This is a genomic window from Franzmannia pantelleriensis (assembly GCF_900102875.1).
Classification (GTDB): domain Bacteria; phylum Pseudomonadota; class Gammaproteobacteria; order Pseudomonadales; family Halomonadaceae; genus Franzmannia; species Franzmannia pantelleriensis.
Genome location: NZ_FNGH01000002.1, coordinates 345603 through 458272, shown reverse-complemented (window position 1 = coordinate 458272; position 112670 = coordinate 345603). Strand labels below are relative to the sequence as shown.

The following is a 112670-nucleotide window of genomic DNA, read 5'->3' as shown; positions in this document are numbered from 1 at the left end:
CCTCCCTCGATGGCGGCACCGACGATATCGCCGTTGATGCCCTTGAAGGCACGTATGATCAACGCGCCGTATGACAACAGAAAGACCAGCAGCGCCCCGAGCGACAGCAGCCAACCCGGCGCCAGCCACCACAGCAGCACCAGCGGCAGCAGTGCCAGCAGCAGGTCGCGATGGCCGAGGTGCTGCTGCCAAGCCCAGGCCAACCCCTCCTCGCGCGCCACGGGCGCCAGCACCAGCAGTGCCACGGCCCCCAGGCGCCCCAGCCCCAGCACCGCCACCAGCCACACCAGGCCAATGCCGGCCTCGAGCCAGGCCCACAGCAGCGCCCCCTTCCAGGCCAGTTGGAACAGCAACGCGATGATCGCGAAACTGCCAACGTGGGGATCCTTCATGATCGCCCAGCGCTGCTCCAGCGGGCGGTTGCTGCCCAGGGCATCGGCCACGTCCATCAGCCCGTCCAGGTGCAGGCCACCCGATAGCGCTACCCACAGGCTCAGCAGCAGCAGTGCCAGCAGCGGCGTCGGCAAACTGCCGAACAGCTGCCCGGCCAGCGCCAGCAAGCCTCCCAGCAGCATGCCGACCAGCGGATAGCAGCGTACCGCCCAGCGGCTGGTCGCCGGGGTCCAGGGGCAGTTTAGCGGGATCGGCACACGGGTGAGGAACTGCAGCGCCAGCAGCAGCCCATAGCCGGCGTTGCTCATGGCAGGCTCCCCTTCCATACCTGGGGCAAGCCGGCGACCACCTGCACCACGCAGTCGGCCTCCGCCGCCACCCGGCAGTGTGCGGCCTGCAGCAGGGCCAGATAGCGCCAGCTGGCGTCATCCTCGGGTGGCATGCCCTCGTTGATATCGTTGGAGACGACCACCAGCGCCATGTCAGCGGTGCGGGCCTTGGCCAGGGCCCGCTCGAGCTGAGCCAGTGCCGCCGACGCCTCGAGGTCAAGCTCGAACAGCACCCGACTGGCCCACAGCGTCAGGCAGTCGAGCAGCAGTACGCTTGCCGGCTCGACCTCGGCCAGGGCAAGATCCAGGGTCGCGGCCTCCAGGGTTCGCCAGGCATCGCCACGCTCGACGCGGTGCCGGGCGATACGCGCCGCCATCTCGGCGTCCCCAGGCATGGCGGTGGCCAGGTAGTAGCGCGCACCGCCGCGCTGGCGCTGATACTCACGCACCAGGGACTCGGCGAAGGCGCTCTTGCCGGAGCGGGCGCCGCCGCTGACGAAGGCGATCATGCACCGCTCCAGGCAGCCAGCGCCTCGAGCAGACGCCGATTGATGTCGCGCTCGCTCAGCGCCACCCGCAGCCAGCCGCCGTCGAGGCCATGAAAGTTATGGGTGTGCCGGGCCAGCAGGCCGTGGGAGAGCAGGTGGAGAAACAGCGGATCGGCACTGCCGGGGCCGCGTGGATCGCGCAGCAGCAGGAAATTGGCCTGGGTCGGCGGCGTTTCGAAACCGAGTCGTGTCACCCCGCCCTGCAGATAGCCACGCTCGGCGTCGAGCCAGGCCCGCGTATGGCGTAGATACTCATGGTCTGCCAACAGCGGCGCTACCAGCTCGGCGGCCAGGGCATTGACGCTCCACGGCAGCTGGCAGGCGGCGGCGCGGGAGATCTGCTCGGCACTCCCCAGCAGCGCGCCCAGACGCAACCCCGGCAGGGTGAAGAACTTGGTGTGCGAACGCAGCAGCAGCAGGTTGGGATAGTCGGCGAGCAGCGGCGTCAGGCGCTGGTCATCGTCGCTGAAGTCGACGAACGCCTCGTCCACCACCAGGGTCGTAGCGTGGCGCTGCCCCAGGGCGGCCAGGGCTTCGATCTCGGCCCGCGGCACCAGGGTGCCGGTGGGATTATTGGGCCGGCACAGCCATAGCAGGTCGGCATGGCGCATGGCCGCATCGGCGGCTTGAAGGTCGAAGCAGAAGTCCGGCTCCGGCAGCCTCAGCCGTTCGATATCGACGCCGTAGTGGCGGCAGGCGCGGGCATACTCGCCGAAGGTCGGCTCGACGATCACGGCACGCTTGCCGGCATGCAGCGCGGCGGCGAGGAAGATCGCCTCGGCGCCGCCGTTGGTGAGCAGCACCTGCTCAGGCGCCAGCCCCTCGGCGTCGGCGATCGCCCGCCGGGCCGTGGGATAGTCGGGATCGGGGTAACGTGCCAGGGCCGGCAAGGTGTCGCGCAGCCGGCTCTCCAGCCAGGCCGGCGGCCCCAGCGGATTGAGATTGGCGCTGAGGTCGGTCAGCGGCCGCTCGCCGGGCCAGCCATGGCGCTGGGCCAGGGCGGCAAAGGCGCTCGGCTGGCCGCCGTGTAGCGGCCAGGCACCATTGCCTGTCGCATCGATCATGTTCAAGAGTCTCCCTGCAACAGCAGCGACGCTACCATGAGCCACAGGACATTGCCCGCCAACCTGATAACGGTCAAGGCGAACTGCCCCGTTTCGGCTAGGGTGTAAGTAACGGCAACCTTTCGTGAGTTGCCCCTTGCTGCGGGAGAATCCACCATGCGTTTCCATCAAGTAAGGGAGTTGGTGTCCTGGGCAGCGGACTTTCATTCCCGCATGGCCGAGCAGTATCGTCAGCTGGCCGCCACTACCGAGAGCGAGCGCCAGCGCATGGCGCTCGAGTATCTCGCTCAGCGAGAGGACAAGCAGCACAGCGAACTGACCCGCTATGCCACTGAGAATGGTGACCATCGAGCCGTGCTTGAGACTTGGTTCGACGATCCCACGGACTTCCCTCATCCACCAGTTGTCGAGCGGTTGCCAGGGGGAATCGGCACCAGCGAAATACAGGACGTGATGGCCACCGCTCTGACCGCGCACCGGACCTTGCAGGATCTCTACACTCACCGAGCCGAGCGGGCCTCGGGCGGACGGGAACTTGCCTTTTTTCAATCCCTGGCGGACGGGCATGAGGCCGAAGTACGCCACATCGTCAGGGACCTTCAGCAGCTCAACGCCTACTGAGCGTGCATTGCTGGCCTGGCTCAGGCGAAGACACCTCGAAGCATCAGCAGCACCAGCGCCATCAACAGCAGGCTCATTATCCAGCCGCCATGCATCAGTCGCACGGCGGCGCCGATATCCGCCGCACACAGCGGCCGGTGAGGAGTGCCCAAGGTAGCGCGATGCGATACCTCGCCGGCGTAATAATTGACACCGCCGAGTTGCACGCCGAGCAGGTTGGCCACCATCGCCTCCGGCCAGCCGGCATTGGGGCTGGGATGGCGTGGCGCCTCGCGACGGGTGGCGGACAGCGCTCCGCGTTGCCGCCATGTGCCGGGCAGCCACCAGGACGAGAGCCAGATCGCCAGCGCCGTCAGCCGCGCCGCCGGCCAGTTGGCCAGATCGTCGAGCCGCGCCGAGGCCCAGCCGAAGTCGCGATAGCGGGCGCTGCGATACCCCACCATGGAGTCGAGGGTATTGACCGCCTTGTAGGCCAGCGCCAGGGGCGCGCCGCCGATGAGCGCCCAGAATAGCGGCGCAGTGATGCCATCCACCGTGTTCTCGGCGACCGTTTCCACCGCGCCGCGGGCGATCTCGCTCTCATCCAGCGTCTGGGTGTCGCGCCCCACGATCATGCCCAGCGCCCGGCGTGCTGCCGGCAGGTCGCCCTCGGCCAGCGGTACTGCCACCGCCCGCCCGGCATCGGCCAGCCCCTTGATCGCCAAGCAGCTCCACAGCAACCATAGCTCGGCGGCCCAGCCAAGCCAGGGGTGCAGCCACCCCAGCAGCGTGAGCAGCACCCAACCGGCGGCATAGGCACCCCCCACCACCAGCGCGGTCACCAGCACCCCAAGGCGGCGGCGCGATGCAGCCGGGCCGTGGTTCCAGCACGCCTCCAGCCAGGCGATGGCACGCCCAATGCCCACCACCGGATGCGGCAGGCGCCGCGGATCCCCGGCCAGCAGGTCCAGCGCCAGCGCCGCCGCCAGCAGGCCCAGCCCGGCCAGGCCCAGGGGCGCGACGATGACGCCCGGCAGCAGCCACTCGGACATGCCCATCCGCTAGGCCGGGCCGGCGCTGATGCCGGCGGCCTCGAAGGTGGCCATCTCGCTTAGCATGCGGCAGGCCGCCTCGAGCAGCGGAAACGCCAGCGCCGCGCCGCTGCCCTCGCCGAGGCGCAGCTCGAGGTCGAGCAGCGGGATCGCCTCCAGGGCCGCCAGCGCCGCGCCATGCCCCGCTTCATGGGAGCGGTGGGCGAAGATCAGATAGTCGCGCAGCTCAGGCACCAATCGACACGCCAACAGCGCCGCCACCGTTGCTATAAAGCCATCCACCAGCAGCGGCACTCGCCGCGCCGCACCCTCCATAAAGGCCCCGGCCATGGCGGCAATCTCGAAGCCCCCCAGGCTCGCCAGCACCGCCAGCGGGTCGCCGGCGTCCGGTGCCCGGGCGGCGATGGCCGCCTCGATCACGGCACGCTTGTGGGCCAGGCCGGCATCGTCGACGCCGGTGCCACGCCCGACCAGCTCGGCCACCGGCCTGCCGCTCAGCACCGCCAGCAGCGCACTGCTGGCGGTGGTGTTGGCGATGCCCATCTCACCGACGATGAGGCAGCGACAGCCGGCCTCCACCGCACGCCCACTGGCGCGTCGACCGGCGGCCATGGCGGCCAACGCCTGGTCGCGGCTCATGGCATCCTCGACGGCGAAGTTGGCCGTGCCGGGACCGATCTTCTCATCAATGACGACAGGCCCCTCAAGGGGAGCAGCGACGCCGACATCGATGACCTCCAGGCGCGCCCCGATCTGCCGTGCAAAAACGTTGATCGCCGCCCCACCGGCGACGAAGTTGGCCACCATCTGCGCAGTCACCGCCTGGGGAAACGCCGAGACACCCTCGGCGGCCACGCCGTGATCGGCAGCGAATACCAGCACCCCCGGAGGCGATACCCGCGGAAAGGGCTCGCCGCGAATGCCGGCCAGCTGTTCCACCAGCGCCTCCAACCGCCCCATGCTGCCGGGGGGCTTGGTCAGGCTATCGAGATGCTCCCTGGCACGCGCCGCACTGGCGCTGTCGAGGTTGGGAGGGGAATAAAGGGCGTCGCTCACGTGCCGCTCCTGGCCGGGGGAACCGAGAAAGGCGCCAATGGTAACAGAGTCACCGTCGCCGTTACCTTGCAGCGGAACACAACACCCCTATACTGTATATTCATACACATAAACAGCGAGGTGCCAACGATGTCCGCCTCACACCACGTCGCGGGGGATGCTCCGTTCAAGGGCCGCGGTGCCACCTATGACCCTCACAATCGCTTCGCCCCCACCCACAGCGAAGCGTTCGACGATGGCTGGTGGCAGGAGGAGGCACCCGCGACACTGGCCACCGAGGTGCGCGAAGAGCGCCCCAAGACGGCGCTGTCGTGGAATCGCTCGCCGGACCTGGGCTTCGACCGTTCAATCAACCCCTACCGCGGCTGCGAGCACGGCTGCATCTACTGCTATGCACGGCCCAGCCACGCCTACTGGGACCTGTCGCCGGGGCTCGACTTCGAGACCAAGCTGATCGCCAAGAGCGGGCTGGTGGAGCGCCTCGAGGAGGAGCTGTGCAAGCCGGGCTATGTATGTCGACCGATCAACCTATCCGGCAATACCGACTGCTACCAGCCCATCGAGGCACAGCGGCAGACGACCCGACGACTTCTCGAGCTACTGCTGGCCTGCCGCCACCCGGTCACCCTGGTGACCAAGAGCGCGCTGATCCTGCGCGACAGCGAACTGCTGGCCGAGATGGCCGAACGGCGCCTGGTGCGGGTCTTCGTCAGCCTCACCAGCCTGGACGCCGACCTCAAGCGCAGCCTGGAGCCACGCACCGCCTCGCCCCAGGCGCGGCTAAGGGTGATGCGCGAACTCAACACCGTCGGGGTGCCGGTGGGGGCGCTGCTCTCGCCGATGATTCCCGGGCTCAACGACCATGAGTTAGAATCGCTGCTGGATGCCGCCAGCCGCGCCGGTGCGCGCACCGCCGGCTGGATGCTGCTGCGCCTGCCCCACGAGGTGGCGCCACTGTTCGAAGCCTGGCTCGAGGCTCACTACCCCGAGCGCGCCGCCAAGGTGATGAGCCTGATCCGCCAGTGCCGCGGCGGTAAGGACTACGACGGCCGCTTCGGGCATCGTTTCCGCGGCGAGGGCGTCTTCGCCGATATGCTGGGACAGCGCTTTCACCACGCCCGGCGCCGCTTGGGCATGGCCGAGCGCATCGACGAAGGCCTCGATTGCAGCCAGTTCAGACCACCCACTGCACAAGGCGATCTGTTCCTTTGATGTCAGGCAAGCCGCCATTCCGCTCCCTAGTGACCGTGTTACTGCCCCTGCTGATGCTGTTGGCGGGATGCGGTGGTGGTGCCACCCTGCAGCCACCGGGGCCCGGGCCCGCCACTCCTCAGCTGGATGGTGACTTCGTGACCGCCGAGGACGGCTACCGCCTGCCGCTGTGGCACTGGAGCCCGGACGGTGACGCTCCTGACGCTATCGTGCTGGCGGTGCACGGCTTCAACGATCACGGCGGCAGCTTCGATGTATTGGCCGCGGCGCTGACCGAGCACAACATCGCAGTATACGCCTATGATCAACGCGGCTTCGGCGTCACTCGCCAGCGCCGCCTGTGGGCCGGCCATCAGCGAATGGTCGACGACATTGATCTGCTCGCCCGACTGCTCCGTGAGCGCCACCCGGAGACGCCACTCTACCTGGTCGGAAAGAGCATGGGTGGAGCGCTGGTAATGCTCGCGATGAGTCGTGACACCCCGCCGCCGGTGGACGGCAGCGTGCTGATCGCCCCGGCAGTTTGGGGGCAAGAGGCGATGCCCTGGTATCAGCGCGCCAGCTTGTGGTTGGCCGTGCGGCTTATTCCCGACACGGCCTTCTCGGCACGCACCGCCGAGCGGCTGGGCATCGAACCCACCGACGACCCCGAGATCATGGCCAAGCTGGCCAAGGACGCCCGCATCCTGCGCAGCGCACGCGTCGATACCCTCTACGGTGTGACCCAGGCCATGGACCGGGCGCTGGAGAGTGCTGCCGACCTTCCCGGCCCCACCCTGCTGCTGTACGGCGACAACGACCAAGTGATTCCACCGGAGGCGATGTGCGCCCTGCTCGAGCGGCTACCGGAGCGCCGCCAGGCTGCATGGCGATTGGCACTTTACCCTGACGGCTACCATATGCTGACCCGCTACACCCAGCGCCAGCGTACCGAGGCCGATATCGCCGCCTGGTTGAAAGCGCCCTCTGCGGCGCTGCCGTCCGGCTCGGAGGTCAGCTTGCCAGAGGCGCAACAGGCGTTATGTTGAGCACACGACGATATTGCTCATACAGGACTGATTCGGTACTATTTAGCCATTGATCATACGACTACGACGAGCATGCATCGTCGAGCGACCCGAGCAGACCGTACCTGACCATGACTGCCGACCAACGCGCCACCCGCGGTATCACGATATTGGCCATCTGGGTCGATGGCCTGGTGGGCCTCGTCAAGGTGATTGTCGGGGTGATGGTGAGCTCCACCGCACTGATCGCCGACGGCATTCACTCCTTCTCCGACCTGATTACCGATGGCTTCGTGCTGGCCGCCACCCACTATGGGCAACAGGGGCCGGACCACGACCACCCCTACGGTCATGGCCGCATCGAAACTCTGGCGACCCTGTTCCTGGGCAGCATGCTGATCTTCGTCGCCGGGGCCATCGCCTGGTCGAGCCTCGAGCGCCTGCTCTCGAGCGCCGCGATTCCTCCTCCCGGCTACTGGGCCGTCGGTATCGCCTTGGCGACACTGCTCGCCAAGGAGGCGCTCTACCATGCCACCATGCGAGTGGCGCGGCGTACCCAGTCTCGCCTGCTGGAGGCCAACGCCTGGCATTCACGCTCCGATGTGTTCTCTACCGCGGTGGTCATCCTGGCAATGCTGGGTACCCAGTGGGGCTACGGCTGGCTGGATACCCTCGCCGCGGTGATCGTCGGGCTATTGGTCGGCAAGGTCGGTTGGAGCCTGCTGTGGGACGCCGGCCGCGAACTGATCGATACCGCCCTACCGGTGAGCACCCAGCAGGCAATGCGCGATGAAGCCCTAAGCGTGCCCGGCGTTACCGGCATCCACGACCTGCGCACCCGCCTCTCCGCCGGGCGCACCATGCTCGACCTGCACGTGGTGGTCTCACCCCGGATCAGCGTCTCGGAGGGCCATGAGATCGGTAACGAGGTGAGCCGGCGTCTACGCCGGGCGTTTCCGGCACTGACCGACCTCACCTTCCATATCGATCCGGAAGACGACGCCGGCGAAGGCGATCCCAGCCGCTTCCCCGGCCTGCCGCTGCGCCCCGACGTCGAGGCGGCCCTGGCCGAGCGCTGGCAACCCCTCGAGGTCTGGAACGCGATACGCGAGATCGAGCTGCACTATCTGGAGGGGGCCGTCACGGTGGTGGTGTGTCTCGACGAGCAGGCCCCCTTCTCAAGCCCCGCAGTGATCGAGCAGTTGGGCGAGCGGGCGAAAGACATCGAGTGGTTCGATCAGGTCGAGGTCAAGCGCCTGGCCTAGGCTCGCGATAGTCGGCCAGCAGCGTACCCCCAGCCTCGGCCTCCGCTTCATGCTGCGGATCGATCCACGGCTCGACCAGCGCCTCGGCATACCACTGCTGCATGGCGGGCAAGGCCAGCAGTCGTTCGACATAGGCCAGCGATGCCTCGGCCAGCGGTAGCGCGAAGGTCTGCACGCGAAACGCCACCGGCGCGAAGAACGCATCCACGGCGCTGAACGCCTCGCCGCCCAGGAAGGGACCACCGAAGCGCGTCACCCCCTGCTCCCAGAGCTCGTCCAGTCGTGCCAGATCGCGACGCAGCGCCTCATCATGGCGCTCCAGCCGCACCCTCACACCACAGCTCATCGGGCACTGGCTGCGCAGCGCCGCAAAGCCGGCGTGCATCTCGGCGCTGGCACAGCGCGCCCAGGCCCGCGCCGCGCTATCCGCCGGCCATACCCCGGGGTGCCGCTCGGCAAGATACTCGACGATGGCCAGCGACTCCCACACCACCTGCTCGTCATCTACCAGGCATGGCACCAGCCCGGTCGGGGAGAAGTCGCGAAAACGCGTCCAACTCGAGTCGGGGTCGAAGGCGCTGAGCTGCTCCTCGAAGGGAATCGCCAGCTCACGCATCAGCACCCAGGGGCGCAGCGACCAGGAGGAGTAGTGCTTGTTGGCAATGTGCAGACGATACATTAGCGATCCTTGCGATGGCGGCATGGCCCTTCAATATAGCCGCCAGGGCAATCGCTCGGCCAGTACGTCGCCGGGCGGTTCCGCCTCGGCCGTTAACAGTGCATCGGCAATCAGCGTCAGCGCATCGCCCTCGACGAACAGCCGCTGCTGGCAGTGCCGGCAACGCCGGCACTCATGGCCAGCGCCAAGCGTCTCGGTCTCCAGGGCCTCGAGTCCAGCGCTGATCTGCAGCGCCGCCGCGTCCAGCACCAGCCAGCCCAGCCCTCGTTGGTCACGACCTTGCGCCAGCGGCTCGGCGGTGGCCAGCAGCGTCACCGCGCCACACTCACAGCTGCCCTGATAGTAAGGACCGTTGCTCATCTTGCCTCCTTGTCCGGCTGCACGCTTCGTGAAGACCCCACGCCATTGTCACCATGACGTCACCGTGAGCACGCAGGATGGCCTATATCAGCCGCCATGCCGAGCCCTCTCAGATGAAGATACTGATGCTCTCCGACGTCTACTTCCCGCGCATCAACGGTGTCGCCACGTCCATCGCCAGCTTTCGCGATGCGCTGGAGCGGCTCGGCCACTCTGTCACCCTGATATGTCCGGAGTACCCCGTAGGGCAGTTGGATGAACCAAACGTGCTGCGCGTCGTCTCGCGCGGCGTGGCGAACTCTCCCGAAGACCGCATGATGCACTACCGCAAGGTGCTGGCACTGACGCCACGCCTCGCCGCCGAGAGCTTCGACCTGGTGCATATTCACACCCCATTCGTCGCCCACTATGCCGGCACGGCACTGGCGCGGCGACTGGGCTGCCCCGCTATGGCGACCTATCACACCCTGTTCGAGGCCTATCTGCCCCACTATGTACGCGGCGTGCCGAGTGGCTGGCTACGCTTTATTGCCCGGCGCCTCTCGGTGCGCCAGTGCCGCCGGCTCGCAGCACTGGTAGCGCCCTCCCATGCCATGCGCGAGACGCTGGAAGGCTATGGCGTCACGTCCCCTATCGCAGTGATCCCCACCGGCCTGGCGCTGGAGCGTTTCTGCCACCCCGACCAGCACGAGGACTTTCGCGCCCGCTATGACCTGCCGGTCAACGCCCGTCTGCTGCTGTTCGTTGGCCGCCTGGCCTTCGAGAAGAACATCACCTTCCTGATCGACCTACTGCCACGGATACTCGCCGAGCACCCGGATACGCGCCTGATCATCACCGGCGAGGGGCCGGCCCGCGCGGAGCTGGCCCGCCGCGCGCGGCAGATCGGCATCACCTACGCCGTGCGCTTCCTCGGCTATCTGGATCGCCATGGTCAGTTGCAAGCCGCCTATCGCGCCGCCGATGTCTTCGTTTTCGCCTCGCGCACTGAGACCCAGGGGCTGGTGCTGCTGGAGGCCCTGGCGTTAGGCACCCCGGTGGTCTCCACCGCCATCATGGGCACCCGCGACGTGCTGGTGGATGGCGAGGGCTGCCTGATTGCCGACGAGGATCTCGACGATTTCGCCGCCAAAGTGAATCGCTTGCTGGCAGACGAGACGCTGCGCAGTGAGCTGGCACAGCGCGGCGTAGCGTATTCCGAAGGCTGGCACGAGGACGCCAAGGGCGCCGAGCTGGCCACACTCTATGCACGGATATGCATGGATCAAGGGCCTAGCATGAATGTCATCGAGGCGCTGTCTAGCGACTCGGCAGCAGCACCACTGATATCTCGAGCGCAAGACTAAAGCGAATCCAGTCAGGGTCTCTCGCCCAACACCGTCACGCAAGGAGCTCAAATGAACGACGACCTCGACACCCTAACCGATAGCCTGCAACGCGCGGCCAGAGCGGCCGGTGATATCCTGCGGGATGGCTATCAAACCGCCGGCACCATCTCGTTCGACAGCAAGGGGGCCTCGGACTTCGTGACCCACTTCGATCGGGCCGCGGAGCAGGCGATCATCGACACGATTCGCGAAACACATCCCGAGGTGGGTTTTCTTGGCGAGGAGAGCGGCATCACCGCTGGCCAAGGCGGCGAGCTGACCGTGGTCATCGACCCACTGGACGGCACCAACAATTTTCTTCACAAGGTGCCGCACTTCTCCGTCTCCATCGCCGTGGAGCACGGCGATGAACTGCTGATCGGCGTGGTCTACCAGCCGCTGCTCGATGAAATGCTGTGGGCCGTTCGCGGACGGGGCGCCTTCCTGGGCGGTCAGCGCTTGGGCCTGCGCTCCGCCAGACCACTCAACGAAATGCTGGTGGGCACCTGCCTGCCCTACCACGGCAAGGGCGACTGCCCGCTCAGCTGCCGCCAGATGGCGCATCTCATGCCACAGGTGTCGGGGATCCGCAGCCCCGGCTCCGCTGCACTGGAAATCGCCTACGTGGCACTCGGACGTTTTGATGCCTTCTGGTCACAAGGAGCCAAGCTGGAATGGTGGGACATTGCCGCCGCCATCGTCATCGCCCGCGAGGCGGGCTGTATCGTCACCGACCTGAGTGGCAATTCGTCGCCGCAGGAGTGGCGCAGTCTGCTGGTCACCCACCCTGATCGGCATGGCCCTCTGGTCGAGTGCCTGACCAGCTGAGCGCGGCGGCTGGCATGCTGCGCCCCCCACCATGCCAGACTACCAGTAGACCGCGTCCAGGCCGTGCACGGCGATACCGTCGAAGGACGGCCACTGCTGCTGCCACTCATGGGTCAGGGCGTTGGCTACGGCGTTGAGCCGCGCCTGGTCGCCGTCGAAGGTCAGGTTGGCCCCGGCGAAGGTGCTTTCGCGTACCTGCACAAAGGGAGTGCCCGGCAGGCCGGCGTGAGGTTCATCCAGCAGTACCAGCAGCGGCGGCGAGAGCTGCTCGAACAACCATAGCTGGCCTTTGTCGCCCTCGGCACTGGCGGCCTGCGAGGAGAAAGTCAGCCGGGTTTCATCTGGCAGTGGCCCGCTCTCCAGGGCCATGCGAATCGGCACCCCATGCTCGCTGCCCCAGGCCAGGAAGGGCCGGGCACCCCGCCGCAGCGCGTCGCGATCGGTGCGGTAATTCATGACCGTGATGCTCAGTTTGCCGTCAGGCAACGCATCGAGCCAACGTTTGCCCCAGGCGGGGTGAGTGCCCCACCACACCGGCACTACCAGATCCAAGGGCATCTCGCCGTCGAGGGTGGCATGCGCTTCGCGGATGGTCGCGATATAGCGCTCCCGCCAGTGGTCGCCCCCCAGCGCGAAACCGGCCAGCAGGTAGGGCTCGATATCCAGCTGCAGCCCGTCTAGCCGCGCCTGCGGCGGCACCGAGCGGTTGTAGTCACGATAGGCGGCGACACGATTGAGCAGCGCCGGGAGACTCTCTGACAGCACATCGCGGGGGTCGCCGATCACCGGCCAGATACCGATGCCGCGCCGCGAGGCCTCGCTGACAAACTCGCTCACCGCGCTTGGCGTTTCCAGCTCGCCGTCGGCGGAGACCGGCAGCGTCAGGTAGAGGGTATCGAGGTGCTCGCGTTCGGCCAGCGCCCACAATGAGTCCGCGGCTGACTGCCACGCCTCGGGCGACCATATCCACGCCGAGCGCGGCGCGCTGGCATCCTCGTCGGGGCTTTGGGGGTGTTGTAGCGGTACATCCTGGGCAGGCGCACTATCGGCGGGCGGCTCGGCGAGGTGCCAGATCACTTCGCTGACGTTGACATCACTCGCTGCCATGTCGCCCTGCAGGGTCAGCTCGCGGGGCAGGTCGACGTCGGCGGGGCGCTCCGCCGGCCCCACCCAGCGGATCGACTCGGCGGGCACCGGCAGCGCCAGCCCATGACATCCCAGCGGCAGGTCACCGTGCTCAGACCAGGTCAACCAGATCTCCTCCCCTCGGCTGGCATACAGCGCGCGCTGGCCGTTCGGCTCGCTCACTGCTGGTGGCGCGGAGCAAACCGACAGCAGCGTGGTGGAGGCATGCACTGGGCCCAGCGGCAACAGCGCCAGCATGGTCCCGAGCCACCACTTATCCATCGCCTTCATCGCTGCCCTGGACCGCCAGATCGACGATCCGCCCCTGGGGCGCATACGCCACTTCGTCGAGCTCGAGCAGCCAATCGCGCAGCATCTCCCAGTCGGTAGTGCCGACAATGGTGCCGCGGCCATCGTCGTAGGCCGCCCCCAGTACATCGTGGCTGTCGCCGCCAGCGGCGGTGAAATGGTTGGTGGCAATGGTGTAGGTCTGGTCCGGCGCAACCGCATCCAACGAGCCATCGACCTCGACTTCCAGGGTCATGACCCGCTCACCTGGGGCTTCGCGGCTGTCGTAGGTGAGCCGGGTGCCGGCGGAGACGTGCAGGAAACCACCATTCTCACCGGGGGCATCGGCCAGGGCGATCTCGAAGGTGTCGATCAGCTCGGCACCGCTGACCTCGAGCAGCGTCAGACGGTTGCCGAACGGCTGCACCGCGATGAGGTCGCCAACGGTGACGTCACCCTCGGTCAGCGGCTCACGAATACCACCGCCATTCTGCAGCGCCATCACCGTATCGGACGCCACGCGTCGGGCGGCCACCAGTTGGCCATCGGCGATCAGGTTGCCCAGCGCCGTCTCGTTGGCACGCACGCTCTGCTCATCGCCATCACCGTGGCGGGGGTTGGCCAGGGTCTGCTCAAGCGCTACGCCGATGGCCTCGTCACGCAAGGTCTCGATGGCCGCGGTATAGGGTTCCAGCATCTCGGCGGCCTGGGGGTCGGCCTCGCTGTCGGCGACGGACAGCAGCTCGCCGCTGACGTCCACTACCATACCGTCGCCGTCGAAGATCACCTCCATCACACCCAGGTACTCGCCATACTCACCCGCCTGACCGATCACCGTCGGCGCCATGGTCTCGCCGCGGTGGTTCTCGGTGACCAGGGTGGGCGGATCGAGCCGGGTATGGCTATGCCCGCCGATGATGATATCGATGCCCTCGACATGCTGGGCCAGCAGCAGGTCGTTGCCAACGCTGGGATCGGTGTCGTAGCCGAGGTGGGTCAAGGCGATGATCTTGTCGATGCCTTCGGCTTCGAAGCGCTCGACCATCGCCTCGGCCGTTTCGCGGTAATCGCTGAAGCTCACGCTTCCGGGGCTCGAGATATTCGGCGTGTCTTCGGTATTGAGGCCGAAGATGCCGATGCGCTCACCTTGATGCTCGACCACGATGCCATCATGGATCATGCCGCCGGCAGGCGACTCGGCCAACGAGTCGCCGAGCAGCGCCTCGAACTCGGGTGACGCGGAAAAGTCCATGTTGGCGGCGACGATCGGGAACTCGGCAGCCTCGAAGAAGGCGGCCAGCGCCTGGTGACCCTCTTCCGGGTCGCCGAGATCGAACTCATGGTTACCCGGCACGAAGGCGTCGTAGCCCATCAGGTTCATGAACTCGACGGCGTCCTGACCGTGGAATTCAGTGAAGTAGAGCGTGCCGGAGAAGATATCTCCGGCATCCAGCAGCAGGCCGTCGCCGTGGCGCTCACGGGCCTTGTCCAGCGTGCTGACCAGCTGCGGATAGGCGTCGGTGCGCCCATGCAGGTCGTTGGTATGGAACAGCGTGAGGGTATAGCGCTCTTCGATGGGATCGGCGCTGGCCAGTACTGGCACCATCAGCGCGCATGCCAGCCCCGCAACCAGATAGCCCTGTCCATATCGCATCGTGACGACTCCTTTCGTTGATGAGTACTTCCCTGCCGGCGCAGCGAATGCTTCCCGCACCCTATATTAGCACTCACCCCCAGTTACGACCGACATCTGGCTGTCATGCGACGCGCTTAGCCTGACGATTCGAGGCAATCCTCAGCGCATTTGCAGGAGCCGATATGACACATGATCAACGCCCCCCGCTTAGCGAGGAAGAGATCGAATTTCTGGTGCAGCTGGCCAACGGCAATGCCCTCTCCCGGCAGCGTCGGCGGGAGCGGGATGCCGCGCGGCGGCGTCAGGCGCGCCAGCGCAGGCACAAGGAGTAAGCCGACTCAGGAGAACAGCACGCGCTCCTGGCCGGCATCGTCTGCGTTCACCACATAGCCCTGGCGCACGCCCACGGCGACTTCGCTGCCCTCCTCCAGCGCCTGGGCGCTATCGGTGCGCACGCGAATCAGGCACTCGCCGACCCGCACGTGATACTCCCAGGCGTCGCCGAGGTAGGCGCGAATCTTGACGCGCCCTCGCGCCAGTCCCGGCTGTATGGCGTCGGCGACTGGCGTCAGCAGCACATGCTCGGGTCGAACGGCGAGACTCGCCGGCCCATGCTTAGGCGTATCCTGGTTGACACCCAGCATGGCGCTGGCCTCGCCCGCTTCGCCCCAGCGAATCTTTACCGACTCGTCCTCCCATTTGAGCACTTCGCAGGGCAGATACGACACCGTACCGATGAAGTCGAGCACGAAGCGGGTCGCCGGCCGGGTATAGACCTCGGTGGGCGTACCGATTTGATGTAGAACCCCGGCCGACATCACACCGATACGGTCGGACATCGCCAGCGCTTCGTCCTGATCGTGGGTCACGTAGAGAATTGGCAGGCCGGTATCGCGCTGGACCTGCTTGAGCTCGGCGCGCATCGACTCGCGCAGCTTGGCGTCGAGGTTGGAGAGCGGTTCGTCTAGCAGCAGCAGGCTAGGCTCGATGGCCAGCGCCCGTCCCAGCGCCACGCGCTGCTGCTGGCCGCCGGAGAGTTGGCTAGGCATGCGGGCGCCAAGGTTGCCCATGCCGAGCATGTCCAGCACCCGCTGGACGCGAGCCTTGATCGCATCGCGCGGCAGACCGCGGACCTTGAGCGGGTAGCCGATATTCTCGTAAATGTTCATATGCGGCCACACCGCATAGCTCTGGAACACCATCCCGATGGGCCGCTTGTTGGGCGGCAAGTCGCGCCGTGTGGCGGCATCGAACACGGTACGGCCGGCCATCTGGATGCAGCCCTGCTGGGCACTCTCGAGCCCCGCCACGCTGCGCAAGGTGGTGGTCTTGCCGCAGCCGCTGGGCCCGATCAGCGAGAAGAATTCGTTGGCGTCGATGGACAGCGAGACGTTGTCCACCGCGGTGACCTGGCCGTAGCGCTTGGTCAGGCCGTCGAGGGTCAGAATGGCAGTCATGCGTCAGGTTTCCCCGCGCGTCGCTCGCGGCGCCGCGCTTCGAGTTTTGTGAGCCACTGGGTAAACAGGTAGAGCAGCAGGATTACCGGCAGGGTCAGCACCGCCAGCGCCGCGGCACGCCCGGTAAAGCCGGAATCCTGCATCAGGAAGATCCATACGCCGATGGTCTCCGCACCGGTGGTCCAGATCAGTACCGACACGGTCAGCTCGTTGAACGCCGAGATGAAGATCAGCACCCAGCCGGCCAACATCCCCGGCCGCAGCAACGGCAGGGTGATGTCACGAATGGTGCGCAGCCGGCTGGCGCCGGAGGTCCAGGCCGCCTCTTCCAGCGAGTCGTGGATCTGTTGCAGAGTACTGCGCGTGCTCTGCAGGCCGAAGGCCATGTAGCGCATGATATAGCCCGCCAGCAGGATCCACAGCGTGCCGTAAAGCGTCGGGCCGAAGGCCGGGTTGCTCCAGGCCAGGATCATCGACACCCCGATCACCGATCCCGGCAACGCGAAGGGCACGGTGGCGATACCGTCGAGCAGGCCAGCACCGCGCTGGCGCGCCTTGACGTTGAGATAGGCGATCATCGCTGAAACGATGACGATGATGGTCGCCGCCGCTGGCGCCAGGATCAGGCTGTTGATGATGCCGCGCCGCGCCCCGCTCTGGTTCAGCACCGCAATGTAGTGACGCAGGGTGAAGTTATCGGCGCTGAGATCCGCGCCCCAGAAGCGCAGCAGCGAGGTGAGCACCAGCGCGAACACCGGCATCAGCACGATCACCACCAGCGTCAGATAGAGCGCCGCCAGCACCCAGGGGCGCGCCTTGCCCAGGCGGATCACATTGGGCGTCACCGACTTGCCGGAGATCACCGCATACTGGCCACGGCTGCCCTCCAGGCGCCGGAAGGCCACCAGGCAAACGATCGCCACCAGCACCAGCAGCACCGACATGGCGGTGGCCAGCGGCATGTTGGGAATGGTCAGCGCCTCGTAGATACGCGTGGTCAACACGTAGAACTGAGCACGCATGCCCAGCACTGCGGGAATGCCGAAGTTATCGATGGATGACACGAAGGCCAGCAGCGCCCCGCCGAGAATCGCCGGGCGCACCAGCGGCAGGGTGATGTCCTTCATGATGCGCAGCGGCCCTACCCCCGAGGTGCGCGCCGCCTCCTCCAGGCTGCTGTCCATGCGCGCCAACGCTCCGGCCACGGTGATGAACACGAACGGATAGTTGGTCACCGCCAGCACGAAGATGATGCCGCCCGGCGAATAGATGTTCCACGGCGGCGGCGCGCCGAACAGCTCGCGCCACCACTGGGTAAACAGTCCCACCGGACCGGCCAGCTGTACCCAGCCGATCGCCGAGAACAGCGGTGGAATGGCGAATGGCAGCACCAGCAGCACGCTGAGCAGCGCCTTGTGGGGCACATCGGTACGCTGCACCACGAAGGCTGCCAGGGTACCGATCAGCACCGCGAGGCCGGTGGCCAGCACCGAGACCCACAGGGTATTCCACAGCGCCATGTAGTTGGAGGGGCGCAGAAATACCGCCGAGTAGTTGGCCAGTGACCACTCGCCGTCGACCATCAGACTGCGCCAGAACACCTGATAGAGGGGATAGACGATGGTGATGGCGATGAACAGCGTTAGCAGCAGCAGCATGACCCGGCGGTAGTCGAGCCACCAGCGCAGCAGCGCCGGTGGCTCGCTTACCTTATGCTGCGGCGTAATACGTTGCGACATGCACGGACACCATGACGCGGCGCCCCGAAGGGCGCCGCGCTACGCAAGGGAGTGAAGGAATCAATACAATTCGGAGAAGCGCTCGCGCAGCTCGTCGCCGTTCTCGGCCATCCAATCGTAGTCGATCTCGAGGGCGTTGATTGCGTCGCCGCTAGGCAGACCAGTAGGCGGCTCGACGTCGGTGCGCACCGGCATGAAGAACTTGTCGACCAGTACCTGCTGGCCTTCTTCGGAGAGAATGAAATCGAGGAACACCCGCGCCGCGGCGTCGTTCTCAGACTCGGCGGTCACCGCCAGCGGGCTGGGCAGCGCCAGCACACCATCTTCCGGGAAGCTGAAGGCCACCGGCGCCCCCTCGGCGGCCTGGCCGGCCATGATGTAGTCGATACCCTTGATCACCGCGAATTCGCCGCTGACCACACCGCGGGTCACATCCCCGGTGCCGCGCACCACCTGCATACCGGCCTCGCGGGCGCGCTCGTACCATTCGAAACCGAGCTCATCATTCTGAGTGAAGGCGCCCAGCATGTTGAAGTTGGTACCGCTGTGCAGCGGGCTGGCCGAAGCCGCCTGGGGCCCCCATTCGAGGAACGCTTCCCAGGTGCGCGGCACTTCGTCTTCGCTGACCATATTGGTGTTATAGCCGATGCCCATATGGTGCACGCGGCCGGCGAAGAACATGTCGTCTTCGTCGCGCAGGTCTTCCGGGATGGCGTGCTTGTGCTCGCTGTCGTGGGCAGCAAGCCAGCCCTGCTCCTTGAGGTTGAGGAACAGTGCCGGGTTGGCGGCCCAGATGACATCGGCGCGTAGTCGGCCGGCCTCGATCTCGGAAAAGATCCGCTGCTCGAGTTCTACACTGCCGGAGTAGAGCAGGTCGATCTCGATCTCCGGATGGCGCTCCTCGAAGGCCTCGATGATCGGTTCGACCACATCCAGCTGCATGGAGGAGTAGAAGGTCACGGTACCGGACGGCTCAGCCCAGGCGGCGGATGTCATGCCGGCGGACAGTGCCGTGGCAGCGGCGAGCAAGGTCAAGGTCTTCATGGAGGCGCTCCCATATGCTTACGTATGTTGTTGTTTTACCCTAGAGGCCATAAATGACGGCTAAGTGACGAAGCAATGACGTTCTTGACACAGCAGCATAGTCACACTTTTTACATGCCACCATGTTCCGTCTTGTACTCACCTTGACCCCAGGTTACCCAGCATGAAATTCGCCACCCTTGGTCCCGCCGCCAACAACCACGTGCTGGTACTCGACCGCTACCTCAAGCAGCGTGCCATCGACGGCGCCGACGTGGTGCTATATACGAGTTTCGATGAGGCGTTTCCAGCGCTGCTGGACGGCGAGGTAGACTTCCTGCTGCAGTGCACCGCTCATCCCAGCCATGGCGACTGGGTAGGGCGCAGCATGCATCGCGCCTTCCCGGTGGACAGCTTTATCGCTCCCAGCAAGCCGCTGGCGATCCTCGCCCGCGCCGACGTCGAGTCCCCCCAGCGCCTCGGACTGCAGCCGGCTACCCGCTACTATGCGGATCTTTCCGGCTACGCCGAGCTGATCGACGAACCGACCACCGCCAGCGTCGCCGAGGGCCTGCTGGCGGGGCGACTCGAGGCCGGCATCTGTGCCCTGGAGTACCTCGAGCGCCACCCCGAGCGGCTGCGGCTGGTGGCCGACCTCGGCCCGGCCCTCGACACCTGGGTGGTGTTCGGCCGCACCCCCCTCGATGGCGACCTGATTCACTGCGCACCGCCGCCTAGATAAGGAAGATCACCAGCGCACCGGCCACGATCAGCGCCAGGCGCAGCCACCACGCCTTGCGCGCGATCACTCCAAATGAGATGCCGGTGAGGCCTACGGCAATCTTGAGCGCATCGAGCAGCGCGCCGCCGGGATTGCTGTCGAGACGGATGATATCGGGGTTGCTGATCATCGCCAGCGGGATAATGTAGAGCCCGATGCCCAATGCCATCGCCTTGAGCGCCACCTTGAGCCAGTTCTCGCCGACCATGCCAGCGGCAATGAAAACGCCACCGCACACTGGCGGGGTGATCGTCGAGAGCAGCGCAAACCAAAACACGAACAGGTGCGCCAGCAGAGGCTCCAGGCCCAGCGCCGTCAAGGCCGGCCCGGCCACCGAGACACAAATCACATAGGCCGCAGTGGTCGGCACCTCCATGCCCAAAATCAGGCACGCCAGGGCGGTGAGCAGCAGCGCCGGCCACAGCATATCGTTGGAGAGCGACAGGATCCCCGAAGTGATCTTGACCCCCAGCCCGGTCAGCGACAGCACCCCGATCACTAGCGAGGCGCAGATGATGATCGCGCCGATGACCGCCACCTGGCGCCCCGCGGTCACCGCCGCCTCGGCCATCCGCTCGAAAAAGCCGCGCAGCGAGAAGCTCAGCGTCACATCGAAGAACAGCAGCGCCATACCGGCGAAGATCGCGATGCTCGCCGCATACTGCGGGGTATAGCCGCCCAGAAAGATCCGCTCCAACAGCAGCACGAACGGCACCGCAAAGAACAGCGAGGTGATCAGCACCTCCTTGGTGCTGGGACGATCGCTCTCGGCCATCGGCCGCAGATCGTGTCGAGTAGCGTAGGCATTGATGCCCACCCACACCGTCACGAAGTAGAGAATCGCCGGCAGCAGCGCCGCGGCCATTATCTGGGTATAGGGGGTGCCGGTCAGCTCGACCATCACGAAGGCGCCGGCCCCCATCAACGGCGGCATGATCTGACCGCCCGACGAGGCCACCGCCTCCACCGAGCCGGCCAGCGCCCGCGGGTAGCCGAGCCGCACCATGGAGGGAATGGTGATCGCCCCGGTCGAGGCCACGTTGGCTGAGGCCGAGCCGGAGATCGAGCCCATCAGCGCCGAGGAGATCACTGAGACCTTGGCCGCGCCGCCGGTCAGGCGGCCGGCAAAGGCGCTGGCCAGGTTCATGAAACCTCGCCCCGCCTCACCCGCGTTAAGCACCGCGCCGAAGATCACGAAGATCGCCACCACCCCGACGCTGACGCCGGTCAGCGACCCCCACAGGCCGCTCTCGGCGATGGTCAGGGTGCCGACGTAGCTGGCCATGGGCATCCCGGGGTGGCCGAACACCCCGGGCAGGTACTGCCCCAGGGCACCATAGGCCAGCGCCGTCAGTGCCACCAGCGGCAGCGGCCAGCCGATAGCGCGGCGCGCCGCCTCCAGGGCCAAGAAGATCAGGAACACCCCGATGACCATCTGCAGTTGGGTGTCGATAAAACCGTACTGGTTGGCCAGCGCCCGCTCGTTGAGGGCGATATAGCCACAGGCGGCGATGCCAAGGCCGGTAAGCAGCCAGCCACTGATACGCTGCCACGGCGTAGTGGCCATGAAGATCAGCACCCATGGCAGTGCAAGTGCCATGTGCAGCGGCCGGCTGATCAGCGCCGGGGTCAGGCCGTAGAAGATCAGGCCAAGATGAAAAATGACCGTGGACGCGCCCAGCGCGACCCAGCCGGGATGCAAACGCCGTCCGGCATCGGCATCAGAAGCGATTAGTAGCGACATCACAGGAATTCGATCAGGCAGTAAACGCCACCGCGGCCACCCCTGGGGGTAGCCGCGGTGCATGGAAGGATGGAATCAGCAGCAAACATTTATTCGCGCAACGCGTCGGGGACCTCGATATTGACCTCATCATAATAGCGCAGCGCCCCTGGGTGCAGGGTTCCCGCAATGTTGCCGACCATGTCCGGCTCGATGCTGCCCCACCAGCCCGACTCCTCTGCCATCGCCTCGCGACGCTCCCAGAAGGTCTTGGTCAGTTGGTAGGCGGTCTCGTCATCCATGTTGCTGGTGGTGTAGGCGATTACCGGCAGCGAGGTGGTTTCGACGTCTGCATCGACGCCGGAGTAGGTACCGGCGGGAATGGTCTGACGGGTCGAACCGGTCTGCTCGATCTCCTCATCACTCATCGACACCAGGCTGATCGACATACTCGCCGCGGTCTCGATCACGTTGGGCGTGGGGAAGGAGCTGGCGGTAACGAAGGCATCCACTTGGCCGTTCTGCAGCGCATCCGGCCCGCTGCCGATGGCAGCATCAGCCACCTCGACCCTGTCCAGCAGATCGAACAGCTCCAGGTAACGCTCCGCCTCCCGGGCGCCGAAGGTGCCGCGGCCGATCAAAATATGCTTGCCTTCCAGGTCCTGCATGGAAATCACGCCTTCATCGCCGGCGGCCACGAAGTGCATGGTGATGGCGGGGATCGGAAACAACCCGCGGATCTCCTGGAAACGCGGGCTCTGGCGCTCGGCAAAGGGCCCCTCACCGGCCAATGCCTGCTCTACCAGCCCCGGCGGCGTAGTGAACACATAGTTGCCCTGGCGCGCCATCACCTCCATGACGTTCTGTACCGAGCCCTGACTCTCTTCCAGGGTCAGCACGATCTCATCGTCGGTGCCGCGACGGATCGCCTCGGACAGCTCGACACCCATCTGGTAGTAGGCAGTACCGGCCGAGGCCGACTTGTAGGTGACCCGGGTCTCGGCCTGGGCCTGGAAAGCCAGAGTGGTCATGGCAACCGCAGCAGCAGAGGCCAAAAGTGTGCGTGAAAAGTGGCGCATCGAAATCTCCCGTGTGGCGCGTCCAGCGATAGCGCGCCTTGGTTATTGGTTGGACGGTGCACCTGTCACCGCATCATTGTTAGGCACCGTGTAATAGACCATCTAGTCAGTCTATGCACAACCATCACTGCTGCCATGATGCCTGCTCCTGGTGGTGGACGCGCCCACAGCGCCGCAGGCAGAACACGGCCATCACCGCAGCCAGCGCCGGCAGCAGCAGGCTAATGGCGTAGCTACCGGACAACCATACCAACAGGGCAACGCAGGCAGGGCCGGCCAGCACGCCCATGTAGGTCAATACCAGAACCGCAGCAGTGGCTTCGCTGACCTCGGCGGTGACACTCGTGCGCGCCACTTCGGCCAGATAGACACCGTTCCAGCCGATCGCCGTGGCCCCCGCCAGCACCAGCAGCACCACCACAAGCCACTGGGGCAAATGCGTGCCGGTCAGCGCCAACAGCGAGAACAGCACCGCAATGCCTATCGAGAGCCCGATCAAGACCGGCAGGCTGGCGCCTAATCGATCGGCCATGAAGCCCCATCCCAGGCGCCCTGCCACCCCCGCGGCATGCATCACCGAGACCACGATGCCGGCCATCACCAGGGTGATAGTCAGCTCCTCGACCATGAAGGCGACCGCAAAACTGATCAGCGATAACTGTGCGGCCGCCAAGCAGAACCCGGCCAGGCCCATCCAGCGCAGCGAGCGACGACGATACAGCAGCGCCAGGCTGCCGTTGCCCTTGCCCGATGTGGCAGCCTCACCATGACGGTCCCAGCGCGGCTGTCGAGACTGTAGCCACAGTGCGGTCAGCACGCTCATGCAGCCCAGCAATAGGAAGCTCACATGCCAGCTCCACGCCTGGGTCAGCGGCGGTGCGGCAATGCCCGCCAGGATGCCGCCCAGCGGCACACCGGTCTGCTTGATGGAGTAGACCATGTTGCGATGCGGGGCAGGCGTGTAGCGCGCCAGGAGCTGTGCGGCTGCGGGATTGGTCATGCCATAGGCCACGCCCAGCAGCAGCGTGGTGGCGAACAGCGACAGCGGTGTCTGCAGCAGCGCCACGGCACAGCCCAAGGTGATCACCAGCATCGCCAGCTGACTGGCCCGGCAGGCGCCCAGGCGCCGCGCCACCACACCGGCCTGCAGCGACACCAGCATGGCCACGCCATAAAGAAGGCTCACCTGAAGGCCAACCAACCCGGTTGGCAGGCCGAAGGCCGCGGCAATCTGCGGCGCCAGGGTCGGCACCAGCAGCATCGCCGCGCTGCACAGCGTCTGTACCCAGGTGGTGGCCAGCAGTACCGTCTTGCCCTCCCCCCATCCGGCGTCGGTGCTCGGCGCCGCGCCTACCAAGGCAGCGGCTCACCGTTGCTATGCCAGAAGCCACCGCTGGTTGCCAGTGAGAGCGCTTCGATCCGCGCAGCGATACCGGCCGCCGCCTCATCCGGCGAGATCAGCCCGCCGAAATTGACCATGCGCGTTTGCACATAGCCGGGATGAAGCTGGGCCACGGCGATACCGCGGGGGGCGAGATCCACCGCCAGCGACTTGCCGAAGGCATTGAGTGCCGCCTTTGAGGCACGGTAACCGTAGCGACCGCCGGAGTCGTTGTCGGCGATGGAGCCCATGCGACTGGTGATATTGGCCACCTTGCTGCCCTCCCCCAGGCACGTCAGCAGCGCCTCGGTGACGCGCAGCGGCGCATAGGCGTTGATCTCCATCTGCTCGCGGATCGAGTCGAAGTCGATCTTGCCGAGCTGCTCGTCGCGCAGCAGGCCGGCGTTGTTGATCAGTAGGTCGAGCCGTGTGCCATGAAGCGCCTCTGCCAAGCCCGCCACATCGGCATCAGTGGTTACATCGATCCCTTCGATGACCCGTTCGGCGACCTCGGCGAGCTCAGCCGACGCCGACCGGCACACCCCAATCACCTGCCAGCCCTCGCGATGATAGTGCTGCGCCAGCGCCAGACCGACGCCGCGATTGGCGCCGGTGATCAATACCGTGGACGTCATCTCGCCTCCTGACATGGTTAGGGTTCAAACCAAGCCTGGAGGCAAGCGGATGGGGAAGCAAGGGGATCTGCACGTCATCGAGCGACAGCATGGCACCAACGATCACTTTTCGCATGAGCTCATCCCTCTGAGTTGCTGTTAGCAATCAGTGCTCGAGTGAGAACTCACCGAGTCGACAGACTTGGGCGCTTCGGATGAAGGCAGTTCAGCAGCCCCGCCTGAATGGCGGCGATCGATGAACAGGGTATTGCCTGGGCGACGTTTGGCCTGGGCCTTGAGCTCCGAGAGCTCGGCAGACAATTGCGGCGGCGCCACCACTTCTCCTGCCGCCACTGGCCGGGCGGCCAGTGAGAGGCTGACGAGTGGATGAAAGACCGTCTGTCCCTGGCGATTCTCGCCTAACAAGCCACCGGCGGCACGATGCTCAGGACGATAGAACTCGGGCACCAAGACTGCAAAATCGGTTAGGATCTTCTCGCACGTTGCGCGCCAATCCTCGCCACTCAGCAGCAGCATGAAATCGTCGCCGCCGACATGGCCGAGAAAGTCATCGGCGTCGCTCAGGCGTGACAGTAGTAGTCGCGACAGTGCCAGGATCATGCGATCGCCCTCAGCGTAGCCATAGCTATCATTGTAGGCCTTGAAGTTGTCCAGATCGGCAAACACCGCCACCAGCGAACGCCCTTGTCGCAGCCGCTCGGTCAGGGTCTCCTGGATCAGGATATTCCCCGGAAGTCCGGTAAGCGGATTGGCGTTACGCGCCTGACGTACCTGGATGGAGGTGATTTCTCTGAGCAGGTCGACGATATTCCCCATGCCCAGATAGCCCCCCTCTACATCGACGAACACGAAGTCCTCCTGCTGCAGGCCACGAGCATCGGTGATGCGCTGGCTCAGCGCTTCCAGTGGCGTTCCCTCGGGGACGCAGAGCAGCTGGCGGTCGGCAATCTTGGCGACGCGACTACGCGCATGCAGCGCATGGCTATAGGGGTTGGTGAACAGTGTTAGGAACTCGTGGCGGCGCACCACCGCTACCGGCATGCCTGCCTCCACCACCGGCACGCAGCGCAACGTCGGTTGTGCCCGGAAGCGCTCGGCGAGTGCCAAGACCGGTAACTCCGGCGACACCGGCGCTACCGCTTTGATGATGGCACTGGCACTGCGACGTGGCGTTTGCAGTGACAAGCCGTGGTTAGGTAGTAGATGGGATACTTGGCGTGGCGGCTCGGCGCTGGGCCTCGCAAAATAGTATCCTTGCAGCAGTGCCAGGCTGCGATCCAGCTCCCATAGGCAGCGATGCTCCTCAGCGGTTTCGATACCCTCGACGATCAATTGACAACCAAGGTTGCGGGCCACATCCAACAGTGAGCGCAGGAACTCGCGTTTGTCCTGGGAGATGTCGATACCGCTGACGAAATGGCGATCCAGCTTGACCATGTCGGGGCGCAGCTCGGCCCAGTGACGCAGGCTGGAGTGCCCCGCTCCCAGATCATCCAGGGCGACCAGAAAACCCATTTCCCGATAGTGAGCCATAGCGTGGCGCATCGCCTGGTAGTCGACGATAGGCAAGTGCTCAGTAAGCTCGATCACCACCCGCTCCGGCGACAACCCGGCCCGGTCGAGAATGGCCAGCGTCAGCCCCTCGCGAAAATCACGTTCCAGTAGCGTCGTGGGCATAACGTTCAGGAACAGCTTGCCCTCGAGCCTCAGTGCAACGAAACGCTGTATGGCCAGGCGTCGGCAGAGCAAATCCAGCTCTACCAGGCTGCCGGCCTGCATCGCGGTCTCGAAGAGCCGTTTAGGGGAGTGCAGTGGAGAGTGCTGAGGGCCACGAATCAGCGCCTCATAGCCATGAATGATGCGTTGCCCCATGTCTACGATAGGTTGGAAATAAGGCGTCAGCTGTTCATCTGCGATGATCATTTCCAGTAGATGGTGCTCGCTCAGTGTCATGACCGCACTCGTCATCGATGAAAGCTTCAGAGAGTGCGGCAGATCAATGGCAATCGCATGACAGTGGCGTGGAAAGCCAGGATCACGCCATTACACCTCGCCCGCTCACTCACCCACCTCTTGACCACGCCACCACTCGGCATACGAGCTGTTGCGCGGATGCTTGCCGGTCTCGTCAGGCGCGTCGTCATCCCACCACACCGGGCCGCGCTCGCCGAGGGCGATCTTGGCCGTATCCACTGCCTGGCGGGCTTCGCGCAGGGCGTCGTCGTCCTCGGCCTGCTTGGCGTGCTTGACGGCACGGCGGGCCTGCATCAGCGCCTTGACGCGCGCCTGCCGTGTGGCGTCGTCCAAGCGCGGATCGGTCTTTCGCCATAGTTTGTCCTTGGCAACAAAGTAGCGACCATCCGGCGTCTCGGGGTGTTCGGTGCGGGCCATAGGTGCTCTCAGCATCGTAAAAGTGGGTGGAACACGGCACCATGATAGGCCACTCATCGCGCTCGAGGTGCCTTTCATGCATGTTGACAATGCCATCCTGTCGCGACGCTCGGTACGTCGTTTCCTACCCACGCCGGTACCAAGGGAAACACTGGCGCATCTGCTGCGCGTGGCCAGCCAGGCCCCCAGCGGCAGCAATATCCAGCCGTGGCAGGTGCATGTGGTGAGCGGCGCGCCGCTGGCGGCGCTGAGTCGCGCACTACAGGATGCCTTCGACAACGAGCCGGAGCAGCATCGGGCCGAGTACGTCTACTACCCTCGCGAGTGGTTCGAGCCCTATATCGGCCGGCGCCGGCGCTGCGGCTATGGGCTTTATGAGACGCTGGGCATCCACCGCGACGAGCACGACAAGCGTCGGGCCCAGGCGCGGCGCAACTACACCTTCTTCGATGCCCCAGTGGCGATGATCCTGACCCTCGACCGGCGCCTGGACACCGGCAGCTTCATGGACTGCGGCATGTTCCTGCAGAGCCTGATGCTGGCCGCCCGCGGCCAGGGCCTGCACAGCTGTGCCCAGGCCGCTATCGCGCCCTACCACCGAGTGGTCCGCGAGCAGTTGACGCTGGACGACAGCGAACTGGTGCTGTGTGCGCTGGCAATGGGTCACGCCGACCCGGACGCGCCGGAAAACGGCTTCGTGCCCGTGCGTGAGATGCCTGAACGCTTCACCCGCTTCTACGGCGACTGACCGTTTCGGCTAGCGAGTCACTATCACGGCGGCGGCAATGGCCACCGCGACTAATATGCTGCCGGCCAAGTTTCCCGCGTGGCGCACGTATTGATGCAGCATGGATGTCCCTCTTAAACAATGGCAAAGCGATCAGAAATGATGCGTGTGACGGGCACCCCAAGCTCGATCAAGCCACCCTCTGCAGCATTCATCATCGGCTCAGGCCCACAGATAAAATACTCGCGCTGGTCGTCGTCCTCGGGCAGACAGCGCTCCAGCAGTGCCTTGTCGATATAGCCGGTCTCGCCCTGCCAGCCCGCGGGGGGGTCGCTGAGCACGTGGATTACCTTGAGCGGCAGCTCGGCTTCGAGTTCGGCGAGCTCGTCGCGATACGTCACTTCGTCCCAGCTGGGGTTGGCGTAGATCAGCCACAGCGGCAAGGTCACGCCCTGGTCGCGAAAGGTGCGCAGGATGCTCATGATCGGCGTGACGCCGATGCCACCGGCCATCAATACGGCGCCGGAAGCGCTACGCACATCGGGAATGAAGGCGCCGTAGGGTCCTTCGATAAAGGCGCGGGTGCCCGGCGTTATCTCCGGCAGAGTGGCGGTAAAGTCGCCGAGATCCTTGGCGGTGAAGGAGATCCGCCCCGGCCGGCAGGCGCTCGATACCAACGAGAACGGATGCTGCTGCAGCGAGAACGGCGAGTCGCCGAGGGTGATCCAGAAGAACTGCCCGGCGTTGAAGTTAAGGCGATGCTCCCCAACCGCTTCCAGGGTCAGGGTGGTGGCATCGCCTAGCGCCGGCTGGTTATCGACCACCTGCCAGGGTTGCTTGCGCAAACGCCAGAGGCGCAGCAGCCGGGTATCGGCCAGCAGATACACCGGCACCAGCAGCGCGGCGATGAGCAGCCCAGCGGTAAGCCAGCCGGCAGTGTAGTGGCCGGCCATCAGCGCATGGCCCAGCCCGCCCATCACCACGAACAGCGCCAGACCGCCGTGCAGCAGCCGCCACCACTCATAGGAGAGCCCCAGCTGGACCCGCCACAGCGAGCTGACGATCAGCACCACGCTGGCCCCCAGCAGGCCGATCAGCGCCAGGGCACGCAGGGTGTCCTCGCGGGGGTCGAGAAATTCGAGGTAGCCAGGATCGGCGGCGAATATCAGCAGCGGGTGCAGCAGTACCAGCCACAGCGCCACCAGCCCGGTCTGGCGGTGAAACTGCAGGATGTTGTCGAAGCCGATACTCTCGGCAAACCAGCGATGGCGCCCGGAAATGACGACCTGCATGCCGAACACACCTAACGCCAATAGGCCGAACATCACACCAATGGCGCCGAGCAGGCCACGGGGTTCTTCGGGGACGGAGAGCAGCGCAATACCTAGCGGCAGCAGCGCCAATAGCAGATACAGGCTGCCCCATAGCAGCCCACGGCGAGTGATGGGTCTCATCGGTCCTCCTTGGCTCGCATCCATGCTTGCCAAGCCAGTGTGGCCGAAGCACAGGTTATATCCTAGTCGAGCCAGCGCCTGCTAGGCTGTTGGCTCCGCCACTTGCTCACTGCCATTAAGGAGGATGTCATGAGCCAAGACGCACCCCAGCAGGATCACACCCATCTGTTCGACGATGCTCGCTCGCGCCTCGAGGAAGTGTTCGAGGCGCTGGAGATTGCGCGGGACGCCCGCGAGCGCCTGATGCAGCCGGCGCTGTCGCTGCAGGTCAGCGTACCGGTACGCATGGACGATGGCAGCCTCAAGGTGTTTCCCGGCTGGCGGGTGCAGTACGACACCAGCCTGGGGCCTGCCAAAGGGGGCATTCGCTTTCACCCCGCCGTCGACCAGCTCGAGGTCACCACCCTGAGCTTCTGGATGGCGGTGAAGTGCGCGGTCGTCAACCTGCCCTTCGGCGGCGGCAAGGGCGGCGTGCAGGTCGACCCCAAGCAGCTCTCGCGGCTGGAACTCGAGCGGCTGGCGCGCGGCTATATTCGCGGTATTGCCGATGTGATGGGCCCCAATCGCGACATCCCTGCCCCCGACGTCAACACCAACGCCACGGTGATGGGCTGGATGTCGGATGAGTACGATCACTTGGTGCGCGGCCAGACCCCGGCGGCCGTCACCGGCAAGCCGCTGACCCTGGGGGGCTCCTTTGGTCGGGTGGCGGCCACCGGCCGTGGCGCCCTCAAGGTGTTGGACATCTGGGCCGAACGTCAGGGGCGCAAGCCGCAGGACACCACGGTGGCAATACAAGGCTTCGGCAACGCCGCCTACCATTTCGCCAGCCTGGCCCATGCCGAGGGCTACAGGATCGTCGCGGTGTCGGACTCCGGTGGCGCCATCTACGCCGCGGAGGGCCTGGAGCCCGACCCCATCAAGGAGGAGAAGACCCGCAATCAGCAGCTCAAGGGCATGGTCTACTGCGATGACTCGGTGTGCCACGCCGACGGGGTCGAAGCGATTGAGCAGGACGAACTGCTGGCCCTCGACGTCGACGTGCTGGCCCTGGCGGCGCTGGAGAATCAGATCCACGAGGACAACGTCGACGACGTGCGTGCCGGCCTAATCCTCGAGATCGCCAATGGCCCGCTGACCTCAGCCGCCGACGAGGCTCTCGAGGCACGCGGCGTGCCGGTGCTGCCAGACGTGCTTGCCAACACCGGCGGGGTGATCGTCAGCTACTACGAGTGGGTGCAGAATCGCAGCGGCGATCGCTGGAGGGAGGAGACTATCAACCAGCGCCTTGATGCAGTACTGGAACGCGAAGCGGCCACGGTGCTCGACCGCGCCGAAGCGGAGCAGATCTCCTACCGCAGGGCGGCCTACCGCCAAGGCATCGAACGCATCGCCGAGGCGATCCGCGAGCGCGGCAATAGTCAGAATGGCGAGCGCTAGCCACGCCACGTAGTGCTTGGCTCATGCGGGCACCTCCTGGTTCATCAGGGTGCGGGCGATCTGCAGCAGTCGCTGGTCCTGCCAGCGGTCCGCTACCAGCTGTACGCCCACCGGCATATCCGCCGTGCCGTGACTGAGCGGCAGGTTGAGGCACGGCACGCCGAGCAGCGTCCAGGCGCGGCAGTAGAGCGGGTCGCCGGTGGCATCGATACCTTCCGGCGCCACCCCGGCGGCGCTGGCGGCGAGAATCACGTCGACCTGCTCATCGAACACGCCGCTCAGCGCCTGCTGCATGGCATTGGTGGCTCGGCGCGCTTCGAGATAGCGGGCGTGGCTGATGGCTCTGCCCTCCTCGAGCAGCTCGACCAGCTTGGGACCCATCTGCTCGGCGAAGCGCGCGTACTCGCTGGCCAGGGTCTGGGCGGCCTCATAGGCCATGACCACCTTCTGGTGTTCGACCAGCACTTCGTAGCGCGCATCCAGGTCCAGCGGCACCAGCGTTGCGCCGGCCTGCTCGAGACGCGACTGGGCATGGGCCAGGGCCTGTTCGACGTCGTCGTCCAGCGCGACGTCTCCCGGCAGGCTGCGCACGCCGACCCGCACCCCAGCGAGGCTCTCCAGCGGCATGATCCGCGGGGCACGGGTCAGCGCCGAGAAGGTGGTGCAGATATCCTCGATGTGTCGCGCGAACCAGCCCAGAGTATCCAGCGACGGCGCAAAGGATTTGACCCCGGCGGCGCTCACGGTGTCGAAGGTGGGCTTGAAACCGAACACCCCGCAGAAGCTGGCCGGACGAATCATGCTACCGGCAGTCTGGGTGCCGAAGGCCAGCGGCACCATGCCGTCGGCCACCGCTGCCGCCGAGCCGCTGGAGGAGCCACCGGGCGTGCGGGTGAGATCGTGGGGGTTATGGGTCTTGCCGGGGGTGAAATAGGCGAACTCGGTGGAGACCGTCTTGCCCATGACCAGCGCGCCCTGCTCCTTGAGCAGCGTGACCAGGGCGGCATCGATCAGCGATGAGCGGGCCTCCAGATAACCGCGGGTGCCCCAGCGAGTGGGCAAATCGACGGTGTCGATCAGATCCTTTAGCCCCACGGGGACACCGTAGAGCGACCGCCCAGCCAGCTGCGCATCCAGCGCCGGCTGCTCCTCGGCCAGGGCCTCCCAGGCTTGCACCTCGGGTTCGCGTTGAGCGATGCGCAGGGTACAAGCATGCCACCAGTCGAGCGGCTTGGCGCGGCCCTCGGCCAGGGCGGCCTGATAGGCGTCGATAGTCATGTCGTGATTCACGTGTTTTGTCTCCTTGGGTCGGGGGCACTCAGACAATCAGTTTCAGACCAACCAGCAGCATCAACAGTGCAAATAGCCGCCTGAGCAGCCGCGGCGAGAGGTGGTGGGCGAGCCGCACGCCGACGCGGGCGCAAGGCACGCTGAACAGCGCAATGCCAAGGAAAGCCGGCCAGTAGAGGTAACCCGTGCTGTACGCCGGCAGGCTGGCCTGACCCTGGCCGGTGATCATGAAGGTCGCCGCGCCCACCGCTGCGATGGGCAGGCCACAGGCCGCCGAGGTGCCAATGGCACGTGCCAGCGTCGCACCGCTGCGGGCCAGCCAGGGCACGCTGAGCACCCCGCCGCCGATGCCAAACAGCGCCGAGAAGGTGCCGATCAGAGTACTCGCTGCGAACATCGCCGGCATGCCGGCCGGCTGCCGTCCCGGCTTGGGTGGCCTGGCCAGCAACATACGCAGCGCCAGCAGCAGCATGAAGATACCGAAATAGCGCTCCAGCAACTCGGCGCGCAGTTGGTCGGCAATCAATCCCCCCAGCACCGCGCCGACCACCAGTCCAGGCAGCATGCGCTTGAGCAGGTCGATCACCACGGCACCCTTCTGCCAGTGTCCCAGCGCCGAAGAGGCGCCGGTCACGGTGATGATCGCCAGCGAGGTACCGATGGCGAGGTGGATGACAATGCCAGGATCGATACCCTGCTGATTGAGCGCCACGATCAGCGCCGGCACGATCACCACACCCCCACCAATACCGAACAACCCGGCGATCATGCCGGCCACGGCACCCACCAGGCAGAAGAACAGCAGCGCAGACAGCATTCGAACCTCGCTCCAGACACCATGACGGATGGGACCCCGGGGGTCCCATCCGAGGATACGCTGCCAGAGCGCTTATTGGACGACCTCGCTGGCAAAGGAGGCGTCGACGATATCGTCGTAGTACATCTCGCCCTGGATATTGCCGACGAACTGCTGCATCTCGATGGCGTTGGTGAAGGCATCTTCGGTGATCATCACGCTCTCGGGATAGACGTTATTGTCGATCATGCGCTGTACCGCGGCGTCCACCACGTCGCCCTGCAGGTCACCGAACTCCATGCGCGCCACCGCCTTGGCAGTATCGGCGTCGGAGTGGATCAGCGCCAGCGAGTCGTTGATGGCGCTGACGAAGCGCATCACCAGATCGGGGTTGTCGTCGATCATCTCCTGGGAGGTATTGATGGTCGAGAAGGCATACTCGGGATAGTCGTCGGTGAAGGCGTGAATGATCTCCAGGCCCTGGGAGATACCCTGCTCGACCTGCGGCTGATAGGCCACCGCGATATCGCCGCGTCCGGAGAGCACCGGGCCGAGCTCAGAGCCATTCTGCACCTCGGTGAGGGAGACCTCACCATTGAGGCCGGCATCCTCGATCAGGCGCTTGATCAGGGTGTTCGATGTGCCCGGCGCCAGACCTACCACCACCTCCTTGCCTTGGAGGTCGGCCGGCGACGAGTAGTCGAGATCGGGATGCGCCAGCACCCACACCGGGGCGCTGTTGGCCACCGCGCTGATCGCCTTGCCGCTGCCACCCTGCTCCTGGGCGAAGCCGACATGCTCCGGGCCATGTACCGAGAACTGCGACTCGCCGGACAGTACCGAGGCCAGCGCCGCCGGTCCCGACCCCGCCGAGCGCACCACCGGTACATCGATGTTGTGTGCGTTGAACAGGCCCTCGTGCTTGGCCACATAGACCGGCAGATAGAGCAGCGAATGGAAGGCTTCGTTGATCAGAATGGTATCCATGTCATCGGCCTGGGTATGCGCCGATGCTCCCAGTGCCAGCAGGCCGGCGCCGAAGGCGATACGCTTGTAGGTTGAAGTGATGTTCATCGTGCAGTGCCTCTTGTGGTTATTGGTGGTGGTGCTCACTCGATGCTGCTTCGCTAGTAACGCGTCATTGTGGTGCTATTTATGCCCTTTCTCCCACGGCAATAAGCGCTTCTCGACCTGAGAGACAATCACGTAGAGCACGATGGCCACGATCATCAGCATGATGACCCCGACCCAGACGACGTTGAGATTGAACAGGTTGCCGGCGACGAAGATCATGCGACCCAGGCCACGGTCGGAGGAGATGAACTCACCGCCAATCTCGGCGATCAGGGCGAAACCGATATTCAAGCGGAAGGCGGAGATGATCCATGGCAGCGTGGCCGGCGCGACCACCTTGGTAAACACTTCACGCCGGCTGGCGCCCAATGAGCGCATCAGGTTGATCAGGTTGCGATCGATCTGGTGGGTACCCTGGTAGGCGGAGAGCAGCGCGACCACGAAGGTGGCAACGAACGCCAGCATGATCTTGGAGAACATTCCAGAGCCGAACCAGATGATGATCATCGGCGCCAGGGCGATCTTGGGCAGGCCATTGAGAGCGACCATGAACGGATCGATGATGCGTGCCACGCTGCGGGAGAACCACAGCAGCAAGCCGCAGATGGAGCCTAGAATACTCCCCGCCAGGAAGCCCACCACGGTGGCATAGACGGTGGCAATGGTATCGTTGAGCAGCTGCCCGGACTGAATCAGCCGCCAGGCTTCACCGGCAATCCCCACCGGCGAGCCCATTAGGAAGGGGTTGATCCAACCGACGTTGACCCCGATTTGCCATAGGATGATGACCAGCGCCAGCCCGGCGCCACGCCACAGGTTGTCGGTCAGCAGCGTGTTGCCAGCCAGCTGTTCGTCGTTCTCCTTGACGCTGCCGGCGCGAATCACATGGGTGTGCAGCTGTGCCTCGCTCATGACTCACCTCCGGCGATCTGAATGTCCAGGTCGTCCCAGATGCTGTCGAAGAAACCCTGGTAGCGGGCGTCGCTGCGCGCCTTGAGACATGACCCCAGTTCGCGGGAAAGGCCCACGTCATAGATCTTCTTTACCGAGGTAGGACGCTGGGTCATCACCGCGACACGATCCGACATGGCAATCGCTTCGCCGATGTCATGAGTGATCAAGACCACCGTCTTGTGGTGCTCCTTGAGGATCGAAACGATCTCCTCCTCGAGCACCAGCCGAGTCTGGTAGTCGAGTGCCGAGAACGGCTCATCCAGCAGGATGAGGTCGGGATCGGTGATCAAGGTGCGGATCAATGCCACCCGCTGACGCATGCCGCCGGAGAGGGTATTGGGGTATTGATCGGCAAAATCGGCCAGGCCGTAGCGTGTCAGCTGGTCGCGCGCCATTTCATAGCGGCGAGCCTTGCGCACGCCCTGAATCTCGAGGCCCAGGCAGACGTTGTCGATGATGGTGCGCCACGGAAAAAGCAGGTCACGCTGCAGCATGTAGCCGACCCGTGCGCCGCATTTGGGGTCGCTGCCGCGCAGCGTGATACTGCCATCGCTAGGCTCCAGCAGGCTGGCAATGATGTTGAACATGGTGCTCTTGCCACAACCGCTGGGGCCCACGATGCTGACGAATTCTTCTTGCTTGATATCGAGGCTGATGTCTTCGATCACCTCGATGGCGTCGGCACCCGGGCTACTGAAGGTCTTCTTGATGCCATCGAGAGTGATGACGCTGTGGCGCTGCACGCCCTGCGCACCACGCGGGGCTGCTTGGGTGACGGAGGCGGCCATTGATGCATTCATCGCTTGATCCTTTGGGATACCTGAGTCAAGCAGACGCTGCATAGAGCGTGCCAAAAATCGATTTCTATTTATAAAATCAATGTGGTGATGTAAAAACGAGAAGCGTGGGTTTTGGCGTCATTCGAAGCAGCGGGCAATCACGGTGCCAAGGCATGAGTTCCATGCACCATGATGAGCATCGTTTCATCAACGGCTGACGTACGAGCCTGACTGCCGTAGGCTTTAGCGATTCCCTTTTGCCATCAGGAGCCACCATGAGCGACCGCCAGGCGCGCCATCAGACGTCGATGCAAAAACTCAAGAACCATGTCGATGACAAGGTGGCCCAGGCCACCGAGCAGCGCGGCCAGCTGCTGGTGTTCACCGGTAACGGCAAGGGCAAGACCACCGCCGCCTGGGGCACGGTGACCCGTGCGCTGGGCTATGGCTACAAGGTCGGCGTGGTGCAGTTCATCAAGGGGCTATGGGAGTGCGGCGAGCGCCAGCGGCTGGAAGAGGATAGCAACCTCGAGGTAGCAATCATGGCGACCGGCTTCACCTGGGAGACCCAGAACCGGGAGTTGGACACCCAGGCGTGCCAGGCGGTCTGGCGCGACGCCGAGCGCATGCTGGCCGACCCGGATGTGTATCTGGTGGTGCTCGACGAGATCACCTATATGCTTAAGTTCGGCTATCTCGATATCGCCAGCGTTCGCGCGGCGCTGGAGAATCGCCCGCGGGAGCAGACGGTGATCGTCACTGGGCGCAATGCGCATCGCGAGCTGCTAGCGATGGCCGATACCATCACCGACATGCAGGAGACCCGGCACGCCTTCAATAGTGGGCTGCAGGCGCGCCGCGGCATCGACTACTGATCAGTCGCGGAAATTATCATACTGCAATGCCAGATCGGGCCCCTGCTCACCTTTCAACAGGGCGATGACCTGCTGCAGGTCGTCGCGCTTCTTGCCGGTGACGCGGACCTTGTCGCCCTGGATCTGGGTCTGAACCTTGAGCTTGCTGTCCTTGATCAGCTTGATGATCGCCTTGCTGTCAGCCTGCTCCAGGCCCTGCTTGAGCTTGACGTCCTGGCGAGCCTTGACGCCAGACAGCACCGGGTCTTGCTCCTCCATGCAGCGCGCATCAATGCCACGGGCGATCAGCTTGTTGCGCAGCACGTCGAGCATCTGCTTGAGCTGAAAATCGACATCGGCCTGCAGCGAGACGACCTCGCCGTTGAGTTCGAAACTGGCATCCACGCCCTTGAAGTCGAAGCGGTTCTGGATCTCGCGGTTGGCCTGATCGACGGCATTGCTGGCTTCGTGCTTGTCGAACTCGGAGACGATATCGAAAGAGGGCATGGCGTGGGCTCCTTAGAGAAAACTGGCGACGATTCTAAGCCAGGCCCGCGGGCATTGCACCCGTCCTCAGGGCCTGGCGCAGTAAGCGCCACTGCCCGTTGCTGGTCCGTCGGTAGGCTGCCCCCTACCCCGCCTCACGCGCACCGCTCTCGAGGCGCTTCTGCATCTGCCAGGCGGCACAGCCATCGACGTAGTAGTCGTCGAGCCAACGCACCAGCTGGAAACCGGCGCGGCGGTAGAGTCCCAGTGCAACGCGGTTGTCGGCGCGCACCTCCAAGGTCACAGCCGCCAGCTCGCGACGGCGGGCCTCGGTCTCCAGCGCTTCCAGCAGACGCCGCCCCAGGCCATCGCCGCGGGCCTCGGGGCGTACGCAGAACGAATACAGCCGTGCCTGGCGGCTGTTACGCCTCAACAGCAGCGTGCCATAGCCCAGCAGCGCGCCAGCGTCGGCCACCGCCAGCAGGGTCACCGCGTTGGCCCCCTTGAGCAGATGGGCCAGCTGACGTCGGCTGAAGCGGTCGCCATCGAAGCAGTCGTGCTCCAGCTGGCAGAGGGCGTCAAGATCGGAGGGATGCGCCGGGCGCAGATGCGTGGTCATGATCGTGTGTCGTAGTGTTTGCGCGGATTGTGGCTTTCGCAGGGGCGCGTGTCAGCGCCGGGCAACATGAAATTATTTCACCGTGGTGCGCTATTGTCCCTGCGTCATCTTGGTCGCATGCTAGCGCCGAATCTCTCCTGGTCTGGAGTCCACGCCCATGTGCCCGCTGCGAATCGTCGTCGACCAACCCGCCGACTGGCGCCCTTATTACCCCAGCGACGATCTGATCAGTGCGGCAGACTTCCTCGTCGATGAGCGCCTATCGCCACAGCACGACGCGGCGACGCATGTCATCAACCTGTGCGCCGGGCTCGACTATCTGGACACCGGCTACTACGTGTCGCTGCTGGCCCAAGCCCGCGGCCAGCGCGTGCTGCCCAGCGTCGAGACACTCAATCAACTGTCACGCAAGGCGCTGATCGACCTGCAACTGGACAGCCTCGCTCCGCTGCTCGGCGACCTGGCACGACGCGGCGCGCTGAGCGGAGATGAACTGAGGCTACGGGTGATGTTCGGCGAGTGCCAGGAGGCAGCGCTGGCCAAGCTGGCTCGGCGGCTGTTCGAGCGTCTGCCCTGCCCGCTACTCGAGGCGCGCTTCGTGCGCCGTAGCGATGGCTGGCGACTGAGCCGACTCAAGCCGCTGCCGCTAACCTCGCTGGGCGCAGACGAGCAGGACCTGTTCGCCACTGCGCTCAACCGCCACTCGCGCAAGATATGGCGCACTCCCAAGGCACGGCGACGCTATCGCTTCGACCTGGCTATTCTGGTCGCCCCCCAAGAGACGCTGCCGCCGAGCAACAAGAGCGCGCTGAAACAGTTCATCCGCGCCGGTCGCCGACTGGGCATCGATGTATCGCTGATCACCCGCCGCGATGCAGGCCGCCTGGCCGAGTTCGATGCACTGTTCATTCGCGAGACCACTGCACTCGACCATCACACCTACCGCATGGCGCGCCGCGCCGAGCATGAGGGGCTGGTGGTCATCGACGACCCACGTTCGATCCTGCGCTGCACCAACAAGGTCTACCTGCACGCGCTGCTGCGCGCCAAGCACATCGCCTGCCCCGATGGACTGCTGCTGCATCGCGACGATCTCACCGCACTGCCCGGCAAGGTTGCCGACCTGACCTACCCCATGGTGCTCAAGGTGCCCGACGGTGCCTTCTCACGCGGCATCGTCAAGATCGAGTCCCACACACAGCTGGTTGAGGAAGCACGCCGGCTGTTCGACAGCTCGGCGCTGCTGCTGCAGGAGTGGCTGCCCACCGAGTACGACTGGCGCATCGGAGTGCTCGATGGCCAGGTGCTGTTCGCCAGCCGCTACTACATGGCCCGCGGCCACTGGCAGATCTACCAGCACGCCAACGGCAAGGTGAAGAGCGGCGGCTTCAGTACCCACCCACCCCACGAGGTACCGCCGGCGGTGCTCAAGACCGCCCTCAAGGCCACGCGCCTGATCGGCGATGGCCTGTACGGGGTCGACCTCAAGCAGATCGGCGAGCGGGTGGTGGTGATCGAGATCAACGACAACCCCAACGTCGACGCCGGCATCGAGGATGCAGTGATGGGCGCCCGCCTCTACGAGCGCATCATGGCGGTATTCCTGGAGCGCATGGAGGCACGCCGCCGATCACAGCGCTAACCGGCTGTCATCAGGCGACGCTGACCTCGTAGCCGGTGAACTTGCGCAGGTTGATCACACCGGTGTCGAGCAACAGGTACTGGCCCTTGAGACCCAGCAGGGTGCCGGCGACCTCGGGCTGCTTGTCGAAGTTGTGCGAGACGATCTTGCGCGGATGCTCGAGCACCGGATAGTCGAAGTGCAGCGGTGTGGCATCGAGCGGACGCAGGCTATCGGTGCCGAAGCGCTCGCGCAGGCCGGCCAGGCCGCTGTCGAGGCTGGCCATCAGGCGGTCGCGCTCGGCGATCAGGTCAAGCGGCTCGACCTCGCCCTTGAGCATCGCACGCCAGTTGGTGCGGTCGGCGACCTGCTCCTTGAACAGCATCTCGACGAATCCCGACTGCTGGCGAGTATCCACTTCCATGATCGGTAGCGCCTGGATCGCGCCCTGATCGAGCCAGCGTGTCGGCATCTGGGTAGCACGGGTAATGCCCACCTTGAGCCCCGACGAGTTGGCCAGATAGACCACGTGGGGCTGGAAACAGTGACGCTCGGCCCACTCCGGTTCGCGGCAGGTCCCGGCATCGAAGTGGCAGGTCTCGGGCTTGACGATGCAGGTGTCGCATTGGGCAAGCTTCTTGAAGCACGGGTAGCAATAGCCCTGGGCGAAGCTCTTGCGCGTCGCGCGCCCGCAGTGCGTGCAGGCGATGGCGCCAGTGTAGTGCAGCGCCAGCGGCTGGCCGAGGCGTGCATTGAGGTCGAGGCGTGCCTCACCCGCGCGCAGCGTATACTGAGCAGGCGTATCGCCACTGCCGGGAGTGATCGCCATCTTGGTCAAACAGCCCTGCATCGCGGTATCGATCAGTTCACCCACTTAATGCTGTCCTCGCCGTCGCTGCTGCAGCTGGTACGCTCCAGGTAGCCGACGCGCTCCTCGGCCGGAACCTCGTGCTCGACTTCATACTTGATCACCGCCTCCAGGCACAGCTCGACCTGCTCGGCGCTGAGCACTCTCCCGTCGGGCCATTTACGTAGCGCCACTGCCTGCTTGAGGCTCGTGTAGATCGCCGGCGACATCTGCTGCACCATGCGGTCGAAAGTCATCTCACTCATTGCTCTCTCCTGTTCGCGCCCGCAACGCTCAGCGGCGCCGCGCCCGCTCGCTATAGTACCAGCCCAGCAACAGACCTACCGCCAGCCCGCCGATATGGGCCTCGTTGGCCACATTGCCGAAACCGACCGTGCCGGCAAAGCCGGTCATGGTGAAGACCATCCAGCCGAGCATGAACACCACCAGCATCTGCGGCACGAAGAAGCCGCTATGTGGGGCGCGGCGCGACATCAGCCACACATAGCCGAGCAGCGCATAGTCAACGCCTGACATGCCGCCGAACAGCACCGTACCGGTGGCATACTGGGCCAGATTGGCGCCGATGCCGCTGACCAGCACCAGCATCAATATCTGCCGTGAGCCCTGCAGCGACTCTACCTGGCGGCCGAAGTACCACAGCCACAGCATGTTGAAGATCAGGTGCATCCATCCAAAATGCAGGAAGGCCGGCGACAGCAGCCGCCACACCTGCCCCGAGGCGAGCGCCTCGCTCAGCGGCATGGCCACCAGGCTGCCGTTGGACACCCCCAGCGGCACGATCGCCAACAGCGCGATGACCAGATCGCCAAACACTGCCATCAGCCCAAATACCGCCAGGCTCAAGGCCACGCAGGCAGCAGTGACCGGTGCCAGGGTAAATGGGGTGGCCAGCGACGCAGCACCGGAAACGGTGTCCGCGCGGCGCTTGCCCTGAGGCATGATCGCCTCGCCGTTGCGCCAGCGCTCGAGCAGTTCCATCAGCGCCTCGCGCTGCTCGAGGTCGGCCAGCCACAGGGTATAGCCGTGCTCGTTCTCGGTGAAGCGATGGCCGATGCGGTGCGCCCATAGTGCCTCGCGCAGCGGGCGGGTATCGGTATCGCGGGGCAGTTCAAGCACCTTGTACATGGCGTCTTCCTTTACTCGACGGCGCCTATCGGCGCTGTATAGCCGACATAGGTCGCCCATGATACCCGACGCACAGAAAAAATCCGGCGGAGGGGGCCGCCGGATCGAAAAGCAAGGGATCATTCAAGGGAACACTTACTCTGATAGCCCCAGCAGGCATGAGTTCACCGCGCGACATAAAAAAATGTGTAACATTTTGTGTCAGGTCAATCGAAGTCGATTTCCCAAGGCAGTGGACGCGACTGCTCCTCGCGGGGCACGCTGACCCAGACAAAATGATTGGCATCCAGGCGCTGCTCACCGCTCCAGCGATAGGCCACCAGGCGGCCGAACTTCACTGCGCTGTAGTCGAGGCAGGCGATGTTCGGCGTCGGCAGCGCCGGGATGCCCTCACACCAGTAGTGGCCGATGAACAGCGGTGGCTGCTCGGGGCCGTAGTAGCTGAGACGCTGGCGCTCGGCATCGCTCAGCGGTCGCAGCTCGAGGTCACCAGGCAGGTTGTCGGGCTGGAAGATCACATCGCCATAGCACTGTGGATCGCGCGCCCAGAAGTGAGTGCGAAAGGTCTTGCGCGTGAAACCGTCACCGGAGTGAATCTCGGTACCTTCGGGCAGCGGCAGGTGGCTGCCGCGGGTCAGACGGTCGAGGGCGCGAAAGGCCAGGGTATCCGGATCCACCGACGCCTCGAGCATGGCCTGGTCGAGGCGCCCATCGGGACGCTCGCGACGCAGCGCATCGATCAGCGGCTGATCCCAGCAGGCGTGCACCACACGCAGCTCGTCGAGATCGAGAAACAGCGGGATCTGCATGAACCAGCCCAACACGTCGTCCCACTCGCCGGGATGGTCACGGTACTGCTCGAGGGTATTCATGATGATGCGATTGTGACGCGGCGTATGCGGGCGCAGCCAACCGTGATCACCGAGGCGGTGACAGTAGGCCAGGGCGTTGTATTCATGGTTGCCCATGACGATCTGCGCTTCACCCTCCTCGACCATGCGTCGCGCAATATTCACGGCGAGACGAATCCGCGGCCCGCGGTCGATCAGGTCACCGAGGAAGATCACCTTGCGTCGCGGGTGGCGATAAACGCCGCCGCGCTGATGGTAACCGAGCTTCTCGAGCAGCGCGGCCAGCGTCGCCCCACAGCCGTGCACATCGCCGATCAGGTCGTAGCCTTCGATAGTGGACGCCAAGCTCACCTCAATCTCCCAACCGGCTGCTCCAGCCGAGTTTGCTACGACACACTTCGTAGTAGTTGTAGCCGTGGGGGTGCAGCAGCGTCAGGCGCTGCGGTTTACGCCGCACGTAGAGAATGTCGTCCGGTTTGGAGACCACTTTGGTCTGCCCGTCACAGCTGACGTGGGGATAGGCCTCATTGGTCTCGCCGATGTGAATGCGGATCTCGGACGCCGCGTCCACCACGATTGGCCGGCTCGACAGCGTATGCGGGAACATCGGCACCAGGGTGATAGCGTCAAGCTTGGGGTGCATGATCGGGCCTCCGCCAGACAGCGCATAGGCGGTGGAGCCGGTCGGTGTGGCGATGATCAGACCATCGCTACGCTGGCTATAGACGAAGTGACCGTCGATGAACAGCTCGAATTCGATCATCCGCACCGCCTTGCCGGGATGCATCACCACGTCGTTGAGGGCGTCGGCGGCGCCCACTAGCACATCATCGCGGTACACCTCGGCGTCGAGCAGGAAGCGCTCCTCAACCTCGTAGTGGCCGGCCAGCACTTCGCCGACGCGCTCCTCCAGCTCGTTGGGCGAAATATCGGTGAGAAATCCCAGCCGCCCACGATTGACGCCTAGCACCGGGGTGCCGGTTCGGGACATCGCCCGGCCAGCTCCCAGCAGGCTGCCGTCACCGCCGACGACGATCACCAGGTCGCAGATCTCACCAAGCGTCTGACGGCTCGCCTCGCGGTGGCCATGGTCGAGCAGCACCGTCGCGGTACGGTCCTCGATCACCAGCGTATAGCCGTGGTCGTCGAGAAAGCGAATCAGCCGCTTGAGCGTGTCCACCACCTTGGCGCTGCCCAACCGGCCTATCAGGCCGATGGTCTTGAAATTGGTCATGTTATCGCCCCTGTGCCGAGGCCGATCATTATGCGGTTTGGCCCCTGCCCGGGCAAACGCGCGGCTCTTTTTTCAGTCTCCTGCATCCACTTGCCAGCCTGCCGCGTATCCCTGGTTGCAGCACTACGCTGCAAGGGGAAATCCCCGCTTCAAATCAGAAACTCATTTGGATGAGAGGACAATTGTCATGATGCTACACAAGAAGACCCTGCTGGCCACCCTGATGGTCGGCGCCACTGCCACGGCCAGTGCGCACGGCGCCACCCTTCTGGCCCTGGGCAGCGACGGCGCCCTTCAGCACATCGACACCGACACACTGGAGGTGACTCATAACGCCGAGGTGCAGGGTGCCACACTGCTTGGCATTGATGTACGCCCCGCCAATGGTATGGTCTATGCGCTCGGTGACGACCAGCACTTGTATACCCTCGACCCGGCCAGCGGCGAGGCCACTCAAGGCGTGATGCTCGGTGAAATGCTGCCGCTGGACGGTCCGCTGGTACTCGACTTCAACCCCGCCGCTGACCGACTGCGACTGATGGCCGCCGATGGCACCAACTTCCGCGTCAACGTGGATACCGGGGAAGTGGCCGTGGATGGCACCCTGGGCTACGCGGAGGGAGACGAGATGCCAAGGGTAGTCACCGGCGCCTACACCAATAGTTTCGACGGCACCGAGAGCACCCAGCTGTTCAACGTCGATATCGGCAACGGTCATCTGCTGCTGCAGGACCCGCCCAACGACGGCGTGCTTCAGGACGTGGGCATGATCACCGAAGGGCTGGAGAATGCCTCGCTGGACATTCTCTCGGATGGCATGGGTGGTAACACCGCCTACCTGCTCACCGGCATGACGCTGCATGTGATCGATCTCGACAGCGGCAGCCCCGATACCCTCGGCGACATTGAAGGGCTCGAGGGCGAGGTGCTCGACATCGCGGTAATGCACGAGATGTGATTCAGGCCTGCCGGTATAGCTCCGCGCTCTGCCGGCGCTTGACCCACCACTCGTTGACCAGCAACGACGCGAGCATGATCGTACCGCCCAGCGCCAGCCGCGCCAGGTCGGCATCACGGTTCCAGATCACTAGATTGACCAAGAGGCCGGCAGGAATCAGCGCATTGTTCATGATTGCCAGCGCCCCGGCATTGACCAGCGTCGCCCCCTTGTTCCACAGGAAGTAACCGCCTCCCGACGCCGCCAGGCCGAGCCACATCAATACGCTCCACTGTAGCCCCGTGGTCGGCATCATGCTGCGATTCCCAAAGGCGAGGTAAGCCACTATCGCCAGGCACACCGCGCCCAGATAGAACCAGCCGAACACGCTCAGTTGCGGTAGTCCCGGGGGCAGCCGTGTGGCCAGGTGTCGATAAGCAACCTGACCGAAGGCGAAGCACAGGTTGGCTCCCTGCACCACCAGGAAACCCAGCCAGAAGCCGCTGTCGATACCGTCATAGCGAATCACCGCGGCGCCGATAACGGCGAGCAACGCGGTCAGCAGATAGAATGGCGTAAAACGCCGCGCCATGGCATCGTCCAGCAGGGTGATATACAGCGGCGTAAAGATGGTGAACAGTAGTACTTCGGGCACCGACAGCAGCAGGAACGACTGGTAGAAGAATACGTACATCAGCCCCAACTGGATCGCCCCAATGCCCATCAGCGCCAACTTATGGCGATGTGCCAGCAGTTGCGGCTTGAGAAACGGCAGAAACAGCAGTGTCGCCAGCGCGATTCGCGTGAGCACCGCGAAGTAGCTATCGACCTGCCCCGACAGATAGACGCCGATCAGCGAAAACGAGAAGGCCCACAGCGCCGTGACGCCGATCAAATACCCCATTGGTAAACCCTCGGATGCATAAAAGTTGACAGCCATTATACGCGTCATGCAACGCCTGACCAGCATCGCGCGGGTCAGCTTCGACTCTCGCTCCGGCGAACTCTCGCGCTGCGCTTGGAGCGGCAGCGGCCAGGGCGGCGTGACGGTCAGCCGTGACCCCGACGGCCTGCGCTTTCATGAGCAGGGGCGCTTCCGGCTAGACCAGGGCGGCGCGGAAGTAGCGTTCCACAACGTCTACCGCTGGTCGCTGCACAACGACCATATTGGCCTCTATCACGAGCGCCGCGGAAAAGAGCATGCCGTGTGGCTATTCAACCTGATCGCAGCCCCCGGGGGCGATGCCCTGGTGGCCCACCAGGCCCACCTGTGCGGCGATGATCAGTACACCGCCAAGCTGACCCTGCGCGACGCTGGTATCGACCTGGACTGGCAGATCAGCGGCCCGCGCAAGGACGAGCGACTCTACTACCGCTATCGCCAGGCATGAAAAAAGCCCCGCCGGGCTGAACCGTGCGGGGCAAGGGAGGCTAGGCGCGACCGATCAACGGGTACCGGCGGCCATCCACTCTTCCATCATCTGCTCGTAGGGGATCGTGGTGCCCTGGGGCATTTCGTCATCAAGCTGCGGCTTGGGTGCACCGGCCTGCTCGAACCAGTACTCCGGATCCTGCTCGTCGTTGAGCACCGGCGCATAGGTCTCGAAGACGTTGGCCCGCGCCAGACGCGCCATGATGTCGTCCAGTGCACCGGCCAGATTGTCGAGGCCTTCCTGGGGTGTAACCTCACCGCTCATCACCGGTGCCAGGTTTTGCCACCACAGCGGTGCCATGCGCGGATAGTCAGGGACGTTGGTGCCGGTCGGCGTCCAGTTGGACTCGTTGGGGCTGCGGTAGAATTCCACCAGGCCGCCCAGCTTGGGCGCCAGCTCGGTCATCTGATCGGAGAAGATGTCAGACTCGCGAATCGGCGTCAGCCCGTGCATGAGTTTCTCCAGCGACACCGACTTGGAGACGGTGAACTGGCCGAACAGCCAGGCCGCTGTGCGACGATCCTCAGGCGTGGAGTCGAAGAAGGTCCAGGACCCCACGTCCTGATAACCAACCTTCATGCCCTCTTCCCAGTACGGCCCGACCGGAGACGGTGCCATCCGCCACTTGGGGTTCCCTTCGTCATCGGTGACCGGCACGCTGGGGTCGGTCATGTCGGCGGTGAAGGCGGTATACCAGAAGATCTGCTGGGCGATCTGCCCCTGTGCCGGTACCGGGCCAGCCTCGCCGAAGGTCATGCCCTGGGCCTCTTCCGGGGCGTAGGCGTTGAGCCAGTCCACCGCTTTCTGCATGGCGAACACCGAGGCCGGGGCGTTGGTGCCACCGCCGCGAGTTACGCTGGCGCCCACCGGACGGCTCTCTTCGTCGACACGGATGCCCCAGTCGTCCACCGGGTTACCGAACGGCACCCCAGGGCTACCCATGCCGGCCATGGAGAGCCAGGAGTCATGGAAGCGCCACCCCAGCGACGGGTCGCGGCGGCCATAGTCCATGTGACCATAGACGCGCTGGCCATCTATTTCACCAACGTGCTCGGTGAAGAATTCGGCAATCTCTTCATAGGCGGTCCAGTTGGTAGGCACGCCCAGGTCGTAGCCGTAAATGTCGCGGAACTGCTCCTGCAGGTCTTCACGCTGGAACCAGTCATAGCGGAACCAGTAGAGGTTCGCGAACTGCTGCGACGGCAGCTGGTAGATGCTGCCGTCCGGCCCAGTGGTGTACTGGATGCCGATGAAGTCATCGAGATCCAGGGTCGGCGACGTGAAGTCCGCCCACTCGTTCTCCATTGCCTCGGAAAGGTTAATGGTGGTGCCGTAGCGGATATGCGTACCGATGGCATCGGAATCGTTGATGAAGCCGTCGTAGATGCTGTTACCCGACTGCATCTGGTTCTGCATGGTATCGACCAGATCACCCTCATTGATGATGTTGTGGGTGACCTCGATACCGGTCAGTTCGGTGAAGGCTTCGGCCAGGACATCACGCTCGTACTCGTGTGTCGCAAGCCCCTCGGCGACGGTACTGATCGACATGCCGCGGAACGGCTCGGCCGCCTCGGCAAACCACAGCAGTTCCTCGATCTGCTCCTCGCGGGATAGCGTGGAGTTCTGGAAGTGTTCATCCACCAGCCTTTCGGCGATGGCCCTGGCATCGTGGTTGTCAGCGTGCAGCGCCGCCGAGGCGAGCATCAGGCTGCTGGCGAGCACCGTCAGTTTCATCCTGGTATGTTTCATGATGACCTCGTTATTGCTTATTGTTGTCTTCCTTGACGCGAAATCCATCCGTGTACTTCGTCTCACCCCCAGCGCATCAATATCAGTAGCCAAACTACCGATAAGGCCAGGGCGAACCAGATCGTGATGTCGGTGAAGCCCACCACGATCAGGTGGATGTAGGCCGCGCTCAGCAGCCCGATGAACAGGCGATCACCGCGGGTGGTAGCGATCGGCAGAAAGCCCTTGCGCTCCACCGTGGGTGAAATCACTTCCCAGGCCGTCATGCCGGCAAGAATCGCGGCAATCGTCGAGAAGAACACCGCCGTGGGTAGGGTCCAGACCATCCATGCCATCTGCGTATCCCCCTCAGGTGCGGCCCAGGGCAAAGCCCTTGGCGATATGGTTGCGAACGAAATAGACCACCACGATGCCCGGCAGGATGGTCAGCACCCCTGCCGCCGCCAGTGTGCCCCAATCGATCCCCGAAGCGGTCGAGGTGCGGGTCATGATCATGCCAATTGGTTGGGCATTGGTGGCGGTGAGAGTCCTGGCCAGGAGCAGTTCGACCCACGAGAACATGAACAGGAAGAACAGCGTCACGCCTATCCCAGAGCGGATCATCGGAATGAAGATCTTGACGAAGAAGCGTGGGAAGCTATAGCCGTCAATGTAGGCGGTTTCATCAACCTCCTTGGGCACGCTGCTCATGAAACCCTCGAGAATCCAGATCGCCAGCGGGATATTGAACAGACAGTGCGCCAGGGCCACGGCAATATGGGTATCGAACAGTCCCACCGAGTAGTAGAGCTGGAAGTAAGGCAGCAGAAATACCGCCGGCGGCGCCATCAGGTTGGTCAACAGCCAGAAGAACAGATGCTTGTCGCCAATGAAGCGAAAGCGACTGAAGGCATAGGCCGCCGGCAAGGCCACCGAGATGCTGATCAACATGTTCATCAGCACATAGCCGATGGAGTTGACATAGCCCATGTACCAGGAGGAGTCGGTGAAGATGCCCATATAGTTGGCCGTAGTAAAGTTCTGCGGCCACAGCGAGAAAGAACCGAGAATTTCGCTGTTGGTCTGAAAGGACATGTTCAGCAGCCAGTAGATCGGCAGCATGATGAACACCAGATAGATCGCCAGCAGCGTTCGCGGGCGTAGCCGTGAGCGTCCGCGCTTGCTCGCTTCGGCGCGCTGGAACTGGCCGCTGGACTGCCCTTGAGGCGCACCCGCCTGCTCGACGTGAGTGTCGATTCGCTGGTTCATATCAAACGCCTCCCCGCTCGGCTTTGTCTTTCTGCATGTTCATGATGGCGGTGTAGAACACCCAGCAGACCAGAAGAATGATAAGGAAGTAGATCAGTGAGAATGCCGCCGAGGGCCCTAGATCCTGTTGGCCAATCGCCATGGTAGCCAAAGATTGGCTGAGGAAGGTGGTGCTACTCCCCGGCCCACCGCCGGTGAGCACGAAGGGCTCAGCATAGATCATGAAGGAGTGCATGAAGCGCAATAGCACGCCGATCACCAGCACATTGGTCAGCTTGGGCAGTTGGATGTAGCGGAACACCGCCCACTTGGATGCCCGATCGATGCGCGCCGCTTGGTAGTAGGCTTCAGGGATCGAGCGCAGGCCGCTGTAGCAGAGCAGCGCGATCAGAGGTGTCCAGTGCCAGACATCCATCAGAACAATGGTCGCCCAGGCGTCCACCGGATTGCGGGTAATGTTGTAGCCATAGCCGAGTTCGCGCAGGCCGACCCCCATCAAGCCGATATCACCACGGGTGAATATCTGCCAGATACTGCCAACGACGTTCCAGGGAATCAGTAGCGGCAGGGTAATCAGAATCAACACCGCCGAGGCTTGCCAGCCGCGCTTGGGCATGAGTAGCGCAATGCCGATGCCAAGCGGCACCTGAATCGCCAGCACAGTGAACGAGAAGGCGAACTGGCGCAGCAGCGCCGCCTGGAGGCCGGCATCGTTGAGCGTACGTTCGAACCACTCTATGCCAGTGAAGAAGCGGGTATTGGCGTCGAAGACGTCCTGCACCGAGTAATTGACCACTGTCATCAGCGGAATGATGGCCGAAAACGCCACCAGCGCCAGCATCGGCAGTACCAGCAGCCAGGCTCTATTGTTATATACCTTATTAACCATGCTCGATCTCCACTCGGTATTCGTCGGCGTAGAGCCCCAGCCAGCGCTCGGGAAAACGCAGGTAGGCCAACCCGTGAGGGAGTGGCTGATCCTCGTTCAAGCGAACCTTGAAGAGTTCCTCCCCCAGGTAGCAGGACATGATGCGGTAGGTGCCAAGGTCCTGGACGTCCTTGACGCTCACCTCGAGATCACCGTCACCGGGAGCGACGGCCACCTCGATGAATTCCGGGCGAATCCCCAGCTTGAGGTTGTCGGTACCGCAGCGGCGGGCGGCATCTACCAGACGCTGTCCCACCGGGATGGAAAGGTCTCCGTACATCAACGCTTCGGACGTGGCGCTGACGGGTATGAAATTCATGCCGGGGCTACCAATGAAATAGCCAACGAAGGTATGTGCGGGGGCTTCAAATAGCTCGGTGGGCGTGCCGAACTGGACGACTTGCCCTGCGTACATCACCGCGATCTTGTCGGCGAAGGTCGAGGCTTCGAGCTGATCGTGAGTGACATAGATCATGGTGATGTTGAACTGCTCGTGAATCTCTTTAAGCTTGCGACGTAACTTCCACTTGAGCTGCGGGTCGATCACCGTCAGCGGCTCGTCGAACAGAATCGCAGACACGTCATCACGTACTAAGCCGCGCCCCATGGAGACCTTCTGCTTCTCGTCGGCAGTAAGGTTCTTGGCCTTGCGGGTAAGCTGAGCGGTAAGGTCGAGGATATCGGCAATCTCCCTGACCCGTGGTTTTACCTTGCTTTCCGGGGTGCCGATATTACGCAAAGGGAAGGCCAGGTTGTCGAACACCGTCATGGTGTCGTAGACCACTGGGAACTGAAATACTTGAGCGATATTGCGCTCTTCAGGTGGAAGATCGTTGACGATACGCTGGTCAAATATCACGTCCCCTTCGGAGGGATTGAGTAGCCCGGAAATGATATTGAGCAGCGTCGATTTACCACAGCCAGACGGTCCCAGCAGTGCATAGGCACCGCCCTGATGCCAGGTATGACTCATTTCACGAATGGCATAGTCCTGGGGAGAAGACGGATTCTCCGAATAACTGTGAGCTAGCGACTTCAATATGATCTCGGCCATGTCAGCGCCCTCCTCGATGGCTCGGCACGTGCACAATGGCGCCGTGCTGGTCGAAGGCATACATCTTGTGAGTCGGTAGGAAAACCGTGATGCGCTGATCGGTTTCGAAGCGATGCACGCCACCCAGATGCAGCACCAGTGAGAAAATATCGTTACGCACGTGCAGGAAGGTTTCCGAGCCACTGATCTCGGACAGTTCGACGGTCACCTCTACTTCCAGGTCGGTGGGATGCAAGCGTGACAAGCTGATATGCGAGGCGCGTACGCCGAAGTGGTAAGCGCCAGGATCTAGGCGCGAAAAGACCTCATCGACCGGGAAATAGAGCGTGTCATCGAATGACACTTCACTGCCCGAGACCAACCCCGGCATCACATTGATCGGCGGCTCGGAAAACATCTCGGCGGTGAGAATGTCTCGGGGCCGGTGATAGACGTCCTCGGTGCGACCGTACTGCAGCAGCCGCCCTTCATGCAGGACCGCAGTGTGGCCGCCGAGCGCCAAGGCTTCGTTGGGTTCTGTCGTGGCATATACCGCAATGCAGTTCTTGGCCTTGAACAGTTCACGCAACTCGTCGCGAAACTCTTCGCGCAGCTTGTAATCAAGATTGACCAGTGGCTCATCGAACAGGATCAACTCAGCGTCCTTGACCAGCGCCCGCCCCATCGCCGTGCGCTGCTGCTGGCCACCGGAAAGCTCGAGGGGGAAACGATCCAGTAGGTGCTCGATATGCAGCATCTCAGCGGTTTCATGGACGCGGCGCCGAATCTCCTGCTTGTCTACCCTGGCCAACTGCAGCGGCGAGGCGATGTTATCGAACACGCTCAGGGTCGGATAGTTGATGAACTGCTGATACACCATCGACACATTGCGTTTGCGCACCGGCACCCCGGTGACATCGCGACCGTGCATCATCACTTTGCCGTGGGTTGGCGCTTCGAGCCCCGCCATCAGTCGCATCAGGGTAGTCTTGCCTGCCAGGGTACGCCCCAGCAGCACGTTGAAGGATCCAGGCGCCAGCTCAAGGCTAACGCCCTCGATGTGGGTGCTGGCGCCGACTACATGATCGATATTTTCTAATATCAAGGACATGCCGAACTCATCGTGATTGTTGTATGGGTGACGACGTCACTTGCGTTCTCGAACCCTAGTGCAGTTTCGTTCGAACATACAATCATGAAATTACGAACACGCCGCAACGCTTCCTGCCGACACTCACAAAAATAGCTCAAGCCATTGTTATAAATGAATTTTTATCGACATTATACTTTTGACTAAGCCGCTCCTGTAACCGAAGGCCGGTTTGCATGGCATCCCATGGTCACCGAAAAAAAGGTAAAGCACTGGTTTTTATAACTTTATTTACCATGCAAGACATCGAACACAGCGCTTGGATAGCGCCTATAGCCTGGCATATCCCCTATATTTCAATACGTTACTTCTCAAGCACGGGCAATGTCTGGCAATGCTTGATGTTCGTTAGATTTTCTTCTATGTTCGTTTTCAAACACACATTTTCAGATCTGTCACCATGTGACGACCCCACGACGACTCAGACGGAATAGCGCCATGCCCTCACCTTCAGCGACACCGTGTATGGACCTCTTCGTGATTGGCGGAGGGATCAATGGCACCGGCATCGCCAATGATGCCGCAGGACGTGGCCTGGCGGTCGGCCTCTGCGAACAAGCTGACCTGGCCAGCGCCACATCGTCGGCTAGCAGCAAGCTGATTCATGGTGGGCTGCGCTATCTCGAGCATCGCGAGTTTCGGCTGGTCCGCGAGGCGCTCAAGGAGCGCGAGGTACTGTTACGCAAAGCGCCGCACATCGTCTGGCCGCTACGCTTCATCCTGCCGCATCAGCCACACCTGCGGCCGGCATGGATGATTCGCGCCGGACTCTTCCTCTACGACCATCTCGGCAAGCGAGATAGCCTGCCCGGCTCACGGCGGGTCCGTTTCGATGCCGAGAGTCCGCTGCATCCCGATATCGTACAGGGCTTCGAATACTCTGATTGCTGGGTCGACGATGCGCGACTGGTAGTGCTCAACGCCCTGCAGGCCCAGCACAATGGCGCTGAAGTGCTAGTACGTACGCGCTGTGTCGATGCGCGTGAGGAGCAGGGGCGCTGGGTCATCACCCTGGAGAACACCCTCACCGGCGAGCAGTCGGTACGACATGCCAAGGTGCTGGTCAATGCCTCCGGGCCTTGGGTCGAAAGCTTCATTCGCCAGAGCGCCCATCGCCAATCGCGCTACGGCATCCGCATGATTCAGGGCAGCCACCTGGTCGTGCCACGCCTCAATCACGACGATCGCGCCTATATCCTGCAGAACAAGGATGGTCGGATCGTGTTCGTATTGCCGTATCATCAGGATTTCAGCCTGATCGGCACCACCGATAGGCGCTATGACGGCGACCCCTCGCGGGTATCGGTAAGCGATGAGGAGACCGACTACATCCTTGATGTGGTCAACTTCCACTTCAAGCAGCAGCTTAGTCGCGATGACGTGCTGAGTAGTTTCTCGGGGGTGCGCCCGCTGTGCGATGACGAATCCACCGACCCATCGGCAATGACGCGTGATTACACCCTCGACCTGGACAGCCATGGCGCGCCGATGCTGTCGATCTTCGGCGGCAAGATCACTACCTACCGCAAGCTAGCCGAGGCAGCACTCCGTGAGGTCGCGGAACTGTTACCGGAGATGGGCCGCAGTTGGACGGCCGAGGCGCTGTTGCCGGGGGGGGATATTCGCTCCCAGAGCGAGTTCAGTGCGCAACTGATTCGTGACTACCCGTTTCTCGGCGAGGCCAGGGCGCGGCGCTTTGCCTCGAGCTATGGCAGCCTGTGCCTAGGCTTCCTGGCCAACTGTACGCACGAAGAGGGGCTGGGTGAGCACTTTGGGGCCGGCCTGAGCCAGCGAGAGGTAGATTATCTGATGGATCATGAGTGGGCGCATTGCGCTGACGACATCATCTGGCGCCGTACCAAGCTTGGCCTGTTGCTCGACGCCGAGCAGCGTCAGCATATCGACGATTATCTCGCCTCGCGTATGCTGACAAGCCCTGCCTGAACGTCGGGCTCAGTCATCCGAACGCGTCTTGAGCGGCGACAACAGTTCTCGCTGGTTGGCCTCTGCGTCATCCTTGTTCAAGTAATGCAAGTGCGCCTGATGGTTAATCTTCTGGCCCAGCTCCTCGGCTCCCTCAGCCAGCGTATCGTGGTAACGCTCCCAATCCTCCCAGTCGTGGGGCGTGCCGCTACGCGGACGGTGCTGACCGGCCTCACGGGCACGCGACCAGGCAAGCTCCTCCAGGGTGTTGGGCTTATCGTCGTCCTTGTCGAGGTTCAGGCCTTTCTTGGCCAGATACTGACGTGCATCCATCGCGTTTCCCCTTGCGGCATATTCAAGGCAGCCCCTGGGGGCGTGCTTCTCCCTTTTCGAGTCGTGTGTCCGGGCAGGGTTCCACCTGCGCCTGGCCATAACGTTGGCTAGACGTGTTACACCTATCGCATTACGCCATGCAGGACTCAGCTATGCTGAAATCGCGAGACACGTTTGCCTCCGTGGCACTCGTACCGGCACAAGGAGATCGTTCATGCCCAACAAGGCCCCCACTACGGTTCGCGAGATCATGTCACGTGACTGCTACCGGGTCACTGCCACCACCTCGGTGAATACCCTGGTCGAAGGCCTGGCCCTTCACCGCTTACCCGGGGTACCGGTGGTCGACCAGCGCGATCACCTGATCGGCTTCATCTCCGAGCAGGACGTGCTCGGCAAGGTACTGGAGAGCGCCTACCTCGACGACGAGCCACCGCTGGTCAAGGAGCTGATGCGCCACGAAGTGCTCGCCGTCACGCCCAACAAGAGCATCACCGATCTCGCCCAGGAGATGCTCGGCACCAAGCCCAAGGTATTTCCGGTCGTCGAGCAGGAGCGCCTGGTAGGTATCGTCACCCGCCGCGACGTGCTGATGGCCATCCTGCGCATGCGCGGCAAGAACAAGCACTGACCGTGCATTACGGCCAGAAACGCCGCCCGCGGGCGGCGTTTCTGGTTCGCCCCGGGTAAGCCACGCACAAAGAAAAGCCGCCACGCGCGAACGTGGCGGCAAGATCGAAAGTAAGCATAAGCACGAGGTTCGCGACTGCTATCGACGAAATGTGCTTATACCCACTGTGACCACCCGCTCTTGAAATGATTCACCCCAGCGAGAAATTTTCCTGCATGGGGTCCCGCAGCTTGCATGGCTAAGCCTCTGGATTTACTATCGAAAGCGCCCAGCGGGTGTAGCTCAATGGTAGAGCAGAAGCTTCCCAAGCTTAAGACGAGGGTTCGATTCCCTTCACCCGCTCCAGTAGTCACCCAAGCCGTTGATACCCAAGGTTTTACATACCAATCATGGGGTTAGGTGCTACAGAAATGGCTACAGAAGTGGCTACACCTGTTCTCTGCTCCAATGATACCCTCGCCCTGTCGATCACCGAACGATTGAGGGCATCACCATGGCCAGGGGCAAGCCTACCGACACTCGCAGCCTTCGCCAGCGCGGCAACGTCTGGTTCATCCAGAAGCGCCTATCTCCGACCCTGGCCAAGCACCTCGGTAAGAAGATCCTCCAGCAGAGCACCCAGACGGGCGACCTCGACGAAGCCTGTCGAATTAGAGACCGAGTGCTGGTCGAACTGTCCGATGTCGAGGCCCAGCTAAAGGGTCAGGCCAGCCAGCGCCAGCAGCGGCGGATGTTCCTGGAAGCAAGGGACCACCTGAAAGAAACGTCAGCTTCGCTTGTTGGCCCCGATCCACGCGACCCAGTGACGCTGTCCGACGTCTTAGACCCCGAGAAGCTGCCAGAGATCGAGCTAGACGCCTTCCAGAGCGTCCAGCAGGGGCACATACCGAACCGCTACCGGTTGAGCCTCAGAGGCGCTCTAGAGGACTGGACAGAGTCACCCTTGATCGAGCGGAAGCCTTCCACTGTCTCGAAGAACACCCTGGCCGTGGGCCTATTGCTTGGCCACCTGGGGGAGGAAGACTGCTCACTAGCTGACATCACGCGGTCCAAGGTGAAAGATTTCGTCACCACCCAGCTTGGCACCGGGAAGACGCGCCAGACAATATCCAATTATCTGTCGGGACTCTCGGCTATCTGGAACCACGGCGAATACTCTATGGAGGAAGAGCTTCCCTCCGGTAACCCGTTCAAAGGCCATAACCTCAAGCCCAAGGCCACTGTCCGGCACTATGATCAGTTCACACGAGCCGATGTTGAGGCGATCTTCTCCGCCACCGAGGACAACCGGGGGATCTACTACGTTCTGCCGCGCCTGGGCTTCTACACAGGGGCTAGGATCGACGAACTCTGTTCACTCAAGGCGACGGACATCGTTCAGCGCCAAGGTATCTGGTGTCTGGCCATCCGTGAGGGTAAGAACAGCAACGCTACACGAGAAGTCCCGTTGCATCCTGATATTAAACAAGAAGTTCTCGACCAACTCAGAGACAGCAAGGCTTCAGGTAGGGAATATCTTTTCTCTGAAGCTGAGGCCACTAAGCGCCGCGATGGCAAGAAGAGCCCGAAGTTCTCCCAGTGGTTTAGCCGTTTGATCAACAAGATCCTCTCCAAGGGTGGCCGGAATATATGCTTCCACTCCTTCAGGACCACAGCCATTACGATCATGGGTGATGCTGGTCAAAGAGAGGAAATCATCGTCTGGGTGACTGGCCATGAGCGAGGGCTCACTACCGCCAATAGGGTCTACAACCGGGGACCGACCTTCAAAACACGCCTTGAAGCAGTGGAGACGATACAGCTGGAGGCCTTGCATTGATAAAGCACCGGCTTGCGTATCCGAGTTTGGCTAAGCTACCTTGGGGCTGGCATGGCAATAACCTAGCAGGGATATACGGGATGAAGAAAAAACAGATCGGTCAGACTGATTTAAGCTCAGTGATAGGCATGGCCCTTATGCTTATAAGCGTTGCGGCATGGCTGACACACGTTATCACTTCATTGTCTGAAGGATGGTGGGGATTCCTAATAGCTGGTGCGCTATTCTTTCCTATAGGCATTATTCACGGCATAGGCTTGTGGCTTGGCTTTTTCTAGTGCCTCTTGATAACACACAATTTTCGGACAAGGTTAATCAAATATGCCCTCCAAGCCCAAAGTAATCTGCACCGCCCTTTTTTCATTTTTTATTTCCCAAGGGGCTAGTGCAGAGCTTATGTCAGTCAGTGATGTTAAAGGCTTCTTCGCGCAAGGAGATCAAGGAAGAACAATCGGCGTTAGTTACTCTCAAGGAGTGTTCGATGGGCTAATATCGATGGAGGGCGCCAGGCGTCATGAGGGTAGAGGCGGAGACGAATTCTGCGGATTATTCGATGCATATGAACGAGGAGAACAAGTTAGACACCCAGCATATAGAACGGAAGAGTTAATAGACGCATGGGAGCAGCATGGCAGAGATATGGAAGCAGCATTTGGAGACTTAGCCTTGAGCTACTTATCAGGACAGTACGGATGTTGACAGGGCCGAGCGAATATTCTCACCTTGCGTAAGCAACAAAGTAGGGCCGTCCGTTTCTCCTGCAAGAGGATGATATGATGATAGAAAAGCAATCAAAAGCGCAAGGCTTAAACCTATCCAACAGAGTCGCAATGAGGCGGGCCTTATCAGTGGTACAGTTATTTCGTGAACTACAGTCGGACCTCCCCCTTCAGACTGCCTCTCTGTTTGTCCACATCGCGGCCAACCCTGGCATTTCAATTAAACAGCTGATTGAGGAAACAGGCGGCCGTCAAGCGACAATTTCCAGAACGATTTCCGTTCTCTCGAAGTGGCAGGAAGTAGATAAACCCGGCTTTGGCTTAGTCTGGACCAAAGAAGATCCGCACGAACGACGCCGGAAACTGGTGTTCCTCACCGACAAAGGAGAAGAGTTCGCCGCTGAGCTAGCTGACATAATTCGATGAGCTGCACACACTCCCAGATGTAAGCTGACCCTACTCGTCCCTACGATAATCGTCAGAGATGGTCGACCAACTGACCACAGTGAGCCCTATCAAGCCCATAGGTCTGTACAACCCACACCGGCTTGTTGATAGCACCGATTTGGAGGGGGTAGGGTAAGTTATGAAAGCTACGCAGCGCGGGAGGCAGCTATGGGGTTCTTCACCCGGAATACAATGAACCTACAGGATATGGCACATCTAGTCACGTATGTTACCGCCGGGTCGGTCGGCTATTACGTCAAGCAGGGTGCATGGGTGGATGAGGACACCCGGGCCAAGATGGCAGGAGCCTGGCTCCAAAAGTTTGGCCATCGAGCGTCGCATTGGAAGCTGACGAAGTTGACCATGGTCGCTGATGGACTGGCCCGAAAAACCCTCTACCAGGCCCCTGAGTTTGCCAATGCCCTGCCATATTTAGAAGGCGAGGACGTAGACGAAGCATATGCAGAACTCTTCATGCAGAGCGAGCAAGCCCTACTCTTCAAAGGCATTACAAAGTAACCCCATAACATCGCCATTCCGGCCGTCCATGGGCTTTTTTGCTCGCTAAGCATCCCCTAGACGGAGCCCCTCTCCGCTCGACCCTCGACTACTGAGAGAGAGCTACGCAATGAGCAATATCGCAACCATGGCCAGCACCAACGAACCCACCATGTCCAGCCGCGAGATCGCTGAGGTGGTGGAAAAGCGCCACGACAACGTGAAGCGCACCATCGAAATGCTGGTGACCCACGGCGCCATCCGAAAACCTCAATCTGAGGAAACCGAGCAAATCAATAACTTAGGATTGGCTCGAAAGGTTCATCACTACCGAGTCAACCAGCGGGACAGCTACGTGATCGTCGCTCAGCTTTCCCCAGAGTTCACCGCTCGTTTGGTTGACCGCTGGCAAGAGCTGGAACGTCAGGTAGCCCAGCCCCAGGTTCCCCAGTCATTCGCCGAGGCGCTCCGTCTGGCAGCCGACACCCAGGAACAACTCGAAGAGGAACACGAACAGAGAAAGCTGGCTGATGCTCGCCGGGATTCCCTCCAGCGGGCCGTGGGTCGGTCACCTGAGGCCAGAGAGGTCGCCTGACGGCTGCTACCACACCGATCAGGGCCATCCTACCGCTACGCCTTTGAAACCTCTCAGAGAGCCTCACAGCCCCGCACGGGTTGCGGCCCACTACAGGAGAAGGTGGCATCACCGGCTTGGATCGTCGGGCGCGTGGTCTATGCCAATCTCTCCGCACCACAGAGAGAGCCGAGCCTCCAGGTCAATTCCCCCTCACTTCAGGAGGGGTTTTCCTGCATCTCGAAAGGATAAGCGCCTTTCCTTCATCACCACATCACACACCTGACCCCTTATCAGTAGAGCCACCCACTAGCTAAGCGCAGGACTGGGCCATTCGTACGCCCGGTCAGGTAGACCTGTGCCTATGGGCTTGTGGTGAGCTCGCTGGTGGGTGGTTCTACTTATGAGGAAAGTACGACCATGGCGAGCACCAACCCATCTGCCGTGAATCCGATCAACCGTGACATCGAAAGATTCTCCAGAAGCGGAAAGCCAGGCCACGCAGAGATACTGTCGCGTGGAAAGAAACTCAGAGAGCATCTCAGGAGAAGCCTTAGCTATATTGACAACCTGCACCCGAATAGCTGGCCTTTCGGCTCTGACGTAGATGCCGTCTACCCGATTGATCAGATGCTTTGCTTGAAAAAGCGTCTGGGAAGGGGTTACACGGCCAAGGTTCGAGGGGCATATTCCGGGCGAGTATCAGATCAGATATTGGAGGGACAACGAGAAAAGAGAAGTAATAGGGAGAAGAAAATTGAGAACGTGGTCTTCACTGACATGCAAGGTAGATCTGTCGATGATCCTGGATGCCCCTTATCGGATATTATTTCAGGCATCGCTAATCTAGATCATCATAGCCAGAAAGGCAGAAACATACCTCTAAACAAGGTCAGCCTTTACGTTATCCTTCAAGAGCTGGAGATGATTTCCACAAGGAGCGTTAAGGAACTCTTAAATGTTGGTGACAGGCAAGCCAGGAAGTACGTCAAGGCGTGTGGTATCGCTCTACCTTTTCTAGCGCGAGCACTGCCCGAAGCCCCAGCAGCCGCTGGCCAGCCTTCTCTTGAAGACCGCTTAGCCGCCTATCTCGACAATGGTGAATGACACATAAAACGCCTTCATAATCAGCAAGTTACTCTAACGGACGCAGTATTATATATACCCCCCGGATCACCTTTAAGATGGTCGCTCATGGGTGGTGAACATCCGTGAAGGATCCACGTCACTGGATACCTCTTCAGTCCATCTACTAGCGCGCCCATCGAACACTATAGACCTCCCACAGTCTATCCAGAAGGCTCATCCCTTGAGCCATAATCATCATCTATCAAACCCAGCACATTCTCGAAGGCAGTCGGTCAGGCTGGCGGTTCGTCCGTCTGCTGGTGCCGCCTGTCTGAAGGGAACCGACTGTCTCCGACAATGAGGACGAATCACTATGTCTACACCTTATGCCCTCGCTCATTCCTTCAAGATGGCGGGCGATGATTCAGACAATACAATACTAGATAATGCCTCCTCTACCGTCAGAATCTGGACGGATGGAGCATGTAGCAACAATGGTCAGAGTAACCCCCAAGGAGGCTGGGGAGCTGTTCTGCTGAGCCCATCGACAGGTCGACGCCTGAAGATCGCCGGAAGGCTAAGGGGCCACCCTATCACCAACAATCGAGCCGAACTGACAGCCGTCATCGAAGCACTGTCCGCACTGAAGGGGTCTGCCTCTGTGGATCTCACGACGGACAGCGAATACGTGATGAACGGTGCCACTAAGTGGCGGCACGGTTGGAAGCGTAAGGGGTGGAAAAGCTCCAGTGGCAAGGCAGTCAAAAATGTCGACCTGTGGCGCCAACTCGATGACCTCCTCCGGGCTCACTCTGTACGCTTCCATTGGGTCAGAGGCCACAGCGGACACCCTGAGAACGAACTTGCAGACTCCCTTGCAGTGACTGGCTCTGAAGGCGGGGAAGTAAGGGAATACGACCATATCGATGCAGGGAAGGAGTCCAATCATGTGTGAGCCCGTGGCTATAGCAACAACCGCTCTGACTGTCGGCAGTCAAATGTATGGGCAGCACCAGCAATACAAAGCGGCTTCTGCCCAGGCCGACGCTCAGAATCAGATGTATGCCCAGAACCGTCAGCAAACCTATGAGGCGCTAGGCGATCAGTATGCTGATGTCGGTATCAGGCAGAGTCAGGAACAGCAAGCATCCCGGGAGAGCCAAGAAGAGGTCACTCACCAGGCCCGATCTGCTATGGCGACGGCCCGTGTGTCTGCTGGGGAAGCCGGTGTGTCTGGCAGCTCCGTAAAGATGGGGCTTCGAGATATAGGCGCTTCCGCCGCTCGGGATCGTGCCACACTAGACCGCAACAAGGACTGGACTATTGGCCAGCTCCAACGTCAGAAGACTGGCCTTCAGTCCTCAGCAGCTAACCGGATCAGCTCAGTGCCTCGCGGACAAAGTCCCTCCACCAGCGCCGCTCTGGTCGGTATGGCAGGGACTGCCGCTCAGGGCTATGTGAATCATCAGTCCATGCAGCCGAAGAACAATCCGTATAGCCGCACAGGCAGGGCCAACGCTGGGCGCTACAGTGGGGGATACTTCAGAAATGGCTGAGCACACGCTTACCCTGTTCACTGACGGTCTTGAGCGAGCCGACTACCCACAACAGCGTCTTCTTGAGGCTCATAGTTCAGATGAACTGGTGGGACTCCTGCGGCTATTTTACCGTAGAAATCTGAGCCGGTATTGAGACGTATAAGGCCAAGCATTTTCCCCGTAGCCCCTGCCCAACGGGAAGATTCTCAGTATCGGAAAGCCGAAAGAAAGCCCAGCCCCTAGACTGTCGATGATGTCCAAGGGCTGGGCCTATCGGTCTCGTTCTAAGCTGCTTACAACACAGGGTCATGCTTGGCGTACGCCCATCGATCCATTGAGAAGCTAACAGGGTTCCAGGCCAACTGTCCGACCATCGGTACACGAATGAAGACATCACCTGTTACCAGACGGATGATGACACTACCTACCCCGAACTCGATTCCCCAACGCTCTAGTTTCAGCCACATGGAGGTATCTCCTTATCTGTCAGATGTATGCTCTAGGCGCCCTTGATGAGCACCAACAGCGGCCACGCTACCAGCACCGCAGAAACGATGTAAACAACTGATAATAAAAGGATATATCCTTTTGTTGCTTATATCTTCTCAAGGATAGATCACAGCCAAGATGACAGAGCTTCCTATCCCCTGCCTCAAGCCTTTTACAGCATCACTGTTCTGAACCTCTCCCTGATTTAACCCGCTGTAGCCCTGCTTTCGGCACGTTGCACGGTACTGACTCCGCACCCGATAATGTCAGCTGTCTTACGGATGCTGAAGCCTTGCTGTCTCAGCTCCATGATTCGACGGTGCTTCTCTTCATCTACCGGGCGACCCTTGTATGCTCCTTGCTCCCGTGCCTTAGCGATGCCTTCCGCCTGACGCCTTCTCCTGTCTTCATAGTCCTTGCGTGCGACAGCCGCCAACATGTCCATCAACATGGCGTTTACTGCGTCCAGCATCCTCCCGGTGAAATCATCGCCGGTACTGACGGTCAAGGCTGCATGGCTGGTCGGTAGATCCAAGGAGACGACACGAAGTCCCGCGCTCTGGATAGCAACCTTCAGCCTGTCCCAATCGTCCTTCGTCAGGCGCGTTAGCCTGTCAACTTGTTCGACCAGCAGGACGTCTCCTGACTTAGCGTCATCAATCAGTCGGGCTAGCTCTGTCCTGTCCGCTCTAGCGCCACTGGCGTTCTCTACGTACCAGGAGGCCACACTGGCGCCTTTCTCCGCTGTGAAGTACTCCAGAGCTTCACGGGCACGACTAGCGTTCTGATCGTCGGTCGAGGCCCTGAGGTAAGCCCGGATGAAGCCCGGGTGGTTAGTCATGACGTTGAACCCTCCTACTGGTCTTGTGTTCATCTGGGTGTAGTCATAATGGTTGTGATCGTTTGGGTTGTCAATGCACAGATATGAACACAGGCAGCCAAGCTCCCAGAGCGTCATCGCTGAGGTGTGCCCTAGTAGGTACAGATGTGAAGGCGAAAGAGAAAGACAGGAAGGGATTTGGTGAACTGCCGAGCTTGAGCGCTCGAACATCAAGGAGAGACAACTGGCGGGCATCAAGCGGGCCAAGGCAGAAGGGAAGGCCCTTGGTCGAGAGAAGACCATCAATGATGAGGATGTAGCTCGGTGGCGGCAGGAGAACAGCGCCAGCATCTAGGCGACGGCGGAACACTTCGACATCTCGCCAGCGTCCGTGAAGCGAGCCTGTAGATCAGCGAAGGTCGCTAGCTAGTCGAGCATAGGCAGTGGTTTTTCTGTGGCCGTGTCCTTGCGGTGGGGTGATTATTTTTGTCCCACCGCCTAACCCTGACGGACGTGCGCTGCTGCTTATTGCCGCTCGCTTGAAGTCACGCTGAAGATGGCTACATGAATGGCTACAATAGCGGCTACACATGGCTACCGAACCAATACAAACCATTGATTAAAAAGGGGTATCATGGAAGGCAGCCGATTCCCTTCACCCGCTCCAAAGCCCCTCCGGGTAGCCATGTCGCCATATCAAGCTCGCTTCCGACCTCAGTGTGTCATGCTGCGCATGTCCGCGTGCGTACTGTATGCATGCGCATACTCCCCCGCCAACGTTGGTTTGCTCATATCAGTGCTTCGTCATTAAAGCGGGCTATCGCAGCGTTGCAAAAAAACAAATCTATGCAATGGGCCGTGTTGATATACCTTATTTGAAGACGGCATGCAGGAGCTGACTTCCTCATGCCGAGCACTACAACTTTGGTCGAGCCAATAGTGACATAAGGCATGGACAAAGGCGTAGGCTGAGCGAAGCAGATATCAATCAGCGTGGCCTGCATCAGCGATGCCACGCGATGACGTACTGACTGATTTTATCCGTGCAGCAACCATCTAGATGAGGAAGAGTGATATGGGCGGAAACGACAGCAACACCGCGGGCAAGTGTCCGGTCATGCACGGTGGCAACACCAGTGCCAGCACCGGCACCACCAACACGGATTGGTGGCCAGAAGCCCTGAATCTGGACATTCTTCATCAGCATGACAACAAGTCCGACCCCATGGGCGAGGACTTCGACTATCGCGAAGAGGTTAAGAAGCTCGACCATGAGGCGCTCGTGGCCGATATGCGCGCGTTGATGACTGACAGCCAGGAGTGGTGGCCGGCGGACTGGGGGCACTACGGCGGCCTGATGATTCGCATGGCGTGGCACGCGGCGGGCACCTATCGTCTCGCCGACGGCCGTGGAGGCGCTGGTACCGGTAACCAGCGCTTCGCGCCGCTGAACTCCTGGCCCGACAACGGCAACTTGGACAAGGCGCGCCGCCTGCTGTGGCCGCTCAAGAAGAAGTATGGCAACAAGGTCAGCTGGGCCGACCTGTTCATCCTGGCCGGCAACGTTGCATACGAGACCATGGGCCTGAAGACCTTTGGTTTCTCCTACGGCCGTGCGGACATCTGGCATCCCGAGAAGGACATCTACTGGGGCGCCGAGAAGGAGTGGTTGGAGCCGTCCGATAGCCGCTATGAGGACGTCGAGACGCCTAGCACCATGGAGAACCCGCTGGCCGCGGTGCAGATGGGTCTGATCTACGTCAACCCTGAAGGGGTCAACGGCAAGTCCGATCCGCTTAAAACTGCTGAGCAGGTGCGCGAGACCTTTGCGCGCATGGCGATGAACGACGAAGAGACTGCCGCCCTGACAGCCGGCGGCCATACGGTCGGCAAGACCCACGGCAATGGCGACGCCGAGGCGCTAGGGCCAGAGCCGGAAGCGGCCGACGTCGAGAACCAGGGCTTCGGCTGGATCAACCCCAACATGGGCGGCAAGGCGACCAACGCTATCACTTCGGGAATTGAAGGCGCCTGGACCACCAACCCGACCAAGTTCGACATGGGCTACTTCGAACTGCTGTTCGGCTACGAGTGGGAACTCAAGAAGAGCCCGGCCGGCGCCAATCAGTGGGAGCCCGTCGACATCAAGGAGGAGCACAAGCCGGTTGACACTACCGACCCGTCGGTGCGCCGCAATCCGATCATGACCGATGCCGACATGGCGATGAAGATGGACCCGACGTATCGCGCGATCTGCGAGAAATTCATGGCAGATCCCGAATACTTCAAGGATTGCTTCGCTCGCGCCTGGTTCAAGCTCACCCACCGCGACATGGGACCCAAGTCTCGCTACATCGGTCCGGACGTGCCGGATGAAGACCTGATCTGGCAGGATCCGGTCCCTCAGGGTGAAACCAACTACATCGAAGAGGTGGTCAAGGAGAAGATTGCCGAGAGCGGTCTGAGCCTGAACGAGCTGATCTGCACCGCCTGGGATAGCGCCCGTACCTACCGCAACTCCGACATGCGGGGCGGTGCCAACGGTGCCCGCATCCGCCTGGCGCCGCAGAAGGATTGGGAAGGTAACGAGCCGGATCGGCTGGCCAAGGTGCTCAAGGTCTACGAGAACATCTCCTCCGACACCGGTGCCAGCATCGCCGATGTCATCGTGCTGGGCGGTAACCTGGGCGTCGAGAAAGCCGCAAAGGCCGCCGGCTACGACGTGCACGTGCCTTTCCACAAGGGTCGTGGCGACGCCACCGACGCGCTGACCGATGCCGACTCCTTCGAACCGCTGGAGCCGCTGGCCGATGGCTTCCGCAACTGGCAGAAGAAGGAGTACGTGGTCAAGCCGGAAGAGATGCTTCTGGACCGTGCTCAGCTGATGGGTCTGACCGCGCCGGAAATGACCGTCCTGCTGGGCGGCATGCGGGTGCTGGGCACCAACTACGGCGGGACTCAGCACGGCGTGTTCACCCACCGCGTCGGCCAGCTGACCAACGACTTCTTCGTCAACCTGACCGACATGGCGAATCGCTGGGAGCCCAAGGGCAAGAACGCCTACGATATCGTGGATCGCAAGAGCGGCAACACCAAGTTCACCGCGACGCGCGTTGACCTGGTATTCGGCTCCAACTCGATCCTGCGTGCCTACGCTGAGCTGTACGCCCAGGACGACAACCACGAGAAGTTCGTCAAGGACTTCGTTGCAGCCTGGACCAAGGTAATGAACGCCGATCGCTTCGATCTGGCTTGATTAGCCCGTCCGCTAGTACCGAACGCCCCCAGCTGGGGGCGTTCGTGTTTCTAGCCGTCGTCTACAGCTGTATCTGACAAGCATGTAAGATGGTCCACAGCACTCGGCAACTGGAGGCGATCCCTTCATCTGCCCCACTCATGCCCCTGCCGTGACCGGCAGGCAACTGCATGGAGCCGTCCTTACCATGGCCCTCTACTTGCTCGTCCTCGGCGTCTGCACCCTGGTATTCGGCAGCATGATCGGCATCCTGCTGCTGTCGCGTACGCCTCGCTATCGCACCGAGCCCAAGCACTTGCTGGAGATTTTCGACAAGACCCTCGAGGGCAAGGCCAGCGAGACCGAGTGGAACGTGGTGGTAGGCTACCCGGTGCGCCACGACGACTACCTGGAGAGCGTCCGGCGTCGCGCCCAGCGACTGATGGACGAACACGGCCGCCCGTGGCAGGCCGCTCGCGGCCAGCCGCTGCTGTCAAAGGCCGGCTGTGAAGAGCTGGCCGCGCTGCGCGAGCACCTGGCCTCGCACACCGCACTGCGCGACAAACAGCACCTCGATGCGTGAGCGCGTGGCAACGCATCCCTTGCCAGGTACAATACATAACATCTGACGCGCAGCCCCCCACCCGGAGGTGACGCCATGCCCAGTGTCATTCGCTTGATGCCGCTGGACAACACCATCAAGCACCACGCCCACGACTACCACCAGATGGTGATCGGACTGTCCGGCCATGCCGAATTCGAGATCGAAGGCATGGGGGGCTCGATCGCGGCGCTGTCCGGCTGTATCGTCCCGGCCAACCACGTCCACTACTACGAAGGGGTTGGCCACAATCAGCAACTGATTCTCGACCTGCCGCTGGACGCGCCATCACTGAGTGGCCCACACCGCGAGCTGATGCGGCTGTTTGACGTGCCACGGTTTTTCGCCCTCGACGAGCCACTGCGCCAGTATCTGGCCTTTCTGACCCAGGAGTTGACCCAGCCCTATCAGCGCCAGCAGCCACAGGGCAGCCCCCAGGGCGACCTGCTGGCAGCCACTCTGCTCGGCTGCCTGCACGCCCGTCTGCACCCCGGGCTGCACGGCCGGCAGCAGGCCCAACGTATCGATATTCAACTGATCGACCGCTTCATCCAGCACCACCTCAGCGAGCGCCTCACTGTTGCCGACCTGGCCGCCGAGGCCTGTCTTAGTGAAGCGCACTTCAGCGCCTGCTTTCGCGAACAGACCGGGCTGACACCCTACCAGTACCTGCTACGGCAGCGGCTAGGGGCGGCTCGCCAACTGCTCACCTCTACCCGACTGCCGCTATCGCTTATCGCCGAGCGCACCGGCTTCGCCAACCAGAGTGCGTTGTCCCACGCCTTCCGCCGCGCCTTCGGCCACCCCCCTAGCCGACTCCGTCAGCGTGGTACCGCCGAGGTCATTCATCGCAACAGCCATACGACTAACGTCTAACGTTTTATACGCCGGCGTTCAGCTCCCCTGTTTTTGACAAATCCTGCCGGGAAATTGGCAAGACGCTTACACCTCTCCCACCCTACATTTGGACCATACCGATCACGTCGGGGTATCTCCCTGGTCGAGACAGGCGGCTACGTCCACCGCTCCTCGTCGTCGCCAGGCCGTGCCCGACCGTCAACCGCGGGAGTTCGTAATGCTCAATGCCACCACCATGCTGGATGCCTCATCCTGGCAGCAGGATCTCGAGGCACTCTTCGCTCGCATCAGTGAGCACTATATCGTCGATGAGGATGCCTTCGTCGAAGAGCTGGTCCAGCGCCTCAGCGCCGACAAGGAGGACTTCCTGCGGATTGCCTCCAAGACCGCCGAGCTGGTGCGTGACGTGCGCGAGATGGACACCGCCGTCGATTCCATCGACGAGCTGCTACAGCAATACAGCCTGGATACCCACGAAGGCCTGATGCTGATGTGTCTGGCCGAGGCGATGCTACGCATTCCCGACAAGGCCACGGCAGATGCGCTGATCGAGGACAAGCTGGGGCCCGCCGACTGGAAGTCACATCTCGGCCAGAGCGAATCGTGGTTCGTCAACGCCTCGACCTGGGGGCTGCTGATGACCGGACGGGTGATCAATCTCGACCACCCCCGCGATGGCAAGCCGGCCAACTTCATCAACAAGCTGGTCAACCGTATGGGCGAGCCGGTGATCCGCAGCGCCATGTACCAGGCAATGAAGATCATGGGCAAGCAGTTCGTGCTCGGACGCGACATCGATGAAGCCCTCAAGCGTTCCAAACCGCTGTTCGACAAGGGCTACACCTACTCCTACGATATGCTCGGCGAAGCCGCCCGCACCCGCCGCGATGCCGCCAAGTACTTCGACGACTACGCTCGTGCCATCCAGCAGGTCGGTAAGACCAGCAAGGCGCTGCCGGCCAAGACCCCCGCCCCCTCGATCTCGATCAAGCTATCGGCGCTGCACCCACGCTACGAGTTCGGCCGCCGCGAGCAGGTGCTCGAAGAGCTGGTCGGCAGCGTACGCGAGCTCGCCGCCATGGCCCGCGAGCGCGACGTGGCGATCACCATCGACGCCGAGGAGGTCGACCGCCTGGAGCTGTCGCTGGAGGTGTTCCGTGCCGTGTTCGAGAGCGACACCTGCCGCGGCTGGGGGCACTTCGGGCTGGTGGTCCAGGCCTACTCCAAGCGCGCCCTGCCTACCTTGCACTACCTCAACCGCCTGGCCGACCGGCAGGGCGACGAGATCCCCATTCGGCTGGTCAAGGGTGCTTACTGGGATAGCGAAATCAAGGAATCCCAGCAACTCGGCGTCGACGGCTACCCGGTCTTTACCCGCAAGGCGTGTACCGATGTCGCCTATCTGGTATGCGCGCAGTTCCTGCTGTCCGACAACACCCGCGGGCGGATCTTCCCGCAGTTTGCCACCCACAATGCCCACACCATCAGCGCGATTCTCGAGCAGGCCAACGACGTCAACCGGGCGTTCGAATTCCAGCGCCTGCACGGTATGGGCGAAGCGCTATATGACGCCGCTCTGACGCGCGCCCCGCAAGGTACCTACTGCCGTATCTATGCCCCGGTGGGCGCCCATAAGGACCTGCTGCCTTACCTGGTGCGTCGACTGCTGGAGAACGGCGCCAACTCCTCCTTCGTCCACCAGTTGGTCGACCCCAAGGTGCCGGTGGAGTCGCTATGCGTGCATCCGGTGGAAACACTCGAGCAGTACTCAAGCTACGCCAACCCCAGGATCGTGCTGCCGCGGGATATCTTCGGCGCCGGTCGCAAGAACTCGCAGGGAGTGAACTTGAACATCCGCAGTCAGTATCAGCCACTCATGGATCAGATGGCCAGTTTCATGGATAAGCAGCATCACGTTAAACCCCTGCTGGCCTTCGATGTCGCCGATGATCCGGCCAATGCCCATGAGGTGTACGCCCCCTACGACCGCCGCCAGCGCGTCGGCAGCGTGCAGTGGACCAGTGCCGAGCAAGCCGCCAAGGCAGTGGATTCCGCCTGGGCTGCCTTCCCGCGCTGGGACGCCACCCCGGTGGCCGAACGAGCCGCCATCATTCGCCGCCTTGGCGACCTGATGGAGCAGCACATGGCCGAACTGATGACACTCTGTTCACGGGAGGGCGGCAAGCTGCTCACCGACGGGGTCGACGAGATCAAGGAGGCCGTCGACTTCTGCCGCTACTATGCGATGCGCGCAGAGCAGCTGTTCGCCGAGCCCACCGCCCTGCCCGGCCCCACCGGCGAGTCCAACCACCTGCAGATAGGCGGTAAGGGCGTATTTGCCGCCATCAGCCCCTGGAACTTCCCGGTAGCGATTTTCTGCGGCCAGGTAGTCGCCGCTGCCGTGGCCGGCAACACCGTGCTAGCCAAGCCCGCAGAACAGACCTCGATTGTCGCCCATCGCGTGATCGAGCTGCTCCATGAAGCCGGCATGCCCCGCGATGTGGTGCAGCTGCTGCCAGGCGACGGTCCCACCGTGGGCAGCGTGCTCAGCGGCGATCCGCGTATCACCGGCGTAGTGTTTACCGGCGGCACCGATACGGCCCAGATCATCAACCGCGCCTTGGCGGCTCGTGAGGGTGCCGCGCTGCCCACCCTGATCGCCGAGACCGGCGGCATGAATGCGATGATCGTCGACTCCACCGCACTGCCCGAGCAGGTAGTCGCCGACGTTATCCAGTCGGCCTTCCAGAGCGCCGGCCAACGCTGCTCGGCGCTGCGCGTGCTCTATCTGCAGGACGACGTCGCCGACCGCGTATTGGAGATCCTCGAGGGGGCCATGGCCGAGCTGCACGTCGGCGACCCCCGCGAGCTGGGGACGGACGTCGGTCCGGTGATCGACGAGGACGCTCGCAACGGGTTGAATGCGCATATCGACAAGCTCAAGGCCGACAAACGCCTGCTCGCCGAGACCCGGCTCGACCCCGCTCACACCGCCGACGGCACCTTCGTGGCGCCGATGGCCTTCCAGATCGACGGCATCGAAGCGTTGGAGCGCGAGCAGTTCGGGCCAATCCTGCACGTGGTGCGCTACAAGGCCAGCGAACTGGACAAGGTGATCGAGTCGATCAATAGTCGCGGTTACGGCCTGACCTTTGGCGTACATAGCCGCAATGAATCCTTCGCTGATGCCATTGCAGAGAAAATTCGGGTTGGCAATGTGTACATCAACCGCAATATCATCGGCGCCGTCGTCGGCGTACAACCCTTTGGCGGCCAGGGCCTATCGGGCACCGGCCCCAAGGCGGGTGGCCCGCACTATCTACTGCGCTTCGCCACCGAGAAAACCGTGACAGTGAATACCGCCGCCCTGGGCGGCAATGCGTCACTGCTGGCTCTAGGCGACGAGTAGCGCTCTGCTGCGCCCCAGCCTGCTGATACTAGGAGCGAGTTAATAATGCACAAGACCATCGTGTTTATTGGCGCCGGCAATATGGCCAGCGCAATCTTCGGCGGCATGATCGACGGCGGCCATCCCGCCGAGTCGATCATCGCCACCTCCCCCGATGACACCCTGCTGACCCCGCTACGAGAGCGCTATGGGATCCGCACCAACACCGACAACGCCGTCGCGGTGAGCGAGGCTGACGTGGTGGTGCTGGCAGTCAAGCCACAGATCATGTGTCAGGTCTGCGAACCCCTGCGCGATGCGGTCCAGGATCGCAAGCCGCTGATCGTATCGGTCGCTGCCGGCCTCGAGGCCGCCACCCTGGAGGGCTGGCTGGGCGGTGAGCTGGCGATGATCCGCTGCATGCCCAATACCCCTTCACTGGTCGGCGCCGGCGCCTCGGGCCTGTATGCCAATCCACGGGTCAGCGCCGAGCAGCGTGAGCTTGCCGGCGAGCTGTTGAGCGCAGTGGGGCTGGTGGAGTGGGTCGATGACGAGGCCTTGCTGAACGCCGTCACCGCGGTGTCGGGCAGCGGCCCGGCCTACTTCTTCCTGTTCTTCGAGGCCATGGAAGAGGCCGGCGTCAAGCTTGGCCTGCCGCGTGAAACGGCGCGCCGCCTCGCGCTACAGACCGGCTTTGGTGCCGCCAGCATGGCGCTTAAGAGCGAGCATGAGCCCGCCCAGCTGAAGCGCAATGTGATGTCGCCCCAGGGCTCCACGGAACGCGCCATCCAGCACTTCGAAGACGCTGAACTGCGCCAGATCGTCGAGGGTGCCATGCAGGCTTGCGCCGCGCGTGCCCAAGAGATGGCCAAGGACTTCAGCAAGTAATACATACCCACGGCACGCTCCATCGTGCCAAACGCCCCAAGAGGACACCCCATGGTCCAGAACAACATCACCATTGGCCTGACGTTTGGCGTCTACCTGCTAGTCATGCTCGGCATCGGCATCATCGCCTACCGACGCACCACCAACCTCTCCGACTACATTCTCGGCGGCCGCTCGCTTGGCCCCTGGACCTCGGCGATCTCCGCCGGCGCCTCGGACATGTCCGGCTGGCTGCTGCTGGGCCTGCCCGGCGCGGCCTACGTCAGCGGCATCTCGGCGAGCTGGATCGCGGTGGGCCTGCTGATCGGCACCTGGCTCAACTGGCTGATCGTGGCCCGCCGCCTGCGCATCTACAGTTTCCGCGCCAGCGACTCACTGACGCTGCCAGACTTCTTCGCCAACCGTTTCAACGACAACACCCAACTGCTGCGGGTGATCTCGGCGGTGTTCATCCTGGTGTTCTTCCTGTTCTACACCAGCTCCGGGTTGGTCGCCGGGGGGCGGCTGTTCGAGACGGTATTCGGCTTCGACTACACCGTGGCCGTCACCGTCGGCACCCTCGCCATCATCTTCTATACCTTCTTCGGGGGCTTCCTGGCGGTGTCCTGGACCGACCTGATCCAGGGCCTGATGATGGCCGCGGCGCTAGCCATCGTGCCGATCATCGCTTTCACCGACCTGGGCGGCGCCAGCGGCGCCGGCGCGGCCCTGGCCGCCGAGAGCGAGCACATGCTGGCGTGGTTCCGTGATGCCTCCACCGGCGAGGCACTGACCGCCATGGGCATCATCAGCTCGCTGGCCTGGGGCCTGGGCTACTTCGGTCAGCCACACATTCTGGCCCGCTTCGCCGCCATCCGCAGCGAAGACGACATCCCCACCGCGCGGCGTATCGCGGTCAGCTGGTCAGCGCTGTGCCTGGTCGCGGCAGTGGCCGTGGGCCTGCTCGGGGTGGGCTTTGTGTCCCGCGAACTCGGTGACGGCGAGACGGTATTCATGGTGATGGTCAACCTGATCTTCCATCCGGTGATCGCCGGCATCCTGCTCGCCGCCATCCTGGCCGCAGTGATGTCCACCGCCGACTCGCAACTGCTGGTCTCCTCCTCGGCGCTCACCGATGACTTCTACAAGGCGCTGTTCCGCAAGGACGCCTCGCAGTCGGAGCTGGTGTGGGTCGGCCGTTTTGCGGTGATCGGAATCGCCGTGCTCGCCTACCTGCTGGCACTCAATCCCGACGCCACCGTGCTCGACCTGGTCTCCTACGCCTGGGCCGGCTTCGGCGCCGCCTTCGGCCCGGCGCTGATCATGTCGCTGTTCTGGCGTCGCATGAACCAGTGGGGCGCGCTGGCCGGCATCATCGTCGGTGGCGTTACCGTGGTGGTCTGGGCCGAGCTCTCAGGCGGCCTCTTCGACCTCTACGAGATCGTGCCCGGGGTGATCTTCGCCTACCTGGCCATCGTCGTCGTCAGCCTGGCGACCGACGAGCCGGCATCCAGCGTGACCGCCGAATTCGACGCCATCGACCGCGGCTAATCGACGCACCCCGAACGCAAGGAGCCGCCTTCGGGCGGCTCTTTGCGTTTCGGTTTACGTGTGTTGAAAGCGCGATATCAACCAGCGCCCCATAGCGCTCTTGCAAGCACCACCAACGAGAAGGCGCCGAGCAGCCACCAGCACAGTGGTGGCCCCAGCAATCGGCGCAGACGGCCATGCTCGGGCACCAGCCCGGCCCCCAGGCTGAAGCCCGCCCCCAGCGCCCAAACGCCCAGCACGATCAGCGGCAGCCGCCAAACCATCGCCAGCGTGCTGAGCAGCTCGGGCCGCCACAGCAGCCACAGCGCCAACAGCGTCGAGACCCCCATCGCCACTAGCGGGGCCTGAGGCAGTCCGGCAAGGCGTGTTGAGAAACTCGGCATGTGATTCTCCCGGCGATCCATTCCCCATTCAGTAAAGATGAAAAAACCCGTCACGGCGAGGTCTCGCATCTCATCATCAATGGCGATGCTACAGCGCACGATTTATTGTACAAAAATATTACAGCTTTTATTTTGTGTCGAACAACGATTCCGCTATACTCATTTGAGCGAGGCGTCATACCCGGATTTTATCGGCCCTATTGCGCTGATTGCTATTTTCAACCAGACTTAGGAAACAGCGTTTCTTATACTAGGTTGCCTGACACGGTTTGGAACGCCGTTGCCAACTGGCAAGGCATTGATGTGACGAAGCAAGGCTTCAAGGAGAACTCGATGAAAACTACCAAACTGATCACCGCCGCCGCCATTGCCGGTAGCTGCCTGTTCGCCGCGCAGTCTGCCGTGGCCTACAGCGCTGGCGACTTCTTCGTGCGCGGTGGCGTGGCCAAGACCGACACTCGCTCTGACAACGGTCAGGTGGCTGGAAACGATTTGGGCGTCAGCAGCGCCGAGCGCGGTTTCTCCTACGGCCTCGGCTATCTGTTTCACGACAATATTGGCGTTGAATTATCAGGTACCGAAAAGGTTGAGCATGATCTCACCCTAGGCGGTGGCCCAATTGGGTCTGTTGATCGCATGCCGATCAATCTGATGGTCAACTACTATCCGCTGGGCGGCCTCGACTCCCGCGTGCAGCCCTACGTTGGTGCTGGCCTAAACTACACCCGTTTTTCCGGTGAAGAACTAGCTGGACTGGATGTGCGTCGCTCTTACGGCGCCATTGGCCAGGTGGGTATCGATCTGGCGGTCACCGACAACGTGATGCTCAACGGCTTTGCCAACTATGCCGATGTTGAAAGTGATGTTCGACTGAACGGCACCGAAGTAGGCACCGCCAAGGTTGATCCGCTGACCATCGGCGGCGGCGTGACCTTCCGCTTCTGATCGGTTCTTGCTAACGCGAGCGGCAACAACGAAACGCCGGGGCCCTGCCCCGGCGTTTTTGCGTGTACGCGCGGTGGTATGACGCGATAGGTATCAGCGCGGCGTGGCGGCATACAACCCCAGCACCGCCAGGGTCGCGGCATCCAAGCCTTCCACTGCGTCGACCTGGCGCAGCCGAGCGTGATAGTCGGCGCTCAGAAAGGCCTCACCGGCAAGCAAGTGAGCGAGATACTCTCGTGCCGGTTTGAGGGCGCTACGCACCCGTTCGGGAACGGCAATATACACCCAGGCCTCGATCACGCCCTGGTGGGTGATGATGTCACGACGCTGACGCTGGTAGTCGTGGGGCACGCCCTCGAACGGGTCCATCAGTTCTATCTGCTGCGGCGACATTAGCTCGAACAGCGCGCCCTCGACCCGCTCTCCTGGCTGGCTGGCAACATTGGCGTGGGCAATTCCCGGGATACGCGACGCCTTGTCGAAGCGCAGCGCGTGGTCGAGCAGCGTGCCCGGCAACGCACGTCGGGTAGTGCCAATTCGCGCTTCGACCCGTGAGGGGTTCATGTTACTGCCGTAGGCAAAATAGTACGCCATGCTTAGCTCTCCGTGACCACGCGATCGACGTTCTCGATCGCCTTGACCACCAGCAGCAGATGATGAGCCTGCACCTGGGCCTGACGTAGGTAGACGTCGGCCGCTGGCGCCACGCTGCAGCTGGCCGGCAGCGGCGCTTCGGCGTCGACCAGCGCATCGAGTCTGGCAACGAAGACATAGCGTAGCCACTGCGGCAGTTCCATGGTGTCGACACAGAATGGCTGCTGGCTGGCCAGGGCCTCGGCCGAGGGCTGCTCGACGCGCCATAGGTCGGCCGCCTTGAGCGTGGCTTCCAGCTCGCGCAGGGCCTGGTCGAGTCGTTGGTGCGGATTCATGATTTCTCCCTTGGACATGGCGCCATTATCCCGCGCCAATCCAGGCCTGGCCACCCCGTTGCTGTGAGGAAATTCACAGAATCCCTGCAAGAGGCTGTGGATAACCCTTTGACAACTCTCGCATCCGCAGGCCTGACGGGCCACAGACGTAATTGATCATTTTGTGACCAGCGCATCGACTGCCATACTCCGTTCAGACGCTGCTGACAAGCGCCCCGCCATCGCGGTACAGTGCGCGGCTCGACTCAGGGAAAGTGCCATGCAGCCGATTGCGACACTAAGCGATTTCTTCGACCGTAGCGGTGCCGAGGTGCGGCTCTATCATATGGGCCGTCGTATCGCGCCCTGCACGCCCGACGTCCTGGCTACCTTCGAACAGGGCGACCGGTCTTGGCCAGCCCCCTGGCAGGGCGAAGCGCGCCTGGCCTGCGTGTTTCGCCTGCACCCCGAACAGGAACCGATGATCTGGTTTCTGGCGCTGCCGCTGGACGAGCAGGGCCAACTCAGCGCGGCCCCCCGCGACGCCTTTGTCCAGCGCCTGCTCGAAACCCTGGGACGCAGCGCCGAGCGACTCGCGTCGACGCCGCAGGCCGGCAGCATCGATAATCTGATGAAGGACAATCCGCTGGCCTTTACTCCGTCGCTGCCGCTGCAGGCCATGCTGCACGCCCGCGCCAGCGCCGATCTCGACGCCCCCGCCAGCCAGCACCACGAGCTCGCCGAGGAGTATCTCACCGGCGAGCATGACCACGACTGGCAAGCACTGGGGCTACAGGGCCTGGCCGACGTCGCGGTGCGCCACGATGCGGCCCTCGCCGAGCGACTCGCCGCACGCCTCGACGATCTGCCCAACGAGGTGCTGCACCCGCTGTGCTACTGCCTCGAGCACCTGGCGCTGACACCCAGCCTGGCGGCAGCGCTGTGCCGGCGCGGCGAGCGAGCCGCCGAGGTGGGTGACCTGGAGACCTTGTGCGCCTGCGTTCGCGCAGTGGGTGCCAGCCAGGCAGTCACCCCAGCATGGTATAGCGATCTGCTCGACGACCCGGCCGCATGTGGCCCCGACCTGTTGGCCGCAATGGCCGCGCGCGGCTGGGAGCACCTGGAGGACCCTGAGCGCCTGCCGCTGTTCCTGACCCGCCTGGCCGAGCATCCCCAGGCGGAATTCAGCGCCCTGGCCCGCGACCTGGCACTGATCCCCCGGCTGCGGCTGCCGGTGCTGATGACCCTGCGCCAGGCCGACCCGGGCTCGGCCATCGGCCGGCGCCTAAGCGGCCTGACAGACCAGCGCTGAGCGAGGAAGAGCCCATGAAGTCGCTACCCTACCACGCCCAAGCGGTGATCGGCCGCCGCGAGATGGTTACCCTGCCCGAGCTGGGCCTGAGTCTGTGCGCCAAGGCCGATACCGGTGCACGCACCTCCTCGCTGCACGCCGAAGACATCGAGTCCTTCGAGGAGCACGGCCACGTCTGGGTCAGCTTCGTCACTCGCGCCGGCGGGCCTGGCAGCCCGGCCCACCCGTTCAAGCTGCACCTGCACGATCGGCGCCGGGTCACCAGCTCCAACGGCCATGCCGAGTGGCGCTACGTGATCCGCACACGCCTCGAGCTCGGCACCCTGAGTTTCAACGCCGAGCTGACCCTGGCCGACCGCAGCAACCTCCGCCACCCGATGCTGCTAGGCCGGCGTGCCATGCGCCACTTGCTGATTGCGCCCGGGCAAACCTTCCTGCACGGTGAGCCATGAACGGCCCCCCACGGCCTACCGCGCTGTCTCACCTGCCGATATTCGCCACTGGAGTTAGCCATGCAGATTGCGCTGCTGTCGCGTAACCGCAACCTCTACTCGTCGCGTCGGCTGATCGAAGCCGCCGAGGCACGCGGCCACGGCGTACGCGTGGTCGATACCCTGCGTTGTTACATGAACATCGCCTCGCACCGTCCCTCGATTCACTACAAGGGCGAGGAGATCGAGCACTTCGATGCGGTGATTCCGCGCATTGGCTCCTCGGTGACCTTCTACGGCTGCGCGGTACTACGCCAATTCGAGATGATGGGCACCTACGTGCTCAACGATTCGGTGGCCATCACCCGCTCGCGCGACAAGCTGCGCTCGCTGCAGCTGCTGTCACGCAAGGGCCTCGGTCTGCCGATCACCGGCTTTGCCCACTCTCCCGACGACATCCCCGACCTGATCACCATGGTCAAGGGCGCGCCGCTAGTGATCAAGCTGCTCGAGGGGACCCAGGGCATCGGCGTGGTGCTGGCTGAGACCAACCAGGCCGCCGAGAGCGTCATCCAGGCCTTCATGGGCATGAAGACCAACATCATGGTCCAGGAATATATCAAGGAAGCCAGGGGCGCCGACATTCGCTGCTTGGTCATCGGCGACAAGGTCGTCGCCTCGATGAAACGCCAGGCCGCCGAAGGCGAGTTTCGCTCCAACCTGCATCGTGGCGGCAGCGCCAGCGTGATTCGTATTACCCCCGAGGAGCGTTCCACGGCAATTCGTGCCGCCAAGGCAATGGGCCTACGCGTCGCTGGCGTCGACCTACTGCGCTCGAATCACGGACCGGTGATCATGGAGGTCAACTCCTCTCCCGGCCTGCAGGGCATCGAGACGGCCACCGGCAAGGACATCGCCGGGCTGATCATCGAGCATATCGAGAAGCACGCCGCTCAGGCGCGCAAGACACCCCCCAAACCCAAGGGCTGAGCAAGGCCAAGCAAAGCCCCGAATAAAGGCAAAAACCACGCAAGCGTGAAAATTATTCGCAGCGGGGCTAGCAAAACACTGTTTCCGCCCGCACAATTTGGGTCACCGGAGGAGGTGACCGCACATGTTTCTCGACAATCGCCAGGTGGCGATGGATAGCCTGCTGGAAGCGCTGGCCGACAGTCTCGATTATTTTCAGGACAACCTCGAACGCCTGCGCCCTTCCCTGCGCGAAACGCTGAAACCTCACTATGATGAGCGCGATGAGGCCATGCACGAGCTGCAGGCGCTGGCCAAGAAGCACCTGCGCCTGCTGCCCCGCGATGCCGACGTCGAGCGCGACGACTACATGTGGCTGTGGAGCCGCTTGAAGAGCTTCGTCGGTAACGACAGTCAGGTGCTGATCGGTGAGCTGCTGGAGCAGGAGCGCGTGCTGATGCAGGCGCTGGCCACGGTCCATACCCACCCCTTGCCAGACGCCATCGAGCCGGTCATCGAACGCTGCTGGAAAAACTGCCGGGCACTGATCCGCGAGCTGTACCGCATCCAGAAGCAGCGCCGCTGAGCCCACGCTTTCAGGCGCGAGGCGCGATCTCCAACGGTTCCCGCGGCCCCAGAAAGTAGGGGCGCCGCTCCCAGACATAGAGATCACCCAGGGTCGCCACCCGCGCCACCCACTCGCGTAGCTGCAATCGCCATACACCGGCCACCGGCTGTGCCGGGGCCGCACAGCCGGTGGCCTCCAGCCCCAGCGCATCAGCGATGAACAGCGCACGCGGCAGATGCCACGACTGCGTGACCAGCAACACACGCTCAACACCGAACACGTCACGTGCCCGGGACAACGTGTCGAAGGTACTGAAACCGGCGTAGTCGAGGGTCATGTCGACGTCGCGCACCTGGCGGGCGCGCAGGTCACGCCACATGGTCACCGGCTCGTTGTAGAAGCGGGTACGGTTGTCGCCGGAGAGCAAGAGATGCTGGACGCGGCGCATGCGGATCAGTCGCGAAGCAGCACTCATGCGGGCTTCGAAGTGGGGGTTGCGCGACCCGGCTCGGGTCCAGTGGGAGGTGCCGAAGACGATCCCGACCGGCTGTGCGCTACACACCGGCAGGTCATGCTCGATGCGCGAGTGAGTCTTGGCCAACACCCAGGCATTGGCGCCAACAAACAGCAGCACCAGCACCAGCAGCACCGTCCCCAGCGCCATCAGCACGGCCTTGAACGGCTTCCACAGCGATATCGGCATCAGGCTCCCCGGTTGACGACAGGCATACCCCGCAAACGCGACGAGCCCAGGCTGGCGTCAGACGCCGGTTCAGAACATGCCCAATTCCAGCTTGGCCTCGTCACTCATCATCTCACGACTCCAGGGTGGATCGAATACGATCTCGGTATGCACCTGGCTGATCTGCGGTGCGCCGAGGATCTTGTTGCGGGCGTCGGCGGCAATCACGTCGCCCATACCGCAGCCAGGTGCCGTCAGCGTCATGCGAATGGTGACGATGCGTTCGCCGCTCAGCAAGCGCTCGATACGACAGCCGTAAACCAGCCCCAATTCGACGATATCCACCGGGATCTCGGGGTCGAAGCAGGTACGCAGCTGGTCCCACACGAACTGCTCGATCTCCGCATCGCTGGCATCCTCATGCAGCGTCGGTCGCGGTAGTGCCTCCAGGCCCAGGGCATCGAGATTAGCGCCCTCGACCAAATACAGGCGGCCCTCGAAGGTCACACTGACACTGCTGCCCTTGGCCTGCATCACCGACACGATGCTGTCCTCCGGCAGGCTGATGGTCTTGCCAAAGGGGATGGAGATCACCTCCACGTCACGCTGCAGGGGTAGGGTCTGGCCCTTGTGCAGGCTGGCAATCTGCTCGATATCGCTCATCCGTTTCCTTATCTCACCATGCCAATGACACGCTCCAGGGCGGCAGCGAAGACCTCGACTTCTTCTAGGGTGTTATACGCCGCAAACGAGGCCCGGCAAGTGGCATCCACGCCGAACTGCGCCAGCAGCGGCTGCGCACAGTGATGGCCGGTGCGGATCGCCACGCCGAGCTGATCGATCAGCAAGCCGATATCCTGAGCGTGAGCGCCGTCGACCACGAACGACAGCACGCTGGCCTTGTGCGGCGCAGTCCCCAGGAGTCGCAGGCCGTCGATGCGCGACACCCGCTGCGTGGCGGCGTCGAGCAACTGCCCTTCCCAAGCACCGATCGCCTCGAGACCCACGCCCTCGATCCAGCGCAGCGCCTCGCCCAGGGCGATGACCTCAGCAATCGCCGGGGTGCCGGCCTCGAACTTGTGCGGAATCGCCGCAAAGGTGGTCGGCGCCTCGAAGGAGACCGTCTGGATCATCTCGCCTCCGCCCTGCCAGGGCGGCATGGCCTCGAGCAGCGCCGCCTTGCCGTAGAGCACGCCAACCCCGGTGGGGCCGTAGACCTTGTGCCCCGAGAAGGCGTAGAAGTCGGCGTCGAGATCGCGCACGTCCACCGCTTGATGTGGCGCCGCCTGAGCACCGTCGACCAGAATCAGGGCGTCATGCTCATGGGCAATGGCCGCCATCTCGCGCACCGGGTTGATGGTGCCGAAGGCATTGGAGACGTGATTGACCGCTACCAGACGGGTGCGCTCGCTGAACAGCCCGCGGTAGGCGTCGAGATCCAGCACCCCGCGAGCATCCACCGGAATCACCTTGACCACGATACCCAACTGGCTGGCCAGCAGCTGCCAGGGCACGATATTGGAGTGGTGCTCCATGCGCGACACCAGCACTTCGTCACCGGGGCGCAGGTTGGCACGCCCCCAGGCGTTGGCGACCAAATTGATCGCCTCGGTGGTGCCGCGGGTGAAGATGATCTCGCGGCTGTCGCCAGCATTGAGGAAGCTACGTACCGTCTCGCGGGTTCCCTCGAAGGCCGCAGTGGCCTCGTCGGCCAGGGTGTGCAGCCCGCGGTGGATATTGGCGTTGTAGCGCCCGTAGTACTCCTCGAAGGCCGCGATTACCCGACGCGGCGTCTGGCTGGTCGCGGCATTGTCCAGGTACACCAGCGGCTTGCCGTGCACCTCGCGCGCCAGGATCGGAAACTCCTCGCGCAGCGCAGCAACGTCAAGCGGCGGCGTGTCGAACCTGGGCTGGGTAGCGAGATCAGTCATAGCATACTCCTGCGGAACGCGCCGCTCATTGCTCGTCGATTGCCGCAGCGGCCTCGACCAGCCCGGCCAGGTTGAAACGCTCCGGCAGCTTGCCGGCCACCGCCAGTTCGACACGCTCGGCGATGGCATCCAGCTTCACTTCTTCGAGCACCTCGCCGGCAAAGGCCAGGGTCAGCAGGCCACGGGCGGTCTGCAGGTCGATGCCACGCGCGCGCAGCGCATAGATCGCCTCCTCGTCGAGCTGCCCGGTAGTGGTGCCGTGGGAGCATTTGACGTCGTCGGCGTAAATCTCGAGTTCCGGCTTGGCGTCGATCTCGGCGCGGTCCGAGAGCAGCAAGTTGGCGTTGCTCTGGAAGCCCTCGATCTTCTGGCTGTCGCGCTTGACCACCACGCGGCCGTTGAACACGCCGCGGGCACGATCATCGAGAATGCCCTTGTAGTTCTCGTTGGAGAATGTCAGCGGCGCGTTATGGCTCGCCACGGTGTGGTTGTCGATGTGCTGGCGCCCCTGGCCATAGAACAAGCCATAGAAGTTGGCCACGGCGCCCTGACCGTTGAGATCACTGATCAGGTCGTTACGCACCAGGCCGCCGCCCAGGTTCAGGTTGAACGAGGTATAGCGGCTGTCGCGTGCCTGCTCGGCGTGGATGCTGGCCACATGCAGATCGCCGAGCGGCGCTTCCTGCAGCTTGTAGTGGTCGAGAATCGCACCTCGCTCGAGTATCAGTTCGGCAACCAGGTTAGTGAAGTTGGTCGCGCCCTCCTCACCGACATGGTGCTCGATCAGTGTCGCCTCGCTGCGCGCCCCGGCCTCCACCAGCAAACGCGGATGGCTCATCACCGGCGACTTGCCGTGGCGCGACAGGAACTGCACCACCAGTGGCTTGTCGACCACGCTTCCCGGCGCCAGGCGCAGTACCGCACCCTCCTCCATGAAGGCGGTATTGAGCGCCGAGAACGGCGAGAACTCGACCCCGGTGAGGCGGCCTAGCGGCCCGCCCACGGCTTCATGGTTCTCGGTCAGCGCCTGAGACAGCGGCACCAGCTGCACGCCCTGAGGCAGGCCCTCGAGCTGTGACAGCGCCGGGGCATAGACGCCGTCGACGAAGGTAAGCCGGTAGGCGTCGATGGGCAGCGTCAGCGTCGCGGCGACGGTCTGCGAGAAGTCGGGGTCTTCCGCCAGGGCAAACTCGCCGTTGGCGATGGCGCGCACGTCGGTATATTTCCACGCTTCGTCGCGACGAGTCGGAAAACCCAGCGCCTCGAAGCGTGCCGCCCCGGCCTGGCGCCGCGCGGCGATCCAGGTCGGCTCGGGACCCTGCCGCTCGCACTTGGCGCCGCGCCGGGCGAGGCTATCCAGAAAGGTCTGTTCGCTCATGCCGCAGACTCCTCGACCACCCAGTCGTAGCCGCGCGCTTCGAGCTGCTTGGCGAGTTCGGCATCGCCGCTCCTGGCAATACGGCCGTCGACCAGCACGTGGACCCGGTCCGGCACGATATAGTCGAGCAGGCGCTGGTAGTGGGTCACCAGCAGGATGCCGCGATCCTCGGCACGCAGGCTGTTGACGCCGTCGGCGACGACCTTCATGGCGTCGATGTCGAGCCCCGAGTCGATCTCGTCGAGCATTGCCAGCTTGGGCTGCAGCACCAGCATCTGCAGGATCTCGTTGCGCTTCTTCTCACCGCCGGAGAAGCCTTCATTGACCGCACGCTGCAGGAAGCTGGCATCCATCTTCATGTCGCCAAGCTTGTCCTTGACCAGCTTCATGAACTCCGGCGCCGGGATCTCCTCTTCGCCGCGCGCCGTACGCTGGGCGTTGAGCGCCGCCTTGAGCAGGTAGATATTCTTGACCCCGGGAATCTCCACCGGGTACTGGAAGCCCAGCAGCAGGCCGGCCTGGGCGCGCTCCTCGACCTCCATCTCGAGCACGTCCTTGCCTTCGAAGGTAATCGAGCCCTGAGTGACCTCGTAGCCGTCCTTGCCGGCGATCACTGCCGACAGGGTCGACTTGCCGGCCCCGTTGGGGCCCATGATGGCGTGCACCTCACCGGCTTTGATGGTCAGGTTGAGGCCCTTGAGGATGGCCTGGCCATCCACCTCCACGTACAGATCCTTGACTTCGAGCATTGCGATTACCTTTTCGATTCTGACGAGCCGCCGCGGCGACTTGCTAAATGGATTCGTTGTTGAGTCGCTGGGCATAGCATATGCCTAACCCGGATGAGCTTCTCCGGCGCCAAGGGTCAGCGAGGGCGCTGTGAACCCTTCCCTGGGCGCTACTTTTGCCATCCATGGCAAAAGACCCTCGCTTTACCTTGTCCCCGGCGCTCATCTCTCCAGCCACGTGAGATCGGCTTCAGCCGACGGCGCCTTCCAGGGTCACGCTCAACAGCGCCTCGGCCTCGACGGCGAACTCCATCGGCAGCTCCTGGAAGACGTCCTTGCAGAAGCCATTGACGATCATGCTCACCGCATCCTCCTCAGTGATACCGCGGCTCTGGCAGTAGAACAGCTGATCCTCACCGATCTTGGAGGTGGTGGCCTCGTGCTCGATGGTGGCGGTGCTGTTGCCGATCTCCTGATAAGGGAAGGTATGGGCGCCGCACTGGTCGCCGATCAGCAGCGAATCACACTGGGTGAAGTTGCGCGCCCCCTTGGCCCTGGGCCCGATCTTGACCAGCCCACGGTAGGACTGGTTACTGCGCCCGGCCGAGATGCCCTTGGACACGATATAGGAGCGCGTCCCCTCGCCGATATGGATCATCTTGGTGCCGGTATCGGCCTGCTGGCGGCCGTTGGTCACCGCCACCGAGTAGAACTCGCCGATGCTATCCTTGCCGCGCAGTACGCACGAAGGATACTTCCAGGTGATGGCGGAACCGGTCTCGACCTGGGTCCAGCTGATCCGCGAGCGCGCACCGCGGCAGTCACCGCGCTTGGTGACGAAGTTGTAGATACCGCCCTTGCCATCTTCATCGCCGGGATACCAGTTCTGCACCGTGGAATACTTGATGTAGGCGTCGTCGAGAGCAACCAGTTCAACCACCGCGGCGTGAAGCTGGTTCTCGTCACGCTGGGGCGCGGTGCAGCCCTCCAGGTACGACACCTGGGCACGGCTCTCGCAGATGATCAGGGTGCGTTCGAACTGACCGGTGTTGGCGGCGTTGATGCGGAAGTAGGTCGACAGCTCCATCGGACAGGTAACGCCTTCTGGCACGAACACGAAGGAACCGTCAGTGAACACCGCCGAATTGAGCGCCGCAAAATAGTTGTCGGCCACCGGCACCACGGTGCCCAGATACTGTTTGATCAGCTCCGGATAGTCGCGGATCGCCTCTGAGATCGAGCAGAAGATCACCCCTGCCTCGGCCAGCTTCTCCTTGAACGTCGTGGTCACTGATACCGAGTCGAACACCGCATCCACCGCGACACCGGCCAGCGCCGCACGCTCGTGGAGAGGAATGCCCAGCTTTTCGTAGGTCTCAAGCAGCTTGGGATCCACCTCGTCGAGGCTCTGAGGCCGGTCTTCCGGGCGCTTGGGTGCGCTGAAATAGGAGATCGCCTGGTAGTCGATGGGCGGATAGTCAAGATGCGCCCAGGAAGGTGGCGTCATCTTCAGCCACTGACGATAGGCGTCCAGGCGCCACTCGAGCATCCACTCCGGCTCGCCCTTCTTGTTGGAGATGAACGCAATGGTGTTCTCATCCAGGCCGGGCGGTAGAGTATCGCTCTCGATATCGGTCACGAAGCCTTCTTTATAGTCGCGACGAACGAGCTGTTCCATTTCCTCAGTTGCCATGTTCAATCCCCTCCCGGGCGTTGCCGTCGAGCGCCGAGCTCGACTTGGACATATTGGGTTTAGCGGCCGGCGCCAGCGGCCAGTGTGACGGTCTGAATCGGCAGCTGCACCGGCAGCTTGATCGGCGTGGTCTGCGCTAGGTGCGCCAGGGTCACGCTATCGAGCAAGGTGCGCACGGCAAGCGACACGCGCTGCCAGTTGTCTGCCACGCCACAGGTGGCGACCAGGTCGCAATCGCCGTCAGCATGGCTGCATTCGGTCATCGCCACCGGCCCTTCGATCGCCGCGATGATGTCACTGGCAGTGATCTCGTGCGCCCCTCGCGCCAGCCGATAGCCGCCTTGGGCGCCCCGCTGGGAGACCAGCAACCCGGCACGCACCAGCGACTTGAGCGTCTTGCTCACCGTCGGATGCGGCAAGTGCACGGCGTCAGCCAGCTCGGCGGCCGCATGGGGCTGCTGGGGATGACGCGCAATGTGCGCCATTACTACGGCGGCATAGTCGGTCATTCGTGAGAGCTTGAGCATGCGGCACATCCTCGAGGGTCATGGCCATAGTGGCGGCTCGTGATTGGGGACCATTTTAGTCCTGTATAACCTCGATGTGAAGCACCCAAGGGATTTCTTGCCGTGCACAAGCAGGATATCGACACGATCGGCACCGATAGCATCAATAATGACAATTATTACTATTACCCTTCTCTATCGAAGTGCCGCTTTCTCGACGACGACACCCCGGTGTCACTTTGAGGAGACAGCGCCAATCGTCTGATTTAGGCGTCATTTGCCTGGCGTGAACGGCCTGGCGTTGCCAGCTACCGACAGTTGGCGCCTCGAACTGCCACCTACGAGCCTTATGCCTGGCACCGAAAGAGACCAATAAATCACTGTTATAAAAGGAATAAAAAAACACCTGGCACGGTTTACGCAACCCTAGAGATGTTTCACCAGGATCTCGGCAGTCGCGTACTCCCCATGGATGAGAGGGGGTGCGGCCGCCCAGAGGGTTTTATCACTGCGTCTTCCGCTCACAGCACGCACGCCATGGAAGCGTCACAAGCAAGGAGCGTCACTCATGCGGATCACTATTTTTGGCTCGGGTTACGTGGGCCTGGTCACCGGGGCCTGTCTGGCCGATGTCGGCCACGACGTCATCTGCGTCGATATTGACAGCGACAAGGTCGCCGCACTCAATGACGGCCAGGTGCCGATCCACGAGCCCGGTCTGGAGACCATCATTCGTCACAACCTCGAGGCCGGGCGACTACGCTTCACCACCGATGCCGCCCGCGCGGTGGAGTTCGGGCTGCTGCAGTTCATTGCCGTGGGCACGCCGCCTGATGAGGATGGCAGTGCCGACCTGCAGTATGTGCTACAGGTGGCCCGCACCATCGCCACCCATATGCAGGAGTACAAGGTCATCGTCGACAAGTCGACGGTACCGGTGGGAACCGCCGAGAAGGTCAATGCCTGTGTGTCCGAGACCCTCGCCGAGCGCGATGCGACGCTGGCCTTCGACGTCTGTTCGAATCCGGAATTCCTCAAGGAGGGCGCGGCCATCGAAGACTTCTCGCGTGGCGCGCGGATCGTCGTCGGCACCGACAGCGACCGCGTGCGTCAGGCCATGCGCGAATGCTACGCCCCCTACAGCCGTCTGCATGACAAGCTGATCTTCATGGATGTACGCAGCGCCGAGCTGACCAAGTACGCCGCCAACGCGATGCTCGCCACCAAGATCAGCTTCATCAACGAGATCGCCAACCTCGCCGAGAAACTCGGCGCCGACATCGAGCACGTGCGCCACGGCATCGGCAGCGATCCGCGCATCGGCCACCACTTCATCTATCCCGGCTGCGGCTACGGCGGGTCGTGTTTTCCCAAGGACGTCCAGGCGCTGGCGCGCACCGCTCATGAGGTCGGCCACCCGCCACAGCTGCTCGAAGCCGTAGAGGCGATCAATCTGCGCCAGAAAGATCAGCTGTTCGCCAAACTGGAAAGCGCCTTTGACGGCGACCTGGCCGGCAAGACCATTGCCCTATGGGGGCTGGCCTTCAAGCCCAATACCGACGATATGCGCGAAGCCCCGAGCCGCGCGCTGATGGCGTCGCTGTGGGCCGCTGGCGCCCGCGTCCAGGCCTTCGATCCAGAGGCTCAGGACGAATGCTGGCGCCTCTACGGCGAGCGTGACGACCTGTCGCTGTGCAAGCGCCGCGACGAGGCCCTGGAAGGCGCCGACGCGCTGGTCATCTGCACCGAGTGGAAGGCGTTTCGCACGGTGGACTTCAGCGTGCTGAAAAAGACGCTGGCCAGCCCCATCGTGATCGATGGCCGCAACCTGTTCGAGCCGGCCAGCATCAAACAGGCCGGCCTCGACTACTACGCCATCGGGCGCGGCGACTCACTGCAGGCCACCCTGGCCTAGGAGTCGGCATGCGACCTTCACCCCTCAAACCCTCCGTCGCCAGCTGGGCGACGGAGGTCACCGTGCTGCTGTTCGGGCTGGCGCTGCTGGTGGTATTGATCAGCGAGTTGCCTCGCGACATCTTCTCGCCGGCGTCGCAGAGCTTCTTCTTCGTGATCGGCGCCATCGGCATCTGGCGCTACTCGTGGTGGTTCGTCCAGGCGCTGCGCTCGGTATGGTACAACCGCCAGGTGTTTCCTCAGCTACGCGCCGAGGCTGACGCGCTGGGTGCTACCGGCATGCCCAGCGAGCTATATGTGCTGTGCACCTCCTACCGCATCGAGCCGGAGGTCAACTTCGCGGTCTATGATGCGCTGATCGGAGAGGTCCGCGACTATGGCGTGCCGACGCTGATCTTCGCTGCCATCTCCGATCGCAGCGACGTCGATGTGATCGACCACGTGCTCGACGAACACGGCTGGCCGGCCAACATCGAGGTGCGCTACATGTTCCAGAAGGGCGATGGCAAGCGCTCGGCGATGGCCGAGGTGCTGCGCGCCATCTCGCGCTGCATGCCGGCGCCTGACGCCCTGCTGGTATCGATGGATGGCGATATCCGTCTCGAGGTCGGCACCCTGGCACGCTCGCTGCCGTTCTTCGCCCTGCAGGACGATCTCGGTGCGCTGACCACCAACAACAACGCTATCGTTACCGGCGACGACGCCACCAAGGAGTGGTACGACCTGCGCTACGCCCAGCGCCACCTGGTGATGAGCTCGATGTCGCTCTCCGAGCGCCTGCTGGTCTTGACCGGCCGCTATAGCGTGTTCCGTGCCGAGCTGGCGACCCACCCCAGCTTCATCGAGCTGGTCGAGAACGATCACGTCGAGCACTGGCGCTTTGGCGACTTCAAGTTCCTGTCCGGCGACGACAAATCGACCTGGTACTGGCTGCTGAAGCGCGGTTGGAAGATGCGCTATCTGCCCGACGTCTACGTCGCAGGCTTCGAGGAGCTCCCCGATCGGCGCCGCTTCTTTGCCTCGACCCTCGACCTGATGCGCCGCTGGTACGGCAACATGCTGCGCACCAGCAACCGCGCCATTGCCCTGGGGCCGAGGCCGATGGGGCTGTTCACCTGGTGGAGCCTGGTCGATCAGCGGCTGTCGATGTGGACCACCCTGGTGGGACCGACGGTGGCCATTCTGGTGACCGCCTTCGTGCGTCCATCGTTCATCTTCGCCTACCTGCTGTGGATCCTGTTCACACGCACCATCGCGGCACTGGTCCTGGCCTGGCAGCGCGGTCGCTTCAGCCTGCTGTGGGTGCCGCTGCTCTACTACAACCAGATCGGCGGTGCACTGCTCAAAACCTACGTGAGTTTTCGCTTCAATCGTCAGAAATGGTCGCGCCAGGGCATCTCCGCCGGCGAGCCCGACAGCCCTCGCGCAGCGCGTCGACAGCGTCGCATGGGCCATTTCATGCACGGCGTCTACATGGCCAGCCTGCTGTTCGTGCTGGTGCTGGCCACCGGCGTACTGGCACCGCCGGATGCCGTGTCGTTGAACATTTTCCAGGACACCGGCGGCCTCAACGGCCGCTGATGACCTACCCGATTTGCGTTTGCAAGGAGCCAGTCACATGGACCCACGATCTCCCGGTCATCATGATCGCAATGAACCCACCCTCGGCGGACGACGTCGCTACCTGAACGACACGCCGGCAGCGCGGGACAATCACGGCGGCGCGTCCGAGCCCCCTGACCAGCGCGAACCGCATATCCATCGCGACGTTCCCCGCGCCGGTCGTTCGCTACACCACGAGCGCCGCGACGAGCGCCAGCACGTGCGCATCTCGCCGCCGTTCCGGGTCGAGCTGGCCGACGGTCGCCGCCTGAACGGGCTGGATCTTTCACTGGGCGGTTTCGCCGCCCACGCCGACACCACCCTTGGCATCGACAGCCTGGTCGACGCCAGTCTGCTGGTCGAGGCCGGCGGCGCCGAGCTGATCATTCCACTGCAGGCCCGCTGCCTGCGCTGTCATCCGTTCGAGCAGCATGGCGATCACAAGCTGGCCTTCCAGATCACCGCCATCGACCCGCCCCACCTCGAGCTGCTACGCCAGGTCGTACGCGCCTACCTCAGCGGCCGGCACGCCAGCATCGAGCGGCTGGTCAGCGAGGAGGATCCGCAGACCCCACGCAAGCGCAAGCAGACCACCGGCACTACGCCGCCGGGGCGGCCACCCAAGCCGTGGGGGCGCTACGCGCTGCTGTTCGCCGCGGCCGGGGTACTGGTGGTGGCCGCCGCCGCCACCGCGTACCGCAACTTCATGCTGATCGAGCCAAGCTTCGCCGCGGTCACCGCCCCGCGTATCGATATCCGCGCCCCCGGGGCGGGAATCCTGCGCGAGCATGGGTGGGAGGCCGGGGATCGCGTCGAACGCGACGAGTACCTGACCGGGGTCAACAACAGCGATCTCGAATCGGACCTGATCCTGGCTCAGGCCTCGCACCGCTACAACTCGCAGCTGATCGACAACCTCCAGGCCAGCCTCGATGACCCCAACGCCCAGCAGGTCAGCCTGGTCAACTCGACCCAGCCGGCCAGCGGCGACACCGTCAACTACGAGACCGCCTCGCCGGAGATCGCCCGGGCCCGGGTCGAACAGTTCGAGACTACCCGCGACTACGAGAGCTCGAGGATCAGCGCCCTGCAGTCGCGCATGTCGATGAACGAGATCACCAGCCCCTGCGACTGCCTGGTGGCCTGGGCACTGTCGAGCGCCGACGGCACCTATATCAACGAGAGCGAGCGGATCATGACGCTGATTCGTACCGGTGACGACGACGTGATGGTCGAGGCACTGGTGCACATGAGCGATATCGCCCGTATCGAGCCCGAGCAGGTCGCCTATGTCGCCCTGCCCTACGCCTCCGAGCCGATTCGCGCCCGGGTGCGCAGCGTGGCACTCGACGTCGAACGCCAGCCACGCGCCGGCTTCCCCGACTGGGTTCGTCAGCAGCAGAACGTCGCCAGCGTGCTGCTGGTGCCCGAGACCACCCTGCCGGCAGATGCCGTGGGCCAGCCGGTCGACGTGCGCTTTGCCGAGCAACCGGTGCTAGCCGCCGGCGCCGAGTGGGTATGGCAGGGTGGCCGCGCCATGGCGCAGTTCGTCGAACGCCTCTATCGGGCAGCGCTGGACGACGCTGACGAATCCCCCGAGCAAGCCCAGGAGAGTTGATGATGGCGATGCCTATCCCCCATGCACTGCCAGCCACCGCGACGCTGGCCGCGACGGCGCTGATGGCGTCACTGCCGCTGGCCGCCGACGATGTCGATGATGGCCTGAGCGTGGCGGCCTCAGAGCGCTGCTCGGCACGCTACAGCGAGGTCGTCCATCACCGTCCGGCACGCGATGCGACTACCCCCAAGCAGGCGGTGCGGCGCGGCTTCGACACCCAACGCGACTGGGGCACCGAGCATAACGTCGAGGTACTGGCGCCGGGCGAAGGCGGCCTCGACCAGCCGGTGCTGCGCGTGCACTACCCCGCCGGGACCTCTTCTCCCGGCGATGATGACGATGGTCGCGGCCAGGGCGGCGCTGGCTTCTATACCGAGGACGCCGCACTGGCCGGCGCCGAGCGCGCCTGCCTGCGCTATCAGGTGCGTTTCGCCGACGGCTTCGACTTCGTGCGTGGCGGCAAGCTGCCAGGGCTCTACGGCGGCGAAGGCCCCAGCGGCGGCGACCCCGCCGACGGTGAGAACGGCTTCTCGATGCGCTTCATGTGGCGCGAACAGGGCCAGGGCGAACTCTACGAGTACGTGGTCAATCAGGACGAAGATCACGGTGCCTCGGTGGGTCGCGGGCTATGGCACTTCCCTACCGACCGCTGGGTCAGCATCGAGCAGGAGGTGGTGCTCAACCATCCCGACCGCGACGACGGCATCGCTCGGGTATGGATCGACGGCGCGCCGGTGCTCGAGCAGCGCGGCATCGTCTATCGCACCAGCGAACGGGTCGGCATCGAAGGAGTGATGTTCTCCACCTTCTTCGGCGGTCACGGCGAGGGCTGGCGCACGCCCCGCGACCAGTACGCCGATTTCGGCGACTTCCGCCTGTATGTGCCAGGAGCATGATGCCCATGCTATCGACTCATGCTCTATCGCTCCTTCATAGGCGTTCGGTACTGTGCGGCCTGGCCGGCACTGCGCTGCTCGCCGCGGCATCGAGTGCCAACGCCCTGACCCTTGCCGAACGCGAGGCGCTGGATCTTTCCGACTACACCGTCAGCGATCCCGACGCCGGCTACTTCGACGTCGAGTCGCGCATGGCACTGCTCGACGACACCTCCAACGCGCTGCTGCTACAAGAGCTCGACGAACTCGCCACCGGCACCAGCTGCCAGCAGCTGCTGAGCATCCCGCCCATCACCACGCGGCTGCGGGTACCCGGCTACTATCCCAATCCCGAGGAGTGGCAGTTGGCTTCTGAACCGCTGTTCCAGTTCGAGGACAGCGTCTCGCAGCTGGCTGGCAGCTTCGTTGCCACCGGCGACGACTACTACGCCGACTGCCTGGTGCGCTTCCTCGAACGCTGGGCGGTCAACGATGCGCTGATGGATTTCCATTATGAGTCGATGGAACCCCAGGCGTGGTTTGCCACCGAGTCGATGATCTTCGCCGCCGCCATGGCCTACTCGGTGGTACGCCCGCACGTCGATGGCCGCGAGCAGGAACAAGCCGACGTCGAGGACTGGCTCAAGCGCCTCAGCGAGCGGCATATCAGCATCCCCGGTGAGGAGGGCAACAGCTGCTGCAACAACCACTTCTACCGCCGTGCCCTGTACGCGGCGATGGTTGGCGTACTGCTGGAAGACGATGCGCTGTTCCAGATCGGCGTCAGTGCCGTCTACTCGGCGCTCCACGACCTCACCGAGGAGGGCGCCCTGCCGCTGGAGGTAGCCCGCGGCCGGCGCGCTACCCACTACCAGAACTATGCGCTGCTCTACCTGATTCCAATCATGGAGATCGTCGCCCGTCAGGGCTATGAGATCCATGCCCTCGAGATCGACGGGCGTAGCATCCACGACGCCGTGGATTTCGCCATGCAGGCCATCGAGGACCCGGCCAACCTCGGCGAGGACGTGCCCCTCGAGCAGTACGGCGGCTTCCTGCAGGATCCGCAGTACTTCGTCTGGATGGAGCTCTACCAGACGCGCTTCGATGACCCGCGCATCGCCAACTTCCTGCCCCGCCTGCGTCCGCTCTATAACCGCAGTGCCGGTGGCTACATGACGCTCTATGTGATGCCACCCGAGACGCAGCAGCAGGTCATCATCGACGACGACGTCCCCACCACCCAAGGCTTCGACGGCCTTGCGGCACGCTGAGCGTCGCCCAATCCCCGATCGGGAAGGAATTCACCATGCAACGACCACACGACCCACGTACTCTCGTCACCCCCTGGCGCCGACTGCCCGCCTGTGCCGGACTGGTCCTGATGGTCGGCCTGGCCGGCTGTGCTAGCTCAGGCGGCACACTGCCCGGAGAGAACCACGCTACCGCCCTGCCCGCGCAGTACAGCCACTGGTTCGAGGGCAGTGTCGAGGCCGATATGAGCGGGGACGACTGGAACCGCATCAACTATGCCCAGCGCCTCATCGAGGATGGCGACTACGCGCGTGCCGAGGACCAGCTGCGCCAGATGATCAATCTCGGCTTCCCCCCCGCCTCCTACCACATGGGGCGGATGTACGATAACGGCCTCGGCGTCGAACGTGACCCCGCCGAGGCAGCACGCCACTACGCCGAGGCGCTGGAGATGCCGTCGTCTTCACGGGGCCACGCCTCGCTCAACCTGGCCAAGCTCTACCTCGAAGGCGACGGCGTGGCACACAACGACGCCCTGGCCTACTACCTGCTGTGGCAGGCCATCGACGCAGAGGTCGAACGCGACGCCGAGATCACCCTGGCGGAACTGATGGTCGAGGGTGGCGACGGCGTCCAGGCCGACCCGCGCCTGGCACGCCGCCTCTACCAACGTGCCGCCGAACGCGGTGACGCGCGCGCCCAGCTGGCCCTGGCCGAGGCCTACCGCGCCGACGGCTGGCTGGTCGATGACCCCGAGCGCTCACGGCAGTACGCCGAACAGGCCGCCGCCGGACTACAGGCCGACGCCGAAGCCGGCGATACCGGCGCCATGCAGCGCCTGGCACGCCTCTATGGCGACGATGGGCTGCTCGACGGCAACTCGCAGCAGCGCCTCGATTGGCTGCTAGCGGCCGCCGAGTCCGGCGAGCCCGGCGCCCAGACCCAGGCCGCCCGCTTGCTGCTCGACAGCGGCGACGAGGCCCAGGCCATCAGCCTGCTGGAGACCGCCGCAGGACAGGGCGATATCGACGCCATGGCACTGCTTGGCGACCACCTGCTGCAGCGCTCGGCCCACGACGGCCAGGGCATCGCCTGGCTCGAACGTGCCGCCGAGCGCGGTTCGGCCAATGCCGCGGTCAGCCTGGCGCAGACCTATCTCGACGGCGACGGCATCGCCAGCAATCCGCAGCAGGCCGTCGCCCTGCTCGAGCAGGCCGCCGAGCAGGACGATGGCTATGCCCTGGCGTTGCTCGGCGAGCTCTACCTCAGCAACGAGCACCTCCCCTCGCAGCCGTTGCAGGCGATCGATTACCTGCAGCGCGGCCACGAGCTGGGCCACGCCTATGCCACCATGCAGCTTGGCGAGGTCTACCTCGAGGGTCGCGGCGTGGCCGGTAACCCGCGCCAGGCCGAAACCCTGCTACGCGAGGCAGCGCGCCAGGGCCAGGCTAGCGCCAAGCGCCTACTCGGAGAGGCCTACCTCGAGGGTGAAACACTCGACTATCACCCGTCGCGCGCTGAGCGCCTGCTGCGTGAGGCGATCGAGGCCGGCGACACCACCGCCATGACCATTCTCGGCGAGGCCTATCTGGCGGGCATCGAAGGCGAACTGCAACCCGAGTGGGGGATCGGCCTGCTCGAAGATGCCGCCCGCCAGGGCGACGACTATGCGATGGTGGTGATGGGCCGCGCCTACCGCCACGGCGACGGCGTAGAACGCGACCTGCAGCAATCCGCCTACTGGCTGCGCCAGGCCGAGGAGGCAGGCCACGAATCGGCCGGCGATGCCCTGATGTACACCCAGCGCGATCTCGGCGCGGCGGGTGACATCGAGGCGCTGGTCGATGCTGCCGAAGATGGCCACCCCGGCGCCATGGCCGATCTCGGCCGCGCCTATCTCGAAGGCCGGGGAGTGGCCGCCAACGTCGATCAGGCCCGCGCCTGGCTGGAGCGCGCCGATCGCGCCGGTCATCCCGGCGCCGCGGCAAGCCTCGGCCGCCTGCAGCTCGAGGCCGGTAACGAGGCTGACGCTCGCGACTACCTGGAGCGTGCCGTAGCCGGCGGCCACGACGGTGCCCAAGCCGATCTCGGCGAACTGCTGATCGAGTCCGGCGACGACCCCGAGCGTGGCATGCAGCTAATCACTCAGGCCGCCGAGGCCGGCCACAGCGGCGCGCGCCTGCTCCTCGGCCAGGCCTACCTGCACGGCGACGAGGGCCTGCCCCAGGACACCCAGCGCGGCCTCGACTACCTGCAGGAGGCGGTGGACAATGGCCACCCTGGCGCCCAGGCGATACTCGGCCGCGAGTACCTACGTGGCGAGGTGCTCGAGTATGACGCCGCGCGCGGCAGCGACCTGCTGCTGGCCGCCGCCGAGCAGGGCCATGAGAGCGCGCGCCTGGCGCTGGCGGAAGCCTATCTAGCTGCTAACGGCCTGGAGAGTGCCAATAACGAGCAGGCGTTGATCTGGCTGGAGGGCGTCATCGAGGGCGACAGCCAGCTGGCTTCCCAGACCTTACGCCAGCTGCTTACCGAAGACAGTGCCCGAGACGCCATCGGCAGCCGCGATCTCTCGGCGGCACTCGAATAGCCAGGCTCCAAATAACAAGCCCAATACGCAACGAGCCGCCCATCGGGGCGGCTCGTTGCGTTTCAGGCGACCCAAAGGCCGCGGCCATCAGCCGTCGAAGGGATTGCGCAGCACGATGGTCTCGTTACGGTCCGGCCCGGTGGAGATGATGTCGATGCTGGTGCCGACCTGCTCCTCGAGGAAGCTGATGTAGGCACGCGCGTTGGCCGGCAGGTCTTCGACCCGCTTGATGCCCAGGGTCGAATCACTCCAGCCCGGCAGGTCCTGATAGAGCGGCTCGATCGCCTCATAGCCCTCAGAGTCCACCGGCGTGTCGAGCACGTCGCCATCCTTGCTGCGATAGCCGACGCAGACGCGGATATTCTCCAGGCCATCGAGCACGTCGAGCTTGGTCAGACACAGCCCGGAGACCGAGTTGATCTGCACTGCATGGCGCAGCGCCACGGCATCGAACCAGCCGCAGCGGCGTGCGCGGCCGGTGGTGGCACCGAACTCGTGGCCGCGCTCGGCAAGATGACGGCCGTGGTCATCAAACAGCTCGGTGGGGAATGGCCCCGAACCGACCCGGGTGGTATAGGCCTTGGTGATGCCCAGCACGTAGTCGAGGTACAGCGGGCCCACCCCGGACCCCGTGGCGGTGCCGCCAGCAGTGGTGTTGGAGCTGGTGACGAATGGGTAGGTACCGTGATCGATGTCGAGCAGCGAGCCCTGGGCGCCCTCGAACAGGATGTTTTCACCGGCCTTGCGCAGGTCGTGGACCAGGCCCACGGTATCGCAGACCATCGGGCGCAGCTCCTCGGCCATCTCCATGGCTTCGTCGAGCACCTGCTGGAAATCCACCGGCGCCTCGCCGTGGTACTGGGTCAGCACGAAGTTATGGTAGTCGAGCACCTCGCCCAGCTTGGAGGCGAACCGTTCGCGGTGCTGCAGGTCGCCCAGGCGCAGTCCGCGGCGCGCCACCTTGTCCTCGTAGGCCGGGCCGATACCACGTCCGGTGGTGCCGATCTTGGCGATGCCGCGGGCCTTCTCGCGGGCCTGGTCAAGGCGCACGTGGTAGGAGAGGATCAACGGGCAGGCCGGCGACAGACGCAGCCGCTGACGCACCGGCACCCCTTTGCTCTCGAGCTCGCGGATCTCCTTGATCAGCGCCTCGGGCGACAGCACCACGCCGTTGCCGATCACGCAGATCTTGTCGTCGCGCAGCACGCCGGAGGGAATCAGGTGCAGGACGGTCTTTTCACCGTCGATGACCAGCGTATGGCCGGCGTTATGCCCGCCCTGGAAGCGCACCACCGCGCTCGCCGATTCGGTCAGCAGGTCGACGACCTTGCCCTTGCCTTCGTCACCCCACTGGGTGCCCAGTACGACTACGTTCTTGCCCATTGCTTTGGTCTCTTGATCGAAGAATCCGCGCGATGCCTGCCCCGGCCCTCAGCCCAGGGGGGACACCTGCCAGTCGTCGCCGCTGCGGGTCAGCTGGCGATTGCAGCGATGCGCCTCGGGGCCGGTGCGCTGCCCCGGCAAGGCCACCACCACCCGCTCACCGGCATCACGTAGCGCCGCGATGGTCGCCGCCTGCTGCTCGGCCGCCTCGGCCGGCACCCAGATGCCGTCACACGCCGGCGGCTGCAGCGCCAGCGAGGCCAGCAGCTTGAGGTCCATGGAGAACCCGGTGGCCGGCCGGGCACGCCCGAAGGCGCGTCCGGTATCGTCATAGCGCCCGCCCTTGGCCAGCGCCTGGCCGTAGCCCGGCACGTAGGCGGCGAACATCATGCCGGTGTGATACTGATAGCCGCGCAGCTCGGCGAGGTCGAAATAGAGCTCGACCTCGGGGTACTCGGCGCGCACACCGGCGCTCAGTGCCAGTAGCTGGTCGAGTGCCGCATTGACCGCAGCGGGCGCCTCTGCAAAGGCGCCGCGCGCCGCTTCGAGCACCTCGTCGCCACCGTGAAGCTCGGCCAGTGCCAGAAACATCTCGGCCAGGGTCGGATCGGCGACGCACTCCGCCACCCGGGCGGCGAGCTCTCCCGGCGACTTGAGATCGAGCGCTTCGTAGAGCGCACGCTCCTGGGTCGTATCGAGTTCCGCAGCCTGCACCAGACTACGGTAGATGCCGATATGCCCGAGCGCCAGGTGGATCTCACCGGCGCCGGCCACTGCCAGGCTCGACAGTGCCAGGCGCAGGATCTCCAGATCGGCTTCCTGACCGGCATGGCCGAACAGCTCGACGCCGACCTGGACCGGACTGCGCCCGCCTTGATGCTGGTCGGCCTTGGCGCGCAGTACATTGGTGCAGTAGCACAGCCGCACCGGACCCTGGCGCTGCAGCGAATGGGCATCCATGCGTGCCACCTGAGGCGTGACGTCGGCGCTGACGCCCATCATGCGCCCGGTTAGCTGGTCGGTGAGCTTGAAGGTCTGCAGGTCGAGGTCGGTGCCGGTGCCGGTCAGCAGCGAGTCGAGAAACTCCACCGGCGGCGGCATCACCTGGTCGTAGCCCCAGCGGTAATAGAGATCGAGCAGCGCACGGCGCAACTCTTCCATGCGGGCCGCCTGGGGCGGCAGCACTTCGTCCATGCCGTCGGGGAGCAGCCAGCGGTCAGCGATGGTCATGTGTCCTGTCCTGCCACGAATGCACAAAAAAACCGGGCCACGCCCGGTTTGCGGATTCTACCACGTTTGGCCCCGGGGTGAACCCCGGGGCCTGGCCGCTTACTCCTCGCCAGCGCCCATCGGATTGGCGCTGTTGAGGTAGCGGAAGAAGTCGCTGGTCGGTTCCAGCACCAGCATGTTGCCGTCACCCTCGAAGCTCTCACGGTAGGCGTTGAGACTGCGATAGAAGGTGAAGAACTCCATATCCTGCTCATAGGCCCCGGAGTAGATCGCCGCGGCTTCGGCATCACCCTCACCGCGCAGCGTCTCGGCCCGCTCGGTCGCCTGTGCCAGCAGCACCTGGCGGCGGCGATCGGCGTTGGCGCGAATCCGCTCGGCTTCCTCCTGACCTTGGGCACGCCACTCGCGGGCCTCACGCTCACGCTCGGAGCGCATGCGGTCGAAGACCGCCGCGGAGACGTCTTCGGGCAGGTCGATACGCTTGATGCGGATATCGCGGATCGACACCCCGAGTTCTTCGCGCATCAACGAGTCAAGGTCCTCGGCAGGCCCGATCATCAGATCGTCGCGGCGCTCGGCGATGATCTCCTGAAGATCCAGGCGGCCGAACTCGTTACGCAGACTCTCGTCAACCCGCGGCTGGATCAGGCGTACCGCCTGCATCTCGTCGCCGGAGGTCGCCTCATAGTAGCGAGTCGGATTGACCACCTGCCACTTGACGTAGGAGTCGACGATCACCGCTTTCTGCTCGAGAGTCAGATAGCGGCTGGTATCGGTATCCAGCGTCAGCACCCGGGTGTCGAACTTGCGCACCGTCTGGGTGATGGGGATCTTGACGTGCAGCCCTGGCTGAATGTTCTCTTCGATGACCTCACCGAAGCGCAGCTTGACTGCGCGTTCGGTCTCGTCAACCACGTAGAGGCTGTTGCTGGCCAGCCAGGCGGCAGCCGCCAGGCCACCCACGATGAGCAATGACTTGTTGTTAATCATTGGCGGCCCTCCCGACGAATACCACTGTTGCTGCTACCGCCGCTGCCGCTCTGCTGCTGACGGAGACGCTCGATCACCTGCGGGTCGATATCGTCGCTGCGCGACTCGCCGGAACGCTGACCACCCTGGCCACTGCTGCCGGAGCGCAGCTGGTCGAGCGGCAGGTACATCAGCGGGCTGCTTTCGCTGACATCGATCAGCACCTTGTTGGTCTGGCCAAACACTTCGCTGATGGCATCCAGGTAGAGACGCTCGCGCATGACCTGCGGCGACGTCCGGTATTCACCCAGCAGTGAGTTGAAGCGGTTGGCCTGACCTTGGGCCTCGGCCACCACTGATTCACGATAGCCCTGGCCCTGCTCGATCAGGCGCTGTGCCTGACCCTGGGCGGCCGGAATGATCGCATTGGCGTAGGCCATGCCTTCGTTGATGGTGCGCTGACGATCCTCACGCGCACGGATCACGTCATCGAAGGCGTCGATGACCGGCTGCGGTGCCGAGGTCGACTCGATGTTGATGGTCTGCAGGCGGATACCGGTACCGTAGCTGTCCAGATAGGACTGCAAGCGGCTGGACACGGAACTACCGAGAATCTCACGACCCGAGGTCAGGATATCGATCATGTCGGTACCACCGACCACGTGACGCAGTGCCGAATCCAGGGCGTTCTCGATGGACAGCTCGGGGCTACGCACGTTGAGCACGAAGTCGCGCGGGCTGGCGACCTGGTACTGCGCCGAGATCTCGACTTCGACGATGTTTTCATCGCGGGTCAGCATCGACTGAGTCTGGGTCAGCGAACGTACGCGGGTCACATTGACCATGCGCACATCGTCGATCAGCGGTGGATTCCAGTGCAGGCCTGGCGTCACCACCTCCTGATACTCACCGAAACGCAGCACCACGCCGCGCTCCGACTGGTCGACCAGGTAGAAGCCGGTAGCCGCCCAGATTGCCAGTGCTACCACCACCAGCAGGCCAGGTAGCGCAAAGGTATTGCGCGGCTTACCGCCCCCCTTGTTGCCGCCACCGTCACCGCCGCGTTTGCCGCGACCGCCACCGAGCATGCCGTTGAGCTTATCCTGAAATTTCTTCAGCGCCTCATCGAGGTCGGGCGGCCCTTGATTGTTGCCGCCACCACCCCCGCCGCCGTTACCGCCGCCACCGCGTCGGCCACCGCCGCTCCAAGGGTCGTGCTGGTTGCCACCACCAGGCTCATTCCAAGCCATACGTCGTCTCCACTATGCGTTGATCACTCTGCGGTACCGGGCACGCTTGCGTCCGATACGGCAACAGCATTGGTTGCGCTATCGCTTGCGTCGCGACTGCGACGCTTCATCCCGCCGAAGCAACAGTCGTCAGGCCTCCCAGACCGGGCGGCTGCGCTCCTCGACGGGCAGGTAATCGTCGGCGCGTTCACCCAGACGCGCCATCAGCTGCAGGAAGTCGCGGCGCGGCAGGCGCACCTCGAGCTGACTGCAGCCACCCTCGTCGAATCGCTCTTCACGCACCGCGCCCAGCTCATGCAGGCCGGCGCGCAGCTTGCCCTGGACCGGCGTCAGCGTCAGAGCAATATCGATGACATCGTCGGCCAGGCATTCGGAGAGCGCCTCGGCCAGCAGCTCCAGTCCCTGGCCCTGCTGTGCCGACAGCCACACCGACTCGGGACGCCCTTCGCCGTCGCGCTCGATGCGCGGCGCGCTATCGAGCAGGTCGATCTTGTTCATCACCAGCAGGCAGGGTACCTCATCGGCCCCAATTTCCTGCAACACCCGCTGCACCTGCTCGACGTTGAGATCACGATCGGGATCAGCGGCGTCGATTACATGCACCAGCAGGCTGGCCTCGGCGGCCTCCTGCAGCGTGGCACGAAACGCCTCGACCAGCTTGTGCGGCAGATGGCGGATGAAACCGACGGTGTCGGCCAGCACTACCGGTCCAACGTCCTCGACTTCGAGCCGGCGCAGGGTCGGGTCGAGGGTCGCGAAGAGCTGATCCGCGGCGTATACCGAGGCCTCTGTCACGGCGTTGAACAGCGTCGACTTGCCGGCATTGGTATAGCCCACCAGCGATACGCTGGGAATCTCGGCGCGCGCCCGGGCGCGACGATTCTGCTCACGCTGGCTGCGCACCTTGTCGAGACGCTTGTGAATCGACTTGATACGCCCACGCAGTAGGCGCCGGTCGGTCTCGAGCTGGGTCTCACCCGGGCCGCGCAGACCGATACCGCCTTTCTGACGCTCCAGGTGGGTCCAGCCGCGCACCAGACGCGTCGACATGTATTCGAGCTGGGCCAGCTCGACCTGCAGCTTGCCCTCGTGGGTCCGCGCCCGCTGGGCGAAGATATCCAGAATCAGGCCCGTACGATCAAGCACCCGGCACTTGAGCGTCCGCTCCAGGTTGCGCTCCTGGGAGGGGCTCAGCGAATGGTTGAAGATCACCAGCTCGGCTTGGTGAATCGGCATCAGCGCCTTGAGCTCGTCAAGCTTGCCGCTGCCGATAAAGGTTCGGGAATCGGGCCGATGCCGGCTACCCGTCAGCAGGGTAGCCGGTTCGGCGCCGGCGGAGCGCACCAGTTCCAGAAATTCACCGGAATCTTCGCGCTCCTGTTCGTCCTGAAAATCAATATGGACGAGTATCGCCGTTTCACCGGCGTCGGGACGTTCAAAAAACAATCACTACCTCGCGATCAACTCTCTTCTTGTGCCGCCGCAGCAGGATCCTGGGCTGGCAGACGCACGTTACGCGACGGAACGACCGTCGAGATAGCGTGCTTATAAACCATCTGGCTAACGGTATTGCGCAGCAGAATCACGAACTGATCGAAGGACTCGATCTGCCCCTGCAGCTTGATGCCATTGACCAGGAAAATCGATACCGGAATGCGCTCCTTGCGCAGAATGTTCAGGTACGGGTCTTGGAGGGACTGCCCTTTGGACATTTTGCTCTCCCTAACTGTCTCTTTGAGTGATGTCGTTTTTCTATGACACCGGCGGTGACACGGCCGGCGCATGGTTCATCAACGGTGCCAAGGTGGCAGCCAATCGAAACACGTATCTTACGCTAACTGCCTAGACGGCGCACGAGTTTCAGGACACGATCCAGGCAATCCGGCGCCAGGCTGTCGACCCATTCAAGCCCATCCCAACTACGCATCCAGGTCAGCTGACGCTTGGCCAGCTGACGCGTGGCCACCACGCCCTTGTGGCGCAGCCAGTCGGCGTCGTGTCCCGCTTCGAGCGCCTCCCAGGCCTGCCGATAGCCGACGCTCTTGATCGACGGCAGCCCCGGGTGCAGGTCGCGCCGCTGGCGCAGCCTCGCCACTTCGTCGACAAAACCAGCGGCCAGCATGGCATCGAAACGTGCCGCAATTCGCTGATGCAACACACTGCGATCCAGCGGTGCCAGTCCTATCGACAGCGTACGCCAGGGGAAGGTTTCGATGGACTGCGACTGCCAGTGCTCGGTCAGCGAGCGGCCGCTGAGCCGATAGACCTCGAGCGCACGCATCAGGCGCTGGGGATCGTTGCGATGAATGCGCTGTGCCGCCGCGGGGTCGACCCTGGCCAGCTCATCATGCAGGGCGCCGAGCCCCTGCTCATCGGCCTGCCGCGTCAGTTCGGCGCGCACCTCGGGGTTCGCCGCCGGCAGCTCGGCGACCCCGGCCAGCAGCCGCTTGTAGTACATCATGGTGCCGCCGACCAGCAGCGGAATGGCGCCGGCTGCGCTGATTTGTCGCATCTCGCGCAGGGCGTCGTCGCGAAACTCCGCTGCCGAGTAGGGCTCGGCGGGATCACGAATGTCGATCAGGCGGTGCGGGGCGCGGGCCAGCTCCTCGGCGGAGGGCTTGGCGGTGCCGATGTCCATGCCACGGTAGACCATCGCCGAGTCGACGCTGATCAGCTCGCAGCCGAGGCGCTCGTGGAGGGCGATGGCCAGGTCGGTCTTGCCGGCGGCGGTGGGGCCGACCAGCAGGATGGCAGGGGGGCGCATATCGGGCATGGGGCGTTGAGTGCTCTCTTACGGCTCACTTGCAGCTTGGCGTGGAGAAGCTGATCCGGCGGCAGGCCTTCGAGGAGGCGCTGTAAACCCATCCCTGGGCGCTACCTGCGCCATCCATGGCGCAGAACCTCCTCTTCGCCCTGCCCCCGGCGCTTCTCGCTACGTCGGTAAATGACAAAGATAGGTGACTACTGGCCGCGCAGGAACAGCTTGTCGAGGTCGTGCATGCTCATCTCGGTCCAGGTCGGACGACCGTGGTTGCACTGGCCGCTGCGCTCGGTGCGCTCCATGTCGCGCAGCAGGGCGTTCATCTCGGCCACGCTGAGCTTGCGGTTGGCGCGTACGCTGCCGTGGCAGGCCATGGTCGAGAGCAGCTCGTTGATACGCGCCTCGAGGCGATCCGAGCGGCCGTAGCGCTCCAGGTCGGCGAGCATGTCGCGCACCAGCGGCTCGACGTCGGCGTCACCCAGCAGCGCCGGCACCTGGCGCACCAGCAGCGTCTCGGGCCCGGCCACGTCGAGTTCGACACCGAGCCGGGTAAACGCCTCGTGCTCAGCCTCGGCGGTGGCCACTTCGGCGGGGCTGGCGGCCAGCGACACCGGCACCAGCAAAGGCTGAGCATCGAGCGCTCCGCCGTGCACCTGGGTCTTCATGCGCTCATAGACGATGCGCTCGTGGGCGGCATGCATGTCGACCATCACCAGGCCACGCTGCGACTGAGAGAGGATATAGACACCGTGCAGCTGGGCGATGGCATAGCCCAGCGGCGGGGCCTGCGTCGGGTCATCCTGACCAAGCGACGGAGCGGGTGTCATTCGCGCCTCAGGCTCCTCACTCGTCCCTGCAACCGCTGTGTCATGGCGCTCGGCCAGTGCGACCTCGGCGGCACTGCCGCCCGGCGGCGCCGGCTGCGGGGTCAGCAGGGTCTCTTCGTGCTCGGGATGCAGTGCCCGATAGCCGGCCATGAACTGACGCACGCGGTCGGCGCCGGGCCGTGACTCGGCAATGCCCTCACGCAGCGCCATGGGCTGCTGCTGCCAAGCCGTGGCGTCGCTCCCAGCCACCGCGTGCGCCTGAGCCTGAGGCTCGTCGTCGGTGGCATCCGCCGTGTCATTGGGCCGCGCCTCACCCAGCGCGCGGTGCAGGCTGGAGAACAGAAAGTCGTGGACCAGGCGGCCGTCGCGGAAGCGCACCTCGTGCTTGGTGGGATGCACGTTGACGTCGACCACGCTGGGGTCGAGTTCGAGATAGAGCACGAATACCGGGTGGCGACCGTGGAACAGCACATCGCGATAGGCCTGACGAATGGCGTGAGCCACCAGCCGATCGCGCACCACCCGGCCGTTAACGAAGAAATACTGCTGGTCGGCCTGGGCGCGGGCATGGGTGGGCAGCCCGACCCACCCCCATAGCCGCAGTCCGCCACTCTCGAGGTCGAGGTGCAGGGCGTTGTCGATGAACTTGCTGCCCAGCAGCGCGGCGATGCGCCGCTCGCGGGCCGCGGCATCGCTCACCGGGCGCAGCTGATGCACGGTCTTGTGGTTGTGACGCAGGGTCCAGCCGATGTCGTAACGCGACAGTGCCAAGCGCCGGAAGGCTTCTTCGACGTGGCCGAATTCGGTCTTCTCGGTACGCAGGAACTTGCGTCGCGCCGGGGTATTGAAGAACAGATCACGCACGCCAACGCTGGTGCCACGAGGGTGCGGCGCCGGGGTCACCCGCGGCTGCATCTCACGCCCCTCGGCTACCACGCGCCAGCCGGCCTGGGGGTCTTCGGCGGCATTGGAGACCAGCTCCAGCCGCGACACCGAACTGATCGAGGCCAGCGCCTCGCCGCGAAAGCCGAGACTGGCCACGCCTTCCAGGTCCTCGAGACTGTCGATCTTGCTGGTGGCGTGGCGCGATAGCGCCAGCGGCAAATCATCCTCGGCGATGCCGCTGCCGTCATCGCGTACGCGAATCAGCTTGGCCCCACCGCTTTCGAGCTCGACCTCGATACGGCCACTGCCGGCGTCGATAGCGTTCTCGATCAGCTCCTTGACCACCGAGGCGGGACGCTCGACCACTTCGCCTGCGGCGATCTGGTTGGCCAGGCGCGGATTGAGTATGTGAATGCGGCGCGGCTCTGTCATGTCACCTCGCAAGCGGTTCAGGAGCGCGGGATCTGCAGTACCTGTCCGACCCGGATCACGTCACCATTGATGTTATTGACCTGCCTGAGCTGGCTGAGCGGTACCTGATGGCGCGAGGCGATCTCCGACAGGGTGTCGCCGGGCTGGATGCGATACTCGTTGCTGCCGCCGCCGCGCCCCTGATCGCGCTGCCAGGCCAGCAGGCTGGCCGGCGGCGGATTGCGCTGGAAGTGCTCCTCGAGCCCCGCCATGATCGCCTCGGCCAGCTTGCGCTGGTGGCCGGCATCGTTGAGGCGCCGCTCTTCCTCGGGATTGGAGATAAAGCCTGCCTCGATCAACAGCGACGGAATGTCGGGAGAGGTCAGCACTCGGAAGCCGGCCTGCTCGACCCGCGACTTGTGCAGGCGGTTGACCTGACCGAGCTGATCGAGCACCTGGCCGCCAATCGACAGGGAGTCATTGAGGGTGGCGGTCATGGTCAGATCGAGCAGCACCCCGCGCAGCACTTCGTCTTTGTCGCGTAGCGACAGGTTGCCGTCGACGCCGCCGATCAGGTCGGCGCGGTTCTCGCTCTCGGCCAGCCATTGGGCGGTCTCGGAGGTGGCACCGCGCTGCGACAGGGCGTATACCGAGCTGCCCTGGGGGCGCGGGCTGGTAAAGGCATCGGCATGGATCGAGACGAAGAAATCGGCTTTCTGCTCGCGGGCGATTTGGGTGCGCTGACGCAGGCCAACATAGTAGTCGCCGTCGCGAATCATCACCGCGCGGAAGCCTTCCCTGCCGTCGACCAGCGACTGCAATCGCCGGCTGATGTCCATCACCACGTCCTTCTCGCGGGTCCCTCCGGGGCCGATGGCACCGGGGTCCTCGCCGCCGTGGCCGGGGTCGATGGCAATGATGATGTCGCGGCGCGGATGGGGCTGTGCCTGCTGAAGTGCAGCGGCAGCGTCGGCCTCGACTTCCGTGGCTCCACCATCATCGACGCTGGCCCGTCCGGCCGCGATCTCCTGTTCACGGATCATCGCCTCGATCGGATCGATGGGATTCTCTACCGCACTCTCGCCGGGATACTCGAGGTCGACCACCAGACGATGACCGTACTGATCGTTGGGCGGCAGGGTAAAATGACGCGGCTCAACCTTCCTTTCCAGGTCGAGCACGACCCGCAGGCCGCTGCCGTCGCGCACCCCGGTACGCAGCGAGCTGATCGCACTGCCGTCGAAGTCAAGACGCCCGGTGTCAGCCTGCATGCGACTGTCGTCGAGGTCGATCACCAGCCGATCAGGATTATCCAGGGTAAACACCGACGCCTCGGCGGGATTGGACAGATCGAATACCAGCCGCGAGTGGTCAGGCGCCGCCCAAAGCCGCACGTTGTCGATATCGGCGGCCTGGCCTGGAGCGACCAACAGCAGGCTCAGGCAAACCGCAAGCAGCAGCGTCAACGCCACCCTCAGCCCTTCCCGCCTGGGGGAAGAAGCGGCAGCCTGGCTCCCTGGCCACGGGGTCATTGGAGTGTCACTCGGATGCATCGACGAGTCTCGGCTTCGATCCAGGAAAACGCTGTTCACTTTCATTGAGGCTGACTATCCGCCAGCCAGGCGGGAGTTTCAAGACGCGCCAGCACCGCCTCCCCCAAGGAACTGCGGGCATGCAGCGTTACCCGACGCCCCATGTCCAGCACCTCGAGCTCGAGCACCAGGTCCGGCTCAGGCAGCCAGCCGACGCCGCGACTCGGCCACTCCACCAGGCTCAGGGCGCCCTCATCCAGCAGGTCACGGGCGCCGATGAACTCGAGCTCCTCAGGGTCGCCGAGGCGATAGAGGTCGAAATGGTTCACCTCTACATCGCCCAGGCGGTAGGGCTCTACCAGGGTATAGGTGGGGCTCTTGACCGCTCCCTGGTGGCCATAGGCACGCAGAATGCCGCGGGTCAGGGTGGTCTTGCCAGCGCCCAGCTCGCCCTCGAGATGCACCTGGCCGCGCCCCGCCAGTGCGCTCCCCAGCGCCGTGCCAAAGGCAACCTGGGCGTTTTCATCGGGCAGTGTCACGTACATCGCTCGTCCGCGGGTTAGCCAATCGTCGCGCATAGGATGCCAGATCGCCGGCCAGCAGACCACGCTCGCCGTCGCCCGCCGCGGCCAGGTCGGCGGCACGCGCATGCAGCACCACCCCGCACCGGGCCAACTCAGCGAGCTCGCTGCCACCACGACGACCAAACTGCGCCAAAAGAGACCCCAGGATGCCGCTCAGCGCATCCCCCATGCCGCCACCGGCCATGCCAGGATTGCCAAACGGGCAGACCGCCAGCTCGGCCTCGTTACCGATCAGGGACCCGGCCCCCTTGAGCACCCAGTGTCCGCCGTAGCGACGCGCTAGCGCGGCCAGTGCAGCCGGCCGGTCGCGCTGCACCTCGCCACCCGAGCAGCCCAGGAGTCTCGCCGCTTCGCCCGGATGCGGCGTAAGGATCCAGTCGTGGCGATACGGCGGTGTGGCCATGCCAGCCAAGAGATTGAGGGCGTCGGCGTCGACCACCAGCGGCTTGCCTGCCGCCAGCGCCGCCTGCCACATGGCTTGTCCCCAGGCCCCCTGCCCCAGCCCGGGCCCCACTACCAGGATGTCGGCCGCCTCAAGCAGTGACGCCAGGTCTGTAGGGCCGCGTACGCCGTGTACCATCACCTCCGGGCAGCGAGTGAGGCTGGCGGTGACGTGCTCGGGCGCAGTGGCCAGGCTGATCCGGCCGGCCCCCAACCGCGCCGCCGTCTCGCTGGCCAGCAGCGCCGCACCGCCGAATCCCGGCGCACCGCCGATCACCAGCAGGTGGCCGTGATCGCCCTTGTGGCTATCGCGGCGACGCGGGGCCAGCCACTCGTTGGGGCGGTCATCGAGCAGCCAGGCCGCCGGGGTTAGATCGGTGTGCTGTGAGGCTTCCACACCCAGCGTCAGCAGGCGATGCTCACCGACATGGGCCGCAGCGGCACCGGTGTGCAGGCCCAGCTTGTCGCCGATAAAAGTGGTGGTGAGTGTCGCCTCGACGGCGCAGCCGAGCACCGCCCCTGTATCCGCCGAGAGCCCCGAGGGAATATCCAACGCCAGCAGCGGCATAGCACTTGAGTTGAGCGCCTCGATAGCCTCGGCGAAGGGTTCACGCACCTCGCCACTGAGACCCGTGCCCAGCAGCGCATCCACCGCCACCTCGCCGGTAAGCCTCATATCGGCCGTCCAGGTTTGCGGCTGAAGCCCGGCGCGGCGTGCCATGGCCACGGCGAGACCAGCGTCACCCTCGAGACTATCGGGATCGCGCAGGGCGATCAGCTGCACGTCGAAGCCGTCGCACACCGCCAGCGCCGCCAGCACATAGCCGTCACCGGCGTTGTTGCCGGCACCGCACAGCACGCTCAGCCGGCGCGCCTCGGGCCAGCGCTGACGCAGGGCGTCGAAGGCGGCACTGGCGGCCTGCTGCATCAGGGCGAAGCCGTCGATGCCTGCAGCGATAGTGCGGCGGTCGAGTTCGCGCACCTGCTCGGCGCGGTACAGGGGGCGCAGGTGGGGCATAAGAACTCCTCAATGACGTGTTGTTGAGACTAGTATAAGGTGGTGCGCCCTTGGGCCCATCCACTCAGCCTCCATCGTCTTTCCATCATGTCCGAGACAACCTCCTCGCTTGCCCCTGCCGATCTGCAGGCACTGGCCGATGACATCAAGACCTGGGGCCGTGAACTGGGCTTTCAGCAGGTCGGCATCACCGATACCGATCTGGAACACCACGAGCGCTATCTCGAGCGCTGGCTGGCGGCAGGCCACCACGGCGAGATGAGCTTCATGGCCAAGCACGGCACCAAGCGCACCCGCCCCGCCGAGCTGGTGCCCGGCACCCTGCGGGTGATCAGCGCGCGCATGGACTATCTGCCGCCGGAGGTGGAAACCACCAAGACACTGGGACAACCGCAGATCGCTTATGTCTCGCGTTACGCCCTGGGCCGCGACTACCACAAGCTGATCCGCAAGCGCCTGGCGCAGCTGGCCAAGCAGATCGAGCAGCGCGTCGGCGCCTTCGGCTATCGCGCCTTCGTCGATTCGGCGCCGGTGATGGAGCGTGCCCTGGCGCAAAAGGCCGGGCTCGGCTGGTTCGGCAAGAACTCGATGCTGCTCAATCCCCAGGCCGGTTCGCTGTTCTTCATCGGCGAGCTGTATACCGACCTGCCACTGCCGGTTGACGAACCCTTCGCAAGCGAGCACTGCGGCAAGTGCGACGCCTGCCAGGTAGCCTGCCCTACCGGCGCTATCGTCGACGACAAGGTAGTCGACTCGCGGCGCTGCATCTCCTACCTGACCATCGAGCTGCACGGCGCGATTCCCGAGCAGTATCGCCGCGCCATGGGCAACCGCGTCTACGGCTGCGACGACTGCCAACTGGTGTGCCCCTTCACGCGCTTCACGCGGCTCTCCCGTGAAGACGACTTCGCGCCGCGCCACGATCTCGACCGCGCCTCCCTGCTACGGCTATTTAGCTGGAGCGAGGAGGAGTTCCTGAGCAATACCGAGGGCAGCGCCATTCGTCGTATCGGCTACCCGCGCTGGCTGCGTAATCTGGCGGTGGGACTTGGCAACGCGCCGCCCAGCGAGGCGGTGCGTGCCGCGCTGCGAGCGCGCCTCGCCTACCCCTCGGACCTGGTGCGCGAGCACGTGCGCTGGGCGCTGGCCGAGCAGGCGCAGAAGCAAGCCGCGCTGATCGCCGCGGAGTAATGCTTACTCAGGCAGTTTCAGGAACGTCTTGCGATAGTGGGCAAGCTCACCGATCGACTCCTTGATATCGTCCATCGCCAGGTGCACGTTGCGCTTTTCGAAGCCCTGGGTCGCCGCCGGATGCCAGCGCTTGGCCAGCTCCTTGAGGGTCGAGACATCCAGATTGCGGTAGTGGAAGAAGGCCAGCAGCTCGGGCATCTCCCGCTCCAGGAAGCGCCGATCCTGATGCACGCTGTTGCCGCACATCGGCGAGCTGCCGGGCGTCACGTAGCGCTGTAGAAACTCGAGGGTCTGGCGTTGCGCCTCGTCGGTACCGATCTGGCTCTCCTGGACCCGCTTGACCAGCCCGGACTCACCGTGGGTCTTCTGGTTCCAGGCGTCCATGCCCTCCAGCAGGCTGGCGTTCTGGTGTACCGCGATCACCGGCCCTTCGGCGATGACCTCGAGGTGGTTGTCGGTAATCAGCGTCGCCACTTCGATAATGCGCTCGCGGGCCGGGTCGAGCCCGGTCATCTCCAGGTCGATCCACACCAGCAGATCGTCGCGGGGGGCCTGGCCTTGATCATCCGCCATCAGGGGTCTCTCCTTGAGGTACAATGCCCGCATTGTACCTATCATTGGGGCACCATGAGCAAACGTAAGCTGACCCGCCAGCAGCGCTGGCGCATCGAGAAAATCCAGGCCGAGCGCGCCCAGCGTGCCGAGCGCCGCGACGCCCGTGATGGCGACCGCCTCGAGGCCGGCGAGTTCGGCCCCGAGCGTGCGGGCCGGGTGACCGCTCACTTCGGCCGCAGCCTCGACGTCGAAGCCGACGATGCAAGCGGCGAGCGCCAGCGGCATCGCTGCTACATGCGCGCCAACCTGGATGGCCTGGTCACCGGTGACCACGTGGTATGGCGCCAGGCCAACGACGCCAGCGGCGTGGTGGTGGCCCGTAGCGAACGCGATAGCGTGCTCGAGCGCCCCGACGCCCGCGGCCAGCTCAAGCCAGTGGCGGCCAACCTCGACCAGATCCTCATCGTGTTCGCTGCCGAGCCCGAGCCCCACGCCAACCTGATCGACCGCTACCTGGTCGCCGCCGAGGCCACCGGCATCGACCCAGTGCTGGTGCTCAACAAGGTCGACCTCTTGCCTGAACAGGGCGGAGAGCTGCGTGAGCTGCTGGGCCGCTATGAGGCGCTGGGTTACCCAGTGGTGCTGGCCAGCGCCAAGCAGGAGGGCGGCCTGGATGCCCTGCACCAGCGCCTGACCGGCCACACCTCGGTGTTCGTCGGCCAGAGCGGGGTCGGCAAGTCGTCGCTGATCGACCGACTGCTGCCCGACCATGCGCTGCGCATCGGCGCGCTGTCGGAAGACTCGCGCAAGGGCACCCATACCACCACCACCGCGATGCTCTATCACCTCCCCGCCGGTGGCGAGCTGATCGACTCGCCGGGCATCCGCGAGTTCGGCCTCACCCATCTCGACGCCGAGCAGGTCACCGAAGGCTTCATCGAGTTTCGTGACTATCTCGGCCGCTGCCGCTTTCGCGACTGCCGCCACCGCGAAGAGCCCGGCTGTGCGCTCCTGGCGGCCGTGGATCGCGGCGATATTCATCCGCAGCGCTTTGCCAGCTACCGTCGCATCCTCGCCTCGCTGGCGTCGGACGGCGAGTGAGGCGTCTCGCCGTGCGCGGTTCGACTGTGCCATGATCGCGGCATTGCCCACGCCAACCGCAAGGAGTCCCTGATGAACTCTGAAGCCAATCTCCTGCCCTTGATCGTCGAGCCTGAGCAGCTGGCCGAGCAGCTCGATGCACCCGAGCTATTAATCATCGACGTGCCGCTCAAGGCTGACAGTTACACCGAGGGTCATGTACCCGGCGCAGTATTTCTCGACCACCGCCGGCTGGTGCGCGGCAGCGGTGAGGTGCCCAACGATGTGCCCGACGTCGCGGCACTGTCGGCGCTGTTCTCGTCACTGGGACTGACCCGGGACACTCACGTGGTCGCCTACGATGACGAAGGCGGCGGCTGGGCCGGACGACTGCTGTGGACCCTGGAGCTGATCGGCCACACCCGCTACTCCTACCTCAACGGCGGCATACACGCCTGGCGCCAGGAGGGGCTCGAGGAGTCACGTGAGCCACATGCGCCAACGCCCAGCCACTATCAGGCAGAGATTCTGCGCCCCGAGGTCAATATTGATCTCGAGACGATCAAGGAGCGCCTGGGCGATCGTCAGTTTGCGGTATGGGACGCACGCTCACCCGAGGAGTACGCGGGAGAAAAGGGCCAGAACAAACACCTCGGGCACATTCCCGGCGCCGTCAATATGGAGTGGACCAGCGCCATGGATCCCGAGCGCGGCCTGCGCATCCGCGACTATGCCGAGCTGATCACCGAGCTCGAGGCGCTGGGGCTGACCCCCGACAAGGAAGTTATCACTCACTGTCAGGGCCACCATCGCAGCGGCCTGACCTGGCTGGTGGGCAAGGCACTGGGCTTCGAGAAGATCCGCGGCTATGCCGGCTCCTGGAAGGAGTGGGGCAACCGCGACGATACGCCGATAGAGAAGTAAGCTGGAAGCTGGAAGCTGGAAGCTGGAAGCTGGAATACAGCATGATGTCACCCGCGTTGAGCTCGTGGTTTTGCTTCCAACTTCTAGCTTAAGCCCGTGAAGCGGGCGCTCTTCCAGCTTCAAGACTGATACCACCGCCTCTACACCGATGCCTTAAGAGAGCCACCTCCACGTGCCCCTAACCAAGCTATTTGCCCTGATTCAATACCCGCTGCCCCATCATCTGATCTCGCGATTGGTGGGCAAGCTCGCCGAGACGCGTATCGGCTGGCTCAAGAACCTGCTGATCAAGGCGTTTATCCGCCGTTT

Annotated in this window: 107 protein-coding genes and 1 tRNA gene (2 of these 108 cut by a window edge); 45 read left to right on the top strand and 63 right to left on the bottom strand. The window is 63.6% G+C overall.

Going from position 1 to position 112670, the window contains the following annotated elements; translation table 11 throughout:
- The 3 genes in view from BLT16_RS04140 to cobD are tightly spaced (each overlapping or abutting the next) and all read right to left on the bottom strand, a layout consistent with a single transcriptional unit that may run on beyond the window.
- Nucleotides 1–701, bottom strand: the 5' portion of a protein-coding gene (locus BLT16_RS04140) for an adenosylcobinamide-GDP ribazoletransferase (protein ID WP_089657249.1). It extends 55 nt beyond the left edge of the window; the window shows 701 of its 756 coding nt (coding positions 1–701); it begins with the start codon at nt 699–701; its stop codon lies beyond the left edge, outside the window.
- Complete coding sequence (locus tag BLT16_RS04135; RefSeq protein ID WP_089657248.1) at nt 698–1231, bottom strand: bifunctional adenosylcobinamide kinase/adenosylcobinamide-phosphate guanylyltransferase; 534 nt, start codon at nt 1229–1231, stop codon at nt 698–700. Before BLT16_RS04135 ends, BLT16_RS04140 begins: the two co-directional genes overlap by 4 nt.
- The gene (cobD, locus tag BLT16_RS04130; RefSeq protein WP_089657247.1) at nt 1228–2334 is read right to left on the bottom strand and encodes a threonine-phosphate decarboxylase CobD; all 1107 of its coding nucleotides are present in this window, start codon (nt 2332–2334) and stop codon (nt 1228–1230) included. Before cobD ends, BLT16_RS04135 begins: the two co-directional genes overlap by 4 nt.
- Before the next feature lie 156 nt (nt 2335–2490).
- Here cobD and BLT16_RS04125 point away from each other — a divergent pair, with 156 nt between their 5' ends.
- Nucleotides 2491–2955 carry a hypothetical protein gene (locus BLT16_RS04125; protein ID WP_089657246.1) on the top strand — a complete coding sequence of 155 codons (465 nt, stop codon included), beginning with the start codon at nt 2491–2493 and terminating at the stop codon, nt 2953–2955.
- Nucleotides 2956–2975: 20 nt separating this feature from the next.
- Here BLT16_RS04125 and cbiB read toward each other — a convergent pair whose 3' ends face one another.
- Both cbiB and cobT read right to left on the bottom strand, forming a co-directional pair.
- Complete coding sequence (cbiB, locus tag BLT16_RS04120; RefSeq protein ID WP_089657296.1) at nt 2976–3986, bottom strand: adenosylcobinamide-phosphate synthase CbiB; 1011 nt, start codon at nt 3984–3986, stop codon at nt 2976–2978.
- A 9-nt stretch (nt 3987–3995) separates the two neighbouring features.
- On the bottom strand, nt 3996–5042 hold the full coding sequence (gene cobT, locus BLT16_RS04115) for a nicotinate-nucleotide--dimethylbenzimidazole phosphoribosyltransferase (RefSeq protein ID WP_089657245.1): 1047 nt from the start codon (nt 5040–5042) through the stop codon (nt 3996–3998).
- 129 nt (nt 5043–5171) lie between these two features.
- On the opposite strand from cobT, the gene BLT16_RS04110 reads away from it, so the two are divergent.
- The 3 genes from BLT16_RS04110 (at nt 5172) to BLT16_RS04100 (ending at nt 8526) form a co-directional block, all read left to right on the top strand.
- The gene (locus BLT16_RS04110; protein ID WP_089657244.1) at nt 5172–6254 is read left to right on the top strand and encodes a PA0069 family radical SAM protein; all 1083 of its coding nucleotides are present in this window, start codon (nt 5172–5174) and stop codon (nt 6252–6254) included.
- Nucleotides 6254–7282, top strand: a complete 1029-nt coding sequence (locus BLT16_RS04105) for an alpha/beta hydrolase (protein WP_089657243.1) — start codon at nt 6254–6256, stop codon at nt 7280–7282. Before BLT16_RS04110 ends, BLT16_RS04105 begins: the two co-directional genes overlap by 1 nt.
- Nucleotides 7283–7392: 110 nt before the next feature.
- The gene (locus BLT16_RS04100; protein ID WP_089657242.1) at nt 7393–8526 is read left to right on the top strand and encodes a cation diffusion facilitator family transporter; all 1134 of its coding nucleotides are present in this window, start codon (nt 7393–7395) and stop codon (nt 8524–8526) included.
- Here BLT16_RS04100 and BLT16_RS04095 read toward each other — a convergent pair.
- Nucleotides 8510–9205 carry a glutathione S-transferase family protein gene (locus BLT16_RS04095; protein WP_089657241.1) on the bottom strand — a complete coding sequence of 232 codons (696 nt, stop codon included), beginning with the start codon at nt 9203–9205 and terminating at the stop codon, nt 8510–8512. The two genes, BLT16_RS04100 and BLT16_RS04095, sit on opposite strands and share 17 nt — an antisense overlap.
- Before the next feature lie 30 nt (nt 9206–9235).
- Complete coding sequence (locus BLT16_RS04090; RefSeq protein ID WP_089657240.1) at nt 9236–9565, bottom strand: GFA family protein; 330 nt, start codon at nt 9563–9565, stop codon at nt 9236–9238.
- Between the two features lie 77 nt (nt 9566–9642).
- Between BLT16_RS04090 and BLT16_RS04085 the strand changes: the two genes are divergently transcribed.
- Both BLT16_RS04085 and BLT16_RS04080 read left to right on the top strand, forming a co-directional pair.
- Complete coding sequence (locus tag BLT16_RS04085) at nt 9643–10911, top strand: glycosyltransferase (protein WP_089657239.1); 1269 nt, start codon at nt 9643–9645, stop codon at nt 10909–10911.
- Between the two features lie 51 nt (nt 10912–10962).
- A complete protein-coding gene (locus BLT16_RS04080; protein WP_089657238.1) occupies nt 10963–11760 on the top strand; it encodes an inositol monophosphatase family protein in 798 nt (265 codons plus the stop codon).
- Nucleotides 11761–11799: 39 nt separating this feature from the next.
- Here the strand turns inward: BLT16_RS04080 and BLT16_RS04075 are convergent, their stop codons facing one another.
- A complete protein-coding gene (locus tag BLT16_RS04075) occupies nt 11800–13167 on the bottom strand; it encodes a hypothetical protein (protein ID WP_089657237.1) in 1368 nt (455 codons plus the stop codon).
- Nucleotides 13160–14827 (bottom strand): bifunctional metallophosphatase/5'-nucleotidase, encoded by a 1668-nt coding sequence (locus tag BLT16_RS04070; protein ID WP_245701430.1) that lies wholly within the window; start codon nt 14825–14827, stop codon nt 13160–13162. Before BLT16_RS04070 ends, BLT16_RS04075 begins: the two co-directional genes overlap by 8 nt.
- Nucleotides 14828–14991: 164 nt before the next feature.
- Here BLT16_RS04070 and BLT16_RS20795 point away from each other — a divergent pair, with 164 nt between their 5' ends.
- Nucleotides 14992–15141, top strand: coding sequence for a hypothetical protein (locus BLT16_RS20795; protein ID WP_176817151.1), 150 nt, complete (start codon nt 14992–14994; stop codon nt 15139–15141).
- A gap of 6 nt (nt 15142–15147) precedes the next feature.
- Here BLT16_RS20795 and BLT16_RS04065 read toward each other — a convergent pair whose 3' ends face one another.
- The 3 genes from BLT16_RS04065 to BLT16_RS04055 are packed head-to-tail and all read right to left on the bottom strand — an operon-like array spanning nt 15148 to nt 19049.
- The gene (locus BLT16_RS04065) at nt 15148–16266 is read right to left on the bottom strand and encodes an ABC transporter ATP-binding protein (protein ID WP_089657236.1); all 1119 of its coding nucleotides are present in this window, start codon (nt 16264–16266) and stop codon (nt 15148–15150) included.
- Nucleotides 16263–18005 carry an ABC transporter permease gene (locus BLT16_RS04060; protein ID WP_089657235.1) on the bottom strand — a complete coding sequence of 581 codons (1743 nt, stop codon included), beginning with the start codon at nt 18003–18005 and terminating at the stop codon, nt 16263–16265. Before BLT16_RS04060 ends, BLT16_RS04065 begins: the two co-directional genes overlap by 4 nt.
- Nucleotides 18006–18065: 60 nt before the next feature.
- Complete coding sequence (locus tag BLT16_RS04055) at nt 18066–19049, bottom strand: extracellular solute-binding protein (RefSeq protein WP_089657234.1); 984 nt, start codon at nt 19047–19049, stop codon at nt 18066–18068.
- A gap of 163 nt (nt 19050–19212) precedes the next feature.
- On the opposite strand from BLT16_RS04055, the gene BLT16_RS04050 reads away from it, so the two are divergent.
- Nucleotides 19213–19770 carry a type 2 periplasmic-binding domain-containing protein gene (locus BLT16_RS04050; protein WP_089657233.1) on the top strand — a complete coding sequence of 186 codons (558 nt, stop codon included), beginning with the start codon at nt 19213–19215 and terminating at the stop codon, nt 19768–19770.
- On the opposite strand, the gene BLT16_RS04045 is transcribed toward BLT16_RS04050, so the two are convergent.
- The 6 genes from BLT16_RS04045 to BLT16_RS04020 form a co-directional block, all read right to left on the bottom strand.
- Nucleotides 19763–21553 carry a TRAP transporter permease gene (locus BLT16_RS04045; RefSeq protein ID WP_089657232.1) on the bottom strand — a complete coding sequence of 597 codons (1791 nt, stop codon included), beginning with the start codon at nt 21551–21553 and terminating at the stop codon, nt 19763–19765. The genes BLT16_RS04050 and BLT16_RS04045 overlap by 8 nt on opposite strands.
- Before the next feature lie 89 nt (nt 21554–21642).
- Complete coding sequence (locus BLT16_RS04040; protein ID WP_089657231.1) at nt 21643–22611, bottom strand: TAXI family TRAP transporter solute-binding subunit; 969 nt, start codon at nt 22609–22611, stop codon at nt 21643–21645.
- A 124-nt stretch (nt 22612–22735) separates the two neighbouring features.
- On the bottom strand, nt 22736–23968 hold the full coding sequence (locus BLT16_RS04035; RefSeq protein ID WP_089657230.1) for an MFS transporter: 1233 nt from the start codon (nt 23966–23968) through the stop codon (nt 22736–22738).
- Nucleotides 23962–24627: an SDR family oxidoreductase gene (locus tag BLT16_RS04030; RefSeq protein ID WP_176817150.1), complete on the bottom strand. Its 666-nt coding sequence runs from the start codon at nt 24625–24627 to the stop codon at nt 23962–23964. The genes BLT16_RS04035 and BLT16_RS04030 overlap by 7 nt, the downstream gene beginning before the upstream one ends.
- 138 nt (nt 24628–24765) lie before the next feature.
- A complete protein-coding gene (locus BLT16_RS04025; protein WP_089657228.1) occupies nt 24766–26580 on the bottom strand; it encodes a GGDEF domain-containing protein in 1815 nt (604 codons plus the stop codon).
- A 105-nt stretch (nt 26581–26685) separates the two neighbouring features.
- Nucleotides 26686–27018 carry a hypothetical protein gene (locus tag BLT16_RS04020; RefSeq protein WP_089657227.1) on the bottom strand — a complete coding sequence of 111 codons (333 nt, stop codon included), beginning with the start codon at nt 27016–27018 and terminating at the stop codon, nt 26686–26688.
- 76 nt (nt 27019–27094) lie between these two features.
- Between BLT16_RS04020 and BLT16_RS04015 the strand changes: the two genes are divergently transcribed.
- Complete coding sequence (locus BLT16_RS04015; RefSeq protein WP_089657226.1) at nt 27095–27766, top strand: nitroreductase; 672 nt, start codon at nt 27095–27097, stop codon at nt 27764–27766.
- 113 nt (nt 27767–27879) lie between these two features.
- Here the strand turns inward: BLT16_RS04015 and BLT16_RS04010 are convergent, their stop codons facing one another.
- Nucleotides 27880–29199, bottom strand: a complete 1320-nt coding sequence (locus tag BLT16_RS04010) for a ferredoxin reductase family protein (RefSeq protein ID WP_089657225.1) — start codon at nt 29197–29199, stop codon at nt 27880–27882.
- Nucleotides 29200–29328: 129 nt separating this feature from the next.
- Here BLT16_RS04010 and BLT16_RS04005 point away from each other — a divergent pair, with 129 nt between their 5' ends.
- Nucleotides 29329–30639 carry a Glu/Leu/Phe/Val family dehydrogenase gene (locus BLT16_RS04005; RefSeq protein WP_089657224.1) on the top strand — a complete coding sequence of 437 codons (1311 nt, stop codon included), beginning with the start codon at nt 29329–29331 and terminating at the stop codon, nt 30637–30639.
- Nucleotides 30640–30660: 21 nt separating this feature from the next.
- Here BLT16_RS04005 and BLT16_RS04000 read toward each other — a convergent pair whose 3' ends face one another.
- From BLT16_RS04000 to BLT16_RS03980, 5 genes are all read right to left on the bottom strand, one after another.
- A complete protein-coding gene (locus BLT16_RS04000) occupies nt 30661–31929 on the bottom strand; it encodes an amidase (protein WP_245701428.1) in 1269 nt (422 codons plus the stop codon).
- Nucleotides 31930–31957: 28 nt separating this feature from the next.
- Entirely contained in the window at nt 31958–32746 is a 789-nt protein-coding gene (locus BLT16_RS03995) for a sulfite exporter TauE/SafE family protein (protein ID WP_089657223.1), read from the bottom strand.
- A gap of 72 nt (nt 32747–32818) precedes the next feature.
- A complete protein-coding gene (locus BLT16_RS03990; protein ID WP_089657222.1) occupies nt 32819–33799 on the bottom strand; it encodes an ABC transporter substrate-binding protein in 981 nt (326 codons plus the stop codon).
- A 75-nt stretch (nt 33800–33874) separates the two neighbouring features.
- Entirely contained in the window at nt 33875–34711 is an 837-nt protein-coding gene (locus BLT16_RS03985) for an ABC transporter permease (protein ID WP_089657221.1), read from the bottom strand.
- Complete coding sequence (locus BLT16_RS03980; protein ID WP_089657220.1) at nt 34708–35553, bottom strand: ABC transporter ATP-binding protein; 846 nt, start codon at nt 35551–35553, stop codon at nt 34708–34710. Before BLT16_RS03980 ends, BLT16_RS03985 begins: the two co-directional genes overlap by 4 nt.
- A 254-nt stretch (nt 35554–35807) precedes the next feature.
- Between BLT16_RS03980 and cobO the strand changes: the two genes are divergently transcribed.
- Nucleotides 35808–36407, top strand: coding sequence for a cob(I)yrinic acid a,c-diamide adenosyltransferase (gene cobO / locus BLT16_RS03975; protein ID WP_089657219.1), 600 nt, complete (start codon nt 35808–35810; stop codon nt 36405–36407).
- Here the strand turns inward: cobO and BLT16_RS03970 are convergent, their stop codons facing one another.
- Both BLT16_RS03970 and BLT16_RS03965 read right to left on the bottom strand, forming a co-directional pair.
- A complete protein-coding gene (locus BLT16_RS03970) occupies nt 36408–36893 on the bottom strand; it encodes a YajQ family cyclic di-GMP-binding protein (protein WP_089657218.1) in 486 nt (161 codons plus the stop codon).
- A 124-nt stretch (nt 36894–37017) separates the two neighbouring features.
- The gene (locus BLT16_RS03965; RefSeq protein ID WP_089657217.1) at nt 37018–37491 is read right to left on the bottom strand and encodes a GNAT family N-acetyltransferase; all 474 of its coding nucleotides are present in this window, start codon (nt 37489–37491) and stop codon (nt 37018–37020) included.
- A gap of 157 nt (nt 37492–37648) precedes the next feature.
- Here BLT16_RS03965 and BLT16_RS03960 point away from each other — a divergent pair, with 157 nt between their 5' ends.
- Nucleotides 37649–39133 carry a RimK family protein gene (locus tag BLT16_RS03960; protein ID WP_089657216.1) on the top strand — a complete coding sequence of 495 codons (1485 nt, stop codon included), beginning with the start codon at nt 37649–37651 and terminating at the stop codon, nt 39131–39133.
- Nucleotides 39134–39143: 10 nt separating this feature from the next.
- Here the strand turns inward: BLT16_RS03960 and BLT16_RS03955 are convergent, their stop codons facing one another.
- The 5 genes from BLT16_RS03955 to BLT16_RS03935 form a co-directional block, all read right to left on the bottom strand.
- Nucleotides 39144–39962, bottom strand: a complete 819-nt coding sequence (locus BLT16_RS03955; RefSeq protein ID WP_245701441.1) for a DUF2797 domain-containing protein — start codon at nt 39960–39962, stop codon at nt 39144–39146.
- Between the two features lie 11 nt (nt 39963–39973).
- A complete protein-coding gene (locus BLT16_RS03950) occupies nt 39974–40225 on the bottom strand; it encodes a YeaC family protein (RefSeq protein WP_089657215.1) in 252 nt (83 codons plus the stop codon).
- 28 nt (nt 40226–40253) lie between these two features.
- Entirely contained in the window at nt 40254–41108 is an 855-nt protein-coding gene (locus BLT16_RS03945; protein ID WP_089657214.1) for a rhomboid family intramembrane serine protease, read from the bottom strand.
- A gap of 206 nt (nt 41109–41314) precedes the next feature.
- Nucleotides 41315–42292 (bottom strand): metallophosphoesterase, encoded by a 978-nt coding sequence (locus BLT16_RS03940; protein ID WP_089657292.1) that lies wholly within the window; start codon nt 42290–42292, stop codon nt 41315–41317.
- 19 nt (nt 42293–42311) lie between these two features.
- Entirely contained in the window at nt 42312–43193 is an 882-nt protein-coding gene (locus BLT16_RS03935) for an NAD(+) kinase (RefSeq protein ID WP_089657213.1), read from the bottom strand.
- A gap of 187 nt (nt 43194–43380) precedes the next feature.
- Between BLT16_RS03935 and BLT16_RS03930 the strand changes: the two genes are divergently transcribed.
- A complete protein-coding gene (locus BLT16_RS03930) occupies nt 43381–44151 on the top strand; it encodes a DUF4394 domain-containing protein (protein WP_218124399.1) in 771 nt (256 codons plus the stop codon).
- A 1-nt stretch (nt 44152) separates the two neighbouring features.
- On the opposite strand, the gene BLT16_RS03925 is transcribed toward BLT16_RS03930, so the two are convergent.
- Nucleotides 44153–45034, bottom strand: coding sequence for a carboxylate/amino acid/amine transporter (locus tag BLT16_RS03925; RefSeq protein ID WP_089657212.1), 882 nt, complete (start codon nt 45032–45034; stop codon nt 44153–44155).
- Between the two features lie 46 nt (nt 45035–45080).
- Between BLT16_RS03925 and BLT16_RS03920 the strand changes: the two genes are divergently transcribed.
- Nucleotides 45081–45521: a DUF6314 family protein gene (locus BLT16_RS03920; RefSeq protein ID WP_089657211.1), complete on the top strand. Its 441-nt coding sequence runs from the start codon at nt 45081–45083 to the stop codon at nt 45519–45521.
- 54 nt (nt 45522–45575) lie between these two features.
- Here BLT16_RS03920 and BLT16_RS03915 read toward each other — a convergent pair whose 3' ends face one another.
- The 6 genes from BLT16_RS03915 to BLT16_RS03890 all read right to left on the bottom strand — a co-directional run bounded on the left by BLT16_RS03915 (nt 45576) and on the right by BLT16_RS03890 (nt 51635).
- Entirely contained in the window at nt 45576–47315 is a 1740-nt protein-coding gene (locus BLT16_RS03915) for an ABC transporter substrate-binding protein (RefSeq protein ID WP_089657210.1), read from the bottom strand.
- 62 nt (nt 47316–47377) lie between these two features.
- Entirely contained in the window at nt 47378–47650 is a 273-nt protein-coding gene (locus tag BLT16_RS03910; RefSeq protein WP_089657209.1) for a DUF2160 domain-containing protein, read from the bottom strand.
- 13 nt (nt 47651–47663) lie between these two features.
- The gene (locus BLT16_RS03905) at nt 47664–48416 is read right to left on the bottom strand and encodes a carbohydrate ABC transporter permease (protein WP_089657290.1); all 753 of its coding nucleotides are present in this window, start codon (nt 48414–48416) and stop codon (nt 47664–47666) included.
- A 148-nt stretch (nt 48417–48564) separates the two neighbouring features.
- Nucleotides 48565–49452: a carbohydrate ABC transporter permease gene (locus tag BLT16_RS03900; RefSeq protein ID WP_089657208.1), complete on the bottom strand. Its 888-nt coding sequence runs from the start codon at nt 49450–49452 to the stop codon at nt 48565–48567.
- Complete coding sequence (locus BLT16_RS03895; protein ID WP_089657207.1) at nt 49445–50545, bottom strand: ABC transporter ATP-binding protein; 1101 nt, start codon at nt 50543–50545, stop codon at nt 49445–49447. The genes BLT16_RS03900 and BLT16_RS03895 overlap by 8 nt, the downstream gene beginning before the upstream one ends.
- A gap of 1 nt (nt 50546) precedes the next feature.
- Nucleotides 50547–51635, bottom strand: coding sequence for an ABC transporter ATP-binding protein (locus BLT16_RS03890; protein WP_089657206.1), 1089 nt, complete (start codon nt 51633–51635; stop codon nt 50547–50549).
- Nucleotides 51636–52139: 504 nt separating this feature from the next.
- Here BLT16_RS03890 and glpD point away from each other — a divergent pair.
- A complete protein-coding gene (glpD, locus tag BLT16_RS03885) occupies nt 52140–53618 on the top strand; it encodes a glycerol-3-phosphate dehydrogenase (RefSeq protein ID WP_245701425.1) in 1479 nt (492 codons plus the stop codon).
- A gap of 9 nt (nt 53619–53627) precedes the next feature.
- Here glpD and BLT16_RS03880 read toward each other — a convergent pair whose 3' ends face one another.
- Nucleotides 53628–53930 (bottom strand): hypothetical protein, encoded by a 303-nt coding sequence (locus BLT16_RS03880; RefSeq protein WP_089657204.1) that lies wholly within the window; start codon nt 53928–53930, stop codon nt 53628–53630.
- A gap of 214 nt (nt 53931–54144) precedes the next feature.
- Between BLT16_RS03880 and BLT16_RS03875 the strand changes: the two genes are divergently transcribed.
- From BLT16_RS03875 to BLT16_RS21215, 9 genes are all read left to right on the top strand, one after another.
- Nucleotides 54145–54561 (top strand): CBS domain-containing protein, encoded by a 417-nt coding sequence (locus BLT16_RS03875; RefSeq protein ID WP_089657203.1) that lies wholly within the window; start codon nt 54145–54147, stop codon nt 54559–54561.
- A 271-nt stretch (nt 54562–54832) separates the two neighbouring features.
- Nucleotides 54833–54906: transfer RNA gene (locus BLT16_RS03870), tRNA-Gly, on the top strand.
- Between the two features lie 148 nt (nt 54907–55054).
- Nucleotides 55055–56380: a tyrosine-type recombinase/integrase gene (locus tag BLT16_RS03865; RefSeq protein ID WP_089657202.1), complete on the top strand. Its 1326-nt coding sequence runs from the start codon at nt 55055–55057 to the stop codon at nt 56378–56380.
- A 773-nt stretch (nt 56381–57153) separates the two neighbouring features.
- Nucleotides 57154–57525, top strand: a complete 372-nt coding sequence (locus BLT16_RS03855) for a MarR family winged helix-turn-helix transcriptional regulator (protein ID WP_089657201.1) — start codon at nt 57154–57156, stop codon at nt 57523–57525.
- Between the two features lie 189 nt (nt 57526–57714).
- On the top strand, nt 57715–58065 hold the full coding sequence (locus BLT16_RS03850) for a hypothetical protein (RefSeq protein ID WP_089657200.1): 351 nt from the start codon (nt 57715–57717) through the stop codon (nt 58063–58065).
- A 109-nt stretch (nt 58066–58174) separates the two neighbouring features.
- Nucleotides 58175–58639, top strand: coding sequence for a Rha family transcriptional regulator (locus BLT16_RS03845; RefSeq protein WP_218124398.1), 465 nt, complete (start codon nt 58175–58177; stop codon nt 58637–58639).
- A gap of 399 nt (nt 58640–59038) precedes the next feature.
- The gene (locus BLT16_RS20510; protein ID WP_143025034.1) at nt 59039–59725 is read left to right on the top strand and encodes a hypothetical protein; all 687 of its coding nucleotides are present in this window, start codon (nt 59039–59041) and stop codon (nt 59723–59725) included.
- Nucleotides 59726–60059: 334 nt separating this feature from the next.
- The gene (gene rnhA, locus BLT16_RS03840) at nt 60060–60641 is read left to right on the top strand and encodes a ribonuclease HI (protein WP_340148240.1); all 582 of its coding nucleotides are present in this window, start codon (nt 60060–60062) and stop codon (nt 60639–60641) included.
- Nucleotides 60613–61242, top strand: coding sequence for a virion core protein, T7 gp14 family (locus tag BLT16_RS21215; protein WP_422717913.1), 630 nt, complete (start codon nt 60613–60615; stop codon nt 61240–61242). Before rnhA ends, BLT16_RS21215 begins: the two co-directional genes overlap by 29 nt.
- A gap of 275 nt (nt 61243–61517) precedes the next feature.
- Here the strand turns inward: BLT16_RS21215 and BLT16_RS20790 are convergent, their stop codons facing one another.
- Together BLT16_RS20790 and BLT16_RS03830 are read right to left on the bottom strand one after the other, a co-directional pair.
- Nucleotides 61518–61691: a hypothetical protein gene (locus tag BLT16_RS20790; protein ID WP_176817149.1), complete on the bottom strand. Its 174-nt coding sequence runs from the start codon at nt 61689–61691 to the stop codon at nt 61518–61520.
- Between the two features lie 227 nt (nt 61692–61918).
- On the bottom strand, nt 61919–62554 hold the full coding sequence (locus tag BLT16_RS03830) for a recombinase family protein (RefSeq protein WP_089657198.1): 636 nt from the start codon (nt 62552–62554) through the stop codon (nt 61919–61921).
- A gap of 1054 nt (nt 62555–63608) precedes the next feature.
- Between BLT16_RS03830 and katG the strand changes: the two genes are divergently transcribed.
- The 6 genes from katG (at nt 63609) to putP (ending at nt 73033) form a co-directional block, all read left to right on the top strand.
- Nucleotides 63609–65789, top strand: a complete 2181-nt coding sequence (gene katG / locus BLT16_RS03820) for a catalase/peroxidase HPI (protein WP_218124397.1) — start codon at nt 63609–63611, stop codon at nt 65787–65789.
- Nucleotides 65790–65976: 187 nt separating this feature from the next.
- Nucleotides 65977–66351 carry a hypothetical protein gene (locus BLT16_RS03815; RefSeq protein ID WP_089657196.1) on the top strand — a complete coding sequence of 125 codons (375 nt, stop codon included), beginning with the start codon at nt 65977–65979 and terminating at the stop codon, nt 66349–66351.
- A gap of 75 nt (nt 66352–66426) precedes the next feature.
- A complete protein-coding gene (locus tag BLT16_RS03810) occupies nt 66427–67245 on the top strand; it encodes an AraC family transcriptional regulator (protein ID WP_089657195.1) in 819 nt (272 codons plus the stop codon).
- 199 nt (nt 67246–67444) lie between these two features.
- The gene (putA, locus tag BLT16_RS03805; RefSeq protein WP_089657194.1) at nt 67445–70636 is read left to right on the top strand and encodes a bifunctional proline dehydrogenase/L-glutamate gamma-semialdehyde dehydrogenase PutA; all 3192 of its coding nucleotides are present in this window, start codon (nt 67445–67447) and stop codon (nt 70634–70636) included.
- Nucleotides 70637–70681: 45 nt separating this feature from the next.
- Nucleotides 70682–71503: a pyrroline-5-carboxylate reductase gene (gene proC, locus BLT16_RS03800; RefSeq protein ID WP_089657193.1), complete on the top strand. Its 822-nt coding sequence runs from the start codon at nt 70682–70684 to the stop codon at nt 71501–71503.
- 51 nt (nt 71504–71554) lie between these two features.
- Nucleotides 71555–73033 carry a sodium/proline symporter PutP gene (putP, locus tag BLT16_RS03795; RefSeq protein WP_089657192.1) on the top strand — a complete coding sequence of 493 codons (1479 nt, stop codon included), beginning with the start codon at nt 71555–71557 and terminating at the stop codon, nt 73031–73033.
- A gap of 77 nt (nt 73034–73110) precedes the next feature.
- Here putP and BLT16_RS03790 read toward each other — a convergent pair whose 3' ends face one another.
- A complete protein-coding gene (locus BLT16_RS03790; protein WP_089657191.1) occupies nt 73111–73416 on the bottom strand; it encodes a cyd operon YbgE family protein in 306 nt (101 codons plus the stop codon).
- A gap of 333 nt (nt 73417–73749) precedes the next feature.
- Between BLT16_RS03790 and BLT16_RS03785 the strand changes: the two genes are divergently transcribed.
- On the top strand, nt 73750–74361 hold the full coding sequence (locus tag BLT16_RS03785; protein WP_089657190.1) for an OmpW/AlkL family protein: 612 nt from the start codon (nt 73750–73752) through the stop codon (nt 74359–74361).
- 93 nt (nt 74362–74454) lie between these two features.
- Here the strand turns inward: BLT16_RS03785 and BLT16_RS03780 are convergent, their stop codons facing one another.
- Nucleotides 74455–74955, bottom strand: coding sequence for a gamma-glutamylcyclotransferase family protein (locus BLT16_RS03780; RefSeq protein ID WP_089657189.1), 501 nt, complete (start codon nt 74953–74955; stop codon nt 74455–74457).
- Nucleotides 74956–74957: 2 nt separating this feature from the next.
- Nucleotides 74958–75290, bottom strand: coding sequence for a YqcC family protein (locus BLT16_RS03775; RefSeq protein WP_089657188.1), 333 nt, complete (start codon nt 75288–75290; stop codon nt 74958–74960).
- A gap of 259 nt (nt 75291–75549) precedes the next feature.
- On the opposite strand from BLT16_RS03775, the gene BLT16_RS03770 reads away from it, so the two are divergent.
- The 4 genes from BLT16_RS03770 to BLT16_RS03755 all read left to right on the top strand — a co-directional run bounded on the left by BLT16_RS03770 (nt 75550) and on the right by BLT16_RS03755 (nt 78567).
- A complete protein-coding gene (locus tag BLT16_RS03770) occupies nt 75550–76581 on the top strand; it encodes a DUF3549 family protein (RefSeq protein WP_089657187.1) in 1032 nt (343 codons plus the stop codon).
- Nucleotides 76582–76595: 14 nt separating this feature from the next.
- Nucleotides 76596–77033 (top strand): ATP-dependent zinc protease family protein, encoded by a 438-nt coding sequence (locus tag BLT16_RS03765; RefSeq protein WP_089657186.1) that lies wholly within the window; start codon nt 76596–76598, stop codon nt 77031–77033.
- A 60-nt stretch (nt 77034–77093) separates the two neighbouring features.
- On the top strand, nt 77094–78002 hold the full coding sequence (gene rimK / locus BLT16_RS03760; protein ID WP_089657185.1) for a 30S ribosomal protein S6--L-glutamate ligase: 909 nt from the start codon (nt 77094–77096) through the stop codon (nt 78000–78002).
- A 124-nt stretch (nt 78003–78126) separates the two neighbouring features.
- Entirely contained in the window at nt 78127–78567 is a 441-nt protein-coding gene (locus tag BLT16_RS03755) for a hypothetical protein (protein ID WP_089657184.1), read from the top strand.
- Between the two features lie 10 nt (nt 78568–78577).
- Here the strand turns inward: BLT16_RS03755 and BLT16_RS03750 are convergent, their stop codons facing one another.
- From BLT16_RS03750 to BLT16_RS03720, 7 genes are all read right to left on the bottom strand, one after another.
- Complete coding sequence (locus BLT16_RS03750; RefSeq protein ID WP_089657183.1) at nt 78578–79252, bottom strand: SanA/YdcF family protein; 675 nt, start codon at nt 79250–79252, stop codon at nt 78578–78580.
- 69 nt (nt 79253–79321) lie between these two features.
- Nucleotides 79322–79894, bottom strand: coding sequence for a putative Fe-S cluster assembly protein SufT (gene sufT, locus BLT16_RS03745; protein ID WP_089657182.1), 573 nt, complete (start codon nt 79892–79894; stop codon nt 79322–79324).
- An 8-nt stretch (nt 79895–79902) separates the two neighbouring features.
- Nucleotides 79903–81162: an aminotransferase class V-fold PLP-dependent enzyme gene (locus BLT16_RS03740; protein ID WP_089657181.1), complete on the bottom strand. Its 1260-nt coding sequence runs from the start codon at nt 81160–81162 to the stop codon at nt 79903–79905.
- 25 nt (nt 81163–81187) lie between these two features.
- A complete protein-coding gene (gene sufD / locus BLT16_RS03735; protein WP_089657180.1) occupies nt 81188–82540 on the bottom strand; it encodes a Fe-S cluster assembly protein SufD in 1353 nt (450 codons plus the stop codon).
- Nucleotides 82537–83289, bottom strand: coding sequence for a Fe-S cluster assembly ATPase SufC (sufC, locus tag BLT16_RS03730; RefSeq protein WP_089657179.1), 753 nt, complete (start codon nt 83287–83289; stop codon nt 82537–82539). Before sufC ends, sufD begins: the two co-directional genes overlap by 4 nt.
- Before the next feature lie 229 nt (nt 83290–83518).
- A complete protein-coding gene (gene sufB / locus BLT16_RS03725) occupies nt 83519–84961 on the bottom strand; it encodes a Fe-S cluster assembly protein SufB (RefSeq protein WP_089657178.1) in 1443 nt (480 codons plus the stop codon).
- A 59-nt stretch (nt 84962–85020) separates the two neighbouring features.
- Nucleotides 85021–85488: an SUF system Fe-S cluster assembly regulator gene (locus BLT16_RS03720; protein WP_089657177.1), complete on the bottom strand. Its 468-nt coding sequence runs from the start codon at nt 85486–85488 to the stop codon at nt 85021–85023.
- Nucleotides 85489–86035: 547 nt separating this feature from the next.
- Between BLT16_RS03720 and BLT16_RS03715 the strand changes: the two genes are divergently transcribed.
- Genes BLT16_RS03715 through BLT16_RS03690 form a run of 6 tightly spaced genes read left to right on the top strand, consistent with a single transcriptional unit; the run spans nt 86036 to nt 95320 of the window.
- The gene (locus BLT16_RS03715; RefSeq protein ID WP_089657176.1) at nt 86036–87382 is read left to right on the top strand and encodes a UDP-glucose dehydrogenase family protein; all 1347 of its coding nucleotides are present in this window, start codon (nt 86036–86038) and stop codon (nt 87380–87382) included.
- 8 nt (nt 87383–87390) lie between these two features.
- Nucleotides 87391–88962: a glycosyltransferase gene (locus tag BLT16_RS03710; RefSeq protein ID WP_089657175.1), complete on the top strand. Its 1572-nt coding sequence runs from the start codon at nt 87391–87393 to the stop codon at nt 88960–88962.
- A 37-nt stretch (nt 88963–88999) separates the two neighbouring features.
- Nucleotides 89000–90601 carry an HlyD family efflux transporter periplasmic adaptor subunit gene (locus BLT16_RS03705; RefSeq protein ID WP_089657174.1) on the top strand — a complete coding sequence of 534 codons (1602 nt, stop codon included), beginning with the start codon at nt 89000–89002 and terminating at the stop codon, nt 90599–90601.
- Nucleotides 90602–90603: 2 nt separating this feature from the next.
- A complete protein-coding gene (locus BLT16_RS03700) occupies nt 90604–91497 on the top strand; it encodes a polysaccharide lyase (protein WP_176817148.1) in 894 nt (297 codons plus the stop codon).
- Between the two features lie 5 nt (nt 91498–91502).
- Entirely contained in the window at nt 91503–92750 is a 1248-nt protein-coding gene (locus tag BLT16_RS03695) for an alginate lyase family protein (RefSeq protein WP_089657287.1), read from the top strand.
- 35 nt (nt 92751–92785) lie between these two features.
- Nucleotides 92786–95320, top strand: coding sequence for a tetratricopeptide repeat protein (locus BLT16_RS03690; protein WP_089657173.1), 2535 nt, complete (start codon nt 92786–92788; stop codon nt 95318–95320).
- Nucleotides 95321–95407: 87 nt separating this feature from the next.
- Here BLT16_RS03690 and BLT16_RS03685 read toward each other — a convergent pair whose 3' ends face one another.
- From BLT16_RS03685 to BLT16_RS03635, 11 genes are all read right to left on the bottom strand, one after another.
- On the bottom strand, nt 95408–96703 hold the full coding sequence (locus BLT16_RS03685; RefSeq protein WP_089657172.1) for an adenylosuccinate synthase: 1296 nt from the start codon (nt 96701–96703) through the stop codon (nt 95408–95410).
- A 48-nt stretch (nt 96704–96751) separates the two neighbouring features.
- On the bottom strand, nt 96752–97933 hold the full coding sequence (locus BLT16_RS03680) for an ATP phosphoribosyltransferase regulatory subunit (protein WP_089657171.1): 1182 nt from the start codon (nt 97931–97933) through the stop codon (nt 96752–96754).
- Nucleotides 97934–98032: 99 nt separating this feature from the next.
- Nucleotides 98033–98923, bottom strand: a complete 891-nt coding sequence (gene hflC, locus BLT16_RS03675) for a protease modulator HflC (RefSeq protein ID WP_089657170.1) — start codon at nt 98921–98923, stop codon at nt 98033–98035.
- Nucleotides 98920–100152 (bottom strand): FtsH protease activity modulator HflK, encoded by a 1233-nt coding sequence (gene hflK, locus BLT16_RS03670; RefSeq protein ID WP_089657169.1) that lies wholly within the window; start codon nt 100150–100152, stop codon nt 98920–98922. The genes hflC and hflK overlap by 4 nt, the downstream gene beginning before the upstream one ends.
- A gap of 129 nt (nt 100153–100281) precedes the next feature.
- Nucleotides 100282–101598 (bottom strand): ribosome rescue GTPase HflX, encoded by a 1317-nt coding sequence (gene hflX, locus BLT16_RS03665; protein WP_089657168.1) that lies wholly within the window; start codon nt 101596–101598, stop codon nt 100282–100284.
- Between the two features lie 14 nt (nt 101599–101612).
- Entirely contained in the window at nt 101613–101864 is a 252-nt protein-coding gene (hfq, locus tag BLT16_RS03660; RefSeq protein ID WP_089657167.1) for an RNA chaperone Hfq, read from the bottom strand.
- A gap of 122 nt (nt 101865–101986) precedes the next feature.
- Complete coding sequence (miaA, locus tag BLT16_RS03655) at nt 101987–102925, bottom strand: tRNA (adenosine(37)-N6)-dimethylallyltransferase MiaA (RefSeq protein WP_089657166.1); 939 nt, start codon at nt 102923–102925, stop codon at nt 101987–101989.
- Between the two features lie 188 nt (nt 102926–103113).
- On the bottom strand, nt 103114–105057 hold the full coding sequence (mutL, locus tag BLT16_RS03650) for a DNA mismatch repair endonuclease MutL (RefSeq protein WP_089657165.1): 1944 nt from the start codon (nt 105055–105057) through the stop codon (nt 103114–103116).
- A 17-nt stretch (nt 105058–105074) separates the two neighbouring features.
- A complete protein-coding gene (locus BLT16_RS03645; RefSeq protein WP_089657164.1) occupies nt 105075–106568 on the bottom strand; it encodes an N-acetylmuramoyl-L-alanine amidase in 1494 nt (497 codons plus the stop codon).
- Between the two features lie 62 nt (nt 106569–106630).
- On the bottom strand, nt 106631–107113 hold the full coding sequence (gene tsaE, locus BLT16_RS03640) for a tRNA (adenosine(37)-N6)-threonylcarbamoyltransferase complex ATPase subunit type 1 TsaE (RefSeq protein WP_089657163.1): 483 nt from the start codon (nt 107111–107113) through the stop codon (nt 106631–106633).
- Nucleotides 107091–108611 (bottom strand): NAD(P)H-hydrate dehydratase, encoded by a 1521-nt coding sequence (locus tag BLT16_RS03635; RefSeq protein ID WP_089657162.1) that lies wholly within the window; start codon nt 108609–108611, stop codon nt 107091–107093. Before BLT16_RS03635 ends, tsaE begins: the two co-directional genes overlap by 23 nt.
- Nucleotides 108612–108698: 87 nt before the next feature.
- Here BLT16_RS03635 and queG point away from each other — a divergent pair, with 87 nt between their 5' ends.
- Nucleotides 108699–109802, top strand: coding sequence for a tRNA epoxyqueuosine(34) reductase QueG (queG, locus tag BLT16_RS03630; protein WP_089657161.1), 1104 nt, complete (start codon nt 108699–108701; stop codon nt 109800–109802).
- 3 nt (nt 109803–109805) lie between these two features.
- Here the strand turns inward: queG and orn are convergent, their stop codons facing one another.
- Nucleotides 109806–110375: an oligoribonuclease gene (orn, locus tag BLT16_RS03625; protein WP_176817147.1), complete on the bottom strand. Its 570-nt coding sequence runs from the start codon at nt 110373–110375 to the stop codon at nt 109806–109808.
- Between the two features lie 54 nt (nt 110376–110429).
- Here orn and rsgA point away from each other — a divergent pair, with 54 nt between their 5' ends.
- The 3 genes from rsgA to asd form a co-directional block, all read left to right on the top strand.
- Nucleotides 110430–111458: a small ribosomal subunit biogenesis GTPase RsgA gene (rsgA, locus tag BLT16_RS03620; RefSeq protein ID WP_089657160.1), complete on the top strand. Its 1029-nt coding sequence runs from the start codon at nt 110430–110432 to the stop codon at nt 111456–111458.
- A 72-nt stretch (nt 111459–111530) separates the two neighbouring features.
- A complete protein-coding gene (locus BLT16_RS03615) occupies nt 111531–112361 on the top strand; it encodes a sulfurtransferase (RefSeq protein WP_089657159.1) in 831 nt (276 codons plus the stop codon).
- A gap of 172 nt (nt 112362–112533) precedes the next feature.
- On the top strand, nt 112534–112670 hold the beginning of the coding sequence (gene asd / locus BLT16_RS03610) for an archaetidylserine decarboxylase (RefSeq protein ID WP_089657158.1). The gene runs 703 nt beyond the window's last position; the window shows 137 of its 840 coding nt (coding positions 1–137); its start codon is at nt 112534–112536; its stop codon lies off the right edge, out of view.

What these genes read in the sequence shown, in the direction of transcription:
- BLT16_RS03905 (WP_089657290.1), bottom strand. Translation starts at nt 48,416, where the DNA reads ATGCTGCCGATCTACTGGCTGCTGAACATGTCCTTTCAGACCAACAGC.
- BLT16_RS03965 (WP_089657217.1), bottom strand. Translation starts at nt 37,491, where the DNA reads ATGACCACGCATCTGCGCCCGGCGCATCCCTCCGATCTTGACGCCCTC.
- BLT16_RS04015 (WP_089657226.1), top strand. Translation starts at nt 27,095, where the DNA reads ATGCATGTTGACAATGCCATCCTGTCGCGACGCTCGGTACGTCGTTTC.
- sufT (WP_089657182.1), bottom strand. Translation starts at nt 79,894, where the DNA reads ATGAGCGATATCGAGCAGATTGCCAGCCTGCACAAGGGCCAGACCCTA.
- sufC (WP_089657179.1), bottom strand. Translation starts at nt 83,289, where the DNA reads ATGCTCGAAGTCAAGGATCTGTACGTGGAGGTGGATGGCCAGGCCATC.
- BLT16_RS03690 (WP_089657173.1), top strand. Translation starts at nt 92,786, where the DNA reads ATGCAACGACCACACGACCCACGTACTCTCGTCACCCCCTGGCGCCGA.
- BLT16_RS03900 (WP_089657208.1), bottom strand. Translation starts at nt 49,452, where the DNA reads ATGGTTAATAAGGTATATAACAATAGAGCCTGGCTGCTGGTACTGCCG.
- BLT16_RS03995 (WP_089657223.1), bottom strand. Translation starts at nt 32,746, where the DNA reads ATGCTGTCTGCGCTGCTGTTCTTCTGCCTGGTGGGTGCCGTGGCCGGC.
- BLT16_RS04065 (WP_089657236.1), bottom strand. Translation starts at nt 16,266, where the DNA reads ATGACTGCCATTCTGACCCTCGACGGCCTGACCAAGCGCTACGGCCAG.
- BLT16_RS04085 (WP_089657239.1), top strand. Translation starts at nt 9,643, where the DNA reads ATGGCCTATATCAGCCGCCATGCCGAGCCCTCTCAGATGAAGATACTG.
- BLT16_RS03910 (WP_089657209.1), bottom strand. Translation starts at nt 47,650, where the DNA reads ATGGCATGGATGGTCTGGACCCTACCCACGGCGGTGTTCTTCTCGACG.
- BLT16_RS03785 (WP_089657190.1), top strand. Translation starts at nt 73,750, where the DNA reads ATGAAAACTACCAAACTGATCACCGCCGCCGCCATTGCCGGTAGCTGC.
- BLT16_RS03780 (WP_089657189.1), bottom strand. Translation starts at nt 74,955, where the DNA reads ATGGCGTACTATTTTGCCTACGGCAGTAACATGAACCCCTCACGGGTC.
- BLT16_RS03985 (WP_089657221.1), bottom strand. Translation starts at nt 34,711, where the DNA reads ATGAGCGAGGCACAGCTGCACACCCATGTGATTCGCGCCGGCAGCGTC.
- BLT16_RS03700 (WP_176817148.1), top strand. Translation starts at nt 90,604, where the DNA reads ATGGCGATGCCTATCCCCCATGCACTGCCAGCCACCGCGACGCTGGCC.
- BLT16_RS04050 (WP_089657233.1), top strand. Translation starts at nt 19,213, where the DNA reads ATGAAATTCGCCACCCTTGGTCCCGCCGCCAACAACCACGTGCTGGTA.
- BLT16_RS04005 (WP_089657224.1), top strand. Translation starts at nt 29,329, where the DNA reads ATGAGCCAAGACGCACCCCAGCAGGATCACACCCATCTGTTCGACGAT.
- BLT16_RS03845 (WP_218124398.1), top strand. Translation starts at nt 58,175, where the DNA reads ATGAGCAATATCGCAACCATGGCCAGCACCAACGAACCCACCATGTCC.
- BLT16_RS03775 (WP_089657188.1), bottom strand. Translation starts at nt 75,290, where the DNA reads ATGAATCCGCACCAACGACTCGACCAGGCCCTGCGCGAGCTGGAAGCC.
- BLT16_RS04020 (WP_089657227.1), bottom strand. Translation starts at nt 27,018, where the DNA reads ATGGCCCGCACCGAACACCCCGAGACGCCGGATGGTCGCTACTTTGTT.
- BLT16_RS03685 (WP_089657172.1), bottom strand. Translation starts at nt 96,703, where the DNA reads ATGGGCAAGAACGTAGTCGTACTGGGCACCCAGTGGGGTGACGAAGGC.
- BLT16_RS03925 (WP_089657212.1), bottom strand. Translation starts at nt 45,034, where the DNA reads ATGGGGTATTTGATCGGCGTCACGGCGCTGTGGGCCTTCTCGTTTTCG.
- hfq (WP_089657167.1), bottom strand. Translation starts at nt 101,864, where the DNA reads ATGTCCAAAGGGCAGTCCCTCCAAGACCCGTACCTGAACATTCTGCGC.
- BLT16_RS04135 (WP_089657248.1), bottom strand. Translation starts at nt 1,231, where the DNA reads ATGATCGCCTTCGTCAGCGGCGGCGCCCGCTCCGGCAAGAGCGCCTTC.
- BLT16_RS03955 (WP_245701441.1), bottom strand. Translation starts at nt 39,962, where the DNA reads ATGCAGGGCTGTTTGACCAAGATGGCGATCACTCCCGGCAGTGGCGAT.
- cobO (WP_089657219.1), top strand. Translation starts at nt 35,808, where the DNA reads ATGAGCGACCGCCAGGCGCGCCATCAGACGTCGATGCAAAAACTCAAG.
- BLT16_RS03710 (WP_089657175.1), top strand. Translation starts at nt 87,391, where the DNA reads ATGCGACCTTCACCCCTCAAACCCTCCGTCGCCAGCTGGGCGACGGAG.
- sufB (WP_089657178.1), bottom strand. Translation starts at nt 84,961, where the DNA reads ATGGCAACTGAGGAAATGGAACAGCTCGTTCGTCGCGACTATAAAGAA.
- BLT16_RS03755 (WP_089657184.1), top strand. Translation starts at nt 78,127, where the DNA reads ATGTTTCTCGACAATCGCCAGGTGGCGATGGATAGCCTGCTGGAAGCG.
- BLT16_RS04040 (WP_089657231.1), bottom strand. Translation starts at nt 22,611, where the DNA reads ATGCGCCACTTTTCACGCACACTTTTGGCCTCTGCTGCTGCGGTTGCC.
- BLT16_RS04025 (WP_089657228.1), bottom strand. Translation starts at nt 26,580, where the DNA reads ATGACACTGAGCGAGCACCATCTACTGGAAATGATCATCGCAGATGAA.
- BLT16_RS03715 (WP_089657176.1), top strand. Translation starts at nt 86,036, where the DNA reads ATGCGGATCACTATTTTTGGCTCGGGTTACGTGGGCCTGGTCACCGGG.
- cobD (WP_089657247.1), bottom strand. Translation starts at nt 2,334, where the DNA reads ATGATCGATGCGACAGGCAATGGTGCCTGGCCGCTACACGGCGGCCAG.
- tsaE (WP_089657163.1), bottom strand. Translation starts at nt 107,113, where the DNA reads ATGTACGTGACACTGCCCGATGAAAACGCCCAGGTTGCCTTTGGCACG.
- BLT16_RS04045 (WP_089657232.1), bottom strand. Translation starts at nt 21,553, where the DNA reads ATGTCGCTACTAATCGCTTCTGATGCCGATGCCGGACGGCGTTTGCAT.
- hflC (WP_089657170.1), bottom strand. Translation starts at nt 98,923, where the DNA reads ATGATTAACAACAAGTCATTGCTCATCGTGGGTGGCCTGGCGGCTGCC.
- BLT16_RS04075 (WP_089657237.1), bottom strand. Translation starts at nt 13,167, where the DNA reads ATGGATAAGTGGTGGCTCGGGACCATGCTGGCGCTGTTGCCGCTGGGC.
- BLT16_RS03830 (WP_089657198.1), bottom strand. Translation starts at nt 62,554, where the DNA reads ATGACTAACCACCCGGGCTTCATCCGGGCTTACCTCAGGGCCTCGACC.
- BLT16_RS04110 (WP_089657244.1), top strand. Translation starts at nt 5,172, where the DNA reads ATGTCCGCCTCACACCACGTCGCGGGGGATGCTCCGTTCAAGGGCCGC.
- BLT16_RS03960 (WP_089657216.1), top strand. Translation starts at nt 37,649, where the DNA reads ATGTGCCCGCTGCGAATCGTCGTCGACCAACCCGCCGACTGGCGCCCT.
- BLT16_RS21215 (WP_422717913.1), top strand. Translation starts at nt 60,613, where the DNA reads ATGCAGGGAAGGAGTCCAATCATGTGTGAGCCCGTGGCTATAGCAACA.
- BLT16_RS03770 (WP_089657187.1), top strand. Translation starts at nt 75,550, where the DNA reads ATGCAGCCGATTGCGACACTAAGCGATTTCTTCGACCGTAGCGGTGCC.
- BLT16_RS03635 (WP_089657162.1), bottom strand. Translation starts at nt 108,611, where the DNA reads ATGCCCCACCTGCGCCCCCTGTACCGCGCCGAGCAGGTGCGCGAACTC.
- BLT16_RS03980 (WP_089657220.1), bottom strand. Translation starts at nt 35,553, where the DNA reads ATGAATGCATCAATGGCCGCCTCCGTCACCCAAGCAGCCCCGCGTGGT.
- BLT16_RS03915 (WP_089657210.1), bottom strand. Translation starts at nt 47,315, where the DNA reads ATGAAACATACCAGGATGAAACTGACGGTGCTCGCCAGCAGCCTGATG.
- glpD (WP_245701425.1), top strand. Translation starts at nt 52,140, where the DNA reads ATGGACCTCTTCGTGATTGGCGGAGGGATCAATGGCACCGGCATCGCC.
- BLT16_RS03695 (WP_089657287.1), top strand. Translation starts at nt 91,503, where the DNA reads ATGCTATCGACTCATGCTCTATCGCTCCTTCATAGGCGTTCGGTACTG.
- BLT16_RS04105 (WP_089657243.1), top strand. Translation starts at nt 6,254, where the DNA reads ATGTCAGGCAAGCCGCCATTCCGCTCCCTAGTGACCGTGTTACTGCCC.
- BLT16_RS03855 (WP_089657201.1), top strand. Translation starts at nt 57,154, where the DNA reads ATGATGATAGAAAAGCAATCAAAAGCGCAAGGCTTAAACCTATCCAAC.
- BLT16_RS04125 (WP_089657246.1), top strand. Translation starts at nt 2,491, where the DNA reads ATGCGTTTCCATCAAGTAAGGGAGTTGGTGTCCTGGGCAGCGGACTTT.
- BLT16_RS03895 (WP_089657207.1), bottom strand. Translation starts at nt 50,545, where the DNA reads ATGGCCGAGATCATATTGAAGTCGCTAGCTCACAGTTATTCGGAGAAT.
- BLT16_RS04090 (WP_089657240.1), bottom strand. Translation starts at nt 9,565, where the DNA reads ATGAGCAACGGTCCTTACTATCAGGGCAGCTGTGAGTGTGGCGCGGTG.
- BLT16_RS03875 (WP_089657203.1), top strand. Translation starts at nt 54,145, where the DNA reads ATGCCCAACAAGGCCCCCACTACGGTTCGCGAGATCATGTCACGTGAC.
- BLT16_RS03680 (WP_089657171.1), bottom strand. Translation starts at nt 97,933, where the DNA reads ATGACCATCGCTGACCGCTGGCTGCTCCCCGACGGCATGGACGAAGTG.
- BLT16_RS03850 (WP_089657200.1), top strand. Translation starts at nt 57,715, where the DNA reads ATGGGGTTCTTCACCCGGAATACAATGAACCTACAGGATATGGCACAT.
- BLT16_RS03990 (WP_089657222.1), bottom strand. Translation starts at nt 33,799, where the DNA reads ATGAACATCACTTCAACCTACAAGCGTATCGCCTTCGGCGCCGGCCTG.
- rimK (WP_089657185.1), top strand. Translation starts at nt 77,094, where the DNA reads ATGCAGATTGCGCTGCTGTCGCGTAACCGCAACCTCTACTCGTCGCGT.
- BLT16_RS04070 (WP_245701430.1), bottom strand. Translation starts at nt 14,827, where the DNA reads ATGCGATATGGACAGGGCTATCTGGTTGCGGGGCTGGCATGCGCGCTG.
- katG (WP_218124397.1), top strand. Translation starts at nt 63,609, where the DNA reads ATGGGCGGAAACGACAGCAACACCGCGGGCAAGTGTCCGGTCATGCAC.
- BLT16_RS03935 (WP_089657213.1), bottom strand. Translation starts at nt 43,193, where the DNA reads ATGACCAATTTCAAGACCATCGGCCTGATAGGCCGGTTGGGCAGCGCC.
- orn (WP_176817147.1), bottom strand. Translation starts at nt 110,375, where the DNA reads ATGGCGGATGATCAAGGCCAGGCCCCCCGCGACGATCTGCTGGTGTGG.
- BLT16_RS04100 (WP_089657242.1), top strand. Translation starts at nt 7,393, where the DNA reads ATGACTGCCGACCAACGCGCCACCCGCGGTATCACGATATTGGCCATC.
- cbiB (WP_089657296.1), bottom strand. Translation starts at nt 3,986, where the DNA reads ATGTCCGAGTGGCTGCTGCCGGGCGTCATCGTCGCGCCCCTGGGCCTG.
- BLT16_RS03890 (WP_089657206.1), bottom strand. Translation starts at nt 51,635, where the DNA reads ATGTCCTTGATATTAGAAAATATCGATCATGTAGTCGGCGCCAGCACC.
- BLT16_RS03865 (WP_089657202.1), top strand. Translation starts at nt 55,055, where the DNA reads ATGGCCAGGGGCAAGCCTACCGACACTCGCAGCCTTCGCCAGCGCGGC.
- BLT16_RS20790 (WP_176817149.1), bottom strand. Translation starts at nt 61,691, where the DNA reads ATGTGGCTGAAACTAGAGCGTTGGGGAATCGAGTTCGGGGTAGGTAGT.
- queG (WP_089657161.1), top strand. Translation starts at nt 108,699, where the DNA reads ATGTCCGAGACAACCTCCTCGCTTGCCCCTGCCGATCTGCAGGCACTG.
- hflK (WP_089657169.1), bottom strand. Translation starts at nt 100,152, where the DNA reads ATGGCTTGGAATGAGCCTGGTGGTGGCAACCAGCACGACCCTTGGAGC.
- putP (WP_089657192.1), top strand. Translation starts at nt 71,555, where the DNA reads ATGGTCCAGAACAACATCACCATTGGCCTGACGTTTGGCGTCTACCTG.
- BLT16_RS04055 (WP_089657234.1), bottom strand. Translation starts at nt 19,049, where the DNA reads ATGAAGACCTTGACCTTGCTCGCCGCTGCCACGGCACTGTCCGCCGGC.
- rsgA (WP_089657160.1), top strand. Translation starts at nt 110,430, where the DNA reads ATGAGCAAACGTAAGCTGACCCGCCAGCAGCGCTGGCGCATCGAGAAA.
- BLT16_RS03810 (WP_089657195.1), top strand. Translation starts at nt 66,427, where the DNA reads ATGCCCAGTGTCATTCGCTTGATGCCGCTGGACAACACCATCAAGCAC.
- BLT16_RS03740 (WP_089657181.1), bottom strand. Translation starts at nt 81,162, where the DNA reads ATGACTGATCTCGCTACCCAGCCCAGGTTCGACACGCCGCCGCTTGAC.
- miaA (WP_089657166.1), bottom strand. Translation starts at nt 102,925, where the DNA reads ATGCCCGATATGCGCCCCCCTGCCATCCTGCTGGTCGGCCCCACCGCC.
- BLT16_RS04060 (WP_089657235.1), bottom strand. Translation starts at nt 18,005, where the DNA reads ATGTCGCAACGTATTACGCCGCAGCATAAGGTAAGCGAGCCACCGGCG.
- proC (WP_089657193.1), top strand. Translation starts at nt 70,682, where the DNA reads ATGCACAAGACCATCGTGTTTATTGGCGCCGGCAATATGGCCAGCGCA.
- BLT16_RS03765 (WP_089657186.1), top strand. Translation starts at nt 76,596, where the DNA reads ATGAAGTCGCTACCCTACCACGCCCAAGCGGTGATCGGCCGCCGCGAG.
- BLT16_RS20510 (WP_143025034.1), top strand. Translation starts at nt 59,039, where the DNA reads ATGGCGAGCACCAACCCATCTGCCGTGAATCCGATCAACCGTGACATC.
- BLT16_RS03930 (WP_218124399.1), top strand. Translation starts at nt 43,381, where the DNA reads ATGATGCTACACAAGAAGACCCTGCTGGCCACCCTGATGGTCGGCGCC.
- BLT16_RS03920 (WP_089657211.1), top strand. Translation starts at nt 45,081, where the DNA reads ATGCAACGCCTGACCAGCATCGCGCGGGTCAGCTTCGACTCTCGCTCC.
- BLT16_RS03880 (WP_089657204.1), bottom strand. Translation starts at nt 53,930, where the DNA reads ATGGATGCACGTCAGTATCTGGCCAAGAAAGGCCTGAACCTCGACAAG.
- sufD (WP_089657180.1), bottom strand. Translation starts at nt 82,540, where the DNA reads ATGAGCGAACAGACCTTTCTGGATAGCCTCGCCCGGCGCGGCGCCAAG.
- BLT16_RS03945 (WP_089657214.1), bottom strand. Translation starts at nt 41,108, where the DNA reads ATGTACAAGGTGCTTGAACTGCCCCGCGATACCGATACCCGCCCGCTG.
- BLT16_RS03615 (WP_089657159.1), top strand. Translation starts at nt 111,531, where the DNA reads ATGAACTCTGAAGCCAATCTCCTGCCCTTGATCGTCGAGCCTGAGCAG.
- BLT16_RS04080 (WP_089657238.1), top strand. Translation starts at nt 10,963, where the DNA reads ATGAACGACGACCTCGACACCCTAACCGATAGCCTGCAACGCGCGGCC.
- mutL (WP_089657165.1), bottom strand. Translation starts at nt 105,057, where the DNA reads ATGACAGAGCCGCGCCGCATTCACATACTCAATCCGCGCCTGGCCAAC.
- rnhA (WP_340148240.1), top strand. Translation starts at nt 60,060, where the DNA reads ATGTCTACACCTTATGCCCTCGCTCATTCCTTCAAGATGGCGGGCGAT.
- BLT16_RS03645 (WP_089657164.1), bottom strand. Translation starts at nt 106,568, where the DNA reads ATGACCCCGTGGCCAGGGAGCCAGGCTGCCGCTTCTTCCCCCAGGCGG.
- BLT16_RS20795 (WP_176817151.1), top strand. Translation starts at nt 14,992, where the DNA reads ATGACACATGATCAACGCCCCCCGCTTAGCGAGGAAGAGATCGAATTT.
- BLT16_RS03950 (WP_089657215.1), bottom strand. Translation starts at nt 40,225, where the DNA reads ATGAGTGAGATGACTTTCGACCGCATGGTGCAGCAGATGTCGCCGGCG.
- putA (WP_089657194.1), top strand. Translation starts at nt 67,445, where the DNA reads ATGCTCAATGCCACCACCATGCTGGATGCCTCATCCTGGCAGCAGGAT.
- BLT16_RS03790 (WP_089657191.1), bottom strand. Translation starts at nt 73,416, where the DNA reads ATGCCGAGTTTCTCAACACGCCTTGCCGGACTGCCTCAGGCCCCGCTA.
- BLT16_RS04095 (WP_089657241.1), bottom strand. Translation starts at nt 9,205, where the DNA reads ATGTATCGTCTGCACATTGCCAACAAGCACTACTCCTCCTGGTCGCTG.
- BLT16_RS04030 (WP_176817150.1), bottom strand. Translation starts at nt 24,627, where the DNA reads ATGACGTCCACGGTATTGATCACCGGCGCCAATCGCGGCGTCGGTCTG.
- BLT16_RS03705 (WP_089657174.1), top strand. Translation starts at nt 89,000, where the DNA reads ATGGACCCACGATCTCCCGGTCATCATGATCGCAATGAACCCACCCTC.
- BLT16_RS04010 (WP_089657225.1), bottom strand. Translation starts at nt 29,199, where the DNA reads ATGAGACCCATCACTCGCCGTGGGCTGCTATGGGGCAGCCTGTATCTG.
- BLT16_RS03750 (WP_089657183.1), bottom strand. Translation starts at nt 79,252, where the DNA reads ATGCCGATATCGCTGTGGAAGCCGTTCAAGGCCGTGCTGATGGCGCTG.
- BLT16_RS03970 (WP_089657218.1), bottom strand. Translation starts at nt 36,893, where the DNA reads ATGCCCTCTTTCGATATCGTCTCCGAGTTCGACAAGCACGAAGCCAGC.
- BLT16_RS03720 (WP_089657177.1), bottom strand. Translation starts at nt 85,488, where the DNA reads ATGCTCAAGCTCTCACGAATGACCGACTATGCCGCCGTAGTAATGGCG.
- BLT16_RS03815 (WP_089657196.1), top strand. Translation starts at nt 65,977, where the DNA reads ATGGCCCTCTACTTGCTCGTCCTCGGCGTCTGCACCCTGGTATTCGGC.